General features: G+C 39.6%; 119 protein-coding genes, 6 tRNA genes, 1 other RNA gene, 1 pseudogene and 1 other annotated feature (1 of these 128 running past the window's edge). Of the genes and pseudogenes, 30 read left to right on the forward strand and 97 right to left on the reverse strand.

The features are described 5' to 3' along the window. Positions 1 to 337: 337 nt before the first annotated feature. Positions 338 to 490 (reverse strand): YqzE family protein, encoded by a 153-nt coding sequence (locus tag GHD25_RS09185; RefSeq protein ID WP_240452288.1) that lies wholly within the window; start codon positions 488 to 490, stop codon positions 338 to 340. A 298-nt stretch (positions 491 to 788) separates the two neighbouring features. On the opposite strand from GHD25_RS09185, the gene comGA reads away from it, so the two are divergent. From comGA to GHD25_RS09230, 9 genes are all read left to right on the forward strand, one after another. Continuing rightward, on the forward strand, positions 789 to 1805 hold the full coding sequence (gene comGA, locus GHD25_RS09190; RefSeq protein ID WP_164216099.1) for a competence type IV pilus ATPase ComGA: 1017 nt from the start codon (positions 789 to 791) through the stop codon (positions 1803 to 1805). Beyond that, on the forward strand, positions 1762 to 2814 hold the full coding sequence (gene comGB / locus GHD25_RS09195) for a competence type IV pilus assembly protein ComGB (protein ID WP_164216100.1): 1053 nt from the start codon (positions 1762 to 1764) through the stop codon (positions 2812 to 2814). The genes comGA and comGB overlap by 44 nt, the downstream gene beginning before the upstream one ends. A 14-nt stretch (positions 2815 to 2828) precedes the next feature. Further along, complete coding sequence (gene comGC / locus GHD25_RS09200) at positions 2829 to 3137, forward strand: competence type IV pilus major pilin ComGC (protein ID WP_164216101.1); 309 nt, start codon at positions 2829 to 2831, stop codon at positions 3135 to 3137. 6 nt (positions 3138 to 3143) lie between these two features. After that, on the forward strand, positions 3144 to 3566 hold the full coding sequence (gene comGD, locus GHD25_RS09205; RefSeq protein ID WP_164216102.1) for a competence type IV pilus minor pilin ComGD: 423 nt from the start codon (positions 3144 to 3146) through the stop codon (positions 3564 to 3566). Next, entirely contained in the window at positions 3532 to 3894 is a 363-nt protein-coding gene (locus GHD25_RS09210) for a hypothetical protein (protein WP_164216103.1), read from the forward strand. The genes comGD and GHD25_RS09210 overlap by 35 nt, the downstream gene beginning before the upstream one ends. Further along, complete coding sequence (locus GHD25_RS09215) at positions 3842 to 4297, forward strand: competence type IV pilus minor pilin ComGF (protein WP_164216104.1); 456 nt, start codon at positions 3842 to 3844, stop codon at positions 4295 to 4297. Before GHD25_RS09210 ends, GHD25_RS09215 begins: the two co-directional genes overlap by 53 nt. After that, on the forward strand, positions 4269 to 4643 hold the full coding sequence (locus tag GHD25_RS09220) for a hypothetical protein (RefSeq protein WP_164216105.1): 375 nt from the start codon (positions 4269 to 4271) through the stop codon (positions 4641 to 4643). Before GHD25_RS09215 ends, GHD25_RS09220 begins: the two co-directional genes overlap by 29 nt. 109 nt (positions 4644 to 4752) lie before the next feature. Beyond that, complete coding sequence (locus GHD25_RS09225) at positions 4753 to 5451, forward strand: helix-turn-helix transcriptional regulator (protein ID WP_164216106.1); 699 nt, start codon at positions 4753 to 4755, stop codon at positions 5449 to 5451. Between the two features lie 72 nt (positions 5452 to 5523). Next, positions 5524 to 5766 carry a DUF2626 domain-containing protein gene (locus GHD25_RS09230; RefSeq protein ID WP_164216107.1) on the forward strand — a complete coding sequence of 81 codons (243 nt, stop codon included), beginning with the start codon at positions 5524 to 5526 and terminating at the stop codon, positions 5764 to 5766. Positions 5767 to 5890: 124 nt separating this feature from the next. Here the strand turns inward: GHD25_RS09230 and GHD25_RS09235 are convergent, their stop codons facing one another. Further along, positions 5891 to 6514, reverse strand: a complete 624-nt coding sequence (locus tag GHD25_RS09235) for an MBL fold metallo-hydrolase (protein WP_164216108.1) — start codon at positions 6512 to 6514, stop codon at positions 5891 to 5893. 342 nt (positions 6515 to 6856) lie between these two features. Between GHD25_RS09235 and GHD25_RS09240 the strand changes: the two genes are divergently transcribed. Continuing rightward, a complete protein-coding gene (locus GHD25_RS09240) occupies positions 6857 to 7027 on the forward strand; it encodes a DUF2759 family protein (protein ID WP_164216109.1) in 171 nt (56 codons plus the stop codon). 189 nt (positions 7028 to 7216) lie between these two features. Here GHD25_RS09240 and GHD25_RS09245 read toward each other — a convergent pair whose 3' ends face one another. The 4 genes from GHD25_RS09245 to GHD25_RS09260 form a co-directional block, all read right to left on the reverse strand. Then, positions 7217 to 9136 (reverse strand): LTA synthase family protein, encoded by a 1920-nt coding sequence (locus GHD25_RS09245; RefSeq protein WP_164216110.1) that lies wholly within the window; start codon positions 9134 to 9136, stop codon positions 7217 to 7219. Positions 9137 to 9729: 593 nt separating this feature from the next. Beyond that, the gene (locus GHD25_RS09250) at positions 9730 to 9966 is read right to left on the reverse strand and encodes an ROK family protein (RefSeq protein WP_276207815.1); all 237 of its coding nucleotides are present in this window, start codon (positions 9964 to 9966) and stop codon (positions 9730 to 9732) included. A 342-nt stretch (positions 9967 to 10308) separates the two neighbouring features. After that, positions 10309 to 10512: a YqgQ family protein gene (locus GHD25_RS09255; RefSeq protein WP_164216112.1), complete on the reverse strand. Its 204-nt coding sequence runs from the start codon at positions 10510 to 10512 to the stop codon at positions 10309 to 10311. Positions 10513 to 10636: 124 nt separating this feature from the next. Then, positions 10637 to 12040 carry a spore germination protein gene (locus GHD25_RS09260; RefSeq protein ID WP_164216395.1) on the reverse strand — a complete coding sequence of 468 codons (1404 nt, stop codon included), beginning with the start codon at positions 12038 to 12040 and terminating at the stop codon, positions 10637 to 10639. Between the two features lie 177 nt (positions 12041 to 12217). Between GHD25_RS09260 and GHD25_RS09265 the strand changes: the two genes are divergently transcribed. Next, positions 12218 to 13075 (forward strand): hypothetical protein, encoded by an 858-nt coding sequence (locus GHD25_RS09265; RefSeq protein WP_164216113.1) that lies wholly within the window; start codon positions 12218 to 12220, stop codon positions 13073 to 13075. Between the two features lie 236 nt (positions 13076 to 13311). Here the strand turns inward: GHD25_RS09265 and GHD25_RS09270 are convergent, their stop codons facing one another. From GHD25_RS09270 to rpmG, 4 genes and pseudogenes are all read right to left on the reverse strand, one after another. Further along, a complete protein-coding gene (locus GHD25_RS09270) occupies positions 13312 to 14904 on the reverse strand; it encodes a rhomboid family intramembrane serine protease (RefSeq protein ID WP_240452290.1) in 1593 nt (530 codons plus the stop codon). Between the two features lie 352 nt (positions 14905 to 15256). Beyond that, positions 15257 to 16269: pseudogene (locus tag GHD25_RS20395) on the reverse strand (ThiF family adenylyltransferase). A gap of 2 nt (positions 16270 to 16271) precedes the next feature. After that, on the reverse strand, positions 16272 to 16841 hold the full coding sequence (locus tag GHD25_RS09280; protein WP_346426783.1) for a 5-formyltetrahydrofolate cyclo-ligase: 570 nt from the start codon (positions 16839 to 16841) through the stop codon (positions 16272 to 16274). 196 nt (positions 16842 to 17037) lie between these two features. Beyond that, positions 17038 to 17187 (reverse strand): 50S ribosomal protein L33, encoded by a 150-nt coding sequence (rpmG, locus tag GHD25_RS09285; RefSeq protein ID WP_021291115.1) that lies wholly within the window; start codon positions 17185 to 17187, stop codon positions 17038 to 17040. 176 nt (positions 17188 to 17363) lie between these two features. On the opposite strand from rpmG, the gene GHD25_RS09290 reads away from it, so the two are divergent. Further along, entirely contained in the window at positions 17364 to 17588 is a 225-nt protein-coding gene (locus tag GHD25_RS09290) for a hypothetical protein (protein WP_164216114.1), read from the forward strand. A gap of 30 nt (positions 17589 to 17618) precedes the next feature. Beyond that, positions 17619 to 18185, forward strand: a complete 567-nt coding sequence (locus tag GHD25_RS19805) for a hypothetical protein (protein ID WP_205601349.1) — start codon at positions 17619 to 17621, stop codon at positions 18183 to 18185. A 103-nt stretch (positions 18186 to 18288) separates the two neighbouring features. On the opposite strand, the gene GHD25_RS09300 is transcribed toward GHD25_RS19805, so the two are convergent. The 12 genes from GHD25_RS09300 to GHD25_RS09355 form a co-directional block, all read right to left on the reverse strand. Next, a complete protein-coding gene (locus tag GHD25_RS09300; protein ID WP_164216116.1) occupies positions 18289 to 20427 on the reverse strand; it encodes a peptidoglycan D,D-transpeptidase FtsI family protein in 2139 nt (712 codons plus the stop codon). A 72-nt stretch (positions 20428 to 20499) separates the two neighbouring features. Beyond that, complete coding sequence (locus GHD25_RS09305) at positions 20500 to 21768, reverse strand: MFS transporter (RefSeq protein WP_164216118.1); 1269 nt, start codon at positions 21766 to 21768, stop codon at positions 20500 to 20502. A gap of 197 nt (positions 21769 to 21965) precedes the next feature. Continuing rightward, positions 21966 to 22577, reverse strand: coding sequence for a superoxide dismutase (locus GHD25_RS09310; RefSeq protein WP_164216120.1), 612 nt, complete (start codon positions 22575 to 22577; stop codon positions 21966 to 21968). Positions 22578 to 22888: 311 nt separating this feature from the next. Then, positions 22889 to 22964: transfer RNA gene (locus tag GHD25_RS09315), tRNA-Phe, on the reverse strand. Between the two features lie 68 nt (positions 22965 to 23032). Further along, a complete protein-coding gene (locus GHD25_RS09320) occupies positions 23033 to 23188 on the reverse strand; it encodes a hypothetical protein (RefSeq protein ID WP_164216122.1) in 156 nt (51 codons plus the stop codon). A 47-nt stretch (positions 23189 to 23235) separates the two neighbouring features. Next, positions 23236 to 23328, reverse strand: a tRNA-Ser gene (locus GHD25_RS09325). Positions 23329 to 23339: 11 nt separating this feature from the next. Beyond that, a tRNA-Ile gene (locus GHD25_RS09330) sits at positions 23340 to 23416 on the reverse strand. 15 nt (positions 23417 to 23431) lie between these two features. Beyond that, a tRNA-His gene (locus GHD25_RS09335) sits at positions 23432 to 23507 on the reverse strand. 17 nt (positions 23508 to 23524) lie between these two features. Further along, positions 23525 to 23601, reverse strand: a tRNA-Met gene (locus tag GHD25_RS09340). 3 nt (positions 23602 to 23604) lie between these two features. Beyond that, positions 23605 to 23679: transfer RNA gene (locus GHD25_RS09345), tRNA-Asn, on the reverse strand. A gap of 480 nt (positions 23680 to 24159) precedes the next feature. Then, positions 24160 to 25785 (reverse strand): Na/Pi cotransporter family protein, encoded by a 1626-nt coding sequence (locus GHD25_RS09350; RefSeq protein WP_164216124.1) that lies wholly within the window; start codon positions 25783 to 25785, stop codon positions 24160 to 24162. Positions 25786 to 26033: 248 nt separating this feature from the next. Continuing rightward, complete coding sequence (locus GHD25_RS09355; RefSeq protein WP_164216126.1) at positions 26034 to 26666, reverse strand: NfeD family protein; 633 nt, start codon at positions 26664 to 26666, stop codon at positions 26034 to 26036. Positions 26667 to 26741: 75 nt separating this feature from the next. On the opposite strand from GHD25_RS09355, the gene GHD25_RS09360 reads away from it, so the two are divergent. Beyond that, positions 26742 to 27050 (forward strand): hypothetical protein, encoded by a 309-nt coding sequence (locus GHD25_RS09360; protein ID WP_164216128.1) that lies wholly within the window; start codon positions 26742 to 26744, stop codon positions 27048 to 27050. A 146-nt stretch (positions 27051 to 27196) separates the two neighbouring features. Here the strand turns inward: GHD25_RS09360 and GHD25_RS09365 are convergent, their stop codons facing one another. Continuing rightward, positions 27197 to 27565 carry a hypothetical protein gene (locus GHD25_RS09365; RefSeq protein ID WP_164216130.1) on the reverse strand — a complete coding sequence of 123 codons (369 nt, stop codon included), beginning with the start codon at positions 27563 to 27565 and terminating at the stop codon, positions 27197 to 27199. 210 nt (positions 27566 to 27775) lie between these two features. On the opposite strand from GHD25_RS09365, the gene GHD25_RS09370 reads away from it, so the two are divergent. Further along, positions 27776 to 28060 carry a DUF2624 domain-containing protein gene (locus GHD25_RS09370; RefSeq protein WP_164216132.1) on the forward strand — a complete coding sequence of 95 codons (285 nt, stop codon included), beginning with the start codon at positions 27776 to 27778 and terminating at the stop codon, positions 28058 to 28060. A 39-nt stretch (positions 28061 to 28099) separates the two neighbouring features. Here GHD25_RS09370 and GHD25_RS09375 read toward each other — a convergent pair whose 3' ends face one another. From GHD25_RS09375 to gpr, 38 genes are all read right to left on the reverse strand, one after another. Beyond that, positions 28100 to 28993: a deoxyribonuclease IV gene (locus GHD25_RS09375; protein WP_164216134.1), complete on the reverse strand. Its 894-nt coding sequence runs from the start codon at positions 28991 to 28993 to the stop codon at positions 28100 to 28102. Positions 28994 to 29018: 25 nt separating this feature from the next. Next, positions 29019 to 30332 (reverse strand): DEAD/DEAH box helicase, encoded by a 1314-nt coding sequence (locus GHD25_RS09380; RefSeq protein WP_164216136.1) that lies wholly within the window; start codon positions 30330 to 30332, stop codon positions 29019 to 29021. A gap of 40 nt (positions 30333 to 30372) precedes the next feature. Next, positions 30373 to 31476: a Nif3-like dinuclear metal center hexameric protein gene (locus GHD25_RS09385; protein ID WP_240452291.1), complete on the reverse strand. Its 1104-nt coding sequence runs from the start codon at positions 31474 to 31476 to the stop codon at positions 30373 to 30375. Further along, entirely contained in the window at positions 31466 to 32170 is a 705-nt protein-coding gene (locus GHD25_RS09390; RefSeq protein ID WP_164216138.1) for a tRNA (adenine(22)-N(1))-methyltransferase, read from the reverse strand. Before GHD25_RS09390 ends, GHD25_RS09385 begins: the two co-directional genes overlap by 11 nt. 92 nt (positions 32171 to 32262) lie before the next feature. Beyond that, positions 32263 to 32655: a cytochrome c550 gene (gene cccA, locus GHD25_RS09395; protein ID WP_164216140.1), complete on the reverse strand. Its 393-nt coding sequence runs from the start codon at positions 32653 to 32655 to the stop codon at positions 32263 to 32265. Positions 32656 to 32883: 228 nt separating this feature from the next. Further along, a complete protein-coding gene (gene rpoD, locus GHD25_RS09400; protein ID WP_164216142.1) occupies positions 32884 to 34005 on the reverse strand; it encodes an RNA polymerase sigma factor RpoD in 1122 nt (373 codons plus the stop codon). Between the two features lie 39 nt (positions 34006 to 34044). Next, the gene (dnaG, locus tag GHD25_RS09405; protein WP_164216144.1) at positions 34045 to 35856 is read right to left on the reverse strand and encodes a DNA primase; all 1812 of its coding nucleotides are present in this window, start codon (positions 35854 to 35856) and stop codon (positions 34045 to 34047) included. Positions 35857 to 36412: 556 nt separating this feature from the next. Then, positions 36413 to 37237 (reverse strand): pyruvate, water dikinase regulatory protein, encoded by an 825-nt coding sequence (locus GHD25_RS09410; RefSeq protein WP_164216162.1) that lies wholly within the window; start codon positions 37235 to 37237, stop codon positions 36413 to 36415. A 13-nt stretch (positions 37238 to 37250) separates the two neighbouring features. After that, a complete protein-coding gene (locus GHD25_RS09415) occupies positions 37251 to 37880 on the reverse strand; it encodes a helix-turn-helix transcriptional regulator (RefSeq protein WP_164216164.1) in 630 nt (209 codons plus the stop codon). 81 nt (positions 37881 to 37961) lie between these two features. After that, entirely contained in the window at positions 37962 to 40034 is a 2073-nt protein-coding gene (gene glyS, locus GHD25_RS09420; RefSeq protein ID WP_164216166.1) for a glycine--tRNA ligase subunit beta, read from the reverse strand. After that, entirely contained in the window at positions 40034 to 40915 is an 882-nt protein-coding gene (gene glyQ, locus GHD25_RS09425; RefSeq protein ID WP_164216168.1) for a glycine--tRNA ligase subunit alpha, read from the reverse strand. The genes glyS and glyQ overlap by 1 nt, the downstream gene beginning before the upstream one ends. A gap of 693 nt (positions 40916 to 41608) precedes the next feature. Continuing rightward, on the reverse strand, positions 41609 to 42352 hold the full coding sequence (gene recO / locus GHD25_RS09430; protein WP_164216170.1) for a DNA repair protein RecO: 744 nt from the start codon (positions 42350 to 42352) through the stop codon (positions 41609 to 41611). A 171-nt stretch (positions 42353 to 42523) separates the two neighbouring features. Beyond that, positions 42524 to 42673 carry a YqzL family protein gene (locus GHD25_RS09435; RefSeq protein WP_164216406.1) on the reverse strand — a complete coding sequence of 50 codons (150 nt, stop codon included), beginning with the start codon at positions 42671 to 42673 and terminating at the stop codon, positions 42524 to 42526. A gap of 88 nt (positions 42674 to 42761) precedes the next feature. Further along, positions 42762 to 43667, reverse strand: a complete 906-nt coding sequence (gene era, locus GHD25_RS09440) for a GTPase Era (protein WP_164216172.1) — start codon at positions 43665 to 43667, stop codon at positions 42762 to 42764. A 353-nt stretch (positions 43668 to 44020) separates the two neighbouring features. Further along, positions 44021 to 44383, reverse strand: coding sequence for a diacylglycerol kinase family protein (locus GHD25_RS09445; protein ID WP_164216174.1), 363 nt, complete (start codon positions 44381 to 44383; stop codon positions 44021 to 44023). Further along, positions 44373 to 44837: an rRNA maturation RNase YbeY gene (gene ybeY, locus GHD25_RS09450; protein ID WP_164216176.1), complete on the reverse strand. Its 465-nt coding sequence runs from the start codon at positions 44835 to 44837 to the stop codon at positions 44373 to 44375. Before ybeY ends, GHD25_RS09445 begins: the two co-directional genes overlap by 11 nt. Beyond that, the gene (locus GHD25_RS09455) at positions 44837 to 46978 is read right to left on the reverse strand and encodes an HD family phosphohydrolase (protein WP_164216178.1); all 2142 of its coding nucleotides are present in this window, start codon (positions 46976 to 46978) and stop codon (positions 44837 to 44839) included. Before GHD25_RS09455 ends, ybeY begins: the two co-directional genes overlap by 1 nt. A gap of 59 nt (positions 46979 to 47037) precedes the next feature. Next, positions 47038 to 47997, reverse strand: coding sequence for a PhoH family protein (locus GHD25_RS09460; RefSeq protein ID WP_164216180.1), 960 nt, complete (start codon positions 47995 to 47997; stop codon positions 47038 to 47040). Positions 47998 to 47999: 2 nt separating this feature from the next. Further along, positions 48000 to 49223 (reverse strand): sporulation protein YqfD, encoded by a 1224-nt coding sequence (gene yqfD / locus GHD25_RS09465; protein ID WP_164216181.1) that lies wholly within the window; start codon positions 49221 to 49223, stop codon positions 48000 to 48002. A 10-nt stretch (positions 49224 to 49233) separates the two neighbouring features. Next, positions 49234 to 49515, reverse strand: a complete 282-nt coding sequence (yqfC, locus tag GHD25_RS09470) for a sporulation protein YqfC (RefSeq protein ID WP_164216183.1) — start codon at positions 49513 to 49515, stop codon at positions 49234 to 49236. A gap of 513 nt (positions 49516 to 50028) precedes the next feature. Then, positions 50029 to 50556: a hypothetical protein gene (locus GHD25_RS09475; protein WP_164216185.1), complete on the reverse strand. Its 528-nt coding sequence runs from the start codon at positions 50554 to 50556 to the stop codon at positions 50029 to 50031. A gap of 27 nt (positions 50557 to 50583) precedes the next feature. Further along, entirely contained in the window at positions 50584 to 51582 is a 999-nt protein-coding gene (gene floA / locus GHD25_RS09480; RefSeq protein ID WP_164216187.1) for a flotillin-like protein FloA, read from the reverse strand. Positions 51583 to 51615: 33 nt separating this feature from the next. Then, positions 51616 to 52899: an NfeD family protein gene (locus GHD25_RS09485; RefSeq protein ID WP_240452295.1), complete on the reverse strand. Its 1284-nt coding sequence runs from the start codon at positions 52897 to 52899 to the stop codon at positions 51616 to 51618. 273 nt (positions 52900 to 53172) lie between these two features. Then, positions 53173 to 53619 carry a GatB/YqeY domain-containing protein gene (locus GHD25_RS09490; protein ID WP_164216189.1) on the reverse strand — a complete coding sequence of 149 codons (447 nt, stop codon included), beginning with the start codon at positions 53617 to 53619 and terminating at the stop codon, positions 53173 to 53175. 17 nt (positions 53620 to 53636) lie between these two features. Next, positions 53637 to 53813, reverse strand: coding sequence for a 30S ribosomal protein S21 (gene rpsU, locus GHD25_RS09495; RefSeq protein ID WP_164216191.1), 177 nt, complete (start codon positions 53811 to 53813; stop codon positions 53637 to 53639). A gap of 118 nt (positions 53814 to 53931) precedes the next feature. Continuing rightward, a complete protein-coding gene (gene deoC / locus GHD25_RS09500) occupies positions 53932 to 54609 on the reverse strand; it encodes a deoxyribose-phosphate aldolase (RefSeq protein WP_164216193.1) in 678 nt (225 codons plus the stop codon). A 149-nt stretch (positions 54610 to 54758) separates the two neighbouring features. Continuing rightward, positions 54759 to 56111, reverse strand: coding sequence for a tRNA (N(6)-L-threonylcarbamoyladenosine(37)-C(2))-methylthiotransferase MtaB (mtaB, locus tag GHD25_RS09505; protein ID WP_164216195.1), 1353 nt, complete (start codon positions 56109 to 56111; stop codon positions 54759 to 54761). Then, positions 56111 to 56875, reverse strand: coding sequence for a 16S rRNA (uracil(1498)-N(3))-methyltransferase (locus GHD25_RS09510; RefSeq protein WP_164216197.1), 765 nt, complete (start codon positions 56873 to 56875; stop codon positions 56111 to 56113). Before GHD25_RS09510 ends, mtaB begins: the two co-directional genes overlap by 1 nt. Positions 56876 to 56976: 101 nt before the next feature. After that, positions 56977 to 57918, reverse strand: a complete 942-nt coding sequence (gene prmA, locus GHD25_RS09515; RefSeq protein ID WP_164216199.1) for a 50S ribosomal protein L11 methyltransferase — start codon at positions 57916 to 57918, stop codon at positions 56977 to 56979. Positions 57919 to 57956: 38 nt separating this feature from the next. Then, positions 57957 to 59081: a molecular chaperone DnaJ gene (gene dnaJ / locus GHD25_RS09520; RefSeq protein ID WP_164216201.1), complete on the reverse strand. Its 1125-nt coding sequence runs from the start codon at positions 59079 to 59081 to the stop codon at positions 57957 to 57959. A 149-nt stretch (positions 59082 to 59230) separates the two neighbouring features. Beyond that, positions 59231 to 61066, reverse strand: a complete 1836-nt coding sequence (dnaK, locus tag GHD25_RS09525) for a molecular chaperone DnaK (RefSeq protein WP_164216203.1) — start codon at positions 61064 to 61066, stop codon at positions 59231 to 59233. Positions 61067 to 61095: 29 nt separating this feature from the next. Continuing rightward, complete coding sequence (gene grpE, locus GHD25_RS09530; protein WP_164216206.1) at positions 61096 to 61665, reverse strand: nucleotide exchange factor GrpE; 570 nt, start codon at positions 61663 to 61665, stop codon at positions 61096 to 61098. 197 nt (positions 61666 to 61862) lie between these two features. Next, positions 61863 to 62894 carry a heat-inducible transcriptional repressor HrcA gene (hrcA, locus tag GHD25_RS09535; RefSeq protein WP_164216207.1) on the reverse strand — a complete coding sequence of 344 codons (1032 nt, stop codon included), beginning with the start codon at positions 62892 to 62894 and terminating at the stop codon, positions 61863 to 61865. A 121-nt stretch (positions 62895 to 63015) separates the two neighbouring features. Continuing rightward, entirely contained in the window at positions 63016 to 64167 is a 1152-nt protein-coding gene (gene hemW, locus GHD25_RS09540) for a radical SAM family heme chaperone HemW (RefSeq protein WP_164216209.1), read from the reverse strand. Between the two features lie 146 nt (positions 64168 to 64313). After that, positions 64314 to 66122: a translation elongation factor 4 gene (lepA, locus tag GHD25_RS09545; RefSeq protein ID WP_164216211.1), complete on the reverse strand. Its 1809-nt coding sequence runs from the start codon at positions 66120 to 66122 to the stop codon at positions 64314 to 64316. Between the two features lie 421 nt (positions 66123 to 66543). Further along, entirely contained in the window at positions 66544 to 66852 is a 309-nt protein-coding gene (locus GHD25_RS09550) for a hypothetical protein (protein ID WP_164216213.1), read from the reverse strand. A 12-nt stretch (positions 66853 to 66864) separates the two neighbouring features. Further along, positions 66865 to 68031, reverse strand: a complete 1167-nt coding sequence (gene spoIIP, locus GHD25_RS09555; protein WP_164216215.1) for a stage II sporulation protein P — start codon at positions 68029 to 68031, stop codon at positions 66865 to 66867. Positions 68032 to 68124: 93 nt separating this feature from the next. Then, positions 68125 to 69228 carry a GPR endopeptidase gene (gene gpr, locus GHD25_RS09560; RefSeq protein WP_164216217.1) on the reverse strand — a complete coding sequence of 368 codons (1104 nt, stop codon included), beginning with the start codon at positions 69226 to 69228 and terminating at the stop codon, positions 68125 to 68127. A gap of 208 nt (positions 69229 to 69436) precedes the next feature. On the opposite strand from gpr, the gene rpsT reads away from it, so the two are divergent. Then, entirely contained in the window at positions 69437 to 69703 is a 267-nt protein-coding gene (gene rpsT / locus GHD25_RS09565) for a 30S ribosomal protein S20 (protein WP_164216219.1), read from the forward strand. A 65-nt stretch (positions 69704 to 69768) separates the two neighbouring features. Here the strand turns inward: rpsT and holA are convergent, their stop codons facing one another. Beyond that, positions 69769 to 70788 (reverse strand): DNA polymerase III subunit delta, encoded by a 1020-nt coding sequence (gene holA, locus GHD25_RS09570; RefSeq protein ID WP_164216221.1) that lies wholly within the window; start codon positions 70786 to 70788, stop codon positions 69769 to 69771. A gap of 329 nt (positions 70789 to 71117) precedes the next feature. On the opposite strand from holA, the gene GHD25_RS09575 reads away from it, so the two are divergent. Then, the gene (locus GHD25_RS09575; RefSeq protein ID WP_164216223.1) at positions 71118 to 71252 is read left to right on the forward strand and encodes a YqzM family protein; all 135 of its coding nucleotides are present in this window, start codon (positions 71118 to 71120) and stop codon (positions 71250 to 71252) included. A gap of 578 nt (positions 71253 to 71830) precedes the next feature. Here GHD25_RS09575 and GHD25_RS09580 read toward each other — a convergent pair. From GHD25_RS09580 to GHD25_RS09630, 11 genes are all read right to left on the reverse strand, one after another. Further along, the gene (locus tag GHD25_RS09580; protein WP_164216225.1) at positions 71831 to 74110 is read right to left on the reverse strand and encodes a DNA internalization-related competence protein ComEC/Rec2; all 2280 of its coding nucleotides are present in this window, start codon (positions 74108 to 74110) and stop codon (positions 71831 to 71833) included. Between the two features lie 5 nt (positions 74111 to 74115). Continuing rightward, a complete protein-coding gene (locus GHD25_RS09585) occupies positions 74116 to 74691 on the reverse strand; it encodes a ComE operon protein 2 (RefSeq protein ID WP_164216226.1) in 576 nt (191 codons plus the stop codon). A 98-nt stretch (positions 74692 to 74789) separates the two neighbouring features. Next, positions 74790 to 75392, reverse strand: coding sequence for a helix-hairpin-helix domain-containing protein (locus tag GHD25_RS09590; protein WP_164216228.1), 603 nt, complete (start codon positions 75390 to 75392; stop codon positions 74790 to 74792). A 158-nt stretch (positions 75393 to 75550) separates the two neighbouring features. Beyond that, positions 75551 to 76309, reverse strand: a complete 759-nt coding sequence (locus tag GHD25_RS09595; protein WP_164216230.1) for a class I SAM-dependent DNA methyltransferase — start codon at positions 76307 to 76309, stop codon at positions 75551 to 75553. A 2-nt stretch (positions 76310 to 76311) separates the two neighbouring features. Further along, positions 76312 to 76665: a ribosome silencing factor gene (rsfS, locus tag GHD25_RS09600; RefSeq protein WP_164216232.1), complete on the reverse strand. Its 354-nt coding sequence runs from the start codon at positions 76663 to 76665 to the stop codon at positions 76312 to 76314. After that, positions 76666 to 77244: a bis(5'-nucleosyl)-tetraphosphatase (symmetrical) YqeK gene (gene yqeK, locus GHD25_RS09605; RefSeq protein ID WP_164216234.1), complete on the reverse strand. Its 579-nt coding sequence runs from the start codon at positions 77242 to 77244 to the stop codon at positions 76666 to 76668. It lies immediately after the preceding gene. Beyond that, complete coding sequence (locus GHD25_RS09610; protein WP_164216236.1) at positions 77231 to 77800, reverse strand: nicotinate-nucleotide adenylyltransferase; 570 nt, start codon at positions 77798 to 77800, stop codon at positions 77231 to 77233. Before GHD25_RS09610 ends, yqeK begins: the two co-directional genes overlap by 14 nt. Before the next feature lie 13 nt (positions 77801 to 77813). Further along, positions 77814 to 78104 carry a ribosome assembly RNA-binding protein YhbY gene (gene yhbY / locus GHD25_RS09615; RefSeq protein ID WP_164216238.1) on the reverse strand — a complete coding sequence of 97 codons (291 nt, stop codon included), beginning with the start codon at positions 78102 to 78104 and terminating at the stop codon, positions 77814 to 77816. Position 78105: 1 nt separating this feature from the next. Continuing rightward, positions 78106 to 78951: a shikimate dehydrogenase gene (gene aroE / locus GHD25_RS09620; RefSeq protein ID WP_164216240.1), complete on the reverse strand. Its 846-nt coding sequence runs from the start codon at positions 78949 to 78951 to the stop codon at positions 78106 to 78108. 11 nt (positions 78952 to 78962) lie between these two features. Beyond that, complete coding sequence (gene yqeH / locus GHD25_RS09625; protein ID WP_164216242.1) at positions 78963 to 80063, reverse strand: ribosome biogenesis GTPase YqeH; 1101 nt, start codon at positions 80061 to 80063, stop codon at positions 78963 to 78965. A 3-nt stretch (positions 80064 to 80066) separates the two neighbouring features. Beyond that, positions 80067 to 80582: a YqeG family HAD IIIA-type phosphatase gene (locus GHD25_RS09630; protein WP_164216244.1), complete on the reverse strand. Its 516-nt coding sequence runs from the start codon at positions 80580 to 80582 to the stop codon at positions 80067 to 80069. Positions 80583 to 81028: 446 nt separating this feature from the next. Between GHD25_RS09630 and sda the strand changes: the two genes are divergently transcribed. The 10 genes from sda (at position 81029) to sigK (ending at position 89890) form a co-directional block, all read left to right on the forward strand. Next, a complete protein-coding gene (gene sda, locus GHD25_RS09635) occupies positions 81029 to 81175 on the forward strand; it encodes a sporulation histidine kinase inhibitor Sda (protein ID WP_164216246.1) in 147 nt (48 codons plus the stop codon). 329 nt (positions 81176 to 81504) lie between these two features. Beyond that, a complete protein-coding gene (locus GHD25_RS09640) occupies positions 81505 to 83910 on the forward strand; it encodes a Na+/H+ antiporter subunit A (RefSeq protein ID WP_164216248.1) in 2406 nt (801 codons plus the stop codon). Beyond that, a complete protein-coding gene (locus tag GHD25_RS09645; protein WP_164216250.1) occupies positions 83907 to 84341 on the forward strand; it encodes a Na(+)/H(+) antiporter subunit B in 435 nt (144 codons plus the stop codon). Before GHD25_RS09640 ends, GHD25_RS09645 begins: the two co-directional genes overlap by 4 nt. Beyond that, on the forward strand, positions 84341 to 84679 hold the full coding sequence (locus tag GHD25_RS09650) for a Na(+)/H(+) antiporter subunit C (RefSeq protein WP_164216251.1): 339 nt from the start codon (positions 84341 to 84343) through the stop codon (positions 84677 to 84679). Before GHD25_RS09645 ends, GHD25_RS09650 begins: the two co-directional genes overlap by 1 nt. Further along, entirely contained in the window at positions 84672 to 86156 is a 1485-nt protein-coding gene (locus tag GHD25_RS09655) for a Na+/H+ antiporter subunit D (protein ID WP_164216253.1), read from the forward strand. The genes GHD25_RS09650 and GHD25_RS09655 overlap by 8 nt, the downstream gene beginning before the upstream one ends. Positions 86157 to 86162: 6 nt before the next feature. Beyond that, positions 86163 to 86639 carry a Na+/H+ antiporter subunit E gene (locus GHD25_RS09660; protein ID WP_164216255.1) on the forward strand — a complete coding sequence of 159 codons (477 nt, stop codon included), beginning with the start codon at positions 86163 to 86165 and terminating at the stop codon, positions 86637 to 86639. Further along, complete coding sequence (locus GHD25_RS09665; RefSeq protein WP_164216257.1) at positions 86639 to 86914, forward strand: Na(+)/H(+) antiporter subunit F1; 276 nt, start codon at positions 86639 to 86641, stop codon at positions 86912 to 86914. The genes GHD25_RS09660 and GHD25_RS09665 overlap by 1 nt, the downstream gene beginning before the upstream one ends. Next, a complete protein-coding gene (mnhG, locus tag GHD25_RS09670) occupies positions 86901 to 87260 on the forward strand; it encodes a monovalent cation/H(+) antiporter subunit G (RefSeq protein WP_164216259.1) in 360 nt (119 codons plus the stop codon). The genes GHD25_RS09665 and mnhG overlap by 14 nt, the downstream gene beginning before the upstream one ends. A 341-nt stretch (positions 87261 to 87601) precedes the next feature. Next, the gene (locus GHD25_RS09675) at positions 87602 to 89086 is read left to right on the forward strand and encodes a UDP-N-acetylmuramoyl-L-alanyl-D-glutamate--2,6-diaminopimelate ligase (RefSeq protein ID WP_164216261.1); all 1485 of its coding nucleotides are present in this window, start codon (positions 87602 to 87604) and stop codon (positions 89084 to 89086) included. 102 nt (positions 89087 to 89188) lie between these two features. Then, entirely contained in the window at positions 89189 to 89890 is a 702-nt protein-coding gene (sigK, locus tag GHD25_RS09680; protein WP_164216263.1) for an RNA polymerase sporulation sigma factor SigK, read from the forward strand. Positions 89891 to 89936: 46 nt separating this feature from the next. Here the strand turns inward: sigK and GHD25_RS09685 are convergent, their stop codons facing one another. From GHD25_RS09685 to cymR, 19 genes are all read right to left on the reverse strand, one after another. Continuing rightward, on the reverse strand, positions 89937 to 90173 hold the full coding sequence (locus tag GHD25_RS09685; RefSeq protein WP_164216266.1) for a YrhC family protein: 237 nt from the start codon (positions 90171 to 90173) through the stop codon (positions 89937 to 89939). Between the two features lie 69 nt (positions 90174 to 90242). Beyond that, positions 90243 to 90932: a 5'-methylthioadenosine/S-adenosylhomocysteine nucleosidase gene (gene mtnN, locus GHD25_RS09690; RefSeq protein ID WP_164216268.1), complete on the reverse strand. Its 690-nt coding sequence runs from the start codon at positions 90930 to 90932 to the stop codon at positions 90243 to 90245. A 38-nt stretch (positions 90933 to 90970) separates the two neighbouring features. Continuing rightward, positions 90971 to 91627 carry a YrrS family protein gene (locus GHD25_RS09695; protein WP_164216270.1) on the reverse strand — a complete coding sequence of 219 codons (657 nt, stop codon included), beginning with the start codon at positions 91625 to 91627 and terminating at the stop codon, positions 90971 to 90973. Positions 91628 to 92139: 512 nt separating this feature from the next. Further along, positions 92140 to 92616 carry a transcription elongation factor GreA gene (gene greA, locus GHD25_RS09700; protein ID WP_164216272.1) on the reverse strand — a complete coding sequence of 159 codons (477 nt, stop codon included), beginning with the start codon at positions 92614 to 92616 and terminating at the stop codon, positions 92140 to 92142. A 144-nt stretch (positions 92617 to 92760) separates the two neighbouring features. Continuing rightward, positions 92761 to 93411: a uridine kinase gene (gene udk / locus GHD25_RS09705; protein ID WP_164216274.1), complete on the reverse strand. Its 651-nt coding sequence runs from the start codon at positions 93409 to 93411 to the stop codon at positions 92761 to 92763. Positions 93412 to 93428: 17 nt separating this feature from the next. Further along, a complete protein-coding gene (locus tag GHD25_RS09710; protein WP_164216276.1) occupies positions 93429 to 94064 on the reverse strand; it encodes an O-methyltransferase in 636 nt (211 codons plus the stop codon). Between the two features lie 191 nt (positions 94065 to 94255). After that, positions 94256 to 95383 carry an endolytic transglycosylase MltG gene (gene mltG / locus GHD25_RS09715; RefSeq protein ID WP_164216278.1) on the reverse strand — a complete coding sequence of 376 codons (1128 nt, stop codon included), beginning with the start codon at positions 95381 to 95383 and terminating at the stop codon, positions 94256 to 94258. A 213-nt stretch (positions 95384 to 95596) separates the two neighbouring features. Next, positions 95597 to 95884, reverse strand: coding sequence for a DUF1292 domain-containing protein (locus GHD25_RS09720; RefSeq protein ID WP_164216280.1), 288 nt, complete (start codon positions 95882 to 95884; stop codon positions 95597 to 95599). A 12-nt stretch (positions 95885 to 95896) separates the two neighbouring features. Further along, the gene (gene ruvX / locus GHD25_RS09725) at positions 95897 to 96310 is read right to left on the reverse strand and encodes a Holliday junction resolvase RuvX (RefSeq protein WP_164216410.1); all 414 of its coding nucleotides are present in this window, start codon (positions 96308 to 96310) and stop codon (positions 95897 to 95899) included. Then, positions 96310 to 96579 carry an IreB family regulatory phosphoprotein gene (locus GHD25_RS09730; RefSeq protein WP_164216282.1) on the reverse strand — a complete coding sequence of 90 codons (270 nt, stop codon included), beginning with the start codon at positions 96577 to 96579 and terminating at the stop codon, positions 96310 to 96312. The genes ruvX and GHD25_RS09730 overlap by 1 nt, the downstream gene beginning before the upstream one ends. Before the next feature lie 111 nt (positions 96580 to 96690). After that, entirely contained in the window at positions 96691 to 99336 is a 2646-nt protein-coding gene (gene alaS / locus GHD25_RS09735; protein ID WP_164216284.1) for an alanine--tRNA ligase, read from the reverse strand. Positions 99337 to 99486: 150 nt separating this feature from the next. Next, the gene (locus GHD25_RS20400) at positions 99487 to 99624 is read right to left on the reverse strand and encodes a sortase B protein-sorting domain-containing protein (protein ID WP_462943554.1); all 138 of its coding nucleotides are present in this window, start codon (positions 99622 to 99624) and stop codon (positions 99487 to 99489) included. Positions 99625 to 99890: 266 nt separating this feature from the next. After that, positions 99891 to 100958, reverse strand: coding sequence for an AI-2E family transporter (locus GHD25_RS09745; RefSeq protein ID WP_164216288.1), 1068 nt, complete (start codon positions 100956 to 100958; stop codon positions 99891 to 99893). A 47-nt stretch (positions 100959 to 101005) separates the two neighbouring features. Further along, on the reverse strand, positions 101006 to 101194 hold the full coding sequence (locus GHD25_RS09750; protein WP_164216290.1) for a hypothetical protein: 189 nt from the start codon (positions 101192 to 101194) through the stop codon (positions 101006 to 101008). A 65-nt stretch (positions 101195 to 101259) separates the two neighbouring features. Further along, entirely contained in the window at positions 101260 to 103587 is a 2328-nt protein-coding gene (recD2, locus tag GHD25_RS09755) for an SF1B family DNA helicase RecD2 (RefSeq protein ID WP_240452292.1), read from the reverse strand. Between the two features lie 7 nt (positions 103588 to 103594). Next, positions 103595 to 104254, reverse strand: a complete 660-nt coding sequence (locus GHD25_RS09760) for a tetratricopeptide repeat protein (protein ID WP_164216292.1) — start codon at positions 104252 to 104254, stop codon at positions 103595 to 103597. A 150-nt stretch (positions 104255 to 104404) separates the two neighbouring features. Further along, positions 104405 to 105517: a tRNA 2-thiouridine(34) synthase MnmA gene (gene mnmA, locus GHD25_RS09765; protein ID WP_164216294.1), complete on the reverse strand. Its 1113-nt coding sequence runs from the start codon at positions 105515 to 105517 to the stop codon at positions 104405 to 104407. A 31-nt stretch (positions 105518 to 105548) separates the two neighbouring features. After that, positions 105549 to 106691 (reverse strand): cysteine desulfurase family protein, encoded by a 1143-nt coding sequence (locus GHD25_RS09770; RefSeq protein WP_164216296.1) that lies wholly within the window; start codon positions 106689 to 106691, stop codon positions 105549 to 105551. Positions 106692 to 106753: 62 nt separating this feature from the next. Then, complete coding sequence (cymR, locus tag GHD25_RS09775; RefSeq protein ID WP_164216298.1) at positions 106754 to 107170, reverse strand: cysteine metabolism transcriptional regulator CymR; 417 nt, start codon at positions 107168 to 107170, stop codon at positions 106754 to 106756. 211 nt (positions 107171 to 107381) lie between these two features. On the opposite strand from cymR, the gene GHD25_RS09780 reads away from it, so the two are divergent. Both GHD25_RS09780 and GHD25_RS09785 read left to right on the forward strand, forming a co-directional pair. Beyond that, complete coding sequence (locus tag GHD25_RS09780; RefSeq protein WP_164216300.1) at positions 107382 to 108650, forward strand: replication-associated recombination protein A; 1269 nt, start codon at positions 107382 to 107384, stop codon at positions 108648 to 108650. 144 nt (positions 108651 to 108794) lie between these two features. Beyond that, positions 108795 to 109460, forward strand: coding sequence for an RsfA family transcriptional regulator (locus GHD25_RS09785; RefSeq protein ID WP_164216301.1), 666 nt, complete (start codon positions 108795 to 108797; stop codon positions 109458 to 109460). A 242-nt stretch (positions 109461 to 109702) separates the two neighbouring features. Here GHD25_RS09785 and ssrS read toward each other — a convergent pair. The 4 genes from ssrS to GHD25_RS09805 all read right to left on the reverse strand — a co-directional run bounded on the left by ssrS (position 109703) and on the right by GHD25_RS09805 (position 113761). Next, positions 109703 to 109894, reverse strand: a non-coding RNA gene (ssrS, locus tag GHD25_RS09790) — 6S RNA. A gap of 109 nt (positions 109895 to 110003) precedes the next feature. Next, a complete protein-coding gene (aspS, locus tag GHD25_RS09795; protein WP_164216303.1) occupies positions 110004 to 111776 on the reverse strand; it encodes an aspartate--tRNA ligase in 1773 nt (590 codons plus the stop codon). A gap of 1 nt (position 111777) precedes the next feature. Next, positions 111778 to 113055 carry a histidine--tRNA ligase gene (gene hisS / locus GHD25_RS09800; RefSeq protein WP_164216306.1) on the reverse strand — a complete coding sequence of 426 codons (1278 nt, stop codon included), beginning with the start codon at positions 113053 to 113055 and terminating at the stop codon, positions 111778 to 111780. Positions 113056 to 113310: 255 nt separating this feature from the next. Beyond that, positions 113311 to 113528 (reverse strand) — a binding site (T-box leader). A gap of 59 nt (positions 113529 to 113587) precedes the next feature. After that, complete coding sequence (locus GHD25_RS09805; RefSeq protein WP_164216307.1) at positions 113588 to 113761, reverse strand: hypothetical protein; 174 nt, start codon at positions 113759 to 113761, stop codon at positions 113588 to 113590. 108 nt (positions 113762 to 113869) lie between these two features. Between GHD25_RS09805 and GHD25_RS09810 the strand changes: the two genes are divergently transcribed. Continuing rightward, on the forward strand, positions 113870 to 114913 hold the full coding sequence (locus GHD25_RS09810) for an N-acetylmuramoyl-L-alanine amidase (RefSeq protein WP_164216310.1): 1044 nt from the start codon (positions 113870 to 113872) through the stop codon (positions 114911 to 114913). 54 nt (positions 114914 to 114967) lie between these two features. Here the strand turns inward: GHD25_RS09810 and dtd are convergent, their stop codons facing one another. Continuing rightward, positions 114968 to 115343, reverse strand: the 3' portion of a protein-coding gene (dtd, locus tag GHD25_RS09815; protein WP_164216312.1) for a D-aminoacyl-tRNA deacylase. Its footprint extends 71 nt past the window's final position; 376 of the gene's 447 nt are visible here — the last part of the coding sequence; its start codon lies off the right edge, out of view; it ends in the stop codon at positions 114968 to 114970.

Raw genomic sequence — 115343 nt, forward strand, 5'->3', positions numbered from 1 at the left:
CAGCCTCGTATATAAGTACTATCCCTGCATCAAAAGCCGCCCTGGAGCTACTATCATCCAGGTTCGAACATCAGGGTGTACAGCCTGCGTGTATGAAGGTCCGCACGTACACTGGGAAACAGTCTTTCTAATGTGGTTAATCCACAAGGGAGATAAGAATTGTCCCAAATGATCCTAAGATCATTATCTAGGAATATCCCAGAGCGTCCAATTTATTGACATGTACTAAAAAGGTTTTTAAGGAATTTATAGGCTGAATGAAGAGCCTAAATATAATATACGAGGGAGTATAGAGTGAAAAACAGAAAGAAAGCAGGCATTTTCCGAAAAATGCCTGCTAATCTGTTCTCCTGAACATCATGCGGAATGCAAATGGCAGCACCCCAAGCCATCGATTTGTATATGATAAATGGCTGTTTTTTTGTTCCTCTTTTCTTCTTTTTCGTTCCTCGGAAGGTAAATCAATATAGCTGACAACCTGTTCTGTCATGAATTTTAAATAATCGTTGCCTGAAATAGCAAATCACCTCATTTCCCTTACTGTTAGCATTGCCCCGTACTGTTTTCGGTATTCGATCTTTTTTAATTATTTTATTAAAAAAGAAGGAATTAACGGAAACATGTCGAATATGGTATATTACAGCCCAAATTGGATAAGGAGAATTTCATGTAGTCCGGGTCAAAAAGGATTGGCTTCACCACATTCCAATATGGATGTTTATGAAATTCTGAGAAAACAAGAGCATTTTGAAGAAATTTTAATTATATAAAAGGAGGTGAGCAACCAAATGAGCGCTGCAGCTCAGCTTTCGGACCGGTTAATTAATGAGGCCATCCAAGCGCAAGCCTCGGATATTCACTTTTATCCATTCGAAAATCGGACAGATATTTATTTGCGGATACATGGAAAAAGAATCCTCCATCAATCCATATTAAGAGAACAATATCAGCTTTTGGTCATCTATTATAAATTTACCTCCGGCATGGATATTGGTGAAAGCAGAAAACCGCAAAATGGAGTACTTACCCATCAGTTAAATACACATTTATTTTCCCTCCGGTTATCCACTCTTCCTGTTAACCACCATGAAAGCCTGGCAATTCGAATTCTTCCACAGGAAAGAAATCTCAGCCTGAACCAGCTCTTTCTATTTCCAAATCAAATAATCAAACTGAAAAAATGGATTTCACACCGGGCGGGTATTATTTTATTTACCGGACCGACAGGAAGCGGGAAGACAACTACTTTATATGCCCTGTTAGAAGCTATTTTACAGGAAAATTCCTACCAGACCATAACACTTGAAGACCCAATTGAAAAACAAATACAGGATATACTGCAGGTCCAGGTGAATGAAAAAGCGGGAATAACCTACCAAACGGGCTTGAAAGCAGCTTTAAGACATGATCCGGATATCATTATGGTGGGAGAGATCCGTGATTCCTACACAGCCCAGTTTGCTTTTGACGCATCGTTAACCGGTCATCTTGTGCTCAGCACCCTTCATGCTAAAAATACAAAAGGAACTGTTCACCGTCTGCTGGAAATGGGTTTAAAACGTGGGGATTTGGATCAATCATTAATTGCTGTTGCTTCTTTGCAGCTGCTTCCGCTTTCCGTTTACAAACATCATGGAAGACGCGGTGCAATTTTAGAGCTTTTGGATGGAGAATCATTAACAAAAACCATTAAGGGGGCTAATACTTTGAAACATCATCATTTAAATTCATTTGAACATTTAAGAAAGAAGGCTTTTGCTTATGGATATATTTCCAAAGAAATTTATCAAAAGGCGAAAGATTAACCTTTCCGAAAATTTACAGATTTTATTTCTGCGAAGGATGAGTCGTCTATTAGCTTCAGGCTATCCCCTTCTGGAAGCATTGCAGGTTTTAAAATGGGATAAACATCTGGCTCCGCCTGCAGCATCCATTTCCCGGGCATTAAAAAATGGCAACTCTATAGATGCATCATTTCTGCAGGCGAATTTTCATCATACCATTGTAGGATATTTATCCTTTGTCAAATCCAACGGGGATTTAGAAGGCAGCATAAAAAAATGCTTGTTCATGTTTGAGAACAGAATTAAATACAGAAATAAATTTCTGCAAACTGTCAGATATCCGCTCACTCTCTTATTTATTTTTATTGTGCTGCTTTACGTTATACAATTGTTTGTCCTTCCGTCTTTCGCAGATCTTTTCCAAACAACCGCACATGCGCCCGCTTCCCTTGTATTTTCCATTTTGATCATCGACCTTCTGTTTAATGCAGGTCTTACTGTTATATTGTCGCTGCTTATTGGTTTTCTTGGATGGCGGATAATGAAAAACAAATTGAGTATAGAAACACAAATTAAAATAATTCAATCCCTGCCCGTGTATAGAAAAATGGTGAAGCTGCAAACCTCCTTTCACTTTTCAACGCATTTCAGCACTTTGCTTAAAACAGGCATGCCCTATAAGGATATACTCGATCATATGTCTGAACAAAGACAGCTGCCTGTTCTGTCCCATTATTCAGTATTAATTAAACAAGAATTAATAAAAGGAATTGCAATTGCATCGCTTCTATCCCGGTTCAGCCTGTTGGAAAAACAGCTGACAGGCATTTTTCAAAATACTCAAAACAGCGAGGCGCTGGCTAAGGATTTAAGTATTTACGCAGAATTACTGACAGAGGAAATAGAAAGAAAAACAATGAAAACGATAGCTTATATTCAACCGGTGTTTTTTGCCATATTAGCTGGTTTTATAATGTTTATATATATAACGTTAATGTGGCCAATGTTCCAATTACTGCAAACAATATAAAAGGAGTACGAACAATGCTGAAAAATAATCAGGGTTTTACACTGATCGAAATGTTAGTTGTGCTTATGGTGATCTCCGTGTTAATTATATTAATTGTGCCCAATTTAAATTCCAACAGTGAAAATATAAATGAGAAAGGCTGTGATGCATTAACGGCAGTCGTGCAGGCACAGGTAGATGCGTATTATATTGATGAAGGAAGTTACCCCGGGTCTCTGCAAGTATTAGCATCCGCTGGGTATATTAAAAATGAACAAATAGAATGCCCAGATGGAAGACAATTGATATACTCGGGCAGCAGCGGTTCAGTTTCCTCCCCATAACTTCACATGAACAGACAAAACGGGTTTACCCTCATAGAATTGTTATTAGCACTCAGTATAGTCATGATAATGCTGTTAATCGCGGTGCCCTTATCCCTTACTGTTTTGGAATCAGTAGAAGAAAAGCAATTTTTGCAGACACTCGAATTTGATATGCTTTATATACAAACTATGACAACTGAAGATGTATCGTTTTCGATTAGATTTGCCGATGATCATTATAGAATTGTCAGAGGGAATCAAGGAGGAACAATAAGAAGAAATTATCCTAAAGGAGTCACTATTGATGCTAAGGCAAGCAGTGAAATCACCTTCGAGCACCACGGTTCCATCAAAAATCCAAGAACGATTCAAATCCATACGAAAGAAGCCTCCTACGATATGATTTTCCCATTTGGAAAAGGAAGATATTACATTGAAAAAGAGTAATGGCTTTACGTTTATAGAAACCCTCATTGCTGCCTCCCTTCTTTTAACTGCAGTAACAACAGTGGTACCGATTATTTCATTGATGCATACAGAACGGGAAGTGTTGAGTGAACGACGCGCAATATCACTGGAACTGCACGATGAGTTGCAACAGTTTTTATGGACAGAAGAGGCACCTGTCCCTTCTGATTATTTGAAAATCAATGACAAAAAAGAAGTACGATATACTTTCCAATACGAAAACGAATTTGTGAAAGGATGTGCCGAATGGCAAAATGCCAAAAAAATTCATGAATCATTTTGTCTCTACGGGTTGCCGAAAAGGTGAAAAAGGCTTTACTTTCATCCATTTACTTGCTGCAATTACTATTTTGTCTATTAGCCTCCCTTTTCTTGCTTATTTATTAAATGCCGCGTCCTACAATAATAATTATAATGAAATATCGGTCCAGCAATTTTTTCAGTACTTGCGGAATGAAGTAATCCAGGCTGCAGGCTATCAAATTCGCCCCCATCCGACAGCACTTTATTTGGATTTGGAAAACGGCAGTACTGCTAAAATTGAACAGTATGGAAATGTCATTCGGCGACAGGTAAGCGGAACAGGTCATGAGGTGTATTTAAGGGACGTTTCACAGATAAAATTCCGGGATATTGATTATGGATTTAGTTTAAGCATTACTACATCTGAAGGGGAACAATATGAAAAGTCGTTTGTCTTTTATGAATAACGAGGCCGGATTCTACCTTCCCTACGTTATGTTTATCATTACGATTGTTATTATATTAATAACAGCTAATATCCAAAGCTATAAAAGTGATATTTACATAACGGACAGGCAAGTGGAGCATATTATTATTGAGTCATTATTTCAATTGGGAAGGGAAAGGGTAAAGAGTGAATTAAATGCACCTGACTTGCCGGAAAAGGTTCATTATTTTTTCCATGATGGTACAGTGGAAATAACCATAACTCCGCAAGAGAATTTTTATGAATTGTTTTTCTCCATTGATACAAATAATCATACGAATTACAGCTTTAGAAATCTCATGTTAAAAGCAGAAGAGTCACCTTAATAATTTTGTCAAATAAATGTGTACAATTTCCAACAGTTCACACAGTTTCTCCATAATAACCATCATTTTTACTATAATATAAGTAATTACGATTGGAGAGGTGATTGAGGTGGAACAGACATTAAAGGTGACCAATGTTTTAAGTGATCCGACCAGATATAGTATTTACCAGCACATCATCCAAAATCAGCGTGAAGTCAGTGTAGCGGACATTGCGGGACAATTTGATATTCACCCGAATGTAGCCAGATTGCATTTATCCAAATTAGAAGATATAAACATGGTTAAATCCTTCTCGAGGAAAAGTGGTAAAGGGGGCAGGCCAAGCCGGCTGTATCGGCTGTCCGACGAAGTCATAGAGCTGAATTTTCCCCATCGGGATTATAAAATGCTGGCAACCATTGCAATGGAATCCTTTCTTGAACTGGGGGAACCCGGAAGAAAGGCTTTGTACCGGACAGGAAGAGAATATGGTACAAAAGTGATGGAACATTATCAAAAAATGCCTGTCAGCCGGGAACTAACGGTAGAGCAAAAACTGATCATTCTGGAAGATGCAGGAATGATGCTTGGAATGTATCCAAAATTTGAATATGACAAAGAAAACGAAAGCGTCACCTTTAAGATCAACAATTGCCCCTTCAAAGAAGTAGCATTAAATAATCATACCATGATCTGCAATATGCATCATTCATTTCTAAATGGAATGCTCGAAGTGTTATTTGCAGATATTGAATTAAAAGAGGAAGAGAATATGTTTGAAGGCTGTCAAAGCTGTAAATATGTTGCAAAACTTTCTATGGTGTAATAACATTCGTTTACAAGTTGAGAATCCTCGTATATAATAACAATTGAAAGGTAACCAGAAGGAGGGGTTAGCATGGAGCGTATGTTTCGTGTGCTTGCCTTTTGGACGGGTATATTTACTATCATGTTTTTTGTAGGAGACATGTATAAAACATCATTATTATTCCTGGTTCAAACGGCATTTTTCCTTACAGTAAGCTACTTAAAATTATCTGAACGCATGTATATGTATTTATTTGGGGCTTATCTGACTGTATTTATGGTTGGATTTACATGGTATTCCGAATTTATACTTGTACCTGGTTTCGGACATTAATCAGCAAAAAACCCTGTCTGCATTTGATGGGGTTTTTTGCTGTTTTCCGGTGGAGAGGCATTGTGCAATTCCAATTGGCAAATCCTTTTCTACAATTCTTATCCCCTTGCATTTGAAAATCGGTTCACACGGAAAAAAACGGATTACCGGATTTCTCCTCTCCTATGGTTGTTTTGGGCCCATGTCCGGGATATACGGTAAAATTGTCTCCCAGTTTATACAACACATTGCGAATGCTTGACTCCAATAACTGCATATCACCGCCGGGTAAATCTGTCCGGCCCACACCCCGGTTAAACAGCACATCCCCGCTTATAACCATTTCTTCACGGTGGAAAATCAGGCTAATGCTTCCTGGAGAGTGACCCGGTGTATGAACAGTCTCAAAAGTAAAGGAAGCAATTTCCATCTTTCCAGGTTCAAGCAACTGATCAGGAGACTTCGTGGTAATACCTTGAGCCATAAATCGGGACGAACCATTCAGATTAGCGTCTGTCAGCCAATCTGCTTCATTTTCGTGCAGGTACACATCAATCCGGTAATGATTCCTGAGTTCCTCTACCCCTCCTATATGATCAAAATGAGCATGGGTCAATAAAATTGCCGCAGGTTTCAGTTTCACGCTGTCTAAAAACCGAATCACTTTCTCTGCCTCGCCGCCCGGGTCTATGATAATTGCATTTGACTCCTCATAAACAATGTAACAATTTGTCCCCAAGGGGCCCAGTGGCATTGATTTTATATTCATTAAAATTCCTCCTTATTCTGCCATCAACATTATTAGTTTTATCATTAAAGGGATGAAGAAAATATAATCATCTTGTTTCAAATGTTAATTTTTGACCTGATATCTTCATTTATAGTTCTTCTCTGCGATGTATTACTTCCCCGGCTTCACCTGGGTATTTATCTTGATACAAAGTTATACTTACTTCTTGCCTGCCAACAGAAGAATGGGAATAGGAAATAACTCGACAAACACTGCTGAATACTATAAAATAAGTATTAGAAGTGCTTAGTTACATAATAATATAAATATCATTCATGTACCAATAATGTAATTTGGGAACAAACAAGGAGGAACATCATCATGCATATCGTTTTAGGAATTCTATTTTTACTTGTTGCAATACTTGCGGTTGTTTCGGTGATACGTCAGTTGAAATTTAAAAATATGCTGGCATTGGCCTTTTCCGGAATAACAGCTTTAGCATTTGGTTTTTTTGCTATTGCAACTATTATAAGCGAAATAGCCGGGTAACGACTAAAAGAGCTTACTGCACACTGCAGTAAGCTCTTTTTATAGCTTAAATAGTGATAGAATTAATAAGCTGCGGATATGTTGCCGAAGTTTTGCCTGACCAGCGACGCTCGGACTGCGCCTGGTCATGCCCCTTAATAGCAAGATAGAGCCAGCCGTTAACGGCTGGCTCTTAATGCTTATCTTCTTCTAATTATTGTCTGAATCAAAATCCACAAACCGGAACAAATCGCCATATACAATGTCATCTGAATAAGTTAGCTCCTGGTCAACTTGTTCACTAATTGAATCACAGGCACTTGGTGTCCCCGATTCCTCCTCAGACTGCTGTTCCTCATCATTTTCTGCAGGCAGTGGTTCTCCGGTTTCCCTGTCATAGCATATACCGCTGGCTTGCACATACGCTTCACTGATAAAGTCGCCATTTCTTAATGCGATAAAACCTTTGCGGTCATCATGGAATAAATCATTGCCAAAGTAAAAATCATGTGTTGTCTCAATACCAAGCATGTGCAGCAATGTTGGTTTCACATCTATTTGCCCGGCAATTTCAGATTTTATTTCTCCTTCTCCATGTCCAGGTATATGAATAAAAAATGGAACCCGCTGCAGCTGAACATAATCGTAAGGGGTTATTTCATCTTTATCCATATATTGTGCCATCGAACGGTTGTGGTTGGCGCTGATGCCATTATGGTCTCCCATAATTACAATAATGGAGTCCTCGTAGATCCCTGCATCTTTTAACTGGTTAAAGAACAATTCAATGGATTCATCCATATATCTGACTGTTGGAAAAAAGTTGTTCAGCGTGTTTGAGTTGGAATCATAAGGTTCAATGGATTTATCCTCTTCATCCAATTCAAACGGAAAATGGTTAGTTAACGTGATAAACTTTGCATAATACGGCTCTTCCATTGACTGCAGATACTTAATGGATTGTTCAAAGAACGGCTTATCCTTTAAACCCCAGCCAACGGAATTTTCCGCTGTTATTTCATACGCTTCCTCACCATAAAAATGGTCTACACCTAAACTGTTGTACATTTGGTCCCTGTTCCAGAAACTCTTATTATTTGCATGGAACACAGCTGATTGATAATCCTTTTCCTTTATCATTTCAGAAAGGCCATGGTATTCATTTTGACCATGGGTGAAGAAAGCTGCCCCTCTTGATAAAGGGTAAAGAGAATTTTCCACAAGAAACTCCGAATCAGAGGTTTTTCCCTGTTCAGTCTGGTGATAAAAGTTTTCAAAATAATACGTGTCCTCGTCCTCTGTCAAACTATTTAAAAAAGGAGTTATTTCTTCTCCGTTTACATCATTATTGATTACAAAGCTTTGAACGGATTCGGCCCAGATGAATATAACATTCTTATCTTCGGCTACCCCATATAAATCGGATTTTTCACTGCTTCGGACATTTTCTTTTACATACGCTTCGATTTCCGGTAATTCATTCCCATCCGCAAAAACTTTTTGCGATTGGGTTTTGGTATTAATTACAATATCATAGATGTGATAATTAAATAATCCAATGTTTTTCACAAGGTACTCCCTGTCAAATCCGCGTGTAAACAACTGAGGTCTTTCCATTTCGGCAAGGAAGAAGTTGCCTGCCAGCAATGCAAGTGATAAAGCTGCAGCAAATACCTTTCCGCTTTTCGGGTAATTTACTGCCATCACATTTTCTTTTTCCTTGCTCAGCATCCAAATCAGGACGGCATCTGCAAACAGTAAAATATCATATGGCTTTATTAAAGTCAGAATACTTGAACCCAAATCAGCCATATTATTTGCCTGGAATAATTGCGGAATTGTAATAAAGTCCGTAAATGACCGGTGAAATACCAGGTTGGCAAAAATAATCAAAGTCCCTAAAAGCATCATATAACGAATATACTTCATTTGTCTTGACCGCTTTTTAAACCAGACACTTATAGCAAACACCAAAAATGCTGATACAAATGGATTAATAAACAGGATTAATTCCTGCATGGAATTTTCCAAATCAATGTTAAACATAAACCGGTAAACGATATATGTTTTTAAACCAAACAATAATGCTGCTATAATATAAAGTGGTATGTTTATTTTTTTAAAATTCATAATCTGATCCTCCTGAAATCCTTTCCCGTATATACCCCGGATGTAAAAATAACTTTTCCTGTAATGGCCTGAGGCTGCATTCCGCCCGACCTTTGTTGACTACCTTCTCTATTCCCTATTTATACTTGTCTCAAACCAATCATCATATTAGACGTTTAGGATACATGTAAGGTTTCATAGTTTATCTATAAAATTATATTTTAATAGATTTTGTCCGGAAAATAAACGTTAATATACAATGTGTTGTGTTTTTGTTTGACAAGGAATGCACCACTTATGAACAGGGTCTTTATCCAGTTGTGCTAAATTCACCGTACAAACAGAACTGAGTCCCGGGAGTGGGTGTTTTTCAAATGCTGTTATTATTTCGGATAAAAACTCCTCTCCCGCTCGGGACACTCCTCCGCCTATAATGGCTTTTGCGGGATTTATTACGACTGAAGCAATGGCTATTGCAAGCCGCGGAAAGGCTGCTGTATATTTTCTGATTTGTAAAGCACCGCTGTCCCTGCATCAGCAAGCTCAAAAACGTCTTTTGCCGAAAGGGCACCATGTTCTTTTTCGGCCATTGCCAAATTACTTATCCGGTTTTTTTATATACACCCTTTGGCTGGGCGGGCAATACCTGCAGTAGATGCAATCATTTCTAAACATCCTATGCGCACGCAGCTGCAACGATAACCATGAATATCCACTATCATATGTCCAATCTCGCCGGCCATGCCGCTCTCCATTGTAAGAAGTTCACTGTTAGCGATAATCCCGCCGCCTACTCCCGTACCACGGGTGATCATCACATATTTTTTGCCTGATTGCCGGCACCTCTTCAATTCTCCCCAAAGACTGCCATATTTGCGTCATTCGCTAAAAAATACCGGCAGTCTGGTATGTTTTCGGAATTGTTTTACAAGGTCATACACCATTCACTTCATCAATAAAACCCGGCGATCCCACTTCTATACCTGAAAGATTTTGTTCAGTTATTTTATGTTCCCGTATTTCCTGTTGAATGGATCCCCAGATATCAATAATGATAAGGCTGCTGTTATATATTTTATGTTTATTGGTGGCAATTTCCCTTTTTTAATCATGTTTCCTTCATAGTCAATTAGTCCTGTTTTTATTGTTGTCCCGCCAATATCTACTCCAATTATTTTTTCGCGTATGGTTCATCATCTTTTTTCATTGCTTAATCTTGTGATTTCTTTTTTTAGGAGAAGTTTGGCTTGTGTGTATTCTTCACTATTAATCATTTGATAATGAAATAGTTCTTCCAGCTCTGATTCCATCAATTCGAGATCACCAATCCGATTTCCCGTATAAATGACGGAGCCGAATTTCATAAGGAGATTTTGTATTTCATAAACGCTCTTCATATAAAAATCACCAACCTTTATTATACCAAATTTCATTATGATTGGTAATAGTAAAAAGTTCCTTATTTCCAAGCAATGAAGAAAAGAAAATTATTTTTAACCAAGCAAAGATCCGAAACGCATATTAGCGATCCGGATCTTTTGGATTCAAAAATAGAGGTCTTCTGTTTTTAAGCGGTATTGGTGCCCGGATAAAGATATCCCGGAAAGGCCGGTAGGAAAACGGCAATATCGGCCAAAAATACGCAATATGAAACGATTGCATCCTTACTAAATATAGTATCCATAGTGTAATCCCGACGGTATATCCTATCACGCCGAAAGCAGCAGTTGTCAACAGCAGAAATATTCTTACCAGCCTGTTGGCAAGACTCATTTCATAACTTGGTGTTGCGTATGTTCCTATAGCTGCGAGCGCCATATATAAAACAACTTCATTGGAGAACCAGCCAACTTCTACAGAAACCTGACCAATCATAATTGCCGCCACAAGCCCGAGTGCTGTTGCCAGTGAAGATGGTGTATGGATAGCCGCCATTCGCAGCATATCAATACCGATTTCAGCTATTAAAAACTGTACAAGTAACGGGACAACCCCCATTTCAGTCGGACCAATATAAGCCAATGCTGCGGGCAGCAGACCGGGATTAATGGAAAATAAATAATACAAAGGGAGGATAACAATAGACAGAAAAACAGCAAGGAAACGAACCATGCGCAAATAAGCACCGACTAAAGGTTTTTGCCGGTATTCTTCTGCATGCTGGAGATGATGCCAGTATGTTGCAGGTGTAATCATTACACTTGGTGACCCATCTATAATAATAAGTACGTGTCCTTCATACAAATGGGATGCTGCAGTATCAGGTCTTTCTGTGTAACGGACAGTTGGATACGGGTTCCAGTGCCTGCCGCCAAGGAATTCCTCCACCGTTTTTTCCGCCATGGGAAGACCATCTGTATCAATTTTTTTTAAGGTTTGTTTTAAATGGTCGACTCTTTGGGTATCCGCAATATCCTCTAAATAACAAATACAGATATCTGTTTTGGATCTTCTGCCAATTTGCAAATATTCCATTCGCAATGACCGGTCACGGACTCTCCTTCTTGTCAGCGATGTATTAAAAACAATCGTTTCTACATAGCCATCCCTGGAACCGCGGACCACTCTTTCCAAATCCGGCTCTTCCGGTGATCTGGCCGGGTACGTTCTTGCATCAATAATGATTACTTCATCGATGCCTTCCACAATAAGAGCGGTTGGTCCAGCGAGGACAAGGTCCCCCGCTTCATCCAAATCATTCGCCTGATCGATTTCTATATATGGTATATAGGTTTTAATCAGCTTTTCCAAAGGATCAGGCTTTAATGCATCCTCATCCAGTTTTGCCAATAATTTCATCAGTAAATGAAGTATGTCATCTTTAGCAAAACCGTCGATCAAAAACATCGCCATCTTCTTTCCTGCATACTCCAGATCAAGCTGGATCATATCAAAGCTCTTATCTACGCCAAGCCTTTTTCTCATATATTCTACTTTTTCATGAAATGATGCGTTTATGTGCACTTTCTTATTTGACACCGTACCACCCCCGAATTGTTTTTAGTTTTGCTTTCGGGGATGATTTTATTCATGATCAGCATTCATAAACCATATTTGTGTTTCATATATGTTAAAGGACTAGCTTAATGAGGGGGCAAAGCCATGATTAAATGGAAGCTTTTCTTTTTAATATTTGCTTTAATATCCATTTTTTCTATTATGTATGCTTTAAAATATATTTCATCCCCTGCCATTACTTTTTTCCCTTTAAATGAGGAAAGGACATTTTTGGAAGCGGAATCCAAACTGCATCTGATTGCAGAGAATGCAAAAGACCTGTATGAAATAAGCTGGACAAGTGATTCAAAAACGGACCAGCCTTTTTATCTGCGTCAGGATGTTTCACTTCTATTTGAAAATGGGTTACTGCGGGGGGTGCGCAGTAAATGGGTGCAGGATACAGACGAAATCCATATTGAGGAAAACCTACTTCAGGAGGACAGCAGTTTTTATCAGGTAATAAGCATTCATCATGGGGAAATTCATGATGACAGCAGCGAAATAACCAGTATTCATCAGCTTTCCCATGATTATCTATATGTTATTGATTCACCGGCAACCCAGCTGGATTCCTTTAAAGAGCCGGGAAGCAGCTATGAAGCAGAGTGGAAACAGTTATTGGATCGTTCATCCAAACAGCAATTGCTCTTTCATTGGCACCAGTTATTTACTTATTTTGGAATTAATGAGGAAGACTATTTAGCTGTTCCGCTTACTGAGCTGGATAAATACGAAGAGGAGCCGCTTCCTGCCATGAGCAATAAGGAAACCGGCAAAATTATGGGGCAGCTTTGGGAAGGATTATACAAAAATTATATTATTCCTATTGTCAGTGAAGATGCAGAGAGTATGAACAGTTATATACCTATCGTTTTATTTGATAAAAATAATAAGCACTTGCAGGTCCTTTTTGAATTAAATGGAGAGAAACAGCAGCTGCTGCAAAAGTATGATCTATGATCAGGAATATACAGGCAAGGACGAGGTTAAAGAATTTCAGTGCAAAGGGAATCCGAACTCCCCGAAAACCTGTGCTAATAAATGCACTCCCGGAAATATACGCCGCTTCCGTCAATGGCACAAGCGGGATTCCTATATCGGGTATTCCGGTGGTGACATTCCTCCCAAGTAAAGATTGCTGAAGCACTGCACTGGTGAGTTGTCCGTTCCAGGTTGTGCCCCAGCCTTTCTTCTGATCAATCTATAGACTTACCAGTAATTTGCTCATATAATTGAATGAAATCTTCATCTGCCGGATTTAATTCGTAAGCTTTTTCTATTGCCTCCGCTGCTTCTTCAGACCGGCCGGATTGATCGTACAGTAAAGCCAGATTATAATAGGCCTCAGGCATCTCTGGGGATGCAGGCTCTGTTTCCTGGTATTGAATATTTTGTTCCAGGTCCTCAGTGGCCAGATCGTATTCTCCCAATTCAATATAAGCATAGGAACGCTGGAAAAGAATAGGCACAGCCATATCCCCTTCCAGACGCAATGCTTCTGTACCCAATTCAACTACTTGCTCATAATTGCTTTCCGCTAATAATTCTTCCATTTTCATTAAGTAATATCCCTGGTCGGATATATTATTTTGAATGCCAAACCAGATAAGAGAACTAATCATCACGGCATACACAATCAATGCCAGCGCTTGTTTGCCCAAAGCCCTTTTTTTCGGAAAGTGAATTATAGCGGTGGCAATAAAACCCGAGACTAGCCCGCCCAGATGTGCGGCATTATCAATTTGCGGAACGGTAAACCCAAATACAATATTAATACCAATAACAAGCAGCACACCTCTGCCCATGGTTTGCAAAAATATTTGCCTGTAATGGATGCCAAAATATAAAAGCGTTCCAAACAGGCCGAATAATGCGCCTGAGGCACCGGCAGATACATTCATGGAAAAAGCAAAACTGGCCAGTCCGCCTCCGATGCCGGCTAAAAAATATATAAACAAGAATCGTGCGGAACCAAAAATCCGTTCCACAATAGAACCCAGGTAGTATACGGCAAGCATGTTCATAAATAAATGCAAAAATCCAATATGAACGAACATGGAGCTGATGATTCTCCACCATTCTCCTTCGATAATAGCGGGATTGTATTTAGCGCCGTACTCAATCAATGTATCCACGGATTGACTGTCTCCGGCAGACTCAATTAAGAAAAATACAGCAATATTGATCGCCAGCAGAATATAGGTAATAAACACCTTCCCGTATGAAAATACCTCTTCTGTTTCCCTTTGTTTGCGATTAGCTTCTGAAGCAAGGTATCTCTTGTATTCATCCACCTTTACTTCTTTTAGATTCGTATCTTCATCTTCCTGAGCCTGCGGCAAGGCCGATGCTTCCGCCGCTTCCAATAATCTCCCTCTCTCCGCTTCCCGTTCATCTTCAGATAAATAATAAACCTTCATCCTCAATGGGTTCTTTTCTTTTAATTGCATTGGTTTTTTTAGTGATTCCCAGTCATCTACAGGAGGATAATTAGAAACATAGACATTATGTATTTCAATGTGCTTGCCAGCCAGTAAACGCTTCATTGCCTTTGTACGTTGAAATACCTGAGCTATATCCTTTTTTAAATGATTCTTCCAGTCAAATCCATGATGCAGGAAGCGGATCACCACAGATTTTTTATTTTCATACTTTTCCAGCCATATTTCCTCTGTTTTTTCATTTATATGTAAAACATGAAAATCATGATTTGCAGTTAAATGATAAGCTAATTGGAACATGGTATGTTGTTCATCTATGTACATAGTCTCTTCTCTCCTTATTCCCATCATACCAAAATAACAGAGATATTTCTTTCCCGAAAGCAAAAAGAAGCTGTTTGAAAGAACAACTTCTTTTAAATGTAGGCTTATCAATTTGATGGTGTATTTTTACTCTGCTTTGAAAATAGTCCCGGCAGTAATTTTTTTCTGAATCCGGGCATTCTCATGGATATAGAAACGGCCAGTCTTCTCAGGAAACTGATGGCCAGTATGAGATTAACCACCCGATATCTCCATTTATAGAGCAAGGCAGCGGCGGATAATAATATAGTGAACAAAAAAAGAAATCTCATAATAACACCTTCTCCTTCAATAGTAATGGTGTTATTATTATTCTTTTCCAAATGGAATTTATACATTATGAGCCAATATAACGATCATACAAGCTTCTGGCTGATGTAATATCCTCTGTCCCCTGAACAAGTACCCGACCATCCGGAAAAAGCACAAACTGAATATGATGATCGAGTTCTGCCTTCAATAAAAAAGGCGTCCGCTTTGTTGCAGCGACTCGGCTGAGTCTTTCTTCCCAAATGGAAAGGTCCATTTCTTTTTTTTCATGAATCTGCACCGTATTTCTCCCGCATAAAATAGTTTCCGGTGTATTCGCATGCCTTTTCAGTGAAGGAAAATATTGTTTTTGGCATGTTGGACAATCGGGGTTTACATTTGACAGTTTAATTTCATACTGATAATTAAACCAATGATCAAATGTATAAAGAGTCCTTCGCAGATTATTTTTATTCCCTGTTAAATATTTCAATGTTTCCGTCACTTGCATAGATGAAACAATATCAACAGCCGGAGAGATAACCCCTGCAGTATCACATGTTTGCCCGGATTCAGCCCCTCCCTTCATCACACAGCGCATACACGGCGTATCATTAGGAACAAAAAAAGCTGTCATTCCCCTGGAACTAACCACACCGCCATAGGAATAGGGAATATTTTTTTGCAGCAAATATCATTTAACAAATATCTTGTAGAAAAATTATCTGTACCATCCAGAACCACATCCACTTCCTGTATTAGTTCATCTATATTTTCCGCGGAGGCGTTCCCTGTAATTGCTTCAATCGTAACAGTGCTGTTTATTTTTTGCAGCTTTTCTTTCACCGCCACCGCTTTTGGCAAAGCCTTTTCCACATCCTCCTCATCAAACAGCATTTGCCGCTGCAGATTGCTGATTTCCACATAGTCTCTGTCAACGATCCGTAATTTTCCTATTCCTGCCCGGACCAAATGATTGCAGATTACCGTTCCCAATGCACCTGCTCCAACAACGAGCACTGTACTGTTTTCCAGCCTCCTTTGGCCGGATTCACCAATAGGATGAAACAGCATTTGTCTCGAATACCTTTCATGATTCATTTTTACTCCCCCACCCAGCCATTTTCCGTTATTAAATATTGTACAGGGATATCAAATGCTTCTCTTGGCATATCTTCCAGAAACTGGCTTGAATGCAGTATGGATATGGTTGTATTTGGAAAATCGGTAAGAAACCGGTCATAAAATCCTCCGCCAAATCCAATTCTGTAGCCCTGCTTGTCAAATAAAAGACCCGGAACGATTAATACATCTATTTCCTGCTTTTGCACTTTTAATGTTTCCTCAGGCTTTGGCTCCAGTAAATTGTAATAGACGGTCTCTAATTGATTATAATCATTCAATCGATAAAATGTCAGCTGTTTGTCTTTTGGCGCGCATTTGGGAGCTGCTATTATTTTATCACTCTTCCAACCAGCTTCAATAATTGGTTTGGTATCCCATTCAAATCCCTGTGAAATAGTAATGCCGATAGTTCTTGCCTTTTTCCAAATATGTGACGCAGTCAAATGTGTTAAAAAATTTTTTTCCACTTGTTTTTTTTCATTTTCGGGAAAATTTTTAAGTGTATGTATTGCTTCTGTACGTAATGATTTTTTATTGATTGAAAACACCTCTCTTTCCTAACCTGGTTTATTGCCAAGCTATAGCAATGCAAAATGTAAAACGTTAATCCTTAACTCTGTTCTATTGGCTGATCCTATTGGCATCAATCCTGATTTTAATTATATTATAGCGGAAAATATCAGGAACAAAAAATAAAACCTCTACCGTACATAAAGACGATAAAGGTTTTAGCAGTTGCCATATTTATTTTGTTTCACGATGCAAAGTGTGTTTTTTTAGTCTTGGACTATATTTCATAAGCTCAATACGCTCAGGATTTGTACGTTTGTTCTTTGTAGTGATATAATTACGGTCTCCTGTTTCAGTACAAGCTAAAGTAATGTTAACGCGCATTATTTTCCCTCCAAACTATAAGAAAATTGCTATTTAAGCAGCGAATAATCTTCTTTGACCTATCTATAATAGCAAATGTTCTTCCTGCTGGCAAGAAGTGTGCGGAAAAAATTATGGTTTTCTCTCTTTGAAATCTATGTTATAACTATATGTAGAAAAGAAACGGAGGAATAAAAATGTTATATGCGATCATTGCACTAATTGCTGCTGGCGTGGTATTATTTATACTATCATTTTTTATGAATGATAGAATTGAAGATCTGGAAAGCCAGCTTGAACAGTTTTCGATTACCACCATGCAGGATACATATCAGATGAAAAAGAAAATTAAAACACTTGAAGAAGAATTGCTGACAGGGGAACTTCCTGATGATATGCTTGAAAGAAGGAACCATTCCTGATCCAAAAGAAGAATAAAGAGGGAGAAAAAGATGAAACAGACAGTACGATCATTTTCCGTCGGCTTACTTACTGCCGGGTTTATTATGCTTATCGGTTTTTATTTCTTCGGCAGTGAGTCTGCGCAAACAAAGGAACTTACGGTGGATGAAATGGTGCCGCTTGTAGAGGAGGAAGGCTACCGCATTATTTCAGAGGAAGATTACATTTCTTTATCTGTCAAGAATGATAATATTTCCGGCAATGAGGAAGAAGCGGAAGAAGAAACCGAAGAAAGCACGGATGATTCGGAGGACTCAGAAGATAACGCAGACGAAGAAGATAATAACAGGGAAGACAATGATTCAGATGGGGAATCCGAAGAAGAAGAAGAAAATGAGGAAGAAGAAGAAATTACTACATATACGCTGAACATTGAATCTGGTATGACTACTTCCGAATTCAGTTCTTTACTGGAGGATAATGATATTATTGATGATGCAGCCGAATTTAATCGGTATATAGAAGATGAGGATTACAGTCAAAGGGTTCAAATAGGTGAGTTTGAATTAACGAGTGACATGAGCATGTATGAAGTAGCAGAGGCAATAACCAGATAGCAGCTTTATTTCATAAAGCAAATAAAAAAACCTTGCAGTAGATGAATTACTGCAAGGTTTTTTACTGGAGTTGATAAAATGGAAATGTCACAGCTCCTCAGTTTTAATCCTGATCACTATTTTCTTCCTGTGCTTCCTCGTCTCTTTCTTCCTTTATTTCAAAATACGTATCCAGTATTCTTTTTCCCATTTCATGTGTTACAGGATGGCGATTTGATACTTTTCCGGTCTTAGGTACAATAACCGCAAAGGCCACCTCCGGCTCATCATATGGGGCATAACCGACCAATGAAAGGTTTTCCAAATCAATTTTTCTGCCGTCTTCAAACTCTTCATCTTCTGCTGTGCCGGTTTTTCCGGCAGGATTATAGTCTTTTTCGTTCCACCCGTGATTGTAGCCGGTTCCCCTGGGTTCATGAAATACTCGGCGGAACCCTTCCTGAACACGTTCTATATAAGACTGATCCATTTGAATCCGATTCAATACTTCCGTGTTTACACTGCGATAAACGGAGCCTAATTCCTCATCAGAGGCAATAGGGTTTCGGACTTCTTTAAGAAAATGCGGACGAATGCGGTAGCCGTCATTGGCAATCGTTGCAACATATTGGGCCATTTGCATGGCGGTAAAGGTATCATATTGGCCGATGGCAAAGTCCATTAACAGACCGGGCCCGACATCGGGACCCTCATAGCCGGTACTTTCAAAAGGAAAGTCAATTCCTGTACTAGCGCCAAGGCCAAACTGCTGAAAATAATTGCGCATTTCCTGAAAAGCTGCTGGATTAAAGCTTGCTTTGCTTCCATTTGGGAAGGGATACCGGTTCTCTCCCCCCATCTTCAATGCAATATAAAACATATATACGTTCGAAGATCTGCTGAGCGCTGTATAATCATTTACAGTTCCCAACTGCGTCCAGGAGCCTTTTGAAGGAGTTCCCGCAATCTCAATCGGCCGATCGTAAAAGGAAGATCCCGGAGAAATAACTCTTGACTCATAGCCTGCCAGCATTGTAGCACCTTTTACAATAGAGCCTGGGCGATGGGCATCATATAATGTTTTAAACTCTGCATTGCTGATTTCTTCATCTTCCCGGTCATAGGTCTGACCGCTTACTGCCAGCAGTTCGCCTGTCCGGGGATCAATAACAACTGCGAGTGCATCATTTGCATACCTGTGCTGATATGGATCTTCCCTAATCAATGTCTCCAATTCTTCACGTACAATTTTGTCTACTTCTTCCTGAAATTCCATATCAATCGTAAGTACCAGATCCTTCCCTCTTTCACCTTCTACCACGGTTTCTGTTCCGACAACTGTGCCATTCTTTGTTGTCGTATATTGAATCTGTTCTTTTCTTCCCCGGAGAAGATCTTCATAATGTTCTTCCAGACCGCTTCTTCCAACGCGGTCATTCCGTGAATACCCCCTTGATAAATAATGCTGCTCTGCATCTTTTGGTATTCCCTGCTCCTGGGTTGTAATGGATCCGAGCAGACTTTTAAATGTGTTTCCATATGGATATTCACGGTCCCAGTCAGTCGTAGCATTAACTCCGGGCAGCCTATCCAGATTCTCGGCAACGCGTGCATACTCCTCCGGTGTAACATCTTCATTTTTTATAATTTGCGGTGTTAAAGAATACGCCTTATCCAGCTCTTTTTTTATGGCAATGATTTCAAGGTCTTGTTCTGTAACATCCTCATATTCCTCTTCTGTAATCAGTTCAAGCGTTTGGCTGTAAGCTTCCGCATTGGAAAGTTCATTTATATCTTCAACACCCAATTCTTCCAGCTTTTCATCGTCCAATTGTTCCAGCCGTTCATCTGCTTTATCTTTGTTTTCTTCGTCCTTTATATACCAATATTCCCGCTTATCCCTTTCCGTAATGCCTTTCAGATCATCTTCACTGTCCATCGATATAAGTTCAGCGAGATCTTCGGCCACATCGAGCCGATCTTCGGCCTGTGTTCCTTTTGCCGGTGTATAGGTAATGGAATATAGTGGTTTGTTGTCCACAATCACCTCATGGTTGCTGTCATAGATTTTGCCGCGCGGCACAGGTATTTTGGTTGTATCCTGGATGGTACGTTCAATTTCATCCTGATGATCCTGTCCCTGCAGTATTTGTACTACACCAAGCTGCATAATTAACACTGAAAATAATAAAAATACAACAAAAAATACTATATTTATACGAAAGGGAAGCTGCGCTCTTTTCTTCTTATTCCTTTTAACCATTCTTTTCTCCCCCAAATGCATTCAGCTTCATAACATTTATTATAGCATGGATTTACCCGAATTCTAACCTGTTTATCTATTTTTTTCATCGGTAATCTGTTCTTTGATTAACACTTCTTTCTTTTGTTTCGTCCCTAAGTGGATATTTTTAGTAAATAAATAAATGAATATGGGCCCCAGGCCGAAAATAGCGAGCATATAAGGAATGGCTTTCTCCGGATCAAATAAAGAAACAGCAATGAGAAACACAGCAATAGAGGTTACCCTGCCAATATTTACAAACAGTTCCCGCACAACAATATATTCCACACGATAATCCTTTGCTTTCCAGGCCTTTCCAATCACATCATAGGTTAACGAAATATATGGCACGTTGATAATCGGATAGGCAAGCCCAATTAATATGGCATAAACAATCAGACGAAAATAATTGATGTCAAATAAAATAATAAAGATGGAGAGATAGAGTATCAGGGATCCTGTCAGTATCGCTTTTTTTCTTAATGCCGGCTTAATGAATTTTGTTGCAGCAAAGTAAAATAAAAAGGATAAACCGGATAACACCAAGTTAAATGTGCCTAAAGCAAACTCACTCTGCGTTATCAGGAAGACCCATATCGCAATGATAAAAGCAAATATTCCTTCTCTCAAGCCTTGAAATGCATTGGCATACAATATTCTTTTCCAGTTATTATTATTATTTCTTTCCTGCAGAATTCTTTTAAAATGGAAGCTCCCCTCTGCCTGCCTCCGATTCAAAAAGAAACTTCCGGCAACTGCACATATAAATAAAATGAAAGATATCGTAAAAATTACATTGTAACCAATGTTCTCTTCCATTTTAGCGATAATGGTTCCTGCCAAAATCGGTCCAATCATACCGCCAAAAGACTGCAGTACACCTAAAAATCCATTAAAAAAATCACGAGTTTCCGGTTCAGTAATTTCAAAGGTAAGCACATTAAAAGCCAGCCAATAAAAACCGTATCCAATCCCAAGGAGACTCCCAAGCATAAAATTATATTTGGTTGCCTGGTCCCCTATAAGCAATACAGAGAGAAAAAATATGGACAGAAAAATAACACCCAATCGCAATACAATCACACGGTCAACTTTTTTTGCAATTTTTCCCGCTAAAATAAATGTAATTGGCTGGAATATAAAAATAGCCAGGTTATATACAGCAATGGTTACATAATCCCCGGATTGTTTCCATAAATAGATGTTAACAAATGTGTTGGAGAGAAAAATTCCCAATGAGTAAAGCCCGCCAATAACCAGCAGCAAGATCAGATCTTTATTTATTTCTATATCATCAATTAATGAAAGACTTTTTCGCATATCCATACTCCTTTTTGTTCTCTGCTTTTAGTTTGAACAATAAAGAATGAGATATGCAGTAGCATGACAGAATAAACTCATTGACGATATAATGAAATTCATGCATTGATAATCGGCTGGGGATCAATCTCTATTTTTAATGCAAAAGGAGCGCGTGAATAAAACTCCACGCACTCCATTGATTAATTTAGCTTCCGTTATTTTGCTTCATTATAATTTTTTTCAACTTCATCCCAGTTCACTACATTCCAGAACGCTTTTGCGTAGTCAGGACGCTTGTTTTGATACTTCAGGTAGTAAGCATGCTCCCAAACGTCAAGTCCCAATAACGGCGTTTTACCTTCCATAAGAGGTGTATCCTGATTTGGCGTGCTTGTAATTTCCACTTCACCATTGTCAAGCACTAACCATGCCCAGCCGGAACCGAAGCGGCCAGCTGCTGCAGCCTCAAACTCTTCCTTAAACTTTTCAAAGCTGCCAAATTTATTGTTAATTTTGTCCGCTAATTCACCTGATGGTTCACCGCCGCCGTCAGGTGACATGATTTTCCAGAATAATGTATGGTTTGCATGTCCTCCACCGTTATTTCTAACTGCAGTGCGTGCACTTTCAGGTACTGCATCAAGGTTGGATAAAAGTTCTTCCAAAGATTTATCCTGGAGGTCTGCATGCCCCTCTAAAGCACCGTTTAATTTAGTGACATAAGTGTTGTGATGCTTCGTATGGTGAATGTTCATCGTTTCTTTATCGATTGTAGGTTCTAAAGCATCGTAAGCGTATGGTAATTCTGGTAATTCAAATTTTGCCATGATCCAAGTCCTCCTCTAATAAATAAAATTTTATTAAAAGGAATGAAAATTCACCCTTTAACCCAAGATTATCAAAGCATATTAATTCTTGCAAATTATATGCATACATAATCAACGAACTGTGGGCATGATAATCTTTTCCCGTTAATTTGGCGGATTAAACTAAGAGGTGTATTTTGGATATAAAAATTCTAAGTTAAAAAAGCACTCAAGACGGACAAGGCTAGATAAAACTGCCGGCTTTTTTCAACAGCTTAAAAATTTGATAATTTTTTAAACCAATAAAAAAACAAGCAACAGGCTTGTTCAAATGGTGGCTCGGGACGGAATCGAACCGCCGACACAGGGATTTTCAGTCCCTTGCTCTACCGACTGAGCTACCGAGCCATTATCATTACATTTTTATTTAGCTTCTAATTCATCACGGGAATGATAGTCGTCCCGTTGTAAGCTTATCAGGTGATGCAGCCCTGACCTGAGACCTGCACACGGATGTAACGGACTGTTACTCCGCCATCTTCCAGCTTATCCATGGTGCTATATGTTTCAGAATTATTCGATGGTAATTCGACAGGAATATTATTGTCCATTGCTCTGCCAATGTGGCTCAATCTGTTTCGTTCGTGTTTATTTGCCTCTCGTTTATTAAAAGTATGTATGGAGGAGGTAGAGGGATTCGAACCCCCGCGCGGTTTGACCCGCCTGTCGGTTTTCAAGACCGATCCCTTCAGCCGGACTTGGGTATACCTCCGCAAAAAGTAATGGTGGACCCTGCAGGACTCGAACCTGCGACCGATCGGTTATGAGCCGATAGCTCTAACCAGCTGAGCTAAGGGTCCGTTATGTTATTTAAATGGGGCGACCGGTGGGGATCGAACCCACGTATGCCGGAGCCACAATCCGGTGCGTTAACCACTTCGCCACGACCGCCATTATTAAAATATATATGGTAGCGGCGGAGGGGATCGAACCCCCGACCTCACGGGTATGAACCGTACGCTCTCGCCAGCTGAGCTACACCGCCACTTGGCTCCACAGGTAGGATTCGAACCTACGACCGATCGGTTAACAGCCGATTGCTCTACCACTGAGCTACTGTGGAATAATAGGAGATTTATTCATATTTATTAAAGTTTTAATTATATTTCCAGCTAATTCGATGAACCGTCAGTCATCTTTTGCCTGCATATAAAAGTTTATTCGATGGTGCTCTGCCCTGCCAGCAGACTGATAATCCTGCAATTTTTCGTTCATTTTTATATCGTTTGGTATTACAGCGACAAAATATAATTTACCATGTTCGACACATTCTGTCAACACTTTTTATCCAGATTCCAAATTACTTTACCCGGGTGACTGCAATATGGTTGCCAGGTAAATGCGGCAAAACAACTTTATCAGGCAAAAATACGAACAACTTTAAACTTGCTCCGGAATATACCGCGCTTTCACCCTTGACAATAGTAAGGCATTCAGTCCTCGTATAGTTCCGGAGCTAATATTATAGATTGTTCGGGCTTTTCGCCATTCTTATAAAGCAAGTGAAAATCCATTGGTACTTACTTATTATAGTAATCCGGCATTAATCACCCAAAACTTCTTCAGCAATGTTAACAGCATGGTCGCCGATTCGTTCCAGGTTACTGATTATGTCGACAAACACGATACCTGCTGCTGCTGAACATAATCCTTCATTCATGCGTATAATATGTTTTTTCCGGAATTTCCTTTCCATCTTGTCAATTTGATCTTCCTTCTGTACTACTGCCAGCGATTTTTCCCTGTCCATTTCCTGCAATGCTTCTACTGACTGCTTCACCGTGAGAATAGTTAAATCAAACATTTCATTCACATCTTCCATCGCTTGATCTGTCAGCTGAACTTTATTGGATATTTTATAATCAATTAACTCGATGATATTTTCAAAATGGTCCCCTATTCGCTCTATATCACGAACCGTATCCATTAAAGCTGTATGTTTTGCACTTTCCAATTCAGACAGGGAACCTTCTGAAATATCAATAAGATAGTCAGTGATCTTTCGGTCCAAATTATTCAGTGCACCTTCAATTTGCATCGCCATTTCCGCATGCTTCTGCTGATTTGTATTTAAATATTTTGCTGTTTCTTCCAATCCTTGTGATGCGTACTCACCCATCCTGATAATTTCAGATTTTGACTGGTCTAAAGCCAAAGTAGATGATTGCTGAATAAAAATAGGATCCAGGTGCTTTGGTTTATATTCAATGATAACGTCTTTTCCAGGAACAAGCTTGGTAACAAACCAGGCTAATACACCTATAAAAGGCAGTTGAATAATTGTATTTACAATATTAAAGCTTCCATGTGCAAATGCAATTGTCATTTCCGGATTCAAGTCAAACTGTGCCTGCAAAAACGACACATATTGGGTGAATAACCCTAATAATATTATACCTACTGTGGCGCCAATCAAATTAAAGGTAACATGCGTAAAAGCAGCTCTTTTTGCTGCTACAGAAGCGCCAATTGATGCTAATATTGCTGTGATTGTCGTCCCAATATTATCACCAAATAATACAGGCAATGCTGCCTCTAAACTAATAGCACCCTGGGAAAATAAACCTTGAAGGATACCTATTGTTGCACTTGAACTCTGAACAATTAATGTAAATACAGTCCCAATAACTACGCCCAATACAGGAATTTCGCTCATGCTCACGGTTAGTTCCTGAAAAACATCCAATTGACGTAATGGGGACATCCCGCTGCTCATTAATTCCAGTCCGAAAAACAGCCCGCCAAAACCAAATATAGTCTGTCCAATCGCAGTGATTTTCTGGTTTTTAAAAAAGAATAGTAAAAACGCACCTACAGCAAGAATCGGCAAAGAATAGGCTCCCAGATCAAAGCCAATGATAAATGCAGTGACAGTCGTTCCTATATTTGCTCCCATTATAACACCGATTGCCTGCCTGAATGTCATAAAACCGGCGTTTACAAGACCTACAGTTAATACTGTTGTTCCGGAACTGCTTTGAATTAAAATGGTAACGATGATACCAGCTAATACGCCCATTAATGGGTTGCTTGTAAACCTGTCCAAAATATCCCTTAAGCGGTCACCTGCGGACTTTTGCAGCCCTTCACCCATATATTTAATACCCAAAAGGAATATACCAAGTCCGCCAATAAATTCAAATAATAAAGTTTGAACATCGATTTCCAAAATTGAGCCCCGCCTTTCGTCAAGGTTCCAGAAAATTTGTCGCATACCATCTAATTATTAAAGGAAAATTAATTGTTTGTAAAGCTTTTACGCAAAAATTTACACAGAATTTACAATTAGGTGTTTATACTAATATGTACTACCCTTATTCCGTTAGCCACATTCCAGGTTATTTATATTTTTGACATAAAAAAAGATAATATTTCCGATAGGTCTGCTGTCCCCTTGGAAAAATTATCTATTCTATTTTATTTTTTTACTTTTTCAACCAGAATTTTTGTACCATCCACCTGCACAACCTTTATCTCGGTGCCTTTTTCAATCCATTGCCCGTTGGAAATTGCGCTATAATCTTTATTGTTAATTCGAATGGTCCCTACCGGACGCAAATCATTCAGGGTAATTCCTTCCTGGCTGACCAGTTGTTCATAGGTTTCATTAATCGAGTTATAGCCCGCTTCCTTTGTAAGTTGATCTCTCAACGTTAGTTTATCCCACAAATTACGCCGTTTAAATACTTTCAAAAACAGAAATGAAGCAGCTCCTCCAACGAGTACACCCAATACAGCATACAGTCCGCTTGTCAAATCGGGTGCAGCAAGAGCAACGGATATGAGCATGCTTGCCAGCCCCAATGTAGCCAGCGTTCCATCATTTAATAATTTTCCGTCTATAACAATGAGTAATAATCCTGCAAAATACATAATAAGCATGAGAATAAACGAGCCTGTTTCAACATAGGCAGTAAAATATACTGTAATAAACCCAATACCTAACAATGCAAAGAATCCGCGCGCATTGACAAGTACTTCCCCTATTAAAAACAACGTTCCTAATCCGGTAATAACAACAGCAATCCACTGCAAATCAAAGATGTCCATAAAAACTCCCCCTTTTTTCCTCTCCTTTTTTATACGGATTACCTTGATCTTTTGTTTCATCAAAGGAGTGTCAGCATGAAAAAAGTATTGATATATACGCTTATTTTTTTATTTTTATTTAGCGTATACAAAGATTTAAATGTTGGTTCATTAGAAAACAATATAAATTCTCCATCAAATTCTGTTTCTATTTCAGATTATAATGCTGTTTATGCAAAAGTACAACATGGAGACACTATTTTATCCATAGTCGAAAATATTAATGGGGAAAATCTTAACGTTATGGATATGGATCGGGTTTTAGAGGACTTTAAATTACTGAATCCAAATGTTAATCCTTATGAATTGAAAGCCGGACATTATTATTATTTTCCATTATATTAAATAACAACTGATTTTTGGCTGAAATGCATAATAATTACCAAAGTACATATATTTTGAAAGCATCTTCTATTTATTTGCAGTACATTACAAAAATAAAAGGGACTGTCCACTAGTCTGTGCTAAGACATTTCGGACAGTCCTTTCATTTATACGAATGGCAGAATGAAGAGTGTAATGACGATGGCAATCGCCCCTGCAGCTATGGCGATGTTACCTAACGTATCTGCACCACGGCTTCTGGAAACAAAGCCAAGGATGATTCCTGCTCCGCCCATAATAATTGGCCACATAAAGAATGCAATAATGGATAGTGCAATTCCAATCCATCCATACGTTGTATTTGTTTCTGCGTCATTTCTTATATCATCTTCATCTAATGCCTTGTTGTAATCATCTGCAGTGAATTCAGCTGCATATTCCTCATTTCTTGTGCTCTCCAGATCCCTGCTTCTTCCTTGTCCGTGATTTGGTGCTTTTTGCACATTTCTGCCAAACTCATTGTTTTGCTCATCCATGATGAAGACCTCCTTTTCTCATGTTGAGGTGCACCTATAGTTTATGGAATAGCCGACTTTATATTATGTTATCTTTTGGCAGAGAAGAAACTTAAAATATACAGGGTTTTGTCAAAGCTGTGAAACGAGCTATTCAAGATTTGGCCAAGTTTATTTTTTAAATTTAAGCGCATATAGTATAGCAATAGGTTATTAAAAAGGAGTAGTTATATGTCCATTTTTATAAAGGAATTTGTTGCAAAAAAATTAAAGCAGGTTAGTGTAGATGAGCTGCTCTATCATGGTAAGCAATATGGTTTTTCCTTGAGTAAAACCGATGCAGAGCAAATTGCCGATTACCTTAAAAAAAATGCCGTTGACCCCTTTCATCCCGCCGGCAGGCGAAAGATGCTTAAAGAGCTTGCTCGTATAACGGATGAAAAAACTGCAAAAAAAGCCCAAAAATTATTTCATCAGCTTATCAAGTCATACGGACTGGAACATTTGCTTGAATGAAGAAAAGCTGCCAGAGATTCGGCAGCTTTCTTCATTATATTATATATTGATTATTTTTTCTTTTAAGTCTGGGTCGAATTTGCCCGCTTTAATCATTTCAATTTCATGTTTATAAGGTGCCTTTTTATTCTTTTTATCTTCTCCGACATAAGGTGTTTCCAATATTTTGGGCAGATTTTCCAGCTGCGGGTGATTAATAACATAATGCAGTGGTTCAAATCCGATATGACCAAAACCGATATTCTCATGACGGTCTTTGCGGGCGCCTTTTTCATTTTTACTGTCGTTAACATGAACAACTTTTATTCGATCGATGCCAACTGTTTTATCAAATTCATTTAATACACCGTCAAAATCATCAACAACGTCATAACCGGCATCATGAATGTGGCAGGTATCCAGGCAAACGGATAAATTCTCGTTATGGGTAACCCCGTCAATGATCGCAGCTAACTCATCAAAAGTCCTGCCTATTTCGGAGCCTTTACCTGCCATTGTTTCCAATGCTATTTGCACATCATTTTTCTTTTCAAGCACTTCATTTAAACCTTCAATAATTTTCTTTATGCCAACTTCGGCTCCTTCTCCGACATGTGCACCGGGGTGAAGCACAATTTGCCCGGCTCCAATCGCTTCTGTCCGATCAATTTCATTACGGAGAAAATTAACACCCAATTCAAATGTCTCGGGCTTCTTAGCATTGCCAATATTTATAATGTATGGGGCATGTACGACAATATCTTCTATACCATTTTCCCCCATATGCTCCCTGCCTGCCATTATATTCAGTTCTTCAATCGGTTTTCTTCTTGTATTTTGCGGGGCGCCAGTATAAATCATAAAAGTATTGGCACCATAAGAAACCGCCTCCTCGCTGGATGCCAATAGCATCTTCTTTCCACTCATAGATACATGTGATCCAAGTTTCACCAATTCTCGCACCTCTCCGTTATATTCTTTACTTTCTGAATTTGTTTTTCTTTGATAGTTTCCTTTTTATGTCTGATTGCTGTTGTTTCATTTTTTTCTTATATCCGGGCTTCACTTTTTTTTGCTTTCTGACCCGCTTCCATGCTTCTTTATCCAGGTCTGTTTTTACATTGGTTCTATGCGCCCGTTTGTTCCATGGTTTTGTTTCATGCCATTCACCATTCCGGACATCCATGTACGTAAATTTCAGACCTTTTAGCTCAAGCTTTTCAATCAGATGGAGATCTTCTTCATTATAAAGGCTGATGGCGGTGCCTTCCAGTCCCGCACGAGCAGTCCTGCCGACACGGTGAATATAAAAATGCGCTTCTTTCGGGAGCTGGGCATTAATGACATGGCTAACTCCTTTTATGTCTATACCCCTTGCAGCTAAATCTGTAGCTACAATGTACTGGTAGCGCAAATTTTGTATGTCTTTTAATACCCGTTTCCGTTCTCTTGGAGCCAGTCCGCCATGAATGAGCCCGGCATTCAGACCCTTTGCCTGTAAAGCTGCAGATAACACATTGGCCTGTTCTTTTCCATTGGTAAATATAATTGCCAGATACGGATTGATCGCTTTTGAAATTTCATTGATAATATCGGCTTCCTCCCGATGTTTTAAGGCAATTAAGCGATGTTCCATTTTTTCCGGTGAAAAATGCTCCTCTATTTTAACATAAGTGGGGTTCCTCAGGTATTTTTTTAAAAAGTGTTCCAATTTTTCAGGTATCGTTGCCGAAAAAACAAGTAACTGAATATCCTGATTGGATCGTACCAACAGCTGATCGACTTCCTGAATAAATCCCAGGTCAAGCATTAAATCAGCTTCATCTATTACAAAGGAAGATGCTTTGAAAATAGACAGCGCTTCTTCTTTCACAAGATCAAGGATTCTTCCCGGTGTACCAACAATAATATGCGGCTGACTCTTTAGCTTTTCCATCATTCTTTGTTTATCGGTTCCGCCTGTTAATAATTTCATTTTCCATTGGTGTGCTGTTTCAGCATATTGTATGATTTTTTTTAATTCGTCATATAACTGCGTAGCCAGCTCCCTCGTTGGAGCGGTAATTACAAATTGAACATGGTCCTTTTCCGGATTAAGCTGATTCACCAATGGCAGGAGAAAGGCATGCGTTTTCCCGGATCCCGTTCTGGATTTTCCGATAACGCTTTCCCTGTTTAATATGGCAGGAATAACCTTTGCTTGTATTTCAGTCGGTTCCTGAAAATTTAACTTCCTGATTGCTTTATGCATAAAAGGATGGAAAGAAAATGCTTCAAATGTTTGCTTCTTCATTATGGTAAACTCCTTTTTATTATGGAGTAAAATTATCTGGTTAAATTGTTAGAAAAGGATCGGTATCTGAGACGGATTCGATCACTTTTACGTCTGTATTTTTTAGTTCTTTGTCCAAATATCTTTTTACAGCTTGTTTCATGACATATTCCGAATAATGTCCGGGATCAATAACTACCAGCCCTCGCTGCCATGCCTCTTGTGCCGCATGAAATGTCATATCCCCTGTTATATAAACATCGGCTCCTTTTTGCAATGCGTCGGACCAATATTTTTCACCGCTTCCCCCCAGTACCGCAATCCGTTTAACTTCTTTGTCAAGGCTCCCCGTTACCCGTAATGATTCCAGTTTAAGCACATCTTTCATATGATTGCATAAAACTTGTACACTCATTGACTTTTGAAGTTTGCCCACCCTGCCCAGGCCGTATGCCTGTCCATCATTTTCCAGTGGGTAAATGTCATAAGCGGCTTCCTCATATGGATGGGCATGAACCATGCTGTCAATAACTTTATTCAATATAATTTTATCCGCAATCGATTCAATTTTTACCTCATTGACAAATTCCAGTTCACCTTTCTTGCCAATAAACGGGTTTGTACCTTCCAAAGGTTTAAATGTACCCTGCCCTTTTGTCTGAAAGGTACAATGGCTGTAATTGCCAATATGGCCTGCACCAGCTTCGCTCATGGCTTCCATCACATCTGTTAAATGGGTTTCAGGTACAAAGATAACCACTTTATAAAGACGGTCCTTTTCGGTTTGAATCAGATTTGTTGTGTTTTTAATCCCAATTTTTTCACACAGTATGTCATTTACACCGCCGGGTGCTACGTCTAAGTTAGTATGTGAGGAATAAACCGAAATATGATGTTGAATTAATTTTTGTAAAGTGCGGCCTTTAGGTGTATCGATATCAATCTTTTTCACAGGCTGAAACAGAAGTGGATGATGAGAAATAATAAGGTCAATTTGCTGTTCAATTGCTTCATCGACAACATTTTCGAGCACATCCAGCGTTACCATCACACGCTTTACTTGTTTTTTGGAAGAACCTATTTGCAAACCCGGATTATCCCAGTCATAAGCAAAGTTACGCGGCGCCATTTTTTCCATTATGCTAAAAATATCTTTATTTCTCAAGCCGGATTACCTCCCGTATCCAATCTGATTCTTTTTTTAATTCCACTATTTTATTATTATTCGGGACTTTTGCTTTTTTCATTTCTTCTATCACATGCTTGTATTTTTTATGCTCGAAGTTCCATTTTTTTATAAATATATCTGATTGTTTCTTCATTAATACTGGTCCAAATAGTAACGCTTTTTCTGTTAAATTTTGCCGATTTCCTATTCGGGCAGCTACAATTATTTCATAAATATGACCATTTTCTTCCATAATTTCCTCATCAATAATTGTAAAGCTATGTGCTGTCAGCCATCTTCTTAAAGTTCTGGATTCATTGTTAGGCTGGGCAATTATTTTGTTAACCTTCATTAGTTTATCCGTACCTGTTTCCAGAATACTCCGAATCAATGCACCGCCCATTCCAGTGATGACAAGATGATTTATTTCACCTTTCCGAAGTATTTCCAATCCATTCCCAAGCCGGACGTCTATTCTTTGTTCCAAATTATACTTTTTTACTGTTTGAACTGCGTTGGAGTATGGTCCCTCATTAATTTCGCCGGCAATTGCTTTTGCAGATTTATCGCCTAAACAGACATAACAAGGTAAATAAGCGTGATCAGATCCTATATCAGCAAATATACTTCCTTCAGGCAGAAAGGACGCAGCAATTTTAAGCCGGTTGGATAAGTTTATAGTTGTTTGCATACAATCTCTACTTTCTTTCAAACATGGCTTTTCATGTGATTTTAGATAAATAAAAGCTTTCTGTTTATCGCAGAAAGCTTTTTTATTATTGCCTATTGTTCCTCCAAAAGCCAAGTTGATATTGCTTGTGCTTCTTCTTCACTTACCAGACCGCCCGGCATAGAGCCTTGACCTTGCATAATAATATTATAAATTTCATCCTCGCTTAACCGGCTGCCTACTTCGACAAGTTCTGGCCCGGCTCCTCCGGATAAATCAGCACCGTGACATGATGCACAATTCGTTTCAAATACTTCAGAAGGATCATCTGTAGTTTCGCCTTCCTGGGAATCTTCCTGCTGTCCTTCTTCAGTTTGGGCGTCTCCCCCTTCTTCTTGCTGTGCAATATCATCCCGCTGGTTTGCTCCCTGAAAAGAGATGATAATTACTAAAAGGATACCAACAGCTGCTATAATTGCAAATGGTATGACCGGGTTTCTTTTCATGATATTTCCTCCTTATGTAATCCCCTTATTCTATGTTAGATAAAAGACTATATATATTTTACTTGAAAACGCAAATAGTTTAAAGTATTTATAAGTGAATACTTTTTAACATTGCTCGTGAAAGGGTATAAAATATGTTCATCTAACGGTTACATGGGATAAAACATTCAACGTATGCCTATATGTAGTTGATAGCCATTGTCACCCAGGTGATCAATGACTACCATACTAATCCAAAAAATCTTTTAATCGTTTGCTCCTGCTAGGATGTCTCAGTTTACGGAGCGCTTTAGCTTCAATCTGCCTGATCCTCTCACGGGTTACTCCAAACACTTTGCCGACCTCTTCCAATGTCCTCGTCCGGCCATCATCTAAGCCGAAACGGAGACGGAGTACATTTTCCTCCCTGTCAGTCAGTGTGTCCAACACATCTTCCAGCTGCTCTTTTAATAACTCATAGGATGCATGATCCGAAGGTGAAACAGCTTCCTGATCTTCAATAAAATCGCCTAAATGGGAATCGTCCTCTTCCCCGATTGGTGTTTCCAGGGACACGGGTTCCTGGGCAATTTTTAAAATGTCCCGGACTTTATCCGGAGAGAGTTCCATCTCTTCACCGATTTCCTCCGGTGTGGGTTCTCTTCCGAAATCCTGCAGCAGCTGGCGCTGTACGCGAATCAGCTTATTTATCGTTTCCACCATATGAACCGGAATACGAATTGTCCTCGCCTGATCTGCGATTGCCCTTGTGATTGCCTGACGAATCCACCAGGTAGCATACGTACTGAATTTAAATCCTTTACGGTAATCAAACTTTTCCACAGCTTTAATTAAACCCATATTCCCTTCCTGAATAAGGTCAAGGAAAAGCATTCCGCGGCCAACGTACCTTTTTGCAATACTGACTACCAGCCGGAGATTGGCTTCGGCCAGCCGGCGTTTTGCTTCTTCGTCCCCATTTTCTATTTTTGTGGCAAGATCAATTTCCTCCGCTGCAGACAGCAAATCTACACGGCCAATTTCCTTCAGATACATGCGCACAGGATCGTTGATTTTTATTCCAAGCGGAACACTTAAATCATTTAAATTAAATTCTTCTTCCTTGGCAATCTGCTGCATGCTTGGATCATCTTCAGACTCGCCTATCACTTCAACACCTTGTTCTCCCAGGTACTCATAAAACTCATCCATTTGATCGGATTCAATCACAAAACTGGATAACCGGTCCGCTATCTCTTCATAAGCCAAAACACCGCGCTTTTTTCCAATTTCCACTAATTGTTCTTTCGCTTGCTCCAATGTTTGCTCCGGCTCATTTTCTTTTGTTTGTGAAGGTTTATTTTCTGCCATGAGTCCCCCTCCTTCCAGACTGCTAAAACTACAAAAAAATTATTTTAATTGCTTTTTCATTTCCATGATTTGTACAGCTATTTCCGCTGCTTTTATCGGATCGTCCTGTTTTTCGGCAAGACGCTGTTTTTCCTTCAGTGATTGGATACTTGGCCTATCACTGCTTTCATTTTGTATTAACCTGATATAATCGTTAATCTCCCTGTCACTTATTTCTTTATCGTCCATATTCATAGCTATTTCAATGACAAGCTGTTTAATACCATCATTATTTAAATGATCTATAAACATGCTTACATCAGGCAGATGCCCTTCTTCATAAAAAGCATATAAATGGGTTGCTATTATTTTATGTTCATCGATTGTGAAATTTGCACCAATTTCTTCCCGTGCTTTATCAGCGATCATCGTATTCTGCAGCATGCACTGAAGCAGTTTCCTTTCTGCATTATGAAATGCCGGGAGCAGCTTTTCGTTTTTGTAATAACTCACAGCATTGTTGTGAAGAACCTGCTTGTTGCGGCTTTTTTTTTGATAACCTGTCTTTTTGCGAATTACCTCCAGCTCTTCCATTAGTGATTCCACGGATACATCAAATTCATTGCTGAGATCTTTTACATAATACTCTCTTTCAACAGAACTGCTGATTGCAGCAAGCTGCTGAAGTATTTTTTCTATATAATGAATGCGATCTGCTTCAAGACTCAAATTATAATCTTTTTTGACATATCGCATATAGAAAGCCATAAATGTATCACTGGCTTTTATTACTTCTTTTTCAAATACATCCTTGCCGTATGTTTTGATAAAGTCATCCGGATCCATGTTGTCCTTAAGTTTGGCTATTTTTACACTGCATCCGGTCTTTCTTAATAAAACAGCAGCTTTATAAGCAGCTTCCATTCCCGCCGCATCGTCATCATAGCAAAGTATTACAGTATCTACATACCGGTTCAGCAGTTTTGCCTGAATCTCCGTAAGTGATGTACCAAGCGTCGCAATGACATTCTTAATTCCTGCCTGGTATGCTGTAATTACATCCATATAGCCTTCAAATAGTATAGCTTCACTTTCTTTGCGGATATATCGCTTTGCAAGGTCAAAATTATAGAATAGCTTGCCTTTTTGAAACAATTCGGTTTCGGGGCTGTTTAAATATTTTGGCTCTTGTTTTCCCAGAGACCGCCCGCCAAATGCGACAGTTTTACCTAAATGGTTTCGTATTGGAAAAATCACACGTCCGCCAAAACGGTCAATAGTTGTTTGATCATCCAGCATACTGACCAGACCATTTTTCAACAGTCCCTGCAGGTGAAACCCTTTTTTTTCCAAAAACTCAGCTGTAAAGCCTTTTATATGAGGAGCAAATCCAAGCTGAAACGTATCAATTGCTTCATCACCAATGCCTCTGTCTGCAAAATAACGATAGCCTTCTTTCCCGTCTTTTGTATAACGCAGCAAATGATGGTACAATTTTGTTAACCATTCGTGAGCTTCAAGCATTTGCTGGTTTTCATGCGACAGATTGGAAGCTTCCTTTTTTATTGTATTTTCCGGCAGCTGCTTGCCGGCTCTGTTTGCAAGCTGCTCTATTGCTTCATAAAATGAATAGCTTTCCATTTCCATCAGGAAAGTGACGGCATTACCGCCTTTGCCACACCCAAAACAGTGAAATATCTGTTTTTCCTGTGTAACTGAAAAGGATGGTGTTTTTTCTCCATGAAACGGACATAGCCCAAAATAATTCTTGCCCTGTTTCTTTAATTGAATATATTCCCCAATCACATCCACAATATCATTGGCTGCCCGAACTTCCTCGATTATATGCTCAGGAATCATGTGTTTGGCCATTTAAAATCACCATACTATACATATTCAAGATTTTTGAAAAAAATCCTTTAAAATTCGACATTTTTTTCTGTTATGGCGAAAAAAATACCTTCTTTCATCGATTTAATATGGAAGGAATTCATTTATACCAGTAAAGTTATTATTTTATTACTTTTGCCGAACTGAAGCTTAACAAATTGTTATTGTTATTATGTTACCTTAGGAGTTAAAGGATAAACCCCCTTTTCACTGTTTTGCTTTAAAGTAAACCGGAAGCTTTTCACACCCCCATAATCAGTGAACATACAAATTAGATTTACTTCATGTACTTATTTCTACACACCCCTTTTAGAATCCTTCATGAATATGAATGTTTTATTTTTCAGAATATGCCCAAGGGGTATAAATAGAACTATTGTTTCTAATATCTAATCTTTACACAAAAATTAATTATAATACATGATGCGTAAAAATGCTATTAAAAAGTTTTGATTTTACAATTGGAAAAAGTGATAAAGTAAAAAGACTAACCCTTACAGGATAGCCTCTTACACAGTATGTTCATATTTATTCCGGATCATTCACCATAAATTTTTTCCTGGATTATCTGAAGTATCGTGTTTGCTGTTTCTTCTACCGCTTTATTGGAAACATCAATTACCTCGCACCCAATTTTTTCTACTGTGTTATCAAAATAGGACAATTCGGTGTGAATCCTTTCCATAGTTGCATATGTGGCCTGGTCGCCAAGCCCCAATGCTTTTAACCGTTCCTTTCTGATTTCATACAGTTTATCCGGATTGATGCGGAGACCGACACATTTAGCCGGGTCCACTTCCAGCAGTTCCTCTGGTGGATCAACCTCGGGAACGATGGGAACATTGGCCACTTTTAAACGTTTATGGGCCAAAAATTGGGATAATGGGGTTTTTGATGTACGTGAAACCCCTATGAGGATAATATCCGCTCTGGCAATTCCCCTGGTATCCCGCCCATCATCATATTTTACAGCGAATTCAATAGCTTCAATCCGTTTGAAATAATCTTCATCAAGCCTATGTACCAAGCCGGCTTCCAGTTTTGGCGGTGATTGAAACACTCTTTCCATAGCAGAAAGTGTCGGTCCCATAATATCAATCACTTCAATATTCCATTTTTTGGCCTGCGTATTTACATAGTTTCTCAGTTCGGGATCAACCAGTGTAAAACCAATTAATCCTTCTTTTTCTTTTGCCAGTTGTATGGTTTCATCAATTGTTTCCTTATCTTCCACGTAAGGAATACGCTGAATTTGGTATTCGCCATCATTAAATTGGCTCAGTCCAGCTTTAATAACGAGTTCAGCCGTTTCTCCAACAGAATCTGACAGTACATAGACATTTGGCATCTTATCCACAAGCATACACCTCTTTTACTTATAAATGTTCGTCGGAAATCAGCTCCACAAATGCTTTTGTAATAGTCGTTTTCGTAATCCTGCCTATTACTTCCAAACCGTGCTCGGTATCTTTTACAACCGGCACTCCGTCTATCTGCTTATTCATAAGTTTTTTTGCCACTTCCAATAATAAATCATCTTTTCTGCAGACCGTTATATTAGGCATTCTTGTCATAATAATATGAACCGGTACTGTATTTAAATCCTGCTGGCCGATGCTTGCCCGGAGCAAATCCTTCCTCGAAAGGACACCGGTTAAGGTTGCAGTGTCATCAACAACAAAAAGTGTGCCCACATCTTCTAAAAACATCGTGGATATAGCATCATAAACAGATACATTTTCCTTAACAACAATTGGAACATGCTGATATTCATGAACTTTGAATTTCTTGATTTGCTCCGTTAATAATTCTGTACCTGTTTTGCCCGTATAAAAATATCCGACACGCGGTCTTGCTTCCAGGAAACCGGCCATCGTTAAAATAGCTAAATCCGGCCTGAGGGTGGCTCTAGTTAAACTTAATCGGTCAGCGATTTTCTCCCCCGTAATCGGCCCGTTTTCCTTTACAATCTCTATAATTTGTTCCTGCCGGTTTGATAATTCCATATTTTCACCACCAATTGTGACATACTGCTTATATAAATATTATATACTAAATAAGAAAAAAAGGGAATTACGGGTGTTTTTTTAAAAAGTTTGTTTCCACTCTATTTTAGATAAATCAGCATAGCTTTTGATAAGGATGGCAATGCTGTTCATCAGGGCCAGCCTGTTATTTTTCAGTTCTTCCTCATCAGCCATTACCATATTATGCTCAAAGAAATCATGTATTTCCTCTGTAAGCTCACCTATAGCTTCAAGCGCTCTCTCTGCTTCCATTTTATCGTTGAAATTTGCATATTGATCCTTTACAGTCAGATATTTTTCATATAATACTTTTTCGGAATCCGTATTAAATAGCATCGGATCAATTTGAGCAAGTTCAGTTTTGTTTGCTATATTTATTACGCGTACAAGGGCTTCCTGTACAGGCTTAAATTTTGGACACGCACGTTTTTCCGACAGAACTTTTGCTTTCTTGGCAGAATATTGAAAGACACCGATCTCCGCATGAAGCACAGCCTGAATAACATCCTGCTCCAAACCAGCGTCTTTTAGAATGACCTGGGCACGATGGCGGAAGAAAGAAAGCACATCTTCTCTCCATGCAGCTGACCGATCTTCTTCCTTAAATAGGGCTATGGCAATCTCCAGTAATTGTTCAAGTGATATATTCCAATTATTGTCATCGAGTATTTTTAAAATGCCGGCTGCCTGGCGCCTTAATGCATAGGGATCCTGTGAACCTGAAGGAACCAGTCCGACGGAGATGCACCCGGCTATGGTGTCTAGTTTATCTGCTACACTGACAATAGAGCCTGCCAGTGTCCGAGGCAACTGACCATTTGCGTGAAGGGGCATGTAATGCTCCCTGATCGCCCTTGCAGTCTGTTCACTTTCACCATATAAAAGTGCATATTTTTCACCTATGACACCTTGAAGTTCCGTAAATTCATTTACCATATTTGTCACCAAATCAAATTTGCAAATCTCTGCAGCACGTATTGCTGATTCAGATGCCTTTTTATCCAATCCCAGAAGTTTGGTTAATGCTTTGGTTATATGAACAATTCTTTCTACCTTATCCTCATAAGTTCCCAGTTTTTCCTGAAATACGACCCGCTCCAGTTTATTTACGTAAAAGTCAATTGTTTGCTTTTGATCTTCTTCGTAGAAAAATCTGGCGTCCTGCAATCTGGCATGCAGCACCTTTTCATTTCCTCTCACTACTGTATCCAGCTCGTAACTGTCCCCGTTTCTGACACCGACAAATCTGGGCAGCAATTTACCTGACGATGATTTTACCGGGAAATAACGCTGATGTTCTTTCATTGATGTAATTAAAACTTCCGGCGGTAATGACAAAAATGATGGATCAAAAGCGCCAATAAATACGGTAGGATACTCTACCAGATTCTTTACTTCGGCCAGTAAATCCTCATCTATCGGCACTTGAATATTTTGTTTTTCTTCCTGTTTCTTTATCTGTTTCACTATCCGTTCTTCCCGTTTTTGAGCATCTGCAATAACATAGTTTTCCAATAACGCTTCCTCATAAACTTTCGGACTCGTTAATGTTATTTTATCCCCTAAAAAACGATGGCCGTATGTAATATTTCCTGCGCGGACACCTGCAATTTCCATCGGGATTACCTTTTCTCCGTGCAGGGCTGCAACCCACCGGATGGGGCGCGCATAGCGTATCGATTCCTTTCCCCATCGCATATTTTTCCCAAAGGTAAGTGACAGAATAATATCTTTAAAGCCAGGCAAAATTTCCGCTGTCTGTTTCCCTTCAATATGCTTTTCCACAAAAATATAAGGCGTTCCTTTTATCTCTTTAATATAAATATCTTCTACTGTTTTTCCCTGTCCGCGTGTAAAGCCTTCTGCTGCTTTGGACCAATTCCCTTCTTTGTCTTTGGCAATCTTCTCCGCCGGTCCTTTTACTTCTTCCTTAACAGAAATTTGCGAATCACTCACTCCACTGATAAAGAGGCTGAGCCTTCTTGGGGTGGAATAAGAAATAATGGAATCATATTTAATTCTTGAATCATCCAGCCAGTCTGCTGTATTTTTTTTAAGTTCCTTTTCAGCCTGGTCAATAAACCTTGCAGGCAATTCTTCCAGTCCGATCTCAAACAAAACATCCTTAGCCATTATTTTACCTCCTGATCCTTTAACATCGGGAATCCAAGCCTTTCTCGTTCTGTCACATATGCTTTTGCAATTTCTCTAGCAAGTGTTCTGACTCTTTTTATATAACCGGTTCTCTCTGTTACGGAAATAACCCCTTTTGCGTCAAGCAAGTTAAAAACATGGGAACATTTCAGCACATAATCATAAGATGGAAACACAAGTCCCTTTTCCATTGTTGCTTTGGCTTCTTTTTCATAGGTGGAAAACAGTTCAAACAGCATAGCCGTATTTGATGCTTCAAAGGTATACTTTGAATGTTCATATTCCGGCTGATAGAATATATCCCGCACAGTTACTCCGTCTGTCCATTCAAGATCAAACACATTTTCTTTATCCTGAATGTATGAAGCGAGCCGTTCTATTCCATATGTTAATTCAACGGAGACAGGACTTGCCTCCAATCCGCCAATTTGCTGAAAATAAGTAAATTGTGTAATTTCCATTCCGTCAAGCCAGACTTCCCAGCCTAAGCCAGAAGCCCCTAAAGTCGGATTTTCCCAGTTATCCTCAACAAAACGAATATCATGTTTCTTGGGATCAATGCCAAGATTTATTAAAGAATTCAAATATAATTCCTGTATGTTGTCCGGAGATGGCTTCATAATTACTTGAAATTGATGATGCTGATATAAACGATTTGGATTATCTCCGTATCTGCCATCCGCCGGCCTTCTTGACGGTTCCACATAAGCTACATTCCACGGCTCAGGGCCCAGACTTCTCAATAAAGTCATCGGCGACATGGTGCCAGCCCCCTTTTCCACGTCATAGGCCTGCATAATAATACAATTTTGACCGGCCCAATGTTTCTGCAGGTTTAAAATCATTTCCTGTATATTCATAATCAAATCAACCTCCAGTTTTTATAAAAGTTTTTTATGGGATTCTTTTTGTAAAAAAGTCACTGCAAGCAAATCGGGAATGCCGTGCAGCGGTTCCCCGCCCCATCAAAAAGATTTTTTTTAAATCATAAAATCTATAAACTGTGTCGCAACATTAGCCTGACTTTCTCACCCTCTTTAGAAGATGAGCGCAAATCAAGCGCTCCGGAAATACCCTGCGCTTTCACCATACTTTCGTCAGTCCTGAGAAGCGTAGGGTGGTGATAGCACGAGTCCAAGGACCCCGCAGCGGTGGTTTTCCGCGGGGACGCTGTTGCCCTTGTGCCTATTGTGAAGCAACCCCCGGACGGTAGGCAATGTTAAACTGGAAAGAACATAAGTTAGTCGCAGTTTTCTTCAGACGGGAAGTCAGAACGCGCTCAAAATATTAAAAATCCCGTCCCTATGCCTGAAATAAGACATAGGGACGGGATATGAGCCCGCGGTTCCACCCTACTTGCTTCAATGCACTGAAGCCGCTTTAATTTAAATGCTCCGGAGTGCCCTTTCTTTCTGCTTTAATGTCCAGCTTTCACCATCCTGAACTCGCTTTAAACAGGGAACAAAAAGTAATATCTCCATCAAAGCTTATCGATATTAATCAGTATGTAAAGATAATACGCTAATGAGAGCCCTCCTGTCAATAAAAACTATTTATTTTAATAAATGGAGCTGGTTGATCACCTTTCGTGATTTTAAAAAATAGCCGCCATATTGTTCATAATAGGCATCAATAATTTTACGCAGCAATTTAATATTTTCCTGTTTGACGGAAATGGTTCCAACCCGCTTCAGTTCCACGGTACTGAAAATGTACAATAATTTTGCAATTACAGGTGATATGGCAAATGCATGCGGGTCTATACCGCTGCAATTGCTGCATAGCAATCCTGCTTCCCGTATGGAGAAAGAAATAAACCTTTCTATCCCGCCGCAATTGCTGCAAGAATGGACTGTCGGGGCAAAACCGCCTTTTTTGAATAGCTTTAGCTCATACATCATGATCGGTATAGCTGCATCATCATTTTCCTCTATCCACCTCATTGTACCAAGCAGCTCTTCAAATATATACCCATCCGGACTCTTAGATTCCATAAGTTTATCCGTTAACTCCACGATATAAGCACTAAATGCTGTTTTGATAATATCTTCCCGGACAGCGCGAAAGGAATCAATCACTTCCCCTTGTTGAATCGTGCTTAGACCGCTGTTTATATAAATATAAAATTGGCCGAAGATAAATGGCTGTGTCACTGCAGCCATTCTGCTTTTCGGTTTTTTGGCTCCTCTTGCCAATGCTGAAATTTTGCCAAGTTTATTGCTGAAAATCGTTACTATTTTATGCGTTTCACCATAATCATTGGACCTTATAATAAATCCATCTACTTTTTCCAGCACGAAGCTTCCCCTTTCAATTTCCTTAGCAGATAAAAGAATAAAAATCTGCCTGCATACGTGTAAATTGGGCTTTCGCCAACTATAATTGGCAAAAGCCGGGTTATTCTAATACTTATTATACCAAACTTTGCTGGTAGGGTGCTGTTTGTATTATAACGGCCGCTGCAAACATTAAATTTTGCTGTCTATAGAATGAACTTCTTTTCCTTTTGTCTCTGTTACTTTCCATGCCTCTTCATTTTCACTTTCAATTTGTTTCATTAGTAAATAAGTTTCAATGTTTCCCGTTTGACTAAATACTTTCCACGTAAAATCAATCACAAGAAACCTCACCTTTCTTCCTGTTAAGTGTTTCCCTCTTATCGTTTCCACTCGATATGGAGACCATGTGTATTAAAATTTTCCATGTTTAGTACTCATCGTCGCGAAAGCCGTATTCCTGGAGGTTCTGCTGCCTGTTCCGCCAATCTTTTTTTACCTTTACCCATAGTTCAAGGAACACTTTTGTACCTAGTAAGTTTTCTATATCCTGACGAGCTTTTTTTCCGATACTTTTTAACATGCTTCCTTGCTTACCAATTAATATGCCTTTTTGTGTTTTTCTTTCTGTAATAATAGTGGCTTGAATGAATATGGTGTCCGCCGTATTTCTTTTTTCTATATTCTCTATGACTACTGCAATGGAATGAGGTACTTCTTCCCGGGTCAGCTCCAATACTTTTTCACGGATCAGTTCCCCCATTAAAAACCTTTCCGGGTGGTCTGTAACTTGGTCCCCTGGATAATATTGCGGCCCGTCAGGCAGGTAACTTTTTAAAACTTCCAGCAATCTGCTTATATTATTTCCCTGCAATGCCGATATTGGAATAATTTCTTTAAAATCATATTTTTCTTTATACTGATCAATTAATGGAAATAAATCATCAGGGTGTATCAGATCAATTTTATTTATAATCAAGAACACCGGACTATTTACTTTTTGAAGTCTGTCCAATATATATTGATCGCCTTTTCCATATCCTTCGTCCGCATTGATCATAAACAAAATGGCATCCACTTCATTCAATGCATTCTCTGCAAGATTAACCATAAAATCACCAAGTTTATGTTTTGGCTTATGAATGCCGGGAGTATCAATAAAGACCATTTGCGCATTTTCTTCAGTTAAAACCCCTTGGATTTTATGTCGTGTAGTTTGCGCCTTATCACTCATTATAGCAATTTTTTGTCCTATTACTTTATTCATAAATGTTGATTTACCCACGTTCGGCCTGCCAATAATAGCAATAAATCCTGATTTAAATGTAGTATCCATGTTTTTCCTCCAAGACAGCAATTTAACTTTATATAGTTCCTATACCCTTTTTCCGATAGAATTATAAACACTTTTTTCAAATTTGTGAAAGGGGTACCATTTCAATGCTGAACCTTTCCATTCAGCCAGCTTTTCTAATCATTATCATACTATAATTACAAAGCACTTTCATGTATTCGACAAAACAAGAAAAAACTTTATTTTATTCGCGTGGAAAAATGAATATTTCTCATTATTTTTTACTGATCCTTCAAAAATATGGGATATCGCCAATAAAAAAATCCTTTGCAACGAGCGCAAAGGTTTTTGGTGGGACGAGCATTTACGCGCAGTCCCGCAGTCCCAAAGGGTTTTTAAAATAGCGTATACAATTTAGGCACGAAAATAATAAGACCAATTAAAACAGCTGTAATTGCTGCTGCGAGAACAGCACCTGCTGCATAATCTTTAATCAGTTTGGCAGTTGGATGGATATCGGGCTTGATATAATCAATCACTTTTTCAATCACGGTATTTATTAATTCGGTTACTAGCACAAAACCAATTACAAAAATAATAATTGCCCATTCCGACGGTGCTAACTTAAACAGGAAACCGCTAATTATGACCAAAACGGCAAATAACAGATGAATACGGAAATTTCGCTCCAGTTTAGCTGCCTCCCGTAATCCATTCCATGCATAAGAAAAACCGATGGATTTCTTTTTATCTTTCAATGCCGAACCCGCCTAAAATCTCATCCTGCCGTGTAAACATAATTTCTTCATCTTCTTTATTTATATGGTCATAGCCCAGCAAATGCAAAAAGCCGTGAACAGCCAAAAAGCAAAGCTCTCTTTCCAGCGAATGATTGTACTCTGCAGCCTGTTCTTTTGCTTTATCAACGGAAATTACGATATCGCCAAGTGTTAACGGAATATCTTCTCCGACAATTTCCGGTTCACCTTCTACCGTTTCCTGCATCGCGAATGAAATGACATCTGTTGGTTCATCCTTTTGCCGGTAGTTGCGGTTTAATTCCTTTATCTCATTATTATCCACAAAATTAATTGAGATTTCCGCTTCACTGGAAATACCCTCCTGCTTTGCAGTAAAAATAATTACCTGCTGCAATAAATCAATATAATCACTTTGGACAGACCTTGTTTGATCAAGAAAGTCAATATGCATTATTTTGCCTCCTTTATAGGATATTGTATACGTGAATGGAAAATCCCTTTTAACGCATCACAAACCGTTCGGTGAACCACATCCAATTCATGCAATGTAAGCGGAGTCTCATTTAATTGTCCGTCTGTCATACGGTCTTTCACAATGGAAGAAACAATCTCCTCTATTTTTTCCTCTGTCGGCTCTTTTAAGGAGCGAACTGCTGCCTCCACTGAATCACAAATACAAACAATGGCAGCCTCTTTTGTTTGGGGCTTTGGCCCAGGATAGCGATAGTTTTCTTCTTTTACATGTTTATTTGATTCTTTTTCCTTATAATAAAAATATTTTAGCAGGGTTGTACCATGATGCTGTTTTGCTATATCTATAATCTCTTCCGGCAAACGATGCTTCTTAAGCATTTCCGCCCCATCATAGGGATGGCTGATAATGATTTCCGCACTTTGTTTTGGAGATATTACATCGTGCGGGTTATTAATCGATAATTGATTTTCAATAAAATAATGCGGCCGTACGGTTTTCCCAAGATCATGATAATATGCCCCCACCCTTGCCAGCAAACCATTTGCCCCAATTGCTTCACAGGCGGTCTCACTTAGGTTGGCCACCATGATGGAATGATGATATGTGCCGGGTGCTTCGGTCAGCAGTTTTTTTAGCAAAGGCTGATTCGGACTGGCTAACTGCAGCAATTTTATATCGGATAATATACCAAGACCGGTTTCAAAAAAAGGAAGCAGCCCTATCATCAGTACAGCCGAAAGGAAGGCTGAAGCCAACCCAAAAGATGCTTGAATTAATATATCCAGCATGGCATATTTTTCAATGGAAAGAAATAAAAATAATAGTACAGTCAGCACATTAATGATTGTCATGCCAATCCCGGATCTTAAAATAGACAACCTGTCCTTGACATTCATGAGAAAAATAATGCCTGCCAGCTGCGCCAGCAAGAAGTAGATTCCAGCTTCCACATTTAATGATCCGGGAATTTGGCCATTAAAAATGATACTTCCCAGAATGGCATAAAGCACACTGAAAACAATGGCTGTTCGTTCATGGATTAATTGTTTGATTAATAACACTCCAGTTGCAACAGGAACAGCAAAAAACAAATTGTTTCCCTCTGTCGTATACAGGCTTGCAATTTTCATGAGGGATGCAACCAAAATACTGATAATAAGAATAGCAATAACTTTTCGGCGATCAATTTTTTGCTTTTTTGACAGCCAATACATTTCATGGGCAGCAATAAAGGAAATAATAAGCAGCAATATACCAAGTCCAATCAGCGGATACAAATTCCGGTCATTATCCAAGGCTCCTACTAAGGTCAGATCCTCATATATTTCGTTTGTAATAGTTTGACCCTCGCGAACAATTACCTCTCCTGCCCTGATAACGACAGGATCTACGCTGGACGCCGCATTTCTGCGGGCTTCCATTGTTTTTTCCATATCAAAAAACGAATTTTCAACAACTGCGAAGTCAGTAAGCCTGGCTAATTCATTTTTCATTTCCGGCGACAGTTCAGAATAATTAATGCTTTGTTTCATCGTTGATATAGCACTTTGAATGTTTTCTGTACGTACACCGGCCTCCATTGTTTCTTCCAATAAGCTTATGAAAAGCTCCTGCCCTTCCTCTCTTTCATCTTCCGGGATTTCAACCAGCTGTATAAACAGACTGTCATTTACAGCGTCTGTAATTTCAGTGGACAGTATTTCTTTCAGCTGACGAACCTTTTCCCGGTTGGAAACGGGAACCGGTCTTTGATTTTCCCCATCTCCCTCCGGTCTTAAACTCTCTTCTTCCAGCATGGAAATGGCATCGAAAATTTCCATTACATATTCCACACGTTCTCCCGTGATTTCTTCCGATATATTATAACGGTCTTCCACAGCCTGTACCGTTTCCCGTGTTTGCCTCTCTGTTGCCTGCTCATTTTCTATCGTGACCGGGGAACGGATTGTATCTCTGGCATTTGTGAATCTTTCAATATTATATGTTTCCATGTGAACATTGGGCAATGTAATAAAAAAGAAAAATACAGCCAAGAAAAGCACACTGAATAGTATAAATACCCGACTATTGGAATGTTTTAAAAATGATTTTGCTTTTTTTGCTATTTTCTTTTTCATTTATTTCACCCCGGGAAATAGAGAAATAAGACCCGTACAATGGGTCTTACCACTATTATCTAATTATTTGTTTCATAAGCTTCGATGATCCGCTGAACTAATGGATGTCTCACCACATCTGTTGCATCCAGATAAACAAAGGTGATTCCTTTTACCCCGTTTAGCAGCCGATTTGCTATTTGAAGTCCCGATTTGACTCCCTTTGGAAGATCAATTTGTGTGATATCACCGGTGACAACCATCTTTGAACCAAATCCAAGGCGGGTCAGAAACATTTTCATTTGTTCCGGTGTCGTATTTTGTGCTTCATCCAGAATAACAAATGCATCATCAAGGGTTCTTCCTCTCATATATGCAAGCGGAGCAATTTCGATCGTTTCCCTTTCAATCAGCCTCAGTGTATGTTCTGCACCGAGTACATCATGCAGCGCGTCATACAGCGGCCGTAAATATGGGTCTACTTTCTCTTTTAGATCACCCGGCAAAAAACCAAGACTTTCTCCTGCTTCAACAGCAGGGCGAGTGAGTATAATTCGTTTGACCAGGCCGTTTTTCAGGGCATGAACCGCCATGACAACAGCCAAATATGTTTTTCCGGTACCGGCAGGTCCAATCCCGAAAACGAGGTCATTTGCCCGGATGGAAGCAATATAGCGTTTTTGCCCCAGCGTTTTCACCCTGATTGGTTTTCCTTGTACATTTTTGGTTATCTCATCCTCAAACAGCGTTTCAAATTGGGACAGTTTTCCCTTTTTTGCAAGATCCACAGCATAAACTACATCCCGTTCCGATATGGTCAGGCCTTTCCTGATCACAGCCAATAAAGCAGGAAGTATTCCTTCAAGCAGCACAATATTTTCTTTTTCTCCCGACACGCTGATTTGTTCTCCACGTGTAACAATAGAAACATTTAATAATTCCTCAAGCTGCAATAGGTATTTGTCGTTAATGCCAAATAAAGCCATTGCTTCATTTGGATCTGCCAAATGCAAATCAATTTCCGTGAAGTTCTCTGACATACTCAATCTCCTTGATTTAAAGGTTGTATTTGCGCAATATCTTCTTCTGCATTTATATACAAGTTTACTTTAACTTTACCACTGTCTGTAGTTTCATGCAAAACTTTTTCGGATATAATTTCAGCATCAGGACCAAGTTGTAAAGACAATTCGTTCTTTGCCTGTTCAACTCCAATATTCACTGCTTCTTCTTTTGTTCTCTCTTTCTCCTCATGCAGCAATTCACTTAACGTCATTTCAACAAAGGCAACAGGCAATTCCCATTTAAAGAAATTGATCGGCCTTTCATCTGCTTCCCTATGAATAGCATTATAGTCTGGTTCAGAGAAACCCCATACAGGCAGCTGCATATTTCCAATACGGATATAATATTTTTTTTCATGATTTCCTGTAATCCGCTCCGTATTGAATTGCAAAGGAATAGTTACTTCTGCTTCATACCATGTCGTTGCAGTTATTTCGCCCTCAGCTGCCACATATTCCAGCTCTTTATTATTTTCACCATCCTCATCCTCACCAGTCTCTTCCTCCCCGTTAATAATTCCGGACACCAGTATATCTCCGGGTTCTACGTAATCATTAACGCTGACTTGCGGAATACCTTCAGTAACGTACATGTTTTTTATTACTCCTTTTTTTGTGGCAACCAAATGCCGGGGTCCTTCCGCCTCTTCTTCTTCAACAATTACTTTTTCCACCCCTTCAAGAAAATAGGTTGTCCCTTTTTGGTCCACACCTACCCACAATAACTCAGGAATATCTTCCACCAGCATTTTTTGAATTTCTTTGGGAGAATCAATCGAAAATTTCCATGCTCCTGAATGAATTCCGTAACTGTCCAATTGTTTTGTAATTTTTTCCTCAATATCCTTTGGCACACCGGTTACTTTAACTTCCCATATAATATTCGATAAAAATAAAACCAACATAATACTGAGTATGGCGGCAGTCAGTAATTCTTTCCTTTGCAAAAACCTGCTTAGGTGGAAAGGAAACCCTTTTTTGTTCATAAACCGGATTTTATAACCGGTATTTTTTCTTATATATTTTATTTCGTTTACATCATTAAGTTTCACATTTCCTTGACATTGATTATCAGCTGTTTTCTTTACATCCCATACTGAAATGCCTTTTTGCGCGCATAACTGAAAAAAAAGCTCCGGCTGATTCCCCTTAACTGCGATAGTTACATAACCAGTAAAAAAGGATCCTTGTATTTGTTTCATGTCCCCCTCCTTAATCCGGAATAAATTTAACGTCTTTGATTATTCCTTCTAATAATATTTCCTCCGGGAGCATCATCTTTAACACAAATGATGAACCCATGACGCGGATGTATCCTTTATTTGATTTTAATTTAAGCTCTGTTTCCGAATAAGTAATCAGTCCCTTATGGTTTTCAATGTATACATGTAAGTCGCCGACAATTGTTATTCTCGGTAATTCAAGAACTACATCTGATGGAAGGGCCAGGTATTTTATTAACCATGGTTTCAGTCCCTGTTGCCAATTTTTCATTCACACAGCCCCCTCTCATCATCATATTTATGAAAATAATCTTGTAATAAGAACTTGGAATTGCGTAAATGTAAATGACGAAGCTAATTAGACTAATTCGAGGCTTATACAAAAATAAATATAATAAATAGAAATTTAAAAAGTATAGTATATAAGAAGAAAAGTTTAAACCTCTTAATGTCCTATATTTAGGGGCATAAACTTCTGTATTTTCGCGGAATAACTAGTTATGGGAATTTTCAATGGATACAGAGGTAAGCAATTTGCCAGGAATAGAATTATATATTTTTGCGACTCATTATAATACCGAATTTTTTCTGCTCATACTGGTTGCGGGAAAACAGGAATCGATTTACATAAAATTGGATGACCCCACCAAAACCTGCATGAGAAAGGAAGTAAACCAAAATCCCGTGTACTGATAGCATATCCCTAAATTTTAAATGTTTGTTAAAAAGAAAACCCGATGAGAAAATGCTTTCCCATCAGGTTTTTTGCTGTTGGCAATTTTAATCAGCCATTCTTTCGCTCCGTTATTACACTCCGGTACGGTCTTCTTGCCCTGGGCGAACCCAACACTTCGGACATAATAATTCCATTTATTAGCCCTTTTCCTTTCAAGCTTTGGGATACACCTCTTTTTATTTGTTCCTGCTCTTTTGACAGGTCCTTCGCGGTTTCCCGCAGCACACTTCCGGAACCAGCAATTCCTTCCTGTAATTCATCCACTGCTTCATTGGTCCGCGTGTTAAACCGGTTAGCCAGCTTTTCCATTTGTTCCTTTTGCTGTGTTTCTATAGATGAAGAGGAAATAGTTTCCCTGACTGTTTCAAGTGTACCTTTCCCGCTGGTCCGATTATTACCACTTGAGGATACTGGACCACGGGCGGTTTGCGGAGCACGTCTTGTCGGCCTGGTCCGTCTTTTTCTATCTTCTTCCTTTTGCTTTGCAGCATTGTCTCTCAAAAACCCCAAAATCCCTGCAATGATCAGGATAACGATAAAGAAATTGCCAAATATTAATTCTAAAAGAGCTTCCATTGTTCATTCTCCTTTATAGCAATTTTCTTAGCTCTGAGGTTCATTGTTATCATCATTATCTTCGCTTAATTTACCGATGGTATCTCTCATATCTGTATCGGCATCAATGTTTTTATAGTTCATATAATCCATGACACCCAGATTTCCTGAACGCAATGCTTCTGCCAGCGCAAGCGGTACATCCGCTTCTGCTTCCACCACTTTTGCACGCATTTCTTGTACTCTGGCAACCATTTCCTGCTCTTGTGCAACAGCCATAGCACGACGCTCTTCCGCTTTAGCCTGTGCAATATTTTTGTCTGCTTCGGCTTGATCGGTTTGCAGAATTGCACCGATGTTTTTACCGATATCCACATCTGCAATATCAATGGAAAGAATTTCAAATGCTGTACCTGCATCCAGTCCTTTAGCCAATACGGTCTGGGAAATTGAATCAGGGTTTTCCAGTACCTGGGCATGTGTTTCCGAGCTACCGATTGTACTTACGACACCTTCACCAACACGCGCGATGATTGTTTCTTCACCGGCACCCCCGACAAGGCGGTCAATATTGGCACGTACAGTAATTCTTGCCTTGGCCTTCACTTCAATACCGTCAATCGCAATACCAGCAATAAATGGTGTTTCAATGACTTCCGGGTTTACACTCATTTGAACGGCTTCAAGTACGTCACGTCCTGCCAGATCAATGGCAGCACCGCGTTCAAATGGCAAATCAATATTTGCGCGATGAGCAGCGATAAGCGCATTTACTACCCTGTCCACATTACCTCCGGCAAGGTAGTGACTTTCGAGCTGGTTTGTTTTTAATCCCAGCCCTGCTTTATGCGCTTTAATTAGAGGATTAATAACTCTATTTGGTACAACTCGGCGCAATCGCATACCAATCAGCGTAAAAATTCCTACTTTTACACCGGCTGCCAGCGCGCTGATCCATAGCATAACCGGTATGAACGTAAACAATATTGCCAAAGCAATAATGATGACCGCAATAATAATCAGCGGCATAAGTTCGGTTAACGTCATGAAAATTCCTCCTACTGAATTATTTATCTTATATTAGATTTCTCTAACAACAATACGTGCTCCTTCAACTTTAACAATTTTCACTCTAGAATTCGCATCAATAAATGCTCCTTCAGACACAACATCGATCCGTTCCTCATTAAACAACGCTGCACCAGCCGGACGCAACGGTGTGGCAGTTTCACCTTCCAGTCCAATTAATTCCAGTCGGTTGGCAGTGGATACATATCCCAGTTCTGTCGTATTTTCATCCCTAAGTATAATGTGCCGGAAAACGCCTTTATCCATCCCTATTCGCCTGAATAGTACAACAGCAGTACCTATGGCAACTAAAAAGGCAATAGAGATACTCATTGACATATGCCCTACATCATAACCGGACATAAAGAGTGAACCAATGACCGCAGCAACTCCGAGCAGACCTAAAATCCCGCCTGCCACAAAAATCTCCGCAATAATTAAACCAATTCCTATAACGAGTAGGATGATAGCCTCTGAACCCGCAAGTCCGGCAACAATATGTCCATAAAAGAACAAAACAAGTGAAAGGATTCCAATTGTGCCCGGCACCCCAAATCCGGGAGAATATAATTCAACAATCAGTCCAAGACTCCCTAAGGACAAAAGAATCGGTATAACTACCGGATTGGTTATAAAACGTGCAACCTCTTCAGCAAATGAGGTTTCCATTTCTATTACTGTCGCATCAGACAAACCCAGTTCATGCAGTAGTTCAACGCGGTCGCCTACGGTACCCTCTGAATACCCCACTTCCAGGGCAGTGGTAGGATCCAATGTAAGGTAATCACCTTCCGGAGACCCTATTTCCGGCAGGTCAATGGATGGATCAGCCATAGCTGCAGCGTATAAAGGATCTCTGCCTTTTGATTCTGCAGCACTTCTCATTGCTGCCAGCCAGGCAGATTGAGCTTTTTCATCAGCAGCATTGCCATCTCCGGTAATAACACCGCTTGAACCCATTGTTGCCTGCGGTCTCATATAAATATTATCTGTATTCAAAGCAATATAGGAACCTGCTGATAATGCCTGATTAATAACAAAGGATGTAGTTGGAATATCCAGTGATTGAAGTTCACTTGCAATATTCCCGGCTGCATCTACACGGCCGCCCGGTGTATTAATTTCAAAAATAATATGGTCTGCCCCTTCTTCAACTGCTTCCTCTGTAGTCCGGGATAAAAATGCCTCAAGGCCGCGTTCCACTTCTTTCTCAATGGGGATTACATAGACCGACTGCCCACCGCCTTGTTCGTCATCTTCCGCATGTATCATTCCGTTATTGCCTGCTGCCGACATTACAGCTATCATGATCAGCAGTACTATGTATATGAAAATCTTTTTTCCCGGCACAAGGATCACCCCCTTACAAGTCTATATTTTTGCATACGGATTACTGATGGGTTTGGTTTCATTTTTTCCCATTCTTATGTTAATAGTACCATAAAGTATTCAAGTTCGTATATCAATTGCATGGAATAGGAAGCAGCTAAATTGAGTCAGTGGGAGTTTAAGCTTCAGGATATAAAAAGAGCCTTGTCAGAAATAAACGACAAGGTTCTTTACTGGATATTAATTTAACTGTTTTTGTACAATTTTGTTGATTTGTGAGCCATCTGCCTTTCCTTTTACTTTCGGCATGACAGCACTCATTACCTTTCCGATGTCTTTTTTGGAAGCAGCATTTACTTCCTTAATTGTTGATTGAATAATTTCTTCCAGCTCCTCGTTGGAAAGCTGCTCAGGCATATATTCCTGTAAAATATTTAGTTCAGATTCTGTTTTTTCTACAAGATCATCGCGTCCAGCTGATTTAAATTCTTGGAGGGAATCTTTTCTTTGTTTTACCTCTCTGGACAAAACAGTCAGTTCTTCATCTTCGGAAAGTGTTTCTTTCCCCAATTTTATTGATTCATTTTGTATGGAAGCTTTCACCATTCGAATTACGCTAAGGGTTTGTTTATCTTTATTTTTCATTGCCTGCTTCATATCCTGATTGAGCTTTTCAAGTAATGTCATGATTACTGCACCCTCTTTTAGTATCTGCGTTTTCTGGCAGCTTCTGATTTCTTTTTGCGTCTAACACTAGGTTTTTCATAGTGTTCACGCTTGCGATATTCTTGTAATGTACCACTTTTTGACACATTACGCTTAAAGCGACGAAGAGCATCTTCAAGAGACTCGTTTTTACGAACGCGAGTTGTATTTGACATGCTTTTTTCCCTCCCTCCGAAGCACAAAACAAGTTAAGGAGCATATGTATAATTAATCATATGCTTTTTAAAGTATAATATAATACTACGTATTGGTCAACAAATTAATTATGAAGCTTTAATAAGAATCTCCACCTGTTTTGCTGTCATTTAAAATAGCTACACCGGCACTGGCGCCGATACGGGTCGCACCTGCTTCAATCATGTTGTTGACTGTATTTGAATCGCGCACCCCTCCGGAGGCTTTTATTCCCATATCTTCCCCGACAGTCCTGCGCATCAGCTCTATATCAGAGCGGGTTGCCCCGCCTCCGGAGAATCCTGTCGAAGTTTTTACATAATCTGCTCCAGCCTCTTTTGCCAATTTACACGCACGTATCTTTTCATCATCTGTTAATAATGATGTTTCAATAATTATTTTGGTCAGTACCTCTTTGCCGGCTGCCTGGACAACTGCTTCGATATCTTCTTTAACCTGCATATCATTTCCGGTTTTTAATTCACCTATATTGATTACCATATCAACTTCTGCTGCGCCATCTTTAATCGCTTGTCTTGTCTCAAAAACCTTTGTATTCGTAGAAGTTGCCCCTAAAGGAAAACCAATTACTGTACATACCTTTACATTTGTATCTTTTAATTTATCGTAACATAAAGGGACCCAGTATGGATTTACACAAACAGATGCAAATTCATGCTCTTTTGCTTCGCCTATCAATTTTTCTATATTTTCCTGTTTTGTATCAGGTTTTAATAGTGTATGATCAATATATTTTGCCAGTTCCTTATTTCGCATAACCTTACCCCTTTTCTTTCTATGAACTAACTGCATATTAGTATGCTTCAGGAAAGACCAAATGTTATGGGAAAAGCCCCGGGGAGGGTGCTGAACCCTCTTCCTCTTCCCTCCGTAATGCTTTGCCCCTCTTCCTGTACACATTTTCTTTACATCGCATTTACATGTTCATTTGCAGTTTCATCCATAATTCTAACAAAAGTACCTTCATTTATTGGGTAACCAGCTTTTGAAATTTTTACACGTATAATTTTCCCGATCATATCAGGTGTTCCTTCAAATTGTACCTTTAAATAATTATCCGTGTAGCCGACTAGTTTTTCCGGATGTGCTTTATCTTGTACGCGTTCTTCCGGAATGACTTCCAGCACTTCGTTTTCGTAATGGGAAGCATATTCTTTAGCCATTTGATCGGACAGCGCTATTAAACGGTGAACGCGGTCATTTTTCACCTCATCCTCTACCTGCTCTTTCATACGTGCAGCAGGTGTGCCGGTACGGCGTGAGAACGGGAAGACGTGGAGTTCGGAGAAACCTATTTCTTTAACGAAATTATAGGTCTCCGTAAATTCTTCTTCTGTCTCACCTGGAAAGCCTACGATTACATCAGAAGTAATGGCAAGTCCAGGCAGTGCTTTTTTAATTTTCTCCACTTTTTCCTTATAGAAGCCGGTGGAATATTTCCTTCTCATTCTTTCCAGCACAGTATCAGAACCAGACTGTAATGGAATATGCAGGTGCCGCACGATTTTTTTCGAATTATCCAGCACTTCAATAACCTCATCAGTAATCTGGCTTGCTTCAATGGAAGAGATCCGTATACGCTTCAACCCATCCACTTTCGTTTCCAGATCCCGAAGCAGGCTTGCAAAATTATAGTCTGTCATATCTTCTCCATAGCCGGCAGTGTGAATTCCTGTAAGAACGATTTCCTTATAGCCGGCTTGTACTAATTTACGTGCTTGTATCAGCACATTTTCCGGATCCCTGGAACGGAGAAGTCCCCTTGACCACGGTATAATACAAAAAGTACAGAAGTTATTGCAGCCTTCCTGGATTTTTAGAGAAGCACGGGTGCGGTCCGTAAACTCCGGGACGTCCATTTCCTCAAATACACGATTCTTCATAATGCTTTTCACACCGTTGACCGGCTCTCTCGTTTTTTGGTGTTCATCAATGTATTTCAGCATATTTTTACGATCCTGTGTACCGACAACGACATCCACCCCCGGTATTTCGATAATTTCTCCCGGTGAGGTTTGGGCATAGCAGCCGGTTACACAAATAATAGCTTCCGGATTCTTCCTGACTGCACGGCGGATGACCTGCCTGCTTTTTTTATCCCCTGTATTTGTTACTGTACATGTATTAATGACATATACATCGGAATTATGATCGAAATCGACCCGTTCATATCCGTTACTTTTAAACATATTCCATATTCCTTCTGTTTCATAATGGTTCACCTTACAGCCTAATGTATGAAATGCAACTGTTGGCATTATTTACACCCCAATTCTTCAAAATGGTAAGAAATACTTGCTAATGCATAGAGAGATGCAGTTTCAGTTCTCAGTATTCTTGGTCCCAGCCGTACAGCATGAAAACCGTGTTTTTTCAGCATATTGGCTTCATTCAGGGAAAACCCTCCCTCCGGGCCGATACAAATGATTAACCGTCTTATACGGTCCGGTTTAATTTGATCTAGTATCGGAGCCAATGATTGGAAATTCCCTGTTTTGGCTTCTTCTTCATATGCAAATAACTTGATATCATCCTCATTCATGTCTTTAATCATTTCCGCATAAGACATGACCGGATATATATATGGAATCTTATTGCGGTGGCTTTGCTCGCTTGCTTCTTTAGCAATCTTATTTAATCTGTTTATTTTTTTCTTTTTCTTTTTTTCATCCCAAACAACAATGGATCTTTCTGCCTCAAACGGCAAAAAAGCGGCAGCACCAAGCTCTGTCCCTTTTTGTACAATATAATCGATTTTATCTCCTTTTGGCAAGCCTTGGGCAATGATTACATTGATTGGAAGCTCTGCATTTCTCTTCACTGGTTCCACTATAGTTGTATGGATTTCATTTGGACTGCTGAAAATGATTTCACAGACAGCAGCATAGCCATCCGGGTGTCCGCAAATGACTTGATCCCCTTCTTTTAAACGCATCACTTTATTGATGTGATGAACATCATCGCCTGCAATGATGACTTGTTTTTCCTTCCATCCCGACTCCGGGACAAAGTATCGCTGCACATCGATCACCTGCTTATCCAGAAGAAATTTAAATTAGCTTGAGTCTTTTTTCGGTGTTTTTTTACATGAACAGTAATCGCAGCCCGGCTTACTCGACTTTTTTACCCTGGCTTTTTGGCAATGATGGCCAGCCAGTCATCCATTTCGTTTATTTCCAAAATGTGAAAGCCATCATGCTGCAGCTTGTCTACTACTAATTGCTTTTTGCTTTGGATGATCCCTGAAGTGATAAACAAACCACCTTCGATTAAATTGTTCCATGCATCTTGTGTAAATTTAACGATAATTTCAGCTAATATGTTGGAAACAATCAAATTCACATGTTCATGTACACCTTCCAACAGGTTATTTGGCTCTGCTGTTATTTTCTCCTCCAGCCTATTGAGCCTTGCATTCGATAATGTACTTTTTACCGCTACATCATCAAGATCAAATGCACGTACGCTTTCTGCTCCAAGATGAGCAGAAGCAATGCTCAGCACCCCGGAGCCTGAGCCTACATCAATAACAAAATCACCTTTTTTTATATATTTCTCCAAAGCTTGAATGCTTAACATCGTTGTTGGATGTGTTCCTGTCCCAAAAGCCATTCCGGGATCAAGCTCAATTATTATTTGCTCATTTGAATCAGGCTCATATTCTTCCCAGGTTGGTATAATCGTAATTCGGTCAGACACCTGAACAGGTTTATAGTACTTTTTCCACGCCGTGGCCCAATCTTCTTCATCCAGTTTGTTTATTTTAATGTCGTTCGTCCCAATATTTATTCCGTATTTTGTCAGGTCGTCAACTGCTTCTTTTATTTGCTGCACCGTCTTTTCCAGAAAGCTGTCAACCGGAATATATGCTTTGATATAGACCCCTTCTTGAGGATAGTCAGCAGGGTTTAAATCATACATTTCCCCATATGTATCGCGATGTTCAAGATGCAAATCGAGTGGATCCTCAATGGCCAGCCCGCTTGCTCCTGCTTCATGTATCAGGTTTGAAACCGGTTCTACCGCTTCATTAGTTGTATGAATACGTATTTCTGCCCATTGCATATAGGATCCACTCTTTTCTAATTATTTGTTTACTGGAATTATTCACTTTTAAATGCTTTCTTAAACCGCTGGAACAAAGAGTCGTCTTGTTCATCGGTTGCGTCATGGCCGCCCAGCTTATTAAACTCGCGTATGAGTTCTTTTTGTCTATCGTTCAGTTTTGTCGGTGTAATGATCTTCACTTTGATATGCTGATCACCATGTCCGTATCCGCGTACGTTTGGGGCACCTTTTCCTTTTAAGCGGAATGTTTTCCCTGTCTGCGTTCCTGCAGGTATTTTCAGCATGACTTTTCCATGCACTGTAGGTACTTCAATTTCATCGCCAAGTGCTGCCTGGGCAAATGTTAATGGAAGCTCGCAAAATATATGATCCCCTTCCCGGGTAAAAAATTCATGCGGCCTGATTTGAACGACGACATACAAATCTCCCGGGGGGCCTCCATTGATGCCTGCTTCCCCTTTTCCCGCAACACGAATCTGCTGTCCCTCATCAATACCGGCAGGAATATTAATATTAATTTTACGATGTTTTTTCACTCTTCCTGAACCGCCGCAAGTGGAACATTTCTCAGGAATAATTTTCCCGGAACCTTGACAGTGATGACAGACTCTTTTATTCACTACACGGCCAAATGGGGTGTTTTGCTCCGTGTTTAACTGTCCGGAGCCATTACAATGGGAGCAGGATTTAGTTTTCGTTCCCGGCTTGGCTCCTGACCCATGGCAGGTTTCACAATTTTCTTCTTTGGGAATTCGAATGTCTGTTTCTTTTCCAAAAATCGCCTCTTCAAAATCCAGAACTATGGTATATTGGAGGTCTGCTCCCTGTTGAGGTGCGTTAGGATCACGTCTTGCGCCGCCGCCAAAGAACATGTCAAAAATGTCGCCAAAACCGCCAAAGTCCTGGCCGCCCCCTCCAAAGCCTCCGAAGCCCTGGCTTTGTGGTCCTGAATGTCCAAACTGATCATACTGCGCCCTTTTTTGCTCATCGCTAAGCACTTCGTAGGCTTCTTTCGCTTCTTTAAATTTATCTGCGGCATCTGGTTCTTTATTTACGTCCGGATGGTATTTTCTGGCTAACTTTCTATATGACTTTTTAATTTCTTCTTTTGAAGCATCTTTACTTACTCCAAGCACATCATAATAATCACGCTTACTCACCGTTTATTCACACTCCCGACACTATTGCATAACTTTAATCTTACCATTTCTTCCTGATAAGTGACAACCGGCAAACAGTAAAAAGTCAAAGCCAAGAGGTTCCTGACTTTGACTTCCAATTGGAGAGAACAAACCATATATCGGTTTGTTTATTTCTTATCTTTTTCGTCATCCATTTCTTCATAATCTGCATCTACTACATCGTCATCACTTTTCCCGCTTCCTTCTGCTCCCGCTTGCGCCTGCTGTTCCTGCTGCATTTGCTCATACATTTTCACAGAAAGCTGCTGTACCTGTTCCTCCAGTGCCTCTTTCTTTGATTTAATTTGATCGAGATCATCAGATTCCAATGCGGTTTTCAGTTCGTCTTTAGCTGTTTCCGCTTTTTGTTTTTCTTCATCGGAAACTTTATCTGCCAAATCTTTTATTGTCTTATCCGTGGTGAAGATTAACTGGTCCGCTTCATTGCGCAATTCCACTTCTTCACGGCGCTTTTTATCCTCTTCTGCATTTTCTTCCGCTTCTTTAACCATGCGTTCCACTTCATCATCAGAAAGACCTGAAGATGATTTAATCGTAATGGATTGCTCTTTATTTGTTCCCATATCCTTTGCACGTACATTAACAATACCATTGGCATCAATGTCAAAAGAAACCTCAATTTGCGGCATGCCTCTTGGTGCCGGCGGGATATCCGTCAATTGGAAACGGCCCAATGTTTTATTATCGGCTGCCATCTCGCGCTCCCCTTGCAGGACATGAATATCCACTGCCGTCTGGTTATCGGCTGCAGTTGAAAATATTTGTGAATGACTGGTCGGGATGGTTGTATTCCGTTCAATCAATTTGGTAAATACAGAGCCCATTGTTTCGATTCCAAGTGATAAAGGTGTAACATCCAGCAGTACAACGTCTTTCACATCTCCCTGAAGCACGCCTCCCTGAATTGCAGCACCTAAAGCAACTACTTCGTCCGGATTAACTCCTTTGGACGGATCCTGTCCTGTTTCACGTTTAATCGCTTCCTGTACAGCAGGAATACGCGTTGAACCACCCACAAGGATTACTTTGTGAATCTCATTTGCGGATAATCCCGCATCTGACAGAGCTTTGCGGGTTGGTACCATAGTGCGCTCCACTAAATCTGAAGACAGCTCTTCAAATTTTGCCCTGGTCAGATTCATTTCCAAATGTAGTGGTCCGGCTTCTCCCGCTGTAATAAACGGCAGGGAAATTTGCGTTTGAGATACACCGGAAAGATCTTTTTTCGCTTTTTCAGCCGCATCCTTTAAACGTTGTGTTGCCATTTTATCCTGGGACAAGTCAATTCCATTTTCTTTTTTGAATTCAGCAACCATATGATCAATGATTACTTCGTCAAAATCATCACCGCCAAGACGATTGTCACCAGCTGTTGCAATCACTTCAAATGTACCGTCGCCAATATCCAGTATAGATACATCAAACGTACCGCCGCCAAGGTCATAAACGAGGATGGTCTGATCCTGGTCTTCTTTATCTATACCGTAAGCCAGCGCTGCGGCAGTAGGCTCGTTAATTATCCGCTCTACTTCCAGGCCGGCAATTTTACCGGCATCTTTAGTGGCCTGGCGCTCTGCATCATTGAAATATGCCGGTACGGTAATTACCGCTTTTTCCACTGTTTCCCCAATATAATCCTCTGCATAGGATTTAATATGCTGCAGGATAATTGCTGATACTTCCTGTGGTGTATATTCTTTACCTTCAATTTCCACTTTGTAATCTGTTCCCATATGTCGCTTTACGGATTGAATCGTATTAGGGTTTGTAATTGCCTGGCGTTTTGCCACTTCCCCTACCTGTCTTTCCCCATTTTTAAAAGCAACTACGGAAGGCGTCGTACGATTTCCTTCAGGGTTTGGTATAACTACCGATTCTCCCCCTTCCATTACAGATACGCATGAATTTGTTGTTCCTAAATCAATTCCGATTATTTTGCTCATCTTCCATTTCCTCCTTAACTGACTGACAATTATTTATTGACTTTTACCATCGCCGGACGAATTACCCGGTCTTTAAGCATATATCCTTTTTGCAGTTCTTCCACAATAATATTGGAACCTGTATTTTCATCTTCTGTTTGCATCACTGCATGGTGAAGATTTGGGTCAAATTCCTTTCCTTCTGTTTCAATTTCTTCCACACCCGCAGAATAAAGTGCTTCTATAAATTGATTGTAAACCATAGTAATACCATCAATAATTCCTTTGGTCTGTTCATTTTTTTCTACCTGCAATGCTCTTTCAAAATTATCAACTACCGGCAATAATTCGTTTACGAGATCCTGCGATTTATATTTAAGACTCGCTTCTTTTTCTTTTTGTGTCCGCTTCTTAAAATTGTCATACTCAGCTTGTAAACGAAGCATCCGCTGATATGTCTCGTTTTTTTCCTTCTCCAGTTCCTCCAGCTTAAGCTGCAATGCTTCCTGATCATCTTTGCCCTGTTCTTCATCTTCATTTGCTGCATCAATTACTTCAATTTCTTCCTGATCCGGTTTGTCCTGTTCTTCCTCAGCTGTGACTTTTTCTTCTTTTTCCATTACTGGTACACCTCCTGAAATACATATGCAGGAAAAAACATTACTGAAAAGTTCTGCTGGCGCTCCCCTGCATTATACAATGCTTCCACGGGGATTTTAAACTGATGCCCTTTACACTGGCACAGCGGTAAAACCTTGGTTTCATACATGACAAATTAGCGGCAGGTGCAACTCCTGCCACCTGTAAACAGATATTCTCAGCCATTGTTTTTATACCACATATACAATGCCTCTGTCATCTCATTTGATAGAACCTTTAATAACGAAATGACCCTTTTATATTCCATTCTCGTTGGACCGAGCAGTGCTATCGTTCCATGCTGGCCTTCATCCAGGCGATAGGTGGATGTGATCAGGCTGAAGTCCTTAATTGCTTCCACTTCATTTTCCTGACCAATGGTTACATTGATCCCATCGTCTGTCTGTTTTAGCAAAGTAGCTATTTCATCCTCTTTTTCCATCATGGTTAAGAAAGTACGAATTTTCTCCACATCGTTAAATTCCGGCTGCATTAAAATGTTTGATACACCGCCGATATATAGTTTAACCGGCTGTTCAGCCAGGAAAGCCGTTTTTAAATATTGATAGGTTTGATCAAAATCATCCATGTATTTTTTCATCATCGAAATGATTTCGGAATTAAACAGTTCCGGCAGACTGATTACCGGACTGCCTGCTAGATGATGATTTATAATATTAACCATCTTTTCCAGATCGGAAGGATTTATTTCAGACGGTATCGTAAAAGTGCGGTGCTCTACATGACCGGTATTGGTCACAAGTATGACTACTGCTGTATGCGGAGTTAAAGTAATCATCTGTATTTGTTTTAATTTTGTTTCCATCATTTCCGGACCCAAAATAATAGATGTATAATTCGTTAGTTCTGATAGCACTTCCGCAGACAATTGCACAATCTGTTCAAATTCATAAAAACCGTCCTGGATAAGGTCCTTAATAATGTACTCATCGGATTGACCGGATATGGATGCAGCAATGTGATCCACATAATAGCGGTACCCTTTTTCCGAGGGAATCCGTCCGGAAGACGAATGTGTTTTTTCCAAAAATCCCTTCTCTTCCAGATCTGCCATATCATTTCTTATAGTAGCAGCACTATACGGTATAGTGCCTTTTTTAGAAATGGCTCTTGAACCTATCGGATGTGCCGTCTCTATGAATTCATCGATAATGACTTGTAGAATCAACATCTGCCTTTCTGTTAACATGATGTTCACCTCTGTTAGCACTCTTGGATAGCGAGTGCTAATTCTAATAATAAATTATCAAATCATCATTTTTTTGTCAATGAACTTGAATTATTGGCCAGGTACTGATTTTTGAAGGGAATTATGCAAAAACCTCGTCCAATAAAAACTTCTCAAACACTTCGTTTGCCAAAAGTTTTCCTTCATCTGTCAGATAGATATCTGTTTTGCTTTCAACCAGCCATTGTTTATCAGTTAATTCATCAATGGCGCTGCGATAATATTTATCCAATGGGAATCCGAATTTATCCTGAAACACCGCTTTATTGACTCCCTGCATTCTGCGCAAACCTAAAAACAGTTCTTCCTCAATCTTTTCCCGCATCCCAATTTCATCTATATGCAATATCGGTTTACCATCCGCCATTGCCTGCTTAGTATAGGCTGGAAGCGGACGCAGATTTCCGATTCGCTTGCCGGGCAGATAACCATAAGCACCTGCGCCAAAGCCATAGTAGTATTCATTACTCCAATAAGTCAAATTATGCTTGCTCTCAAAACCGGGTTTGGCAAAATTGCTTATTTCATATTGCTGGAGTCCGTGACGCTTGGTTGTCTCAAGTAGAATGTAGTACATTTCCACTTCTTCTTCAGGCTTGGGACGATGCAGCTTTCCTTTTTTATGCCGCTGATAGAAGACAGTTTTCGGTTCAATCTGCAGGGAATAAGTGGATAGATGCGGCAGGTTTAATGACAATGCTTCATCAAGTGATTTTCTGAAATGATTCACTGTCTGCTTTGGAAGCGAATAAATCAGATCTGTGCTTATGTTTGAAAAACGGTATTGCTGCAGCAGATCTACTGTTTTATACACATCACTGATTTTGTGCACTCTTCCAAGTTCCTCAAGCATATGATCATCAAAAACCTGTACACCAAGGGACACCCTGTTTACACCGTAGGCCTGAAGCAACTTCACCTTTTCTTCATCAAAGTCGCCGGGATTTGCTTCGATAGTATATTCTTCACAACCTGCTACATCAAATTTTTCACTGATGAACGCAAGAAGTGTCCTTAGTTGTACCTCGTTTAGTGCAGTTGGTGTACCTCCTCCTATAAAGATTGTTCTGATTTTGTTTTTCGTGCCCGGAACATTTACATTAATTTCATTTATTAAAGCTTCTATATATTCATCCGCCAATTTTTCATTGTAAAAAAACTTGGTAAAATCACAGTAATGGCATATTTGCCGGCAAAATGGTATATGAATATATACAGACTGAATTTCGTTCATAGCTCTCTACTCCTTACTCAAAGTTGCTCTTATGACAGTTTTTAAAAAAGTTGATCGTTAATGCAGAAGAGTATGGGATTATACTTAAAAAGGGGAAAACTTATAAGCCTGTTTGGCTGTAAGTTCTCCCTTTCGTCACTTTACCCTTAGTCATCATTCATTTCCAGAACTGCCATAAATGCTTCCTGCGGGACTTCTACGGAACCAACCATTTTCATGCGCTTTTTCCCTTCTTTTTGTTTCTCCAGAAGTTTTCGTTTACGGGATATATCCCCGCCGTAACATTTGGAAAGCACATTTTTTCGCATTGCTTTAATCGTTGAGCGGGCCACTATTTTATTTCCGATTGCCGCCTGGACAGGAACTTCGAATTGCTGTCTTGGAATTAGTTCTTTCAGCTTATCCACAATTTGTTTACCCCGCTCATAGGCAAAATCCCTATGCACGATAAAGGACAGGGCATCAATCGTTTCCCCGTTTAATAATATATCCATCTTCACCAGCTTTGAAGACTGGTATCCTATCAGTTCATAATCAAAGGAAGCGTAGCCCTTTGTTTGGGATTTCAGCTGATCAAAGAAATCATAGACTATCTCAGATAATGGAATATGGTAAACGATATTAACCCGGATTTCATCCAGATACTCCATGTCAACAAACTGCCCGCGTTTCTTTTGTGCTATTTCCATGACAGCACCTACAAAGTCATTGGGAACCATTATTGTAGCCTCTACAAATGGTTCGCGGATTTCTTCGATTTGCTGTGCGTCAGGCATCATGGACGGGTTGTCAATCTCCAGCAATTCTTCATTCGTCTGTTCAACCTCATAAATCACACTGGGGGCTGTCGTAATTAAATCAATGTTAAACTCGCGTTCAATCCGTTCCTGAATAATTTCCATATGCAGCAGTCCCAGAAAACCACAGCGGAAACCGAAGCCAAGCGCCTGGGACGTTTCCGGTTCATACTGCAGCGAGGAGTCGTTTAATTCCAGTCTTTCCAGAGCTTCCCTCAGATCATTATAATTATTGGAATCAACCGGGTACAATCCGCAAAAAACCATCGGGTTTAATTTTCTGTAGCCAGGCAGCGGTTCAGCTGCAGGCCGGTCCACATGGGTTATCGTATCCCCTACCCGGGAATCGCTTACGTTTTTAATGGAAGCAGTCAAAAATCCGACATCTCCCACCGTTAACTCCTTTTTATTGATGGGCTTTGGCCCAAAAACTCCCATTTCATTTACTTCAAATTCCTTCCCCGTGGCCATCATCTTGATTTTATCTCCGACCCGCAGCGTACCTTCCTTAATACAAACATAAGCAATGACACCGCGGTAGGAATCATATAAAGAATCGAAAATAAGTGCTTTTAAAGGCGCATCATTTTTGCCTGCCGGTTCCGGAACCACTTCGGTAATTCGTTCCAGAATTTCTTCAATGCCAATGTTGGATTTTGCTGATGCGAGTATTACTTCATCTCTATCTATGCCTATGACATCTTCAAGTTCTTTAGTTACACGTTCCGGATCTGCGCTCGGTAAATCTATCTTATTAATTACCGGAATAATCTCCAGATCATTATCCATAGCAAGGTATACATTGGCCAGCGTTTGTGCCTCAATGCCCTGGGCAGCATCCACAACAAGAATGGCTCCTTCACAGGCAGCCAGACTGCGGGATACCTCATATGTAAAATCGACATGGCCTGGTGTATCAATTAAATGAAAAATAAATTCTTCTCCGTTTTTACTCGTGTATTGCAGCTGCACCGCATTTAATTTTATCGTGATGCCGCGCTCCCGCTCCAAATCCATGGCATCCAGCAATTGTTCCTTCATTTCCCGTTCTTCGATTGCTTTTGTATTTTCAAGAATCCGATCAGCCAATGTGGATTTTCCATGATCTATATGAGCTATAATGGAAAAATTCCTTACTTTTCGCTGTTTATTTGTCATTAGTGATGTTCACTCCTACACGTCTTCTTCAAAGAAAACTTGACTTTCATAAAGTTAAGTGCTGCAGGGGTATGATCTATAATACCATGCATTTTTCCGGACGAATATATTTGAATAATGCTTTCCTGCTAAGTTCAAAATCTTAATCGGTGATTACTAGGTTGATTATAGCAGTAGAGCAATCTATATTCAATCATAACGTTGGACCGGGGATTTATTTTAAAACACTTATTTACTGCCCGGATTGTTGTCAAAATTTGCAGGAGGATACTTACTTCTGAACCAACGACAAAGTTTACAGTTTGCTGAATTAACCCGCATTTGCCGTTCGGAATGCCAATGTGAATAAACATCATGTATCCGGAGGAAGTGATGCACACGAGAGATGGTCTTATTCGTGTAATTCAGTGAACGATAGTTCTCAGAAAAATAATTGGGCAAACTGATATAGTATGTGAACAATTACATCATATAGCCCCTTAACACCCGCTTCAAGAAAAGAAGCAGTCTGTTGCGTAAAATTTTGCTGTTCAGTTTTCGATAATTCTGCGGTCAGCTCAGCTGTATTACTATCATGATCATATAAACCAGGTTCATCTTCCACGGTTTCCACAACATTGTTTTCCTTCTCAGCAGAAGGCGTATCCGAATTCCCGCGATCCACTCCGTAAAGCATGCCTGATAAGAAAAAGACTGCGAGTAATAATAGAACTATAAATGAGCGTATCATGCTCTTTTCCTCCTAACCATCAACAGCTTCAGCATCCCAGTAATATTCGCTGAATACTTCCGCCAGAATATCCGCCGAGCGATAAAGCTCCTCCAGCGTATTTTCCACACCGCCAAACTCAAATAAAAGTGCATTCTCATTCAGATCCTGATTAAATATTCCATTCGTTCTTGCACCCTCCAGCGGCAAATAGCCGCGGCTGATTCCCGGATATTTATCTTCCAGCAAATTATGCAATTCTTTGGCCAGTTCGAGGTTTTTTTCATATTCTTCATGTTCTGCTCCTACTACAAATAAAATCCTGCCGTAGGATTCACCATCTATTTCTGTTGTTGTCTTATCCCTGGAGATAGAATCTCTATGGATATCAAAAACGTAGTTTAAATCGTTGCTTCCCGCCATCGCTTCTTCTACTATTTCCCTTGACGCCTGATAGGATTGTCCATAACCCCAGTCGCGCTCATTTAATATGTTCATAAAATCATGATCATCCACCAGGGAGCCAATCCCCTTTTCTTCTAATGCCTGGGCAAAACGTTCGCTTACTTTCGTTATGTTTACTTCATCATGATGGGCATGGTCCGGATTTGTCACATCCGGAAGATGCGGAAGAAAGGATTCACGGTTATGTGTATTATAGATAAACACAACATTACGTCCTTCGGTGGTTGGCGTCGTTTCCTCCTTTGGTTGTTCTTTTACCTCTGTTTCTTTTTCCTCCTCATCAAACACTGCTTCTCTCTCCCTTAAAACTTCTTCCAGTGGAGGAGAAGACTCTACTGGCATATTTGCATAATTCGTTCCTTCACCGGCAATTAAAATCCGGTCATATACTGAAAACCCCGGTATTTCATTTCCCAAAAGGCTTCTGGGGTCATTTGGCTTTATACTTGTTGCTATTTGCAGCAGTTCAGTAGAGAGATTTGGCATGGCCTGGTCATTTGGATATGCCTGCTGAAATGCACGATTCTCTATACCAAATAAGTATAAAAAGGTAGAACTGTCTATATCGCTTGTCCACTCCGTAATCGTTTGAATAGAAAGACGGTAAGCCGGTTGTACTGTCGTCAAAAATCCGATGGACACAAATAATATGATAATGCTCATTAAATAAATTCCGCTCTTCTTAAAAAAAAGATTAAAACGCTGATGCGTGCGAGTATTTTGCTTGTTTGACATACTGGTTCCGCCCTTCCTGAAGTCCTTATAGTCAAAATCTATGAAGTAACTTCAGGAAATAGAACCAAACTTCCATTTAAGATAGAATGGAAGCTATCTCGTATAGGAAGCAAAATTATTAACATCTACTTGCTCATGTAACGCAGCATTGACGCCGTTTGCTATAACACTGGCCATGTCTATCATGAATCCGTCTACTTCTTTTGGCGTTACCATTAAATTATGGCCAAGGGGAGTCAAAACCTCATTAATCAGTTTTCGCTTTTCTTCATCTGATAATGTGCCAACGATTCCCATGAATGTTTCACGTTTTTCTTCATCCGGCAGATCTTCCTCCGTATATACTTTATTTCCAAATGTTAAACCTGCCGGCGCAAGTGACCTGGACGGTTTATCTTTTTCATTCCATTCCCTACCAAAATGCTTCAGCATAAAATCAATCGTATCACTCGCAATGGTGACAGCATCCACTACCGTTGGAACCCCTATTGCCAGTACCGGAACACCGAGTGTTTCTTTACTTAGTTCCTTCCGCTTATTCCCTACCCCTGAACCGGGATGTATGCCTGTATCTGAGAGCTGAATCGTCTCATTGACTCTTTCAATTGATCTCGAAGCAAGCGCATCAATGGCAATGACAAAATCAGGCTTAAACTTCTCTACGATCCCAAAAATAATATTGCTCGTTTCAATGCCGGTTACCCCCATGACACCGGGAGTTACGGCAGCAACCGGCCGATACCCTTCAGAAACAGATTCATGCTCCAGTTCAAATAAATGACTGGTTACCATCACTTTTTCGGCCGTCATTGGACCAAGTGCATCCGGGGTTACATTCCAGTTGCCAAGTCCCACAATCAAACCTTTACTATCTGCGGGGATATTATTTTTGGCAATTAATTGTTCCAGTTCCTTTGCGAGAATTTGTGCAGCTTTTTCCTGTCTTGCCGTATCCTGCCTTTTAACGCCATCTGCATATATTGTTACATAGGAACCCTGCTTTTTTCCGATTAATTCTTCCCCAGTCTCATCAATCTCCACATAGGTAATTTTTATATTATCCTGTTTTCTTTCTTTAACGGTTACCCCTTTCAGTCCGCTTTCTTTTTCCGTCTTTTCTTCCTGTTCCACAAACATATCCCGGGCTTCCACTGCAAGATCTGTTCTGACCTGGAAGTTTGTTTTCTCTTCATTCATAGGTTTCATCCTTTCACATTTCTTCAGTAATAGCGTTCACAAATTAATAAAACTCATACATACCGGTGAAAGCTCTTGAAAACAAGGAGAACCTCTGATAAAATGACTCTTGTCCACTTATCACTGGACTTCGTTAGCCCATTGCTTTTAATCAGGACTGGATTAGCAATTATGATCAATAGTATGCTTGTAATTGGGAGGTGAAACAATGGCCAATATTAAATCTGCAATTAAACGTGTTGAAGTCAACAATAAAAAACGCTCACAAAACGGCGCACAAAAAGCAGCGATGCGTTCCGTAATTAAGCGAGTTGAAAAATTAGTGGAAGAAAATGATGCAGAAAACGCAAAAATTACTCTGCAGACTGCAAACAGTCAAATTGACAAAGCAGTGCAAAAAGGACTTATCCACAAGAACAACGGAAACCGTCAAAAATCCCGTTTAGCTGAAAAAGTAAATAATCTTGGCGCATAAAAAAATGATCCCATTAAATTTAAATGGGATCATTTTTTTGGAGGCTAAGTAAAGCGAAAAATCATTTATTGATTCTGAATAAGATCATAAAGCAAAAACTCAAAAGAAAGGCTTTTTTCCATCGTTCCCTGCTTCATTTGAGCATCCGTTTCTGCAAGCTTATCCATTATTCTGTGCAGTCCTTCCAATGTAAAACGCCGTTCTCTTTTTAATGCTATTTTAATGACGTAAGGATGGGCGCGAAGCTGTTTTTGCATGTCAAATTGGCTTATTCCTTTTCGTTTCAGCAATTTCACCTGGAGGATCATCCGGAATTGAAAAGCAAGCAGCGCAATAAGTGCGATTGGTTCCTCCTTCATTTTTTCCAGGTCTTTATAAATAGATATCGCCTTATGTAAATCACGGTCTATAACAGCATCAACCAATCTTAATGAAGAGTTTTCCGGGGTATGTGACAACAGGATTTCCGCAGCTTCTTTCGTTACCACCCCATCTTTCCCGGCAAAAGTGGCCAGCTTTTCAACTTCTTTCTCCAGTAAATGCAGATTTGCTGACACTTCTGTTTCCATGATTTCTTTCGCATCTTGGTCTAATTGTACACTATACCGGACGGCCATTTCGTCCAGATATTTTCCCGTATCTTGTTCTTTTATCGTATTACAGGGTACCACGGAAGCTTTTTTTTTCATCTGTTTACTTATTTTTTTTCTTTCATCTATTTTATCGTATGGAGCGATGAAGACAATTATGGAATAATCTGCCGGTTGATCCAAATATGCTTCCAGAACGGCAAGATCATGCTCGAAATCCAGTGATCCGGGCTTCGCTTTTAAAAAGATTGGGTTTGTAGCGAAAATTAGTTTTCTTTCTTCAAAAAAAGGAAAGGTTTCTGCATCTCTGACCACTTCCTGAACAGGTGTCTCCTCCAAATCATAAACAGCCAATTCATCTTTATTTTCTCCTAATACCGCATTTGTGATCACTGATTTGAATTGCTGTATAAAATAACTTTCCGACCCATAAACTAAATATACCGGTGAAATTTGCTGTTTTTTTATCTGTTTTACTATTTCTGAATAAGTCATCTCGTCCACTCCGCCAATTACAGTATTTATACATTTTATTGCAACTTTATATTTATGGTAAATCGTTCAATGGCGAATAGCAAGGAAAATCGGGGGAATTTGCAGCTTAAATTCCCCCGGAATCTATATAAACGTTCAGAACACAGACCTAGGAACTGTACTCTAAACGATGTTTTCTGTTTACTTATAGATTTTCCCGTACAAACAAAACTATAGATGTAAAGTCTTTCTAAAAATGGATAAACAAATTATTATGTGACATTTTAGAGGCTAAAGTAGATTTTTTAAAGATTTTATTTTATACTAATGGTGATATAGGAGGGGTTAGTGTGAACGAGTTTGAAAAAGACGCACAATCAAAAAATAATGATGTTGTTGATTCAATCAAAGGCTTTGGTTTCTCATTCCTTTTCTGGATCGTGCTATTTACTATCGGTGTCGTAATCAGTGTAGTAATGATGTAACAGCTGATTAATACTTACCGGCACATATTAGAAAAACTCGCATTCACTCGTTTTAAAGTGAATGCGTTAGTTTTTACTTGGGCCTTAAAAATTTCAGCTCTGCAAAATCCGCTTCTGAGCCAAAAATTTTGTCTTGCCTTAATTTACAATTGATGCTGAGACAGAAATCAGAGTAAGCATCAATAAGACTAATAACAGCTCCGTAAATACGCATACCCCCGGGGCTGCGCGGAATGCCCGCCTCGCCAAAGGCGGGAGAAAAGGCATTAGTGAGACATCAATGAAAAGGGAGAATCTTACTTGCGGAGATTGCTGCACCATTGAAAAACCCGCAAGGCAACGAGCATAAAGAGGCATACAAGCCGCCTGCGTCGAAGAGATACCGGGATAACTCCCTTGTTTTTTTGCGGATGCCGCACTTGTGCCGATGGTAAAAGTAAAGTATATTTAAGTGCAGATTTAAGAACATTTGGGTATCTGCTTACTAAAATTTGTGTCCAGCCTCTTTATTTATGTGTCCAAAACGGTAAAGTGAATAACTGGAGGACCCAATAACTTTTGTAATGCTTCATCATATCTTATGGCAGGAATTTATAAAACGTTCCTTCATTTTGTCTATAGCGAAACTGAACAGCTCCATTTTTGTCTGTTCTTAAAATGACTGTCTCCTGCAAACGATCAATCACTTTGCTGGAAGGGTGTCCATAAACGTTATTTACACCTGCAGAGATTAAAGTATATTGAGGATTCAGCACATCAATAAATGATTGATCCGAGGAGGAATCACTTCCATGGTGGGCTGCTTTCAAAACATCCGCCCGTAAATCAGGGTAAAGTTCTATTATTTCCTTTTCTTCCTCTTTTCCAATATCTCCGGTAAACAGCCAGCGTTTCCCCCCTGCTTCTGTATACAATACAAGAGAATTTTCGTTTGCTCCATGTTTATCTCTGACTGGTGCCAGTACATAAAAAGGATGGCCGCCAATTTCCACTTCATGATTATGTGAAACCCTTTTTATGTCCACATTATTTTCCAGCCAATGCGAAACTGTAGTTTCTTCAAACTGATAATAATCACTCACCAGTATTTGATCAATATTCAACTCCTCAACCATAAATGATATACTGCCCGTATGGTCTACATCTTCATGGGTTAAAAAAACAGCATCAATCTCCCTGATACCCCGTGAATATAAATAAGGTTTAATAATTTGTTTATACACATTTTTATTTCCTTCCATATCTTCAAAAGAAAGGCGCGCCCCGGCATCAATCATAATTACCCCTCTGCGATATGGCAGCTCTATAACAAAGGCATCTCCCTGACCGATATCCAGCATGGTTATCCTTCCCTCTGGAGATAAATAGGGAAGTATCAGCATGCTGATTACAAGCAGACAGATACATAAACCATGCATAAAAGCTTTCCTGCGGTTATTTTTCTCCAAGTGAAACATTAAGGAAAAAAAGAATACATAATAGCCGATAATGATAATGGATGGCAAGGAGCCTGTAACCCAGGGAAAATTCAGATGTGAGTCAATCCATATAATAAAATCAAGGAAATATTCATGTACCATAATAAAGAAATGATCAAATATGTTTGTAAGAGTTGAAAAAGGAGAGGTTATAAAAATAATAAACATGAATGGTATAACAAAAAGAGAAAAGTAAGGTACAACGATGACGTTCAGCAGGATAGACAGCGGTTGAAAATAGGAAAAATAGGCAATCAGCAGGGGAAAAATCATCATTTGTGCCACAAAGCTTATTTGCAGGCTCTGATACAGCGTACGAGATGAGTCAGTAATCCATTTCCTTGAAATCAGCAAAGCAAATGTTACCGCAAATGAAAGCTGAAAACCAACATGAAAGATGATATTGGGTTCCATCAAAATCAATAATAAAAACACAATGCTCAGGACGTCAGTTACACTTAAATGGAGCTTTAACTTATTCAAAATGATAAAAATGAGCACCATAGTGCTTGCACGCCATACCGAAGGCTCGCCGCCGGCCAGGATAGCATAAACCGGCAAAAATAATAACATGATCCACGCTGCTTTCTCTTTCGTTGCCAAGTTTAATTTTATAAGCATGAAATAGACAAAAGAAACGATGATGCCAATATGCAATCCCGAAATAGCAAGAATATGGGATAAACTCCAGCGCTGGAACAATTCAATGATCTCATCTCCGATTTTTGTGTCGTCGCCCAGAACCAGGGCATGCAGCCAGGCTGCTGTGTAAGAGCCTATTTTTTCTTCAGCATAACGGGATAATTTTAAACGGAGGGAATATAATCGATGTAAAAATGAAGAGCCTTCACAGGATATGTCTTCCAAAGAAGAGACAATAATTTGTTTTGTAATGCTTTTTGTCAGTAAATATTCCCGGTAATTAAATTCACCCGGGTTTCTGCTTTCATCCGGTATCTCTTCATCTCCATAAATGATGCATGATGCACCATGTTTCAGCTGGATAAAATCATCATTTGCCAGAAGATCCTTACTATCCGGGGGAAAATATAAAATGAGGGTATTTTGACCGCTTTCTTTCCGGAGGGTGAATTCCACTTTCTTATTTGTAATTTCATCCACACTGCTGATTTCACCCTGAACTGTTTCTTTTGCTGCAGCTTCTTCGTTTAAGGCATTGGAATCATAGGAAGGTATATGGTTATAAAAGAAAATGTAACAGATTAGGGACAAAATTACAGGTATTTTCCCTAACCGGTTACGATAGAATAAATAGCTTAGCCAAATGAAGAAAAGGATCATAAACCAATTATATTGAAAATGGATGGTGAAAATACTGACAAGCACTGCGGCTGCCGGAATATGCCAATATCCTTTCATTGACTTTAGACCTTTCTGTTTTCCGGAAACAGTTGTTCCGCCTGCTGCTTTAGTTTATTTACTTCAGCTTTGTTATCCATCATCGGCTCCAGCCTTGCTAAAAGTTCATCCACATATTTCTTCTTTTGCTGATAATTTGTATCCACAGCCAAGTAATCCAGTTCCACTTTTTTCATTTCCACGCCAGCTTCCCTGAATAACTGGATAGCAAATTCATTATTGCGATAATCGGTTTGATAATAAACTGTTTTTATTCCTGCCTGAATAAGCTGTTTGCTGCATTGCAGACAAGGGAAATGGGTTATATAAATATCCGCATTCTCAGTTGGAACACCAAATTTGGCACATTGCAATAGAGCATTGGCTTCCGCGTGAACTGTCCGTACACAGTGGCCGTCCACTACATAACAGCCTTCGTCAATACAATGAACACTCCCGGAAACACTTCCGTTATATCCGCCGGCAATAATCCGTTTTTCACGGACAATCGTTGCACCTACCATCAATCTTGTACAAGTACTGCGCAATGCCAGCAAATGGCTTTGAGCCATGAAATATTGGTCCCATGATATTCTTTCCATCTGCAAAACTCCCCCTGTATATTTTTCCATTCAATAATTTTATATCAAAAAACTACTTTTTATTTAGTTTACGTTTCCCGGCAAATTACGTCAATTATCTAAGGTATGATAATTTCGTCCAGTATATTTTCCAATGTTTTCTGGCCAATGCCGGAAATATCAAGCAGATCCTCGGCCGTTTGAAACTGTCCATGCTCTTCCCTGTATTGAATAATCGCCTCTGCCTTGGCAGGGCCAATGCCGCTAAGCGTTTCAATTTCCGGCTGATCAGCAACATTAATTCGGATTTTTCCTTCATGATCAGTTCCACTGCTGATGCCGACTGATTCCCCTTCTTTTCCAATTTTCGATATAATAATAACCATTTCATCTTGAACCCGTTGAGCTAAATTCACCTGGGTCTCATCAGCTTCATCCGTAAACCCGCCTGCCTTTTGGATAACATCATTTACCCGGGAGCCCGCATGTATTTCATATACACCTGGGTTTCTGACTTCTCCTTTCACATCCACCATGACTTCGATATCTGAAGATAATTCATCTGATTCCGGATCATTGCCTGCCCGGGGTATTTCCTCTACCATCCTGACACCTTCATTAACTTCAGCTCCCCCGCCATCATCTTTAGTAATAAATAAAAATAATCCTATGCCAATAATGACACCAACAGCAAATAAGGTTTTTTTCATAAACTCATTCAATCAGGACACACCCTTATATATAAATAATGAAAAAGTTTGGATTGTATTAATTCAGGTGAGGAGGAATGAACATTCAGAAGAAAAAAGGGGAAAGCCCATTTATATATTAAATTCGACACACATCAGCAAAATCCTTTAAAAAAATACCGGCAGGTGAATTATTTTTCCCTGCCGGTATTTTCCGCTATAAAGAAAATCCTTTCCGCATCCTCTTTTACTATATCATTTTGGAAGGTAAAATCACTATACCATTTTATATTTTTAAAGCCTGCATCACTCAAAAGTTTTTTATAAGCTTCCACAGAAAAAGTCCGCTGATGGTGCAGTTCATCAAATCGTATATAATGGCCGCCCTCCAAAGAAAAAAAGGTTAACTCATGAAAAACTTCTCCAGGGTGATCCCCTTCAACACAAAACCAGATATAAGACGCATCTTCCCCTGCATCTGCAAACGTCTGATTTTTCAAATGATGCTCCATATGAAAGAAAGAATGCACATCAAACACAAACAGACCGTCTTCTTTTAAGGATGCTGCCACTCGATAAAAGACATCGCTTAATTCCTTTTCAGATGTAATGTAATTGATGGAATCGCAATAGCTGACTATCAAATCCATATTAACAAACCCTTCAAGTTCCCGCATATCTTGAAGCACCCATTGGACAGAAAGGTTTTTCTTAATTGCTTTATCAGCTGCCAGTGTAAGCATATCTGGAGAAAAATCGACTCCAGTAACTTGAAAGCCTTCTTCAGCCAGGCGCAAAGCAATCTCGCCTGTGCCACAGCCCAGATCGGCAATTTTATCAATTGACCGGCCGGATTTTTGAATGACTTGCTTTGTAAATTCCAGCCACTTGTCATAAGGTGCGTCCGTCATTAAGGTATCATAGACAGCGGCCATATGTGTATAAGCCATTCTTATTCCCCATTCAGCTTTAAAGGTACTTGGGCCGCATCTCCCCAGAGCCGTTCCAAATTATAGTAATGACGTTCATCTTTATGAAAAATATGACAGACGATATCGCCAATATCTACAAGTATCCACCTGGCCTGTTCAAAACCTTCCATTCGATTCAGCTTAATATCATTTTCATCCATTGTTTCTTTTATACCTCTGGCAATCGCCTGGACCTGTCGTTCTGTATTTCCGTGGCAAATAAGAAAATAATCTGCAACAAGCGATACTTCATTCATATTCAGTGCAAGCAGATTCTCAGCTTTTTTCCCATCACAGGCTTCTGCTGCAAGCTGTAAAATTTCTTCCTTTTCCATCTATAAATTACCTCCATCTATACGATTCGTTAAATCATTATAAGCATAAAAAGTATCCGGGTAAACGGTGACCTTTTTTTCCAAAAGGAAGATGCACGTATTCCTAAGTGCCATCCAGCAAGCCCGCATCAAATCGGCATCAGCCATTTCCCGCACTTCTTCCACACCCGGAAAGCTTCTGTTAGGTTCTATATAATCCGCTAAAAATATAATCATGTCAAGTTTGCTCATCATAGCTTTTCCGGTTGTATGATAATGGATTGCAGACAGGATATCTTTATCAGTTATTCCACATTCCCGCTCCACCAAAACTGCGCCTACCGGGCCATGCCAAATTTCATGATGATAATTCAACAAATCCTTTGAAAGTGTTTTTGTTGATTTAATCCACCTTGCCATTTCTTCCGTTGAACGGTATTTTGCATAATCATGAAATATAGCTGCAAGTTCTGTTTTTTTCTCGGAGATACCGTAAATCTTTGCTAAATAAATTCCTGTTTCCGCAACTCTTAAAGTATGATCAAAACGTTCTTGTGTTAATTGCTGTCTGACAACTTCAATAGCCTTATCCTTTTTCATACAATCGTTTCTCCTTCATATAGCCGTAGACCTTTTCCGTTGTTAAATGGGCTACCGATTTCTTTTTTTGCAGCCTTTTTCTTAATAAAGTCGAAGAAATTTCAATGACTGGTATGTCAACTTCAATGATCGGATAAGCGGAAGCAAGGTGATATCCGGCCCTTTTTACACCAACGAAATGGACAAGCTCCCTAAGCGCGTCTATCTTATGCCAATGCGGCAAATATTCCACCATATCGGCTCCTATAATAAAATAGAAATCCCTGGAAGGGTGAGATTTTTTTAACATTGCCAACGTATCATAGGTATAGGAGTTTCCCGCTCGTTCGAGTTCTATTGTATTTACCTTAAAATAAGGATTGGAAGCAGTGGCCAATTCCACCATTTTCACTCTGTTTTCCGGACGCGCTTTGGCATCATCTTTATGTGGGGGTGTGTAGGAGGGGATAAACCATACCTCCTCCAATCCCAATTTCTGCCGCACTTCCTCAGCTATTATTAAATGCCCCAGATGGGGCGGATCAAATGTTCCGCCTAAGATTCCTGTACGTTTCATCACACCCACCCTTTTACGGCAACTGTATCTGCTTGTGTTCTTCCGATTCTTTGTACAGGACAATATTATTGCCAATTACCTGTACGAGCTCCGCATCTGCTCCACCAGCTATATCAATTGCCACTTCATCTTTATCATCCATATTATTTTGTAAAATGCTTACCTTAATCAATTCTCTTTTTTCGAGAGCTTCACTGATTTGTTTCAGCATTTGATCATTTACACCCTCTTTGCCAACTTGAAAGATAGGCTTTAAATGGTGTGCTTTTTTTCTTAAAAATCTTTTTTGTTTGCCGGTTAACATATTATCTTCCTTTCAACTCCAGCAATAATTTCTGGTCAAGTCCATCAATCGGTACCTTTTCTCCTGTCCAAAGCTCAAAGGCATATTGTGCCTGGTATAAAAGCATCGTATGTCCGTAATGAATAGACGCACCAGCATTTTTCGCCTGCTGCAAAAAAACAGTATTTATTGGCTGGTAAATTATATCACTTGCAATAGCAGTTTCTTTTATATGCTCCAATGAAATAATGGATCTGTCTTTAGCGGGTTTCATTCCGACCGAGGTTGTTTGTACAATAATATCATAATTGCCAGCAGCCAGTTCCGCTTCTTTAAGTGTTAAAATTGTCGTTTTGGTTTTTTTATTTCCTATTTCCGAAATTTGAACTGCACTATTTTCGGTGCGATTAGCAATATCAATGTGATTGAATCCTTCATCACTTAAAGCAGCATAAATACCCCGTGCTGCCCCGCCTGCTCCGATAACTAATATAGAATTTGATTTGTCACGGAACAACTCGGGAAATTTGCTTTCCAGGGAACGCAGATATCCGATCCCATCTGTATTATAGCCTGTCCAAATTCCATTTTCGTTAACTACTGTGTTCACTGCACCCATTTTCCGTGCAGTATCATCCACTTTATCCAAAAGGGGCAGAATCTTTTGTTTATATGGAACTGTCACATTAAAGCCATGAAGCTGTTTAGATTTTAACTTTTCCATTTCAAGGCCTAACGAAGTTTTCTGGTCAATTTCATAAATAGTATACTCCCCTTCCAACCCGGCCTTTTTTAAAAAATGCTTATGGATCCAAGGTGATAAGGAATGATTGATTGGATAGCCAATTAAAGAAAATCGGTAATGCATACTGCTCCCCCTTATATTAAAGCATTTCTTTTTGTTACTGTTACCCCTTTTGGACTATGAGCTGCTATGGCGATGTTTTGACTATCAGTACTCACCCAGCCCAAACCGGGAAATACAATATCCGTTTTGCCTTCTCCTACATGAAATTTGCTTTCCTGAAGCGGAGGCAATTGATCCATTGATTGCTGATCAGGCGGACTTAATAAATCGCCTGCATGATTGTCATATAATTTATCTGCATTTTCCAGCTTTGTACGGTGAATCTGCAGCTCATTGGAAAAATAGCATACAAACGATTGTTTTTCCCCTTTAAGAAAGTCCAGTCTGGCCAGCCCCCCAAAAAATAAGGTTTGACCACTGTTTAATTGATAAACCCGAGGTTTTATTTCCTTCCGGGGAGTGATTATCTTTAAATCCTCAGCGGATACATAATGCGACATTTGGTTTTTATTTATAATACCCGGCGTATCAATGAATGATGATTGGTCATCCAAAGGTATTTCAATAAATCCAAGTGTCGTTCCGGGAAAATAGGAAGTAGTAATTACGTTGCTGTACCCGGTTGACTGCTTAATCAATCTGTTGATAAAAGTGGATTTCCCCACATTAGTTGCTCCAACAATATATACATCCCGCTTTTTTCTAAGAGCATCAATTTTTTCCCCGAGAACTTGAAAACCATGCCCTTTTTCGGATGATATTAAAAGTACATCAACTACACTAAGTCCTGCCTCTTTTGCAGAGGCTTTCAGCCATTGGATCAGCTTCCGTTCATTTGTTGATTTTGGCAGTAAATCCATCTTATTTCCCACTAAAATTATTGGGTTATCTCCCACAATTCCGGGCAGACTTTGAATCATCGTGCCATGGACATCAAAAATATCAATTAGATGAACGACCAGGCTTTTCGTATTTCTTATTGAACTGATCATCCTGAGAAAGTCATCATCCCTAATTTCCACGTCCTGTATTTCGTTATAATGTTTTAATCGAAAACAGCGTTTGCATAATGGGCTGTCCTTTTCCAGGGAAGATGATGGAATATAACCTAAATCTTTTGGGTTTTTCGATTGGAGAAGTACTCCACATCCCTGGCAAACCATGTCATTCATTTATTATTCCTCCCAGCTGATTTTGCCTTTTCGCCGCATATAGTTTAATATTCTTCTTTCGAATTTCCGGTTAATCCTGGTGATTTTGCCATCGGTTTCTACAATGGGAACCACCAGGATTGTATAGAATCCAGCATAATTTCCGCCGAGTACATCCGTTAATACTTGATCCCCGATTACGACTACCTCTTCCTTTTTCAGTCCCATTTCCTTTGCGGCTGTTTTAAAAGCCCGGCCTAAAGGTTTTCGGGCACTAAACACAAAAGGAGTTCCCAGTGGTTCTGAAAAAATCTTTACCCTGTCCTGTTTATTATTTGAAATAATGGTGATTTTTATATCATGGTTCTTCATCAACTCAAACCATTGAATTACTTCCTCTGTTGCATCCTTTACATCCCATGCAACGAGGGTATTATCCAGGTCTGTAATAATTCCTTTTATCCCTTTTTTCTTTAACACCTCAGGCTGTATATCAAAAATACTTTTAACATGTTCATTCGGCAAAAAAGATTTTAACAATATGGACACCTCAATTGATCGCACTTTCCGTCTATATCGATTTTTAATTATAACCCTATCGTATACCAACTTTCTAGTAATATAAAGTGAAACAGGAAAAAATTACACCTGTTCAAACATAGAGGAAAGTGAATTAGCTTGTCTTTTGCTTTCCTCTATCATTTTTAATACAGGATATTGCATATTCAGCAAAAAAAGAATAGTACTTTAAGGAAACGTGCAAATTAGTGCCAAAATGACTAAAATCGTTCGACAAATACTTTCATTTTTTGCATTGTGGATAACTTTATTCACATAACAAATAAGATTGGAGCAATCAAAATGAGCACAAAAATTACTTTGCTCACAAGTTATCTACAGGCAGCTGTAGATAACCCGAGTCTTGTCCATCCCTAAATTACGTGTTAAATTATTACTAATCTATTCCGTGGCGGGAGGGCTGTATGATGGAACATTTGTCGGATGAGTTACTTCTCGAATCTTACTTTACAGCAAATGAATTAAATTTAAGCCCTGATTTCCTATTATTAATTGAAGAAGAAATTCATAGAAGGCGTTTATCACATAAAATAAAAAATTCCACTAAAACATAATATGGTACAGAATGAATGTACCTCTGCAATTAACATTTGCAGGGGTACATTTTTTGTACGGAAGATGGGAAGTATATCAATACTGCAAGTAAGCCGCCAATTTAATAAAATTTATAAAATTAATAGCCGACTGATACGTAAATTATAAAAAATTTTTCATTCTTTTTCCCTGTTTCTTCTTATTTAAAGGGTAATTTAATCCAAAAAACTTCCCGATGTTTATCCATGCAAGCTGAATAAAAATACGTTATACTATTCAATAAGTTTTTACATAGAATAGGTTAATTCATTGAATGAAACATGAAGTAAACAGCAAGGAGGTAGTTTTTTTGACTGCTTTACACTGGGTGACCGTCTCACCCTTTTTATTGGCAATCTTAATCCCCATCATATATAAGTATACAAAACGGATACATACCGGCTGGTTTGTTTTACCCCTGCCACTCATTTTATTTATTTTTTTAATTTCCAATTTACCGGATATATCAAATGGCGATGTTATGCATTATTCGATGCCGTGGGTTCCTTCTCTGGGCATTAACTTTGATGTTTACCTGGACGGTTTAAGTATGTTGTTTGCCCTTCTGATTACGGGAATTGGCACTTTGGTTATTTTGTATTCCATTTATTACTTATCAAAAAATAGTGAGAAGTTAAATCAATTCTATGTATATATTTTAATGTTTATGGGAGCAATGCTCGGTGTTGTCATGTCTGATAACCTGATTGTTTTGTATGTGTTCTGGGAAGTTACCAGTGTCTCCTCCTCCCTGCTGATCAGCTATTGGTATCAGCGGGAGAAGTCGATACAGGGTGCTCTTAAATCCATGTATATCACAGTCTTCGGAGGACTTTCCATGCTGGGCGGGTTTTCTCTGATTTATGTAATGGCAGGTTCTTTCAGCATACGTGAAATCATAGCCAATGTGGACCTTGTCACAACAAGTTCTCTGTTTGTGCCTGCCATGCTGTTAATTCTGCTTGGGGCGTTTACCAAATCGGCACAATTTCCATTTCATATTTGGCTTCCTGATGCTATGGAAGCACCCACTCCTGTTAGTGCATATTTGCATTCAGCGACAATGGTTAAAGCCGGTATATACTTGATAGCCCGATTGACACCGGTATTTGGCGGATCGCCAGAATGGTTCTGGATTGTTTCTGTTGCTGGGCTTGTTACACTGCTTTGGGGTTCTGTATCTGCAGTCAGGCAGAAGGACTTGAAATCCATTTTGGCTTTTTCCACGATCAGTCAGCTTGGTTTAATTGTTACGCTGCTTGGAATCGGGTCGGCTGCCATCTATTTTGATGGCGTGCCGGATGAATTATATTACACAGCAATTATGGCTGCTGTCTTTCATTTAATTAACCATGCAACATTCAAAGGAAGCTTGTTTATGACAGCAGGTATTATAGATCATGAGACAGGAACCCGTGATATCAGGAAACTGGGCGGATTGATGACGATCATGCCAATTACGTTTACCATATCGCTGGTAGGTCTTTTATCCATGGCCGGCATACCGCCTTTTAACGGGTTCTTAAGCAAGGAACTGTTTTTTACCGGTACTTTGAATGTAATGAATTATGAGATGATTGATTTAAGTACTTGGGGAATTATATTCCCTGTGGTGGCTGTGATTGCAAGTATCTTTACTTTTCTTTACTGTGCCATCTTATTTTTCAAAACGTTTACAGGGAAATTTAAACCTGAAAACTATGATGTAAAAGTACATGAGGCACCGGTTGGAATGCTTATCAGTCCAGCAATTCTTGGTGCTTTGGTAATTATTTTTGGTCTGTTTCCTAATATCCTTTCCTATACAATCATTCATCCGGTAATGACATCGATCTTGCCGAATATAACGGAACAGATTGAGGTTAACTTTTCTTTATGGCATGGTTTTAATACAGAATTGTTCATGACCTTCATTGTAATCGCCGTTGGAGCGCTGCTTTATGTATTAATGAAAAAATGGTCGCAGACGCAATTCTACTTAAATGAAAGAGACCCATTTAATAATTTGTATGACCATGGTTATAATGGACTGATTAAGGGTTCTCAAGCAATAACCAGGGTACAGATGACAGGACTGCTGAGAGACTATTTTGTTTACATGTATACCTTTATTATTTTACTGGCGGGATATACGATGTTCCGAAGCGATGCATTTGCTGTTGATACAGTAAATGTATCTGAAATAAGCCCTTATATGTGGGCACTTTCTGTGGTCTTTATTCTGGCCACGCTGGCAGTTCCTTTTATTAATAACAGAATAACTGTCATTGTCGTAGTTGGCGTGATCGGATTTATGATGGCACTGTTCTTTGTTCAGTTCAGGGCTACAGACCTAGCCCTGACCCAATTACTCATAGAGAGTGTGCAAGTGGTCCTGTTCATGCTGGTATTTATGCATCTGCCAAAACTAAAAAAAGAAGTCTTCAAACCAGGATTCAGCCTTGTTAACATGGGTATTTCGATTGCAGTTGGAGCCTTCGTTACTATTATGGCATTAAGCGCTTTTGCCATGGGTAGTGAAGCTGGATTTGATACCATTGCAGAATATTTTATTGCCAACTCAAAAGAATTGGCTGGCGGATACAACATCGTTAATGTTGTGCTTGTAGATTTCCGTGGTCTGGATACGCTTCTGGAAATTCTCGTGCTTGCTATTGCGGCACTTGGTGTAGTTTCATTAATTAAACTTCGCTTTACAGGGAGGGAAGATGTATGAAACAGCTGAAAACAAATAACGTCATGCTGCATACGCTGGTTCGCATCGTTTCCTTTGTAGTACTTGCCTTTTCCATTTATTTATTTTTTGCGGGGCATAATAATCCGGGGGGAGGCTTCATTGGCGGCCTAATGACTGCAGCTGCCTTTGTTTTACTGTATCTTTCATTTAATATGAAAACATTGAAAAAAGCCCTGCCTTTTAACTTTGACTTATTAATCGGCGGGGGGCTGCTGATTGCCTTTCTTACAGGTGTAACATCAATGCTGTTTGGGTTTCCGTTTTTAACCCAATTCTTTGAATATGTTCAGATTCCCTTCATGGGAGAGGTGGAATTAACTACTGCCCTACCATTTGATTTGGGTGTCTATCTTGTCGTTTTAGGGGCAGCCTTAACAATAATATTAACGATTGCGGAGGATGATAAATAATGGAAATACTCATATCCATCATCATCGGTGTCCTCTTTACTGTCGGTACTTATATGCTGCTTATGAGAAGTCTGCTGCGGGTCGTTATAGGTACAATGTTTCTGTCGCATGGCGCTCACCTGCTGCTCTTGACGATGGCTGGTTTGCAGCGGGGAGGGCCGCCTCTCCTGGGGTTTGATGCAGAGGCTTATGCTGACCCGCTTCCTCAGGCGATGGTACTTACAGCCATCGTTATCAGTTTTGGAGTAACTTCTTTAATACTTGTGTTAGCTTACCGTACATATAAAGTACATAAGACAGATGATTTGAACCAATTAAGGGGATCTAAAGATGAATAATTTAGTTATACTTCCAGTATTAATTCCATTTTTCACTGGAGCATTGCTCATTTTATTTTCAAAGAAACAAAGAATACAGAAGATCATCAGCAGTATCAGTTCATTTGTTATTTTGGCAGTGGCAATTTACCTGGCTGTTTATGTCTATCAAAACGGAATTACTGTTTTAGAAGTTGGTGACTGGCCGGCGCCGTTTGGCATTGTTTTGGTTGCTGATATGTTCGCAAATATCATGGTTATTCTGTCAGCGATTGTAGGGGTAGTTTGTCTGTTCTTCACTTTTCAGACGATCTCACCAAAAAGGGAAAAATATTATTTTTATCCTTTTTATTTTTTCCTTTTAACTGGAGTTAATGGAGCCTTCCTGACAGGAGATTTGTTTAACCTGTTTGTGTTTTTCGAAGTAATGCTCATTGCTTCTTACGTATTGATCGTGCACGGCGGCACTAAATACCAGCTGCGGGAATCATTCAAATATGTGATCATTAATGTGTTCTCATCCATGCTGTTTTTGGTCGCGGTTGCTTATATCTATTCTATAACAGGCACATTAAACATGGCACATCTTTCTGAACGAGTTGCAGAGCTCGAACAAGCTGGAGCATTAAACGTTGTTGCCGTATTGTTTTTTATCGTTTTTGCCATTAAAGGTGCGCTGTTTCCGCTGTACTTCTGGCTCCCGCGTTCCTATTATGGCCCGCCTGCTGCTATTGCAGCGTTGTTTGGCGGCTTACTGACCAAAGTTGGTGTTTATGCCATTATCCGAACTTTTACATTGATTTTTTATCATGATGCAGGCTTCACGCATAAAGGCATCATAACTGCGATTGCCGGTTTCACTATGCTGCTGGGTGTACTTGGTGCAGTCTCTCAATTTAACTTTAAGCGAATTCTTTCCTATCATATTATCAGTCAGGTTGGTTATATGGTAATGGGACTTGGTGTTTATACTACCTTGGCTGTAGCCGGTGCAATTTATTATATTGTCCACCATATTATTGTTAAATCGGCATTATTCCTGTTTGCGGGGGCAACAGAGAAAATCACGGGAACCAATGATTTAAAACAAATGGGCGGATTACTGAAAACTCATCCGTATCTTGCCTGGATGTTTTTTATTACCGCATTATCTTTGGCGGGAATCCCTCCATTAAGCGGTTTCTTCAGTAAATTTCCGATTATATTATCCAGTTTTCAGGAAGAGCAATATGTCATTGGCGGAGTTGCCCTGTTGGTTGGGTTATTGACTTTGCTTTCCATGATGAAAATTTTCAGCTATGTGTTTTGGGGAAAGCAAAAGCATACTGAAGAACAGGCTAAGTACCCTGCAGGAAAATTATTATTGCCGATAGTACCTTTAGTTGCTTTAACGATTATTCTCGGTTTAGCAGCTGAGCCTATTTTCTCTTATTCTTTAATGGCCGCAGAACAGATAATGGATCCAACCCACTATATTGATTCTGTGTTAAAGGAGTAGTTGTTTATGGCTTTTCAAATTTTAATCAATATTTTAATGGCTGTTATTTGGATGCTTCTGCAAAATAGTTATAGCATCGTCGACTTTCTCTTTGGTTATATTATCGGGATCCTCATCCTGTTCGCATTACGCCGTTTTCTGGTTTTTGATTTTTACTTCCGGCGTGTCTGGGCTTTTATTAAACTGACCATCATCTTCTTTAAGGAGCTGGTCTTGGCCAACATCGACATGATCAAAATTATACTTAAGCCAAAAATGGATATAAAACCGGGTATTGTTGCCATTCCTACACAACTGGAAACAGACTTGGAAATTACGCTTTTGGCTGCATTAATTACCCTGACACCCGGTACGTTATCCATGGACTTTTCCGATGACAGCAGTCTGATATTTGTACATGCTATAGATATAGACTCCAAGGAAGATACAATCCGTAATATCCTTGACTCTTTTGAAAAAGCAATTCTGGAGGTGACAGAATAATGTTTGGCATCATCCTGAATATAGTGTTAATCATGTTGTCCCTTAACATTGTGATCTGTTTTATCCGTACGCTTATTGGGCCATCCCTTCCTGATCGCATTTTGGCTCTTGACGCACTGGGAATGCAATTAATCGGGGTTATAGGGGTGATCATGATTGCACAGGATACTGTGGCATATGCAGAAGTAGCATTGGTGCTCAGTATTCTTGCCTTTATTGGAACAGTAGCCATGTCCAAATTCATCGAAAGGGGTGTTATTTTTGACCCTGATTGAAATTATTATTAGTATATTGCTTTTGGCCGGGGGGGCATTATCCATTATCAGCGGGATTGGCATATTGCGCCTGCCTGATGTTTACAGCCGGATACATGCAGCCTCTAAAGTATCTACGCTGGGAGCTATTCTTATTATGACGGCTGTATTTCTTTATTTCCTGCTGGAGAGAATTTTTGTGCCAAAACTTTTGTTAACCATCTTTTTTATTTTCCTGACAGCACCGGTGGCAGGACTTATGATGGGAAGATCTGCTTATCGATATGGCATTAAGCTATGGGGGAAAAGTACAGAAGACGATTTAAAAAAATACATGGAAATAAAAACTAAAGAAAACAGCAAATAAAAAACGAATTTTATTTTTTAAATTCGTTTTTTATTTTGGCTCTTTTTTGCACAGATTGAAACTGTACTAAAATGCTGGCAACGCAAAAAGGCCTAATAAATCAATAAACCTGAGCCATAACCGATACGGATGAGCGGGACTCAGGTAGAAAAAGACAATAAGGGATACCGGGGAAAGCGTCTCAGGTACATTATTGTATCCTAAAAATTTAAGGCTGCCTTCACTCCCCGGGTAATTTTACGTTTAAAGTAAGCAAATACAGGTTATATGATAATGATTATATTTCGTGCATTATTGGATAAATTAGAAGTAACATCATACAAAACGAGGGATTCCAACCAATGAATACAGATGAACTGCTCTCCAGTTTAAAAATGAAAAATACTTACGGTATACTGCCCGAAAAGATAAATGCTATACACCAAGACTCTCGTGAAGTTGGCCCGGGTACTTTATTCATATGTATTCAAGGCCACACGGTGGATGGACATAATTATTGCAATGAAGCTATCAGCAGAGGAGCATCTATTGTAGTAGCAGAAAGAAAGCTGCCAATAGATTATAACAATACATCTCTTGTCGTTGTCCCCGATTCAAAAAAAGCATTGTCCGTCCTCGCAGGTAAATTTTACGGCTTCCCTTCTTTAGATATGACTTTATTTGGGGTGACAGGCACAAATGGCAAAACTACAGTAACCAGTATCATCAAGCAGATGCTTCAAAAATCCGGACATACCGCAGCTTTATCCGGTACAAATGGACTCGAGGTGGGCAATGATTTTTTTACAAGTAAAAATACGACATCCGATGCACTGACAAACCATCTTATGCTGCATTATGTCAAGGAAAAGAATATAGACCATGTAGTGATGGAGGTTTCCTCTCAAGGCTTGTTGGAAGGCAGACTATGGGGGATTGATTTTGATATCGTTACATTTACAAACCTGACACATGACCATCTTGATTACCATGAAACGATGGAACAATATGGATATGTAAAGTCGCTTTTATTTTCCCAGCTTGGCAATAATACCAACAAACCAAAATTTGCTGTGTTAAACCAGGATGATAGCTGGTCAGATCTATATCGGAAAGTAACTGCCGCTGAAGTAATTACTTACGCTATTCATGAAGAAGCCAGCTTTCAAGCTGCAAATATACGCTATTATAAAGACAGGACCTCCTTTACACTTCATTCTCCTGAGGGAAAATTTCAGGCAGAGATGAGACTGCTTGGTGAATTTAATGTATACAACGCCCTTGCTGCCATTGCTTCCATGTATGTGAAGGGCGTCGATGTAATATCATTGGTCGAATTGCTTAAAGAAATTGAACCGATCCAGGGAAGAATGGAAAAAATAACGATACAAGCACCTATAACGATGTATGTGGATTATGCCCATACTCCGGATGCCATTGAAAAATCCATTTCCACGGTCCTTCCGTTTAAACAGAACAGACTAATCTACGTGGCAGGCACAGGCGGGGACAGGGACGCATATAAGCGTCCATTTATCGCTGAAAAAGCATCTTCAGCAGATGTGGTAGTCCTGACAATAAATGATCCCAGATATGAAGATACAGAACTGATTCTAAAAGAAATGGAAGCGGGGATGCAGCATAATAACTATGTACTGATTCCGGACCGGAAAGAGGCAATCAGTCATGCCATTGAAATAAGTGAACCCGGGGATATTATTGTATTCGCAGGAAAGGGACGGGAGGATTATCAAATCATTCATAATGAGAAGCACCCGCACAGTGATTTAACGATTGCCATGGAGCAATGTCAGCATAAATATCGTGATAATGCACCAAGTTTTTAAGCAAAAAATCAGCAAAGAAGGTTCGGACAGACACAAAACCTCCTCCAGCCACATACATTGATGTATAGGCTAAAGCCCAGCTCTTATTAGGAGGTGTACTGTTTGTCCGGAATTTTAAGTGTTCTTGCTCTTCTGGTTAAAGAAACACTATTTTTTGTTTCCTATGTAAAAAACCATGCATTTCCCCAGCCGCTCCCCCCCGAAGAAGAAATGAAGTATATAAAAGAAATGCAAAACGGGAGCGAGACAGCCAGGAATAAGCTAATAGAACATAATTTAAGACTCGTTGCACACATTGTGAAAAAATTTGAGAATACCGGTGAGGACGTAGAGGATTTAATTTCCATAGGGACAATCGGACTGATTAAAGGCGTGGAAAGCTTTTCTCTGGATAAAGGAACAAAGCTTGCAACTTATGCAGCCAGGTGTATAGAAAATGAGATACTTATGCATCTTAGGGCATTAAAAAAAGTAAAAAAAGATGTTTCACTTCATGATCCCATTGGTCAGGATAAAGAAGGAAATGAAATTAGTCTAATTGATATATTGGAAGCTGAAAATGAAAATATTATCGAATACATTCAATTAAACATGGAAATTAAAAAAATGCAGGATTACTTTACCGTACTAGATAAGCGGGAACGGGAAGTAGTTATGCATCGGTATGGATTAAATGATTCCAAAGAAATGACGCAAAGGGAAATTGCCAAAATGCTGAACATCTCCAGAAGTTATGTCTCCCGGATAGAAAAAAGAGCTTTAATGAAAGTATTTCATGAATATTACCGGAAAGAAAGACAATAAAGTGTATATAAATTTTTTTGCTATCTTAATTGGAAAATGAGCACATTCAATTGTGCTCATTTTCCAATTGTATTTTTATTTTCAATGACGTACAGCCATATCCTATCCCTGAAAGAATCGTCAGCAGGGAAAGGAAAAATAGAAGATTTCCTCCACTTGCCGGCTGAATATATGTTGTCGTAACCGCACCGAAGTATAAATAGCTTCCTATTACCAGTAAAACAGCCATAAATCTTCTGCAGTCCTTTTGCTTCAGCTTAAGCTGTTTTTTGTTTTTATTCATTTTCCCCCTCCTCTATAGGCAAGAATAACATATAAGTTTTACCGCAAGGAGTGGTAATTGCTGGGGTTGTTACATTTCCCTGATCATCGTAATAATTAAATCAGCCGCATTCTTTGCTGCCTTTTCCAGGAAAGCTTCAAAAGATACAGAAGAACTTTTACCTGCTATATCGGAAAGCGCGCGGATAATAACAAATGGAATATTGTACTGGTAACAAACTTGGGCTATAGCAGCTGCTTCCATTTCAGCAGCCAGCAATCCTTTGAACTTATGTCTTACAAATCCGACCCTTTCCTGATCTTCCATAAATGAATCTCCTGTTGCAATAAGCCCCTTTTTATAAGGAAGCTCCAGTTGTTCCAGTGCCTTCATTACCTGCTGTATAAGCTCCTTGTCCGCTTTATATGCTGATGGCATCCCGGGCAGCTGTCCGTAATCATAATCGAAAGCAGTGGCATCCACGTCATGGTGTACGACTTCTGTAGAAATTACAATATCGCCAATCGTCAGATCTTCGTGAAAACCGCCTGCAGATCCGGTATTAATTACACGGGAAGGCTGATAACGCTCATGCATAATTGTTGCAGCCATTGCGGCATTAACCTTGCCGATGCCTGATTTAAGCAGAACAACTTTTTTTCCATCGATATACCCTTCTGCAAATAGGCAATTTGCGATTATTTGTTGCTTTTTATCAGTCATGTTCTCCAGTAAAATCGCAACTTCCTCGTCCATTGCCCCTATAATGCCTATTGTCACTTAGATTGCCTCCATTTCTGCTTCATTTTACTTTTTCTTTACACATCCACTTCTTCTAATTCTTCTACTTTGGTCGGCTGCCAGCCTTCCCCGTCTATCCATGATAAAAACACACGATAGATTTCGGTGTGATCACCGTCGGATACGGTAGCAACAACCCTTTGATCTCCATCGTTTCCTACCCAGTGTGTAGTAATATCATTTTCGTTCAAACCGGTAGCGTATATAACTGCCTCCTCAATTTCAATTCGATCCTGAGAACCGTCACTGTAATCCGTTGTGTGCGGTCCTTCCTGTTCTGTCCCAACAGGCTGCCAGTTTCCGGTATATGCCGCAATTACATTCCCGTCATTAGAATCGACTTCTTCAATTTCAACGTCCCCATTCAGCTCGCTATTATCCTCTTCATCTTCATCCGCGTCTTCACTATTTTCATCATTCTCATTTACGTCTGTATCTTCTGTTTCCTCATCGCTTTTATCTTCTATTATTATTTCATCATTATTGGCTGTGTTTTCATCAGAGGGCGAATCATCAGAATCAGCCATATCATTATCCCCGCCGCCAAAAATCCATATACCAAACAGGACAACAAGCAATACACTGCCTGTAATCAATAATGTGGAAATATACTTTGTATTCTTTCTGCGCTTTTCAAACTTGTCCACTCTAGAATGTCTGTCAAAATCACTCATGCATATATCCCCCTCCTCTTCCTTATTCTACTATAATAGCATATTTACCTGAATGATTAATATGCAGAAACCGAGGTTAACTTTAAAGACCCTGAATCATAAGAAAGCGTAAAATTAATAATTTTCCATGGAAACTAAAAAAGCAGGTATCCCTGCTTTTTCTAGAAATATAACTATTTTACATATCCTGCAATTCGAGTTTGGCATAAAAAAATTTTATTAAACAGAAACCTGACCGTTTGCGCTTAAAACCTGCTCCGGAAATATACTTTCACCATTTGCACAAGTTCGACATGCAATTAAACTCCCTTTGGCCGTTTTCCCGGTGTCTGCTTTGCCGCGTACAGCTTGTTAAGCCTTCTCATACTCGTCGAGCTGCAAGTTTCTCAATGGTGCAGTACTCCTCGCAAGTAAAGATTGCTGACTCCTGGGTTCTGCCTCAGCCGCTTCCAAAAGACTATTGAGGAATGTGCTGCCGGCCCTCTTCTTGAATAGTTGAGCCGGATATTAATTTAATTAACCTTTACAATTTTTACTTGTATATCTCCACCTGGGGTTGCTACAGCTACTTCTGCACCTACTTCCTGGCCGATCAGACTTTTAGCCATAGGAGAATCATTGGATATTTTGCCTTCAAAAGGGTCTGCCTCAGCACTTCCCACGATCGTATAGGTTTCTTCCTCCCCATCAGGAAGCTCCTGGAATGTAACCGTTTTACCCAAGGCAACCACATTCGGATCATCATTGTTATTCTCAATAATTACGGCGTTGCGAATCATTTTTTCAACTTGAGCGATTCTTGATTCCACAAAAGCCTGCTCATCTTTTGCAGCATCATATTCCGAGTTCTCGGACAGATCCCCAAAATCCCTTGCAACCTTTATTCTTTCAACGACTTCCTGGCGTCTGTCCGTTTTTAAATAATGCAATTCTTTCTCTAATTTTTCTTTTCCCTCTTGTGTCATATAATATTCTTTCTCTATTGCCATTCAGAACACTCCTTTTTCTTTCTTTCCCATATATTATGAATAAGTATTGTTTACATGCTTTTCAGGCTGTTAAAATATACTAATCAATACTATGGCAGAATTCCTTTATTTTTTCAATACTTTTCTTTTATTTGTTGTGATTTCCTACTCATGTTCACCTTTATTCCACTGTTTTTTGGCCAGGATATTCTCTATTTTTGTTGCCATAATATCGATGGCCACATGGTTATGACCGCCTTCGGGAATAATAATATCTGCATAGCGCTTGGTAGGTTCTATGAACTGCAGATGAGAAGGGCGGACATTATTAATATACTGTTCAATAACCGAATCCAGCGTTCTCCCCCGCTCTTTAATGTCCCGCAATAACCTCCTGATAATCCTGAGGTCGGCATCCGTATCCACAAAAACTTTTATATCCATTAAATCAACAAGTCTTGGGTCTTCTAAAATGAGTATACCTTCAATGATGATAACTTCCTTTGGTTCTACCGTAATCACTTTTTCGGAGCGGGTATGCGTTTTATAGTCATATACCGGTTTTTCAATCGTTTCGTTATTCAGCAGTTTATTTATATGATTAATCAGCAAATCATGATCAAAAGCGAGGGGATGGTCGTAATTTGTGTTTAATCTCTCTTCAAAAGGCAAATGACTTTGGTCTTTATAATAATAGTCCTGTTCAATTACAAGGATTGTTTTTTCTGCAAAGCGTCTGCATATGGACTGGGTTACTGAAGTTTTACCACTTCCGCTGCCGCCTGCCACACCGATGACTACTGGTTTGTCTTTCATACAATCAGCTTCTCCCTTTACATTTTTATACTGATGGCAACTCCATCACCAATAGGTATGATTGAAGTGCTGTAATTTGGGTGTCCTGATATAAATTGATTATACTCCTGAAGCTTCTTCACCATCTTATTATATCTTGAATGGTTTATGTTTTCAGGATTCATGACATACCCTCTAAATAATACATTATCTGACAGGATGATGCCATTATTTTTCAGCAATGAATGAGAGAGTTCAAAGAAATGTTTATATTGTCCCTTTGCTGCATCAATAAATATCATCTCATATGATTCATGCGGCAAGGAAGGCAAAATGTCCAATGCATCACCATAAATAATTTCAATCTGCCGCTCCTTGTTAAGTCTCTTCACATTTTCCTTCGCCTGGTAATAGCGGTCAACATCTCTTTCAATTGTGGTTACTTTCGTATGCCGGTATGATTCAGCCATTCGGAGTGCTGAGTAACCGATTGCTGTTCCAATTTCCAAAATCGCTTCCGGTTTTTGCAGCTGAATTAATTGTGTTACAAATTGCATGCTCACGGGATCCATAATAGGAATATGGTCCTTTCGGGCACTTTGCTCTATTTCTTTTACCCATTTTTTTGTTTGCGGTAAAAGTGTACGTAAATACTCTTCCAGGTCTTCATTCATTATATAACCTCATTCTTAGGCAATTATTTTAATATTACCCCATAAATATAGCTGGTAATTCTTCTATATTTGTATTTGCTTTTTAAAAAAAATGCCGCTTTAAATGTACCTCAGCAACTTAGTGTTATGGCTATTAAGCGGCAAAAGTGTGCTAAAAAAGGAAATGTGAAAATTATTCACACTCCCAATTTTTATTCCGGCTGATCTATATACTGTTCCCTGTTTTGACCATGCTCTTCAAGTGTCTCTGCGTAATAAATTTCTCCTTCTCCGTCATGAAGGAAATATAGATAATCCGATTCTTCCGGATACAATACGGCCTGAAGGGAATTCTCTGCGAAATTACTGATGGGGCCGACTGGCAGTGCATCAATATAATAAGTATTATAAGGTGATTCCACTTCAAGATCTTCATATAATACCCGGTCCTTATGCTCACCCAAAGCGTAAAGAACTGTCGGATCCGTCTGCAGCTGCATGTCTTCCTCCAGCCTGTTATAAAAAACACCTGCGATCTTTACACGCTGTTCCTCGGTTCTTGCTTCATTTTCCACTAATGAAGCAAAAGTCAATGTTTCATGTAATGTAAAATCGCTGTTATCTATTTCTTCTGAGTAGTTCTCCATTACTGAAACGGTTTTATTTAACATTTCTTCAACAATTGATGCTATGCTCGGTTCCTGCTCATAAAAACTGTACGTGGAAGCAAATAAATACCCTTCCAGCGGGGTGCGTATTTCTTCTGATAAAATATCTTCAGAAAGAATAGTTGGATATGATTCAATTAATTGCTCAATATATTCAGGATCATTCACCACTTCAAGAAATTCCTCTTTAGAAAAATACAGCTGCTCCGAAAATATTTCAGCAATTTCATCGACTGTCAAGCCTTCAGGTACCGTTACCGTATGAACCGGATCAGCAATTACCCTGCCTGTCTGAAGGGAGGCAGTCAGCTCTTCCAGCGTCATGGCGGGGGTAAATGTATATTCCCCGGCCTGAAAGTCTGTAGTATTATTAAATGTAGCGTAGAAACGAAATATGCGGCTATCTTTAATAAGTCCATTTTCCTGTAAAATTTCCCCAATAGTTGATGATGAAGAACCAATCGGAATGTCGACTGTAATTTCTTCATCACTGTCCGGGTCCACGGGCTCAAGTGCTGATGATATATACATATACCCGGAAATACCGCCAATTACCAAAATAGCCAATAAAGATGTAATGATAATAGCGACAATTTTGCGTACAGTTCTTGCTTCCTCGCTCCTGGCAATAAGGTTGTCCTTAAAGCTTCCCTTGTTTTTCTTTTTGGACATGCAAGAGCCCCCTTTCATCAGGGTAATTATACTAGAATTCGACCGGATATTCCATTATTAAAATACAGGTTCGTTTTTTGTAATATTGTGCGCGTCTGCTGCCCATATCCTTAATAGCAGGTAAGAGAAAAAATTAAAAAATAGAAGAGAAAGCTAATGCCTCTAACAGCATTAGCTTTCTCTTGCAAAGGTACTATGCAGCAGGCTCAGTGTTTAAACGTCCTTCTCTTCCTCTGCAAGTGTATGGAGCATCTCCTCCACCATTTCCCATTCATCATCCGATTCAATTGGGAATAAGGATAAATCGTTATTTTCATCTTCTTTTTCCTCATACCGGAATGCATATACTTCCACTTCTTCTTCTTCAGACTGTTCAACCGGAACAACAGCAATATAGGACTGATTTGTTTGATCCACATCAAATGTGAACAGCACTTCAAACAGATGTTCTTCTCCGTTTTCATCCGGGATGATAATACGCTCTTTCTCTTCCAATGCCATGATATCCCTCCTTTAATTTTGGTCCAGATAACCCTGCAGTATCATAACTGCAGCCATCTTATCTATGACTTTCTTCCGCTTGCTCCTGCTGAGATCAGCTTCCAGGAGCACTCTTTCAGCAGCGACTGTAGTCAGACGCTCATCCCATAATACAACCGGGATATCATATTTCTCTTCAATATATTTAGCATACTTCTGTGAAATTACTCCACGTTCACCGATAGTTCCATTCATATTTTTCGGCAGACCGATAATAGCCTTCCCGATTTCATGCGATGTTATTATTTCTCCAAGTTTGGTGTCAGCAGAAGTGAAGTCATCTTCATCCCATTTAATTGTCGTCAGCCCCTGTGCAGTCCATCCCAATGCATCACTTACGGCAACACCAATTGTTTTTGAGCCAACATCAAGTCCTATAATTTTCATCATGAATCCTTTTGGTTATTTTCAAGATAAAATTTTACAAGTTCTTCGATGACCTCATCCCGTTCCATCTTGCGGATTAGATTTCTTGCATCCCGATACCTGGGTATATAAGCGGGGTCACCGGACAACAGGTATCCAACAATTTGATTGATCGGATTGTAGCCCTTTTCTTTTAATGCCTCATGGACTGTATAAAGCACTTCCTTTATATCCTGGTCAAATGGTTCTTCTGAAAAATTGAATTTCATCGTTTTATCAATATTGCTCATCGTGACACCTCGCCCTTAATATAACTGAGTACATCGTAGAAAATGACTTTATTTTATCATTTTAACACGATTCCAACCCCATTATAACGTTTTGATGCATTATTATTCAAATTATTGTTGAGATTGATTCTTTATATACGTTTTTGCTGCCTTCAGGGCATCCTGAATTTTTTCCGGGTTCTTCCCTCCAGCCTGAGCCATGTCCGGGCGGCCGCCCCCACCGCCGCCGCATTCTTTTGCTGCAGCTTTAATTAAATTTCCCGCATGATAGCCTTTTTCGATAAGATCTTTGGAAACACTTGCGGCAAGTTGAACTTTTTGGTTATTTACTGTTGCAAGCAGTATGATACCGGACTCCAGCTTTTGTTTTAAATCATCCACCATTGTTCTCAAGTGGTTCATATCCTTCACGGTAACCTGTTCTGCAATTATTTTTACATCACCTGCTATTTCAGCACGTTCTATAATGGAAGATGCCTCTGCATTTAACAGTTTTTGAAGTAATGATTCATTTTCCTTCTGCAGCACCTTCATATCTTTAAAAAGTCCTTCGATCCTTTCAGGCAGTTTTTCTGCCTCCGTCACTTTGATTAGCCCGCTGACTTTATCTAAAATAGTGAGCTTCTTATTTAGAAATTCATAGGCAGCTTTACTTGTTACTGCTTCGATTCTTCTTGTGCCTGCCCCAATTCCTGATTCCGAAACGATCTTAAACAAGCCGATTTCCGCTGTATTTTTTACATGACAGCCGCCGCATAATTCAATGCTGTAATCCGCTATTTGAACAACCCGGACAATATCCCCGTATTTTTCTCCGAATAATGCCATTGCACCCATTTCCTTAGCTTCTTCAAGCCTCTGATAATTTATTTCAAGAGCCAATGATTCCCATATCTTTTCATTAACAATATGTTCAATCCGCTCTAATTCCTCCTGTGTTACTGCCTGGAAATGGGAAAAGTCAAAACGCAGTCTGTCCGGTGCTACTAAAGAGCCCGCCTGATTAACATGGCGGCCTAAAATATCCTTTAAGGACTGATGCAGTAAATGGGTAGCCGTATGGTTTTTTATGATCCCTTTGCGGAATTCCGAATCAGCCATGGCCTTTACTTGCTTGCCTTGTTCCAATACACCTTCTTTTATTTCCGCCTGGTGTACATGCTGGCCATTTGGAGCCTTCTGAACATCTTTAACATAAGCAGACATTTCATCTGTAAATATCCATCCGGAATCAGCTATTTGCCCCCCGCTTTCAGCATAAAATGGTGTTTCTTCCAGAAATAAAAATACTTCCTCTCCGGCCATTGCAGCACTCACCCGCTGATTTTCATGGATAATGGCAGCAACATTTGTATTTGTCTTCAATTGATCATACCCAATAAACTTACTCTCTACTTCCAGCTCTGCAAGTATGTTGTCCTGCACTTGCATGGAATCCACCTTCTGACGGGCACTCCTCGCACGTTCCCGCTGTTTTTCCATTTCCCTGTCAAAACCTGCTTCATCAATCGTAAAGCCTTCTTCTTCCACATATTCCACTGTTAATTCTTTAGGAAACCCATACGTATCATACAGTTTGAATACTTCTTCTCCCGGTATAACTGTACTGTTTTTTCCGGTTTCCTTTTCCATAATTTCCGTCAGCATATCCAGGCCATCCTGCAATGTTTCATGGAATCGCTCTTCTTCGGTTTTCACCATATTTTTAATAAATTCGCTGTTTTTTAACACTTCCGGATAGAAGTCCTTCATTATTTCTCCTACTGTTTCCACCAGCTCGTACATGAATGGCTTTTCGATGCCAATATCTTTTGCAAAACGGACAGCTCTTCTTAAAAGCCTGCGCAATACATAGCCCCGGCCCTCATTTGATGGTACGGCGCCGTCTCCTATAGAAAAACTGACTGTGCGTATATGATCGGCAATTACTTTATATGCCGTGTCTCCGTCCTGTTCCTTCCCATAGGCTTTATTTGCAAACAGCTCTGTTTTCTTTATGATGGGAACAAATAAATCTGTATCAAAATTTGTTCTTGCATCCTGAATCACGGAAACAATCCGTTCCAGCCCCATACCTGTATCAATATTTTTTTTCGGAAGCGGTGTGTACGTATCATCCGGATTATGATTAAACTGGGAAAAAACGAGATTCCATATTTCCAGATAACGTTCATTCTCCCCGCCGGGGTAAAGTTCAGGATCATTTGGATCATTTCCGTATTTCTCTCCCCGGTCATAAAATATCTCCGTGTTTGGACCACTCGGACCTTCGCCAATATCCCAGAAGTTCTCCTCCAGCCGGATTATTCTTTCTTCCGGAATTTTAATATGGTGGAGCCACAGGTCATATGCCTCGTCATCTTCCGGGTGTACGGTGACGGATAAGCGTTCAGCATCAAACCCGATCCATTCATCACTCGTTAAAAACTCCCAGGCCCACTCTATTGCTTCTTTTTTAAAATAATCACCAATGGAGAAATTGCCAAGCATCTCAAAAAAAGTATGGTGCCTTGCTGTATAGCCTACATTTTCTATATCGTTGGTTCTTATTGATTTTTGAGCATTGACAATTCTTGGGTTTTCAGGGATCACCCTGCCGTCAAAGTATTTTTTTAAGGTTGCAACACCACTGTTGATCCACAGAAGGGTCGGATCATCTTTAGGTACAAGAGATGCACTTGGCTCGACCCGGTGTCCTTTTTCCTTAAAAAAATCAAGAAACATTTGCCTTACCTCTGCAGACGTTAACTGTTTCACTTCAATTACCTCCAATTTATTTTTTTAAAATCACCAGCAGTTTTTGAAACAAGACTGCCTTATTCATTTGCTGCTGTCCCGCCCTGGTAAAAGTGCCGCTAAGATTACCACTACGTGCGGCTCCCTTCTGCTTGTCTTTACAGAAAGACACTAAAAGACTAACCGGGAGTTTAAAGAATGAATTACAGAGCGGACGTATTCCCCGGACACCTGTTTGCAGATAAAAAATAGCGCAGAAATGCTAAACAAAACAGTGTATAAAAATAAAAAAATCTCCTCTCTGCACATTGCAGGGACGAGATTGATCGCGGTACCACCCTAATTACGTCTGGTTAAACTGCCAGACATCACTTTCCCATGGTAACGGTATGAAACCGGCGGGGATTAACCGCACTCCAGTTTAGCTTTCCATGACCTGCATATGGGATTTCTCTCAGCCTGTCCGAAAATCCCTCTCTTTAAACCGGTATCATGTACTCAGAACCTTCGATGTATTCGTGTATACCTCATGAACCATGCTTTAAGCGATATTATAGAAAACTTTACCGCCATTGTCAATGTATATTTCGAAATACAAAGACATGTGTGAAAATCACTTTTAAAATCGTTAAAAAGGGAACAGCGAGAATCATTCCCATTACACCGGAAATTTTACCGCCGAGCAGCAATGCGAAAATAATTGCTACCGGGTGAATGGCAATGCTTTTACCGACTATGTAAGGTGCCAGTAAATTGCTTTCCAGCAGCTGAATTACAAAGATGGCGATGAGGACAAAAATAACGGTTTGAATCGACATCGTAAATGCAATTGCCACCGCCGGCACCGCACCAATAATAGGACCAAAATAAGGAATAAGGTTGGTGACGCCCATGATGATAGCCAGCAGCAAAGCATAATCCATATTTAATAATTCAAAAAGAATAAAAGCAGTGATGGCAACGAATAGACTTACAATCAGCTGGCCGCGTATATAACCGCCGAGACTTTCATCTATACCATGAAATATATTTCTCGTTTTGGTCCGGTGTTTTTCCGGAATATATTTCTTGACTAATTCTTTCCATTTACCGTGATCCTTCAGAAAATAAAACACGAGTACAGGGATGACAGTAATAATGATAATCATATCAATAATCCTTGTAAACCCGGAAATCATTTTTAGTAATATATCATCGATTGTTGCTTCCAAGCGCAAAATCAGTTCATCCATCTTATCGTGAACAGTTTCCGGCAAAAAAGAAGTAGACTCATACATTTGATTAATAAAAGTCTGATACATAGAAATAAATTGAGGCAATTGTTCGCTTAAATCACGCAACTGAATAATTGTTGCAGGATAGACACGATAAATGAGATAACCAATCCCGCCGAAGAATAACACATAAATTAGAAGAATTGATATGCTGCGCGGAATATTCCAGTTTTCTATTTTTGCAATAATCGGGTGAAGCAGATAGGCAATTAAACCGGCAATTAAAAAAGGCAGGGAAAGCTGCCATATAAATGAAAATAAACTTCCATAAAATGGAAATAGCCGGACAAGCAGGTAAAAGAATAGAAATAACAGGATCCCAAGCAATAGCCAGTATAAAACAGCTGCTTTTTTTTTCTCTTTTATCATAAGTTTTCCTCCCCAGCTTAAAATGATAGATGTTTTAAGCCAAGGAATTACCCATTCACTTGTCTTTCTTCTTCGGAAAACAGATCATTTAACGAACTTAATGAACCGTCTGCTTCTACTTGATGGACAGTGAGTTTATTGCCATCCACCGCTATTTCTATGAAACATGTCCAGCAATAGTATTGGGCTGTTCCTATTTTTCCTATATTTTTCTCGTGACAATTCGGGCAACGCATACGCCAAAAATCTCCTTTTAAAAGATTATTATGTTATGCTAACCCGATTTTGTTAAAAATATACATCACTCCATAAAATCATAGGGTGATATTTCATATTCTTCCTTATCAGGAACAGGTGATGGCAAGTCTTCCATTCTACTCATAATTTGCTTCTTTAATGAAGTAAAACGCTTATTTGTATCTATTGTCTTTAAACCATTTAAAAGGGAATAGGCATCTCCGCAAATAATCAAAGATTGCTGACTTCTCGTAATAGCTGTATAGAGCAAGTTTTTCCTCAGCATACGTCGATACACCGGTGTAACCGGAAGAATTACGATCGGAAATTCACTTCCCTGTGATTTATGGATAGAAATGCAATAAGCATGCATGAGATTCGTATAATCTTTCCTACCATAAGCTACTTCCTTGTTTTCAAAGCGAATAACAAGCTGTTCCTGATTTTCCTCGTTTTCATCTTCTTCAAAAATGGCTGCTACTTCACCAATATCCCCATTATAAACTCCGTCTTCCGGTTGATTAACTAGCTGAAGTACTTTATCACCAACCCGAAATGTTCTGTCGTTTGATCTCACTTCCCGCTTTGCAGAAGTTTTTGGATTTAATAGTTGCTGTAATTCGTGATTAATTACTGTAATGCCTGCCTGCGAACGGTACATTGGAGCTAGCACTTGTATATCCTTTACATCCAGCCCTTTCGCCATCGCTTTTTTATAGATTCTAATAATAACATCGATGATTTGATCTTCCCTGCACGGAAAAAAACTGAAATCCTTGTCGTTTTGCAGACCTATCTGCTGATCGTTTTTAATTTCATGGGCAAGGGATATGATTTTTGATCCTTCTTTCTGACGATATACTTCCGTAAGGCGGACGACAGGAATTGCCTCTATTTCCAGTAAATCGCTCAGTACCTGACCAGGCCCGACGGATGGGAGTTGATCCTCATCACCAACAAGTAAAACCTGCATGTCATTTGGTATAGCTTTAAATAGTTGATTTGCCAGCCAAATGTCCACCATGGAAAATTCATCGACAATAAGTATTTTCCCTGGCAATGGCTCGTTTTCTCCTTTACTGAAGCCTTCTTTTCCATCCCATCCCAGCAAACGATGTATTGTGGCAGCTTCCTGGGATGTGGATTGTGCGAGACGCTTTGCAGCACGTCCTGTAGGTGCAGTCAGCACAAATGGATAATCCTGATTATCTTCATAATCACGCTTATCAAGCGATAAATCATGAATGGCAGCATATGCCTGAAGGATTCCTTTTATGACTGTAGTTTTACCGGTGCCGGGACCACCGGTGAGAATCATCACCTTGGAATGAATCGCCTTATTTATAGCTTCATATTGTTCTTTTCCATAACTGATGGAATCAGTTTCTTCTATGTCGCCGGTGATCTTCATCAGCTCGGCAGGGGTTGTAACATGTTCAACTGGTTTTTCCATAACACGTTTTAAATGGGAAGCAAAACCGTCTTCAGCATAATACAGAGACGGCAGATACACATTTCTCTCTGAAATAATAACTGATTTATCTGCATTAAGCTCTTTTAAGCGCTCATGGACTATGGTTTCCGTCAGCCCGCTGGCTGGCAGCAATTGTAAAACATGTGCTATACAATTTTCCATTGGAAGAAAGACATGCCCATGCTGAATACTTTTTTGCAGAACATAAATGCACCCGGCACCAATTCTGTTCGGGTGTGTTGCTGACAAGCCATTTTTTCGAGCTATTTCGTCCGCAGTCTGGAATCCAAAACCATCAATATCAAAGACGAATTGATATGGATCCTCTTCCAGAACGGTAATTGCTTCTTCTTTGTATTCCTGATAAATTTTCTGGGCCATTTTTAATCCAATATTATATTTTGCCAGGTAAAGCGCAATATGTTCAAATCCCTGATTTTCCTGCAAACTTTTCACTAAGGTTTCCCTGGTTTCCTTATTCAGACCCTTCACCTGGTTTAATACGGCGGGATCATTCAATATCCTGCTGATGGCTCCCTCACCTAAATAATCGACAATTTTTTCTGCCGTCTTTTTTCCGACGCCATAAAATAAATCGCTGGAAAGGTAACTTACGAGACCTGTTTTTGTATCAGGGATGTAGGTTTCATAGGAATGCACCCGATATTGCAGCCCAAATTTGGCATGCTTTTCAAATTCACCATAAAAGTAATATGCCATCTGTTCCTGAAGCTGGGGAAAATATCCTTTTAACGTAATATCCCTTTCCCTGTAGTCTTCATTGGTATCCAGCACTTTTACTTTTGCAATGACAAAGTTCTCGCTTTCATTGCGAAAAATGGTGTGTAACAGCTCACCCTTAATATATTTGCGGTTCTCCGCTGATTGTTGATCCATTCCCATTGAAAACAACCCCATATTTCACCTATTCATTCAATAACGATTCTGCATTTTTCTTCCCATTTGCTGCCAGTACATGATCCGGCTGAATTCGAAGAGCTGCTTCAAAATGATTTAGCGCTTCATTTACCTTATCGTGGTATAAATCTATGACACCCAGATTATAATGAGCATCACTATGCCCGGATTCCATTTCCAGCACTTTGGAAAATGCAGCTTGTGCCTCATCGATATGCTCACTTTTCGCAAGTGACAGGCCATATTGAAATAAAAATTCCGCATCATCCGGATTTAGTTCAGTGGCACGCTGTAAAAAAGGAATGGATAATTTTATCTCTTCCAAATGGATATAGGTCATTCCCATCATATAATATACATCCGCATCTTTTATCTTTAAATCAATAGCTTTTTGAAAGTTTTCCTGAGCTTTTTTATATTCGGCTTGCTCATAATATAAATTGCCCAATCCGTAATATGCAGTACCTACGTACTCATTCAGCTCCAGCGCTTTATTGAAAAAGCGTTCTGCACGGGTATAATCATTTAAATGAAGCAGTAAATTTCCGAAATTAATATAACCAACCGGATCTTCCGGTGACTCCTCGATCAATTCGTTAAACAGGGCAGCAGCCTCTTCATATTTGTTTTCTTTCATCAGCTCAATGGCTTGTCTGTTTTTATTCATGATAAATCTCCTTATTTTAAATATAATTCTAAAAGGGAAATAGGTCTGCTGAATAAAACAGGACCCAATCCCCCTCTGCCTCACCAAAAATTGTAGTGGATTAGGCGGAAGATTTGAAAAAACCTTCCGCCTGTAAAGTTTGGATCCGCATCAGCCAACATAATCAAGGGTTTTTTCATCCTTGATTATTTCATCGATGGTAGCTCCTCCCAGACAAATGTCCCCGTCATAGAACACGACAGCTTGTCCGGGGGTAATCGCGCGTTCTTTTTCGGCAAATTCCACGTAAACTTTACCATCATTCATTTGCTCTACGCTTACCTCACTGTCATCCTGACGGTAACGGAACTTCGCTGTGCACGTAAATGTTTCAGGCATTTGGTCAGCATTGATCCAATTTACATCCGTTCCAATCAATGCATTTGAATACAGTGCATCATTTGTGTAACTTTGCCCGACATATAATACATTTTCCTCCAGATTCTTGCCAACGACAAACCAGGGATCCCCTGCACCGCCAATTCCAAGACCCTGACGCTGTCCAATCGTATAATACATTAACCCGTCATGCTGACCTTTTATTTCTCCGGTCAATGTTTTCATTTCCCCCGGCTGAGCAGGCAAATACTCACTCAAAAACTCTTTGAAATTCCGCTCGCCGATAAAACATATTCCTGTACTGTCTTTCTTATTTGCAGTATATAAATCATGATCTCTTGCTATTTCACGTACTTTCTCTTTTTTCAAATGACCGAGAGGAAACATGACTTTCTCAAGAATATCGTCTGTTAATTGATTGAGAAAATAAGTTTGATCCTTATTCCTGTCAGCACCGCGCAGCATTTCATACTTTCCGTTATTTTTCCTAACTTGTGCATAATGTCCCGTTGCCAAATAATCTGCACCAAGGGACAGGGCATGATCCAAAAAGGCCTTAAATTTAATTTCTTTATTGCACATAACATCCGGGTTAGGCGTTCTGCCGGCTTTATATTCATCAAGGAAATAAGTGAAAACCTTATCCCAATACTGCTTTTCAAAATTAACCGAATAGTACGGAATATCCAGCTGATTGCAAACACGGACTACATCCTCAAAATCTTCGGTCGCTGTGCAGACGCCGAATTCATCCGTATCATCCCAGTTTTTCATGAAGATGCCTACTACATCATAACCTTCTTCCTTCAGTAACAGAGCGGCAACCGATGAGTCTACACCCCCGCTCATGCCCACAACTACCCGTGTATCTTTTTTATCTTTCATTTTTGATCATTCCTTCTATCATTAAGCATTTTTAAGCAGTTAATCGCTTTACAACTTTTGCTACTTTGGCGGCCGCCTCCTTCACATTTTCACTCGTGTTGGCGAGCCCAAAACTAAAACGTATTGAATTTGTTGTACATTCGTGATTTTTTCCAAACATGGCAGACAGCACGTGGGAAGGCTCTACAGAACCAGCTGTGCAGGCACTGCCGCTGGATGCGGCTATACCATCCAGGTCAAAGTTTGACAGCAATGCCTCCACATTCGCTCCCGGGAAGCTGATATTTACGATGGACGGAATTGCGTTATTGTAATCACCATTCACCTTAAAGGCAATATTATGCACTTCCAATTCCTTTAAAAACAGCTCTTTGTATGACTGATAAAGCTCTCTGCGTTCTACTTTATTTTCCATTGCCAGTTCAACAGCTTTTTGAAAACCTGCTGCTGCGGGCACATTTTCCGTGCCTGGTCTTCTCTTTCTCTCCTGCTCTCCGCCAAATTGTATAGCATTTAGTTTGACTTCCTCTGAAGCATACAGAAAACCAATTCCTTTTGGTCCATTTATTTTATGAGAAGATACACTCATCATGTCTATTCCCATTTCTTTTACATTTATATCAATTAAACCATAAGCCTGTACAGCATCTGTATGAAAATAGGCCTGGTGCCCCTTAAGCATTTGTCCTATCTCTTCTACAGGCTGTATAACGCCTGTCTCGTTATTTACATACATGATGGAAACCAGTACCGTATCCTCTGTAATGGATTTGGCCAGATCATTGAGTGAGATTTTACCATCACGGTACACAGGCAGATAGGTCACATCAAACCCCTGTTTTCCAAGACTTTGTATCGTGTGCAGTGCAGCATGATGTTCCTGAGCCGTCGTAATAATATGGTTTCCTTTACTCCGGTTTTTTATTGCAGTTCCTATTAATGCCAAATTATCCGCTTCCGTACCGCCGCTTGTAAAAATAATCTCTTTTTCATCTGCATGAATACTTTTTGCCATGCACCTTCTTGCTTCATCCAAGTATTTTCTCGCCTTTCTGCCGAAAGAATGGACACTTGACGGATTGCCGAATACTTCACTGTACACTGGCTGCATTGCAGTAATAACTTCTTTATGAAGCGGAGTAGTTGCAGCATGGTCCAAATAAATCTGTTCCATTATCACATACTTCCTTCCTGAACCGGGTAATGGTAAATACGGTGCTTGCATTTTTTGGGAATTTAAATGTAAAACATATACGCTTCCCGCGGCCCATCGTGATGGTGGGTCAGATCCTCCAGTGTGGTAGTATCCAATACATCTTTTACCGCATCACGAATTCGCATCCATAATGCTTGTTTTGCGGGCTCCTCATCCTCTATTCCTTCTACCGGTGTAATCGGGCCTTCCAGTACTCTTATCACGTCACCGGCTGTTATCTTTTTCGGTTCCCTTGAGAGTTTATATCCGCCGTAAGCGCCACGAGTGCTTTTTATTAATCCGGCGTTTCTTAATGGCGTTGCAAGCTGCTCCAGATAGTGTTCTGAAAGGTCATTTTCCTTGGCAATCAGTTTTAAGGAAACAGGTCCCTCTCCATATTTTTTTGCCAAATGTATCATAATCGTTAGTCCATATCTTCCTTTAGTCGAAATTTTCATCTATTCTACACCTCAATTTTGCGTTCCTCAGGCAATTACTCTCATGATATTATAGCATGAATGATTCTCATCTTGCATTTTATTGAAATCAGAATTAAGCTTGATAATGGATGTTTATTGATCTTGGATCAGCAAATAAAATACTTTCTATATACTAACGAAAATACCCTGTAATGTAAATAACAGATAAAGAGTGAAAAGGATGATAACTATGAGACAAGAGCCGCTTGCCTTTCGAATGAGACCTGAACACATAGATGAAATTATCGGCCAAAAACATCTGGTTGCACCGGGAAAAATCATTAGCCGTATGGTCCAGGCAGAGAGACTGGCTTCCATGATTTTATACGGTCCTCCAGGTACAGGGAAAACATCCATGGCTTTTGCACTGGCCAAGAGTTTAAACCTTCCCGTTAAAATACTAAATGCTGTAACGGATAAAAAAAAGGACATGGAAATCGTTGTAGCTGAAGCAAAAATGAACGGACAAACAGTATTAATACTCGATGAGGTACACCGGCTGGACAAAGCGAAACAGGATTTTCTTCTGCCCCATCTTGAAAGCAACTTGCTTACATTGATCGGCTGCACCACGAGTAATCCATACCACTCCATTAACCCGGCCATCAGGAGCAGGTGCCATTTATTCGAGCTTTATCCTTTAACTGGCGACGATGTAAAGAAAGCCATTAAACGGGCAATAGAGGATAAAGATAAGGGACTTGGAAAATATGATGTTGACATGTCACCGCAGGCACTGGAACATTTTGCGGGCAGTGCCAACGGGGACATGCGAGCTGCATTAAACGGCGTGGAACTGGCCATATTTTCAACTCCTGAAAATGATCAAGGACAAATTGTAATCGGGAGGGAGACGGCTGAAGAATGCATGCAGAAAAAGAGCTTTTCCCACGATAAAGACGGTGATGCCCATTATGATGTGCTGTCCGCTTTTCAGAAATCCATCAGGGGAAGTGATGTGAATGCAGCCCTGCACTATTTGGGAAGATTGATTGAAGCAGGAGATTTGGACAGTATTGCAAGAAGAATGATTGTTACAGCCTATGAAGATATCGGTCTTGCAAATCCGCAGGCAGGTCCCAGAGCCGTGGCTGCTGTTCAGGCCGCCGAAAGGCTCGGTTTTCCGGAAGCAAGGATTCCTTTATCTGTAGCAATTGTGGAACTTGCCTTATCCCCTAAATCCAATACGGCATATGCTGCGCTGGACGCTGCACTCTCTGATATACGCAAGGGTAAAACCGGCAGCATTCCTGCTCATATTAAAGATGCCCATTATGCAGGGGCAAAATCATTGGGGAGAGGCCTGAATTATAAATACCCGCACCATCATGACAGCGGTTGGGTAAAGCAGCAATATTTACCTGACTCTATTAAAAACAAACACTATTATCAGCCAAAGGAAACAGGAAAATTTGAACAGGCATTAAAACAGGTGTATGAAAACATTCAAAAGCATTAACTATGAATCTGAACGGGAAATGTGACCAGGCCACAAAAATTATTTTTATAAACGTATAATTCCGATAGTCCGGGGCAACAATAGGTTATAAAAATATGAAATCTATTTTTCATCTTTATTTATCGGAATAGGAGTTGAACGTTAATGGTAAAAGTAAGACAGGATGCATGGTCACATGAGGATGATCTATTACTGGCGGAAACCGTATTGCGGCATATCCGGGAAGGCAGCACACAACTAAATGCATTTGAAGAAGTCGGTGATAAACTGAATCGCACCTCTGCTGCCTGCGGATTTCGCTGGAATGCAGAAGTAAGAAATAAATATGATAGTGCTATTGATCTTGCGAAAAGACAGAGAAAAGAAAAGAAGCGGGCAATGGCAAAAAATATGAAGAAAGCGAGAAAACCTGTAATTTCCCTGCAGCAAAACTATACAAACCAACTGGAAGCAGTGGGTCATACTGCAGCAGAAAAAGGGGCAAATGAAAATATCACCTTGGAGACGGTTATCCATTTCCTTCAAGGTTTGCAAAAAGACTACTATGCTTCAAATCAATCAAAAGCTGCCCTGGAACAATCAGAAAACGAAAAGGAAAAATTAGAAGAACAGGTAACCATGCTGGAGAAAAAGCTGAATGAAACGAAAAAACAGTTGGACACGATCAGGGAAGACTATGAGGCGTTTATTCAAATCATGGACAGGGCGAGAAAAATGGCTGTTTTGGAAGATAATGGCGCAACCTCAGCACCAGCTTTTAGAATGGATAAAAACGGTAATTTACAACAAATAGCACAAGGGTCAAATTAAACCCGCCAAAAGTAAATAGGAAAATCAGTTTATAAGAAATACCATATGAAGCTCTCTACCAGAGATTCATATGGTATTTTAAGTGAAAGGAAAAAAACTTTCATCATACAGTATCCAGAAGCTGATCAGGCTCATGAATAAAAAAATAAGTATGTCACAGTAGATTCATAAAACAACATAAAAATAATCAAAAACAATATGAAAAACGGCTTCCCGAAGAAGCCGTTTTTCTATGTACATGATCAAATCCCAATCGTGCCGTCTAAATTCAAGTTTTGATCCCGCTCATGGCAGGTGGGTGCTTTGTTCTATATTTATTATGCTTCCCCAAATGTAATAAATGGGGCATGCACGCAACATAGAAACAGTTCAAGCTCCCGATTATAAAGGTGTTCGGTCAAAACACTTTTATTAGACGCACACATCAGGATTTGATCTTCATTTTCTGTAAATTTATTTTAACATATGGCTTCTTACTTTTCAATAAGCGCTATTATAAAGAGTCGATTACATTTTTTACGCTTTTATAACAAATGCGTGTAATCAGTCATTTTTTTCTATTAATTGTATAGTCAGCTCTTTTAACTGTTCCTCGCTTACACTGCTTGGTGCATCTGTGAGTAAATCGGAGGCCGAGGCAGTTTTTGGAAAGAGAATTGTATCACGCAAATTACTTCTTCCGGCCAGCAGCATGACAATCCTGTCCAGACCAAGTGCTACTCCCCCATGAGGCGGTGCTCCGTATTCCAGTGCTTCCAGTAAGAATCCGAATTGTTCTTCACTTTGTTCTTTGGTAAACCCGAGTATTTTAAACATTTCCTCTTGCTGTTCCCTCTTATGAATACGAATTGAACCGCCGCCCAATTCATATCCATTTAACACAAGATCGTATGCGTTTGCCCTTACTTTTTGCGGATTCGTTAATAGTTCTGATGCGTCTTTTTCCGCTGCTGGTGCAGTAAATGGATGATGGGCTGCAAAGTATCTTCCTTCGTCTTCATCATACTCAAGCAATGGCCAGTCAGTTATCCAGAGGAAATTGAATTTTGATTCGTCAATCAGACTTAATTCTTTTCCAAGCTTAAGACGCAGCTGACCAAGGCTGTCATATACAACTGACTTTTTGTCTGCACCAAATAAAAGTAAATCTCCATCTTCTGCACCGGCTTTTTCCTTTAAGGAAGTCTTTTCCTCTTCTGTCAAAAATTTAGAAATCGGCCCCTTCAATTCTTCCCCTTCCGCTTTTAGCCAGGCTAGTCCTTTTGCACCATAAACTTTTACGAATTCCGTTAATTTATCTATATCTTTTCTTGAGTAATTTGCTGCCTGTCCTTTAACATTTAACAAACTGACAATACCGCCGGATTCAATTGCTGATTGAAATACTTTAAATGATGAATCTTCTAGAATATCGGAAACATGTATAAGTTCCATGCCAAAGCGTGTATCCGGTTTATCTGAACCAAAACGTTCCATTGCCTTATCATAGGATAGTCGGGGAAATGGCAAATGAACGTCTACTCCCTTTACTTCTTTCATCAGCTGCTGCATCATCTCCTCTGTCATCTCCATGATCTCATCACTGGTCATAAAAGAGGTTTCGATATCAATTTGTGTAAATTCCGGCTGTCTGTCCGCCCTTAAATCTTCATCGCGAAAACAACGGGCAATCTGATAATATTTTTCAAATCCCCCCATCATAATTAATTGCTTGAAAAGCTGCGGCGATTGGGGAAGGGCATAAAATTCTCCTCCATGCACCCTGCTCGGAACTAAATAATCCCTTGCCCCTTCCGGTGTACTTTTCGTTAAGATTGGGGTCTCCATCTCCAAAAAACCCTGTTCATTTAAAAAATTTCTTACAGACTGTGTTGTCTGATGTCTCAGCTTAAAAGTTTCCTGTAATGTACTTCTCCGCAAGTCGATGTAACGGTACTTCAGTCTTAAATCCTCCGCAGTTTCTGGATCTTCCTTGATAGCAAAAGGAGGCGTTTTTGATTTATTTAACACATGTAAGCCAGAGGCAATGACTTCAATTTTACCCGTTTTCATTTGAGGATTGATCGTTTCCTCATCCCTTTTTACAACGGTCCCCATTATTTCAACTACATATTCACTGCGGATGGCTTCAGCTATTTCAAGTGCTTCTTTTGAATAATCCGGGTTAAAGACGACCTGAATTAAACCGGATTTATCACGCAGATCAATAAATATTAACCCGCCCAGGTCACGTCGTTTCTGCACCCAGCCTTTCAGCAATATTTGCTGCCCAACGTTTGATTCTGTCAGTGTTCCTGCATAAATTCTTTCACTCATGTCATTTTCCTCCTATTGAACCCTTCAGTCTTTCTGCCAGTTGCGATAAAGGTATTTCCTCTTCTTTTCCCGTTTCCAATTCTTTTACTTGAATCACTTTCTTCTGCAATTCATCCTCACCAAGAACTAAGGCATATTTTGCTCCCAGCCTATCCGCAGCTTTGAACTGGGCTTTCAATTTCCGGTTTTGATAGTCCTTATCCGTTCGAATACCATGCTGTCTCAATTCGTGAACAATCCTCACAGCTTCACTGTTAACCTCATCGCCGAGTGCAATCATGTAGCAGTCCAGAGCGCCTTTAACAGGAATGCTGATATTTTCGGCTTCAAGGGCCATCAATAATCGTTCCAGTCCCATTCCGAATCCTATTCCCGGTACATCGGGACCGCCAAGCTCTTCCGAAAGACCATTATATCTTCCGCCTCCGGTCAATGTGGTGATCGCGCCAAATCCATCTGCCTCGCTCATAATTTCAAAAGCAGTATGATTATAATAATCAAGCCCTCTTACAAGGTTTTTGTCTACTTCATATTCAATCCCCATTTGGGTTAAATATGTTTTCACCTGTTCAAAATACTTTATTGATTCCTCATTTAAATAATCCAAAATAGAAGGAGCGCTTTTTATTGCCGGGTGATCCTTATCTTTCTTGCAATCCAGAATTCTTAGTGGGTTTTGAGTCAATCTTGTCCGGCAATCTCCGCAAAGTTCTTCTTTATGCGGGGTGAAGTGTTCAATCAAAGCCTGGCGATGATTCATTCTGCTTTCCTGATCGCCCAGTGAATTAATAACCAGTTTGAGTGATTTCAGGCCAAGTTCCCGATAACATGTCATTGCCAGATCAATGACCTCGGCATCAATGGCGGGATCAGCACTGCCAAGAGCCTCTACCCCAAATTGATTTAACTGGCGCATCCTTCCTTTTTGCGGCCGCTCATAGCGGAACATTTGTGCGAAATAATACAGTTTTACCGGTTGATTAGGATTTCCATACATTTTATTTTCTACAAAAGCACGAACTACAGGAGCTGTTCCTTCAGGCCGTAATGTAAGGCTCCTGCCGCCTCTATCATCAAAAGTATACATTTCCTTTTGTACAATATCAGTGGAATCCCCAACCCCCCGCTGAAATACTTCCGTATGTTCGAAAAGCGGTGTCCTGATTTCCTTATAATGATACCTGTCACACACATTTTTAATTTTTGACTCTGCAAATTGCCATTTTGCCGCTTCATCCGGCAAAATATCCACTGTACCGCGTGGAGCTTTAAAGTTCATTAAATATAACCCCCTTATGATTAAACATGCATTATTGCTAAAGGATTCCTTGAGAACGCATTTTATTGGGACGCGTTATGATTGAAATCCAAATTCACAGCTCAACGAAAAATTCATTTTATATGAGATATTTCGGTCTGGACAGTAATCCTTGTACACTTATGCTAATCTTTACGATGGGGCGAGTAAGCACAGCCCCGGATTAAAGTGAAATTAATTAGTCTGTAAAAATAAAAAAACCCTCAATCCCCTGTGAAAAGGGACGAGAGTTACCCGCGTTGCCACCCTGATTGGTGCTGATACAGCACCCGCTTAAACAGTTAACGCCTGTCATACGTTCATACCTACATAAACTTCGGTATCAATCCTCAGGAGTGTCTTTCATTAAGCCATCATGTGAAAATATTTTCAGCCTCTGATATTTTCTCTCTGTGCATGTGGTGTTTAACTACTTATTCCGTCATCGGTCCTTTTATAAAATGAATAATGTATCCTCGAATGACTATTATATTAAGCAATAGCGAAAGGAATGTCAAGTTCGGTTTATCTTTTTTTTCAGCCTATTCACTTCCCCGATCGATAAACCGAATTCCTGAGCAATTTCCATACTGTTCGCGTGCTCCTCCATTTCCATAAACCTATGCAGATTAATTCCAAATACTTCTTTATTATTAACGGATGACCATTGTTTTTCGTGGGTTCGCATAACTATTTCTCCCTTTTAATTAAATGTAATAACAAATAGTTTTGCCTAAAACTCAGGAATTTATTATAATTACCATACGGATCACATTCAATTTATATGGGGGAAACCATGTCTAGATTATATAAAAAGATTTTAATTTTGATGCCCGCTCTGCTTTTCCTTCAGTTGAGCATGCAGCCTGCATATGCGGATAATGTCAGGATAGATGCAGATAATTTGAATATCCGAAGCGGACCAGGGACAGTTTATGAGGTTATTGGAGAAGCAAATACCGGGGAGTCCTATCCACTGGTTTCGCAGAAAGAAGAGTGGGCCGAGATTGAATTTGGGGGACAAACAGGCTGGGTTGCCACTGACTTTATTACAATAGAAACGGAAAATAATGAAACTGCGGCAGATTCCAAAGAAACCTCGATTACCATACCGCAAAATAATACACAAATTCGCAGCGGTCCTTCTACGGAAAGCGACATTATTTATTTTGCTGACGAGGGCAGTCAATATGAAATCACAGGGGAAAAGGATGGCTGGTACGAAATATCAGTTGAGGATAGGGAAGGCTATATTTATAAACAGCTGGTAAAAGAGTCGAATTCCTCATCACCAGGTTTCAAGGATAAAACCATTGTTATTGATCCGGGGCATGGCGGCAGAGATGTTGGTGCCATTGGAGCAACCGGGTCTTTTGAAAAAGATTTTGCATTTTTAACCGCCTATGAATTAAAACAGGAATTGGAGATCCTTGGTGCAGATGTAATGCTGGCCAGACCGGATGATGAATTTGTGTCGTTGGGCAGCCGTGTCAGCTTTTCCAACACCATGGACACCGATGCTTTTATCAGCATTCATTATAATAGTGTCCCAGAACTGCCTGAAGTCACAGGAATTGAAACCTATTATTTTCAGGAGCAAAATGAAGAGCTGGCTAACTACATTCAATCTGAAGTGGTAAAAGCAACTGATGCGAATGACCGGGGCACAACACAGGAAAATTATCTCGTCATCATGCAAAACGTAAAACCTGCCGTACTGGTTGAATTAGGCTTTATATCAAATGAAGAAAGAGAAGACCTTCTCGGCACCATCGGCCATCAGAAGAAAATTGTGAGTGGTATTATTAACGGATTGGGAAAGTACTTCGCCTATGAATGAAAAGATGAAAATGCGCTCATGAGTCAAAAAACTGACTTTTGAGCGCAGTTCCTGTTATTTATCTTTACTGTCAATAATCAATGTCACGGGGCCGCTGTTTGTCAACTGCACATCCATCATTTCCCCGAATTTTCCCGTTTCCACGTGTATGCCCTGTTCTTCTATGAGCTGGTTAAAAAGGTTATAATAGCTTAGAGCACTGTCCGGTTTTGCTGCCTTTGTAAAGCTGGGACGTCTTCCTTTTTTAGTATCTCCATACAAGGTGAACTGGGAAATGGACAATATGCTTCCGTTAACATCCAACAGTGAATGATTCATTTTATTATTTTCATCCTCAAAAATACGTAAATGAATAATTTTATTTACAAGATATTTTGCATCCTCCAGTGTGTCCTCATGGGTTACGCCGAGAAGAACAACCAAACCGTGA

It is taken from the genome of Virgibacillus aidingensis, assembly GCF_010994035.1.
Taxonomy (GTDB): domain Bacteria; phylum Bacillota; class Bacilli; order Bacillales; family Amphibacillaceae; genus Virgibacillus_N.

Coding starts and splice junctions, on each gene's coding strand:
- GHD25_RS09185 (WP_240452288.1), bottom strand. CDS start 490: ATGACAGAACAGGTTGTCAGCTATATTGATTTACCTTCCGAGGAACGA.
- comGA (WP_164216099.1), top strand. CDS start 789: ATGAGCGCTGCAGCTCAGCTTTCGGACCGGTTAATTAATGAGGCCATC.
- comGB (WP_164216100.1), top strand. CDS start 1,762: ATGGATATATTTCCAAAGAAATTTATCAAAAGGCGAAAGATTAACCTT.
- comGC (WP_164216101.1), top strand. CDS start 2,829: ATGCTGAAAAATAATCAGGGTTTTACACTGATCGAAATGTTAGTTGTG.
- comGD (WP_164216102.1), top strand. CDS start 3,144: ATGAACAGACAAAACGGGTTTACCCTCATAGAATTGTTATTAGCACTC.
- GHD25_RS09215 (WP_164216104.1), top strand. CDS start 3,842: ATGCCAAAAAAATTCATGAATCATTTTGTCTCTACGGGTTGCCGAAAA.
- GHD25_RS09220 (WP_164216105.1), top strand. CDS start 4,269: ATGAAAAGTCGTTTGTCTTTTATGAATAACGAGGCCGGATTCTACCTT.
- GHD25_RS09230 (WP_164216107.1), top strand. CDS start 5,524: ATGGAGCGTATGTTTCGTGTGCTTGCCTTTTGGACGGGTATATTTACT.
- GHD25_RS09235 (WP_164216108.1), bottom strand. CDS start 6,514: ATGAATATAAAATCAATGCCACTGGGCCCCTTGGGGACAAATTGTTAC.
- GHD25_RS09240 (WP_164216109.1), top strand. CDS start 6,857: ATGCATATCGTTTTAGGAATTCTATTTTTACTTGTTGCAATACTTGCG.
- GHD25_RS09245 (WP_164216110.1), bottom strand. CDS start 9,136: ATGAATTTTAAAAAAATAAACATACCACTTTATATTATAGCAGCATTA.
- GHD25_RS09255 (WP_164216112.1), bottom strand. CDS start 10,512: ATGAAGAGCGTTTATGAAATACAAAATCTCCTTATGAAATTCGGCTCC.
- GHD25_RS09260 (WP_164216395.1), bottom strand. CDS start 12,040: ATGAGAAAAAGGCTTGGCGTAGATAAGAGCTTTGATATGATCCAGCTT.
- GHD25_RS09265 (WP_164216113.1), top strand. CDS start 12,218: ATGATTAAATGGAAGCTTTTCTTTTTAATATTTGCTTTAATATCCATT.
- GHD25_RS09270 (WP_240452290.1), bottom strand. CDS start 14,904: ATGGGAATAAGGAGAGAAGAGACTATGTACATAGATGAACAACATACC.
- rpmG (WP_021291115.1), bottom strand. CDS start 17,187: ATGCGCGTTAACATTACTTTAGCTTGTACTGAAACAGGAGACCGTAAT.
- GHD25_RS09290 (WP_164216114.1), top strand. CDS start 17,364: ATGTTATATGCGATCATTGCACTAATTGCTGCTGGCGTGGTATTATTT.
- GHD25_RS19805 (WP_205601349.1), top strand. CDS start 17,619: ATGAAACAGACAGTACGATCATTTTCCGTCGGCTTACTTACTGCCGGG.
- GHD25_RS09300 (WP_164216116.1), bottom strand. CDS start 20,427: ATGGTTAAAAGGAATAAGAAGAAAAGAGCGCAGCTTCCCTTTCGTATA.
- GHD25_RS09305 (WP_164216118.1), bottom strand. CDS start 21,768: ATGCGAAAAAGTCTTTCATTAATTGATGATATAGAAATAAATAAAGAT.
- GHD25_RS09310 (WP_164216120.1), bottom strand. CDS start 22,577: ATGGCAAAATTTGAATTACCAGAATTACCATACGCTTACGATGCTTTA.
- GHD25_RS09355 (WP_164216126.1), bottom strand. CDS start 26,666: ATGGACATCTTTGATTTGCAGTGGATTGCTGTTGTTATTACCGGATTA.
- GHD25_RS09360 (WP_164216128.1), top strand. CDS start 26,742: ATGAAAAAAGTATTGATATATACGCTTATTTTTTTATTTTTATTTAGC.
- GHD25_RS09365 (WP_164216130.1), bottom strand. CDS start 27,565: ATGGATGAGCAAAACAATGAGTTTGGCAGAAATGTGCAAAAAGCACCA.
- GHD25_RS09370 (WP_164216132.1), top strand. CDS start 27,776: ATGTCCATTTTTATAAAGGAATTTGTTGCAAAAAAATTAAAGCAGGTT.
- GHD25_RS09380 (WP_164216136.1), bottom strand. CDS start 30,332: ATGAAGAAGCAAACATTTGAAGCATTTTCTTTCCATCCTTTTATGCAT.
- GHD25_RS09390 (WP_164216138.1), bottom strand. CDS start 32,170: ATGCAAACAACTATAAACTTATCCAACCGGCTTAAAATTGCTGCGTCC.
- cccA (WP_164216140.1), bottom strand. CDS start 32,655: ATGAAAAGAAACCCGGTCATACCATTTGCAATTATAGCAGCTGTTGGT.
- rpoD (WP_164216142.1), bottom strand. CDS start 34,005: ATGGCAGAAAATAAACCTTCACAAACAAAAGAAAATGAGCCGGAGCAA.
- dnaG (WP_164216144.1), bottom strand. CDS start 35,856: ATGGCCAAACACATGATTCCTGAGCATATAATCGAGGAAGTTCGGGCA.
- GHD25_RS09410 (WP_164216162.1), bottom strand. CDS start 37,237: ATGCTTGTGGATAAGATGCCAAATGTCTATGTACTGTCAGATTCTGTT.
- GHD25_RS09415 (WP_164216164.1), bottom strand. CDS start 37,880: ATGGAATTATCAAACCGGCAGGAACAAATTATAGAGATTGTAAAGGAA.
- glyS (WP_164216166.1), bottom strand. CDS start 40,034: ATGGCTAAGGATGTTTTGTTTGAGATCGGACTGGAAGAATTGCCTGCA.
- glyQ (WP_164216168.1), bottom strand. CDS start 40,915: ATGAATATACAGGAAATGATTTTAAACCTGCAGAAACATTGGGCCGGT.
- era (WP_164216172.1), bottom strand. CDS start 43,667: ATGGATACTACATTTAAATCAGGATTTATTGCTATTATTGGCAGGCCG.
- ybeY (WP_164216176.1), bottom strand. CDS start 44,837: ATGCATATTGACTTTCTTGATCAAACAAGGTCTGTCCAAAGTGATTAT.
- GHD25_RS09455 (WP_164216178.1), bottom strand. CDS start 46,978: ATGAAAAAGAAAATAGCAAAAAAAGCAAAATCATTTTTAAAACATTCC.
- GHD25_RS09460 (WP_164216180.1), bottom strand. CDS start 47,997: ATGTCAGAGAACTTCACGGAAATTGATTTGCATTTGGCAGATCCAAAT.
- yqfD (WP_164216181.1), bottom strand. CDS start 49,223: ATGAAACAAATACAAGGATCCTTTTTTACTGGTTATGTAACTATCGCA.
- yqfC (WP_164216183.1), bottom strand. CDS start 49,515: ATGAAAAATTGGCAACAGGGACTGAAACCATGGTTAATAAAATACCTG.
- GHD25_RS09475 (WP_164216185.1), bottom strand. CDS start 50,556: ATGGAAGCTCTTTTAGAATTAATATTTGGCAATTTCTTTATCGTTATC.
- floA (WP_164216187.1), bottom strand. CDS start 51,582: ATGACGTTAACCGAACTTATGCCGCTGATTATTATTGCGGTCATCATT.
- GHD25_RS09485 (WP_240452295.1), bottom strand. CDS start 52,899: ATGTCGGCAGCAGGCAATAACGGAATGATACATGCGGAAGATGACGAA.
- GHD25_RS09490 (WP_164216189.1), bottom strand. CDS start 53,619: ATGACATTACTTGAAAAGCTCAATCAGGATATGAAGCAGGCAATGAAA.
- rpsU (WP_164216191.1), bottom strand. CDS start 53,813: ATGTCAAATACAACTCGCGTTCGTAAAAACGAGTCTCTTGAAGATGCT.
- deoC (WP_164216193.1), bottom strand. CDS start 54,609: ATGCGAAATAAGGAACTGGCAAAATATATTGATCATACACTATTAAAA.
- mtaB (WP_164216195.1), bottom strand. CDS start 56,111: ATGCCAACAGTTGCATTTCATACATTAGGCTGTAAGGTGAACCATTAT.
- prmA (WP_164216199.1), bottom strand. CDS start 57,918: ATGCAATGGGCAGAAATACGTATTCATACAACTAATGAAGCGGTAGAA.
- dnaK (WP_164216203.1), bottom strand. CDS start 61,066: ATGAGCAAAATAATCGGAATTGATTTAGGAACAACAAATTCATGCGTA.
- grpE (WP_164216206.1), bottom strand. CDS start 61,665: ATGGAAAAAGAAGAAAAAGTCACAGCTGAGGAAGAACAGGACAAACCG.
- hrcA (WP_164216207.1), bottom strand. CDS start 62,894: ATGTTAACAGAAAGGCAGATGTTGATTCTACAAGTCATTATCGATGAA.
- hemW (WP_164216209.1), bottom strand. CDS start 64,167: ATGAACGAAATTCAGTCTGTATATATTCATATACCATTTTGCCGGCAA.
- lepA (WP_164216211.1), bottom strand. CDS start 66,122: ATGACAAATAAACAGCGAAAAGTAAGGAATTTTTCCATTATAGCTCAT.
- GHD25_RS09550 (WP_164216213.1), bottom strand. CDS start 66,852: ATGATACGCTCATTTATAGTTCTATTATTACTCGCAGTCTTTTTCTTA.
- spoIIP (WP_164216215.1), bottom strand. CDS start 68,031: ATGTCAAACAAGCAAAATACTCGCACGCATCAGCGTTTTAATCTTTTT.
- gpr (WP_164216217.1), bottom strand. CDS start 69,228: ATGAATGAAGAGAAAACAAACTTCCAGGTCAGAACAGATCTTGCAGTG.
- rpsT (WP_164216219.1), top strand. CDS start 69,437: ATGGCCAATATTAAATCTGCAATTAAACGTGTTGAAGTCAACAATAAA.
- holA (WP_164216221.1), bottom strand. CDS start 70,788: ATGACTTATTCAGAAATAGTAAAACAGATAAAAAAACAGCAAATTTCA.
- GHD25_RS09580 (WP_164216225.1), bottom strand. CDS start 74,110: ATGAAAGGATATTGGCATATTCCGGCAGCCGCAGTGCTTGTCAGTATT.
- GHD25_RS09585 (WP_164216226.1), bottom strand. CDS start 74,691: ATGGAAAGAATATCATGGGACCAATATTTCATGGCTCAAAGCCATTTG.
- GHD25_RS09595 (WP_164216230.1), bottom strand. CDS start 76,309: ATGGCTTATACACATATGGCCGCTGTCTATGATACCTTAATGACGGAC.
- rsfS (WP_164216232.1), bottom strand. CDS start 76,665: ATGGAAAAGGAAGAAATTTTACAGCTTGCAGCAGAAGCCTGTGATGGG.
- yqeK (WP_164216234.1), bottom strand. CDS start 77,244: ATGAAAAAGGATAAGGCTATTGAAGTTGTCAGACAGCAATTAACACAA.
- GHD25_RS09610 (WP_164216236.1), bottom strand. CDS start 77,800: ATGAAACGTACAGGAATCTTAGGCGGAACATTTGATCCGCCCCATCTG.
- yhbY (WP_164216238.1), bottom strand. CDS start 78,104: ATGTTAACCGGCAAACAAAAAAGATTTTTAAGAAAAAAAGCACACCAT.
- aroE (WP_164216240.1), bottom strand. CDS start 78,951: ATGCATTACCGATTTTCTTTAATTGGCTATCCAATCAATCATTCCTTA.
- yqeH (WP_164216242.1), bottom strand. CDS start 80,063: ATGAATGACATGGTTTGCCAGGGATGTGGAGTACTTCTCCAATCGAAA.
- sda (WP_164216246.1), top strand. CDS start 81,029: ATGGAACATTTGTCGGATGAGTTACTTCTCGAATCTTACTTTACAGCA.
- GHD25_RS09645 (WP_164216250.1), top strand. CDS start 83,907: ATGAAACAGCTGAAAACAAATAACGTCATGCTGCATACGCTGGTTCGC.
- GHD25_RS09650 (WP_164216251.1), top strand. CDS start 84,341: ATGGAAATACTCATATCCATCATCATCGGTGTCCTCTTTACTGTCGGT.
- GHD25_RS09655 (WP_164216253.1), top strand. CDS start 84,672: ATGAATAATTTAGTTATACTTCCAGTATTAATTCCATTTTTCACTGGA.
- GHD25_RS09660 (WP_164216255.1), top strand. CDS start 86,163: ATGGCTTTTCAAATTTTAATCAATATTTTAATGGCTGTTATTTGGATG.
- GHD25_RS09665 (WP_164216257.1), top strand. CDS start 86,639: ATGTTTGGCATCATCCTGAATATAGTGTTAATCATGTTGTCCCTTAAC.
- GHD25_RS09675 (WP_164216261.1), top strand. CDS start 87,602: ATGAATACAGATGAACTGCTCTCCAGTTTAAAAATGAAAAATACTTAC.
- GHD25_RS09685 (WP_164216266.1), bottom strand. CDS start 90,173: ATGAATAAAAACAAAAAACAGCTTAAGCTGAAGCAAAAGGACTGCAGA.
- GHD25_RS09695 (WP_164216270.1), bottom strand. CDS start 91,627: ATGAGTGATTTTGACAGACATTCTAGAGTGGACAAGTTTGAAAAGCGC.
- greA (WP_164216272.1), bottom strand. CDS start 92,616: ATGGCAATAGAGAAAGAATATTATATGACACAAGAGGGAAAAGAAAAA.
- udk (WP_164216274.1), bottom strand. CDS start 93,411: ATGAAAGACAAACCAGTAGTCATCGGTGTGGCAGGCGGCAGCGGAAGT.
- GHD25_RS09710 (WP_164216276.1), bottom strand. CDS start 94,064: ATGAATGAAGACCTGGAAGAGTATTTACGTACACTTTTACCGCAAACA.
- mltG (WP_164216278.1), bottom strand. CDS start 95,383: ATGTCCAAAAAGAAAAACAAGGGAAGCTTTAAGGACAACCTTATTGCC.
- GHD25_RS09720 (WP_164216280.1), bottom strand. CDS start 95,884: ATGGCATTGGAAGAGAAAGAGCGTATTATCATCCCGGATGAAAACGGA.
- ruvX (WP_164216410.1), bottom strand. CDS start 96,310: ATGAAAATTATAGGACTTGATGTTGGCTCAAAAACAATTGGTGTTGCC.
- GHD25_RS09730 (WP_164216282.1), bottom strand. CDS start 96,579: ATGAGCAATATTGATAAAACGATGAAATTCAATTTTTCAGAAGAACCA.
- GHD25_RS20400 (WP_462943554.1), bottom strand. CDS start 99,624: ATGTGCAGAGAGGAGATTTTTTTATTTTTATACACTGTTTTGTTTAGC.
- GHD25_RS09745 (WP_164216288.1), bottom strand. CDS start 100,958: ATGATAAAAGAGAAAAAAAAAGCAGCTGTTTTATACTGGCTATTGCTT.
- GHD25_RS09750 (WP_164216290.1), bottom strand. CDS start 101,194: ATGCGTTGCCCGAATTGTCACGAGAAAAATATAGGAAAAATAGGAACA.
- recD2 (WP_240452292.1), bottom strand. CDS start 103,587: ATGGGGTTGTTTTCAATGGGAATGGATCAACAATCAGCGGAGAACCGC.
- GHD25_RS09760 (WP_164216292.1), bottom strand. CDS start 104,254: ATGAATAAAAACAGACAAGCCATTGAGCTGATGAAAGAAAACAAATAT.
- mnmA (WP_164216294.1), bottom strand. CDS start 105,517: ATGAAAGATAAAAAAGATACACGGGTAGTTGTGGGCATGAGCGGGGGT.
- GHD25_RS09770 (WP_164216296.1), bottom strand. CDS start 106,691: ATGGAACAGATTTATTTGGACCATGCTGCAACTACTCCGCTTCATAAA.
- cymR (WP_164216298.1), bottom strand. CDS start 107,170: ATGAAAATTTCGACTAAAGGAAGATATGGACTAACGATTATGATACAT.
- GHD25_RS09780 (WP_164216300.1), top strand. CDS start 107,382: ATGAGACAAGAGCCGCTTGCCTTTCGAATGAGACCTGAACACATAGAT.
- GHD25_RS09785 (WP_164216301.1), top strand. CDS start 108,795: ATGGTAAAAGTAAGACAGGATGCATGGTCACATGAGGATGATCTATTA.
- aspS (WP_164216303.1), bottom strand. CDS start 111,776: ATGAGTGAAAGAATTTATGCAGGAACACTGACAGAATCAAACGTTGGG.
- hisS (WP_164216306.1), bottom strand. CDS start 113,055: ATGAACTTTAAAGCTCCACGCGGTACAGTGGATATTTTGCCGGATGAA.
- GHD25_RS09805 (WP_164216307.1), bottom strand. CDS start 113,761: ATGCGAACCCACGAAAAACAATGGTCATCCGTTAATAATAAAGAAGTA.
- GHD25_RS09810 (WP_164216310.1), top strand. CDS start 113,870: ATGTCTAGATTATATAAAAAGATTTTAATTTTGATGCCCGCTCTGCTT.